Here is a 111,527-nt window from a genome sequence, read left to right on the forward strand (position 1 = left end):
GGCATGGGATGGCGCAGCACCACCCAGTTATCGCTGAGGCGGCGCAATGCCTGGCCAGGCTCGCGCGCCGGCAGCAGCGGTGCCAGCGCGGCCAGCACCAGCATCAGCAGCGCATGCCCGCCAAAGGCCCACCGCCAATGCTCGTCATGGCCCGCCAGGGGCGCGACCAGGCTCAGGGTGATGCCGATGCCTACGGCGGTGTGGGAGGTCCACAAGCCCAAGGCAAAGTTACGCCGCGCGCCGCTGGTGGTGCGCATCAATAACGTGACAGCGCCCACCGTCAAGGACAGATAGCCAATGCCTTCGACCAGCCGGCTGGCGAACAGCACGCTGACACTCTCGGCATAGAACGCGCCAAGGTTTCCGGCCAGCGCGCACAACGCTCCGGCAAAAATCACCTTGCGGTCGCCGATCCGGTCAATCAACCAGCCGCCGAACAGCGCCCCGAGCGCGGTGATCAGCGAAGGGATAGAGATGACCCAACCGGACCAGGCATGGGTCAGCTCGAAGTACCGGGCAATGTCACCGATGACTGGCACCGCCTGGGTGACCAGCGAAGTTGCGACCGTCCCGTAGATATACAGCAATACGATGCACGGCCATTTGCCTGCTTTGAACATGGTGGCTTCCTCCCTCGCCCCGGCGCTGGGCCTGGGCTTGTTGTTCTTGTGGAGTGCATGAACCGGCGCCTTGGCGCCCACAGCCTGTACAGCGGAAAATGCGCCTGTGGCTCAGCCCCCGTCCCAGCCCAGCAACCGGCAGATCGTACCGCCCATCACACTGGCCAGCTCCGTGCTGCTCAACCCCGGCAGCGTGTCGCAGAAATGGCTCACACACTGGTGATACGGATGATGCAGGCGCGACAAGTCGCTCGCCCAGATCACACGTTCAGTGCCGAAGGCGTCGAATAGACGTTGCAGGGGCTCTGCCAACGAACGAAACGGATACGGATCCAGCGCGTAGTCCCCTACCCCGGCTGCCTTGACGTAGAGGTTCGGATACTCGGCCAGTGCCAGCAGCGTGGGCAAATGGTCGAACGCGGCAGGGCCGGTGGCGCCACGGGGCACACCCAAGTGGTCGACGATCAGGCGAAGGTCGGGATGCCGCCGGGCAATTTGGGCAATGACCGCAAGCGCACCGGGTGCCAGGATGGCAACCGTCTGCCCAGTGGATTCGGCAAGCGACAGCAGTTTGTCGAAGCGGCCATCCTGCAGCGGGGCCAGGCGCTCCGGGCTATTGCACAGCAGGCGGATACCGCGCAGCCCTGGCTCGCCCTGCCAGCGTTCCAACGTTGTTTCAGGGGCCGGCATATGAGGATCGAGTACCCCCATCACCGAAAACCGTTGCGGGCACGCCCTGGCCAGGCTTAGTGAGTACGTGTTGCCCAGCGGGTCCCACAGGGGCGGTACCAGCACAACGCGGTCCACACCGGCCGCGGCCATTTCCGCTTCCAGTACTGCCTGCGTGATGGGTGTACGCCGGTGGTGTCCCGTAGAGGTTCCATTGGCCCAGGCATGTACCTGGGCGTCGACGATTTGCATGGTTCGCTACCTTTAGCGGTTTACAAAAGAGGGCTCAGGCAAGGCTCTGGAACAAACGCCCGCCGCCGCGAACCTGGCCATGCCAGCCTGCGTCGCGGAGCAAGGCCCACAAGGTGGCCTGGTTACTGGTCACCACGGGCAACCCCAGCTCGGCTTCCAAGGGCTGCGCGGCTTCGAACGCGCGCACGTTCGCGCACGAGAGCAGTATCCCGCCCAGGTCACCGGTTACATGGCCACGTACAAAAGCGGCGATGGCGTCAGGGGTCATCTGCGCAGCCTTGCGCGCATCGGTAAAGTCCAGCGAAACAGTGCTCACCACCTCATGGCCCGCCGCTTCGAGGGCTTCACGTTCAAGGCGGGAAAACACATCGCTGAAGGGGCACACATGCAGCAGGCGCCTGGCATCCACGGCACCCAAGGCCTGCTTGATCGACACCATGGTGTTCGTGGCGGGCACGCCCAACGCCTCGGTCATGCGCGCCGCCAGTTGCTCGTCGCCCGTGGCACCGTTGGCTACGCTGGCGCCTGTGCAATTGAAGGCGATGGCGGACGGGTTGAGGTCCATGAGCAGCGTCGCCTCGTCTGCTGCTTCGAGGTAGGCCCGTAGCAATGCCTCAGGCGTGACCCGGCCCCCTTCCTTGCGCAAGCGAATGCGGTGGATGTGATAGCTCACCTCGGCTGGGCAATAGCGGCGCAGGTCATCTTCGGCGATGGTATTGAGGGAGGGAACAATCATTCCCAGGCGAATCGTCATTATTGTTTTTCCCGTAGGAGCGGCGTGTGGGGCGCCGCGGTAGGCTGACTGTAGAGAGGGCAAGGCCTGGGCAGCTAATGGATTAACCGCCCTGGGCGATAGGATTTTGCTGATTTGGCTTCAGCGGGGGCCGGGCAGGTGGGTTTTCTTGGCCAGCGCGGGCGCGGCCGGATCGGAATTGGGCTCGGCGACGTTTTGGTCCATGGATTCGAGCGAGCGCCCACGGGCTTCGATGCCGATCAGCAGGTAGGTGAGGCCGCAAACCAGCAAGCAGCATGAGAGAAAGGTGAAGCCCGGCACGACGGCCGCTACCGTCGCCGCAGGCATCACTGCGTTACTCGAACCCGCCACCAGCGCCAGGCCCATGGGGCCGATGATCTTGCCCACAGAGCCGGTGAGGCCGGCATAGCCCGCTCCGCCCCCGCGCAGGCGCGAGGGCCAGATCTCGGTGGAATACAGCGCGCACACCGAGAAACTGCCGTCGGCGAAGATAAAGGCAACCAGCAGCGGCACCCAGAACCACGCCGCCAAGGCGCCTTGGGCGCTTCCTGCATAGGCGGCGCCCAGCAGCGAAACCGACGCCAGCAAAGCAAAATAGCCGCCGACCTTGCGCCGCCCCACGCGGTCGGCCAGGTACGCCGACAGCAACCGTGCAGCCATGCCACACACGCTGAACAGGATCATCAGCCGGGAAGCGTCGGCGGGCTCGATGTGCTGCACTTGGGCCAACAACATCGGTGCCCACAGCACAATGCCGTAATAGCCCGCTACCAGCCCTGCATTGATCAAGGTGGTGGTGATCAGGTTACGTGGGCAGTGGAAGATATCCTTCCAGCGGCTGGGCTGCGGCTGCGGCGTGCTGAGCTCCGCCTGGGCCGCCGGTGGCTGGCCGAGCGCCCAGGCGATAGAAGCCCGGGCATCGGCATCGCGCCCTTGCAAGCTGAGCCAGCGAGGCGATTCGGGGATATAAAAGGCGCCCACCAAGGCGATTACGGCAGGCGCCGCACCCAGGGCGAAGGTCCAGCGCCAGCCCAACTCGGGAATCAGGTAGGCGCCACTGAACGCGCCCAGCAGCAAACCGCCCGTGGTAATGGCCGACACTATTCCGGTAAGCATGCCGCGGCGTTTTGGTGGAATGAACTCCTGCACCAGGGCGATCTGGATAAAGTACCCGGCGGTGCAGAACCCGACTACGGTGCGCAGCACGGCCATGTATTGCCAGCCCCCTTCAGGCGTGAACGCCAGCCCCAGGCTGGTGGCCGCCAGCAGCACCAGAGACGCAATGAACACGGGCTTTCGCCCGAACCGGTCCGCCACCGCGCCCCACACCACCCCTCCCAGTACCGCGCCGGCCCCCGAGGCCAGCAGCACCGCGCCCATCACGCCGTACGTCAGCCCCCAGGGTTTTATCAGGAAGGCCATGATAAAGCCGATGAGGTAGGCGTCCCAGAATTCCAGCATGCTGCCCACACCCACCAGGCCCAGCAGGGCCCACTGGTTACGCGATAGCCGGGCCTGATCCTGAAATGGGCTTTTGCCGCTTGTTACGTTCAACATGACCGTATTCTCCATTTACATGGCGCGGGGCAGCCGTGGCTGCGCCCCGCTTTATTGTTGTCGGTGCGATGCAAGGGGGTGGAGCGAGGCGTGCGTCAGGTGGCAGGGGGCAGGCTATGCCGGCTGGCTTGAGCGATGGCCTCGGCGTTGCGCCTGAGCGCGTTCAGGAAGGTGCGCTGTACATCGTTGGGGCTCCATTCGCGTTTCTGCGTGATACCCACGATGGGGCTGTCCCAAGTGAGCTCTAGCGGCAGGGTGCCGAGCAGGCCGAAGCGCCGCTCGCTGAGTACTTCGGTCCAACTCAGCACGGTCAGCATGTCGGTATCGGACAGGGTCAGCCGAATGGTGGACAGTGAGTAGGTTTCAATGGTGGCCGGCGGCGGCGTGCCTTCGGAAAACAGATGTTCATAGGCCTCGCGGCGGGGGGAGCCCTTGGGCGGCAATATCCAGCGATAGCCGCGCAGGTTGTCTACGGTGACCGCGCCTTGGCGCATCAGCGGATGATCTCGCCGAGCCACGGCGCAGTAACATTCCCGGTACAACGGCTGCTCGATGAAATCAAACACCGCGTCCGGTTGTTTGAGCAGGCCCAGGATGAAGTCGACTTCATCACGCAGCAGCTTGTTGAGCAGCGCTTCATAGGTATCGTTGACCACCACGACACGGGCGTCCGGGTACTGCTGGCTCAGCTCGTTGATGGCATTCACGATGAGGATCGAAGGGTCGAGCATCAACACCCCGATCACCACACGCCGCTCCTTCGGCGCCTCATAGTTGTTGAGCGTGGTCACGAGTGCCTGGATCTGTTGGGCGATAGTGCGGAACTGGCGGGCAAAGGTTCGGCCCAGCGCGGTGGGGTGCACCCCGGTTGCGGTTCGCCGATACAGCTCGGCGCCCATGGCCTGTTCCATCGTGCGAGCAGCACGCTGCAATGATGCCTCGGTAATGCCCAACCGGCGCGCGGCAGCCCGAAACGACCCGCAGCCCTCCATGGCCAGCAAGCAGCGGGCCTGTGCCCGGGTGATACTGCAGGCCAGGGCAAGCGGGCCCAACGTGCGCGAACTGCACAACTGGGCCACCGCCGCCTCGGCCAATTGCAGAATTCGCCGGGTACGCACCAAGGCCGCCATGCCCGCGGCGCCCAGGTAGGTACCGGTGGTGGTGCGGTCAAACAGCGCGACCCCCAGCATCTGCTCAAGCTCGGCCAGGCAGGCAGTGACCGCCGGCTGGGAGCGGGCGAGCTCGTTCGCGGCCTGGGTCACGCTCTCGTGGCGCGCCACGGCTTCGAACACCCGTAGCTGCCACAGGCTGGGCAAGTCGCGTGTGGCCACTGGCGGTGCGCTGGCCAAGGCCAGCTTGCCTTCGCCGCTCATGGCTGGCGCTCGACCGGGTTGCGCAACACGCCGATGCCTTCGACCGAGATCTCGCACACATCACCAGGCTGCATGAACACCGGCGGCTGGCGCGAAAACCCGACGCCACTGGGTGTACCGGTGGCCAGCAAGTCGCCAGGTTGCAGCGGCGCCAATGTGGAAGCGTATTCGATGAACCGGGGTATCTTGTGCACCATGCTGGCAACCAGGTCGTCCTGCATCACCTGGCCGTTGAGGCGGGTTTGAATACGCAGGGCGTCGACGTCTGGCACCTCGCTGGCCGGCACGATCCAAGGGCCCACCGAACCGCTGCGATAGAAGTTCTTGCCCGGGGTGATCTGCCGTGTGTGGAACTGCCAGTCCCGCACGCTGCCTTCGTTCATCAGCGTGTAGCCAGCCACATGGCTCCAGGCATCGGCCTGGCTGATGCGGTAGCCGGGTTTGCCGATCACCACCACCAGCTCGCCTTCGAAATCGAATTGCTCGCTCACGCCAGGGTGTAACAAAGGCTGACCGTGGGCGGTGAGCGAATCGCGAGTGCGGGCGAACAAGGCGGGTTGCTTGGGCAGTTCCTGCACCCGGCCGGCGTTCTGCACCTCGTTGTGGTGCTCCACATAGTTCAGCGCCAGGCACCAGATATGCAACGGATCGGTGATCGGCGCCAGCAGGGTCACTTCGCTCAAGGCGTAGTCACCGCCCTGCCCGGCCGCCTCCGCCACTTCAGCGGGCCAGCCGGCGGCGAGCACCGCCTTGAGGTCGGGGTATTGGTGGCCAAAGCGGGCGCCCAGGTCCACAACCTGATCGCCGTTTACTGCGCCCCAGGAAGCCTTGCCATTGCGTTCAAAACTGCAGTAACGGGTCATCGATGCGTCCTCTTAAACCAGCCCGGCGTAGGAACCGCCATCGAGCTGCAGGTTTTGACCGGAGATATAGCTAGCCTGGGCGCTGCACAAGTAGGCGCAGGCATCACCGAATTCATGGGGTTGGCCCAGCCGTTTGGCGGCAATGGTGGCAGCGATGCGGCCCTTGGCTTCCTCTACGCTGATGCCTTCGCGGCTGGACATCCGGTCGGCCATGTAACGTTGGCGATCGGTATCGAACCGCTCGGGCAACAGGTTGTTGAGGGTCACATTGTCGATGACGCAGTCGCGCTGCACGGACTTGCTCAAGGCGGTGAGCCCGGCGCGCACCGCAGCCGACAGCCCCATGGTCGCGCTGGGTGATTTCACCATGGCGGAGGTGATGTTGATGATCCGGCCGAACTTGCGGCTACGCATGCCGGGAAGGTACGCCTTGATCAGGAAGATGGGCGCAAGCATGTTGCCTTCCACCGCCGCCAGCCAGTCCTCCCGGGACCAGTCCGCCAGCTTGCCGGGCTCCGGCCCTGCATTGTTGTTCACCAGGATGTCTGGCGACGGGCACGCCTGGATGATGCGCTCACGGCCTTGCTCGGTGCACAGGTCCCCCACAATGACGTGAGGGCGATGCCCGGTTTGCGCCTCGATCAGGCTTGCGGCGGTTTCCAGCAAATCGAGGTTGCGGCCGTTGAGATAAACAACGCAGCCTTCACGTGCCAATGAGGTGGCACAGGCAAGCCCAAGGCCCCGGGACGAAGCGCACACCAGCGCGGTTTTTCCTTTGATACCCAGGTCCATTTCAGTGCCCTCCTGCGTTCGTAATCATTGCCAGCCGCTCACGCAAGCGCGGGTAAACGGTAAGGGCGTTGTTGGCCAGCACGTTTTGCCGATGTGTCGGGGTAAGGTGCGGGGTAGCGTTGATGTAACGCCGGGTGTCGTCGTAGTGGTGGCCGGTTTGCGGATCGATGCCTTTCACGGCGCCGATCATTTCCGAACCGAACAGGATGTTGCGGTGCGGCACCACCTGGGTCAGCAGGTCGATGCCTGGCTGGTGGTACACACAAGTATCGAAGAACACGTTGTTCATGATCCCCTCGTCCAGGGTTGCCAGGCCCATGTCCTGGGCCAGCCCGCGGTAACGGCCCCAGTGATAGGGCACGGCCCCTCCCCCGTGCGGGATCACCAGCCGCAAGGTGGGGAAATCCTTGAACAGTTGCGGCGCTAGCAACAGCTGCATGAACGCGGTGGTATCGCCATTGAGGTAATGCGCACCTACATGGTGGAAGCACGGGTTGCACGAGCTGCTGACGTGGATCATCGCCGGCACGTCCAGCTCCACGAGTTTTTCATACAGTGGGTAGTAGTGGCGGTCCGTGATGGGCGTGTCCGTCCAGTAGCCACCGGACGGGTCCGGGTTAAGGTTGCAGCCCACGAAGCCCAACTGGTTCACGCAGCGCTCCACCTCGGCCACCGCTGCCGTGAGCGGCTGGCCGGGGGACTGAGGCAATTGGCACACACCGGCGAAATTGCGCGGGTACAGCTCCACCACACGGTGGATGAGGTCGTTGGCCACCTCGGACCATTCGATGCTGTGCTCCAGCGTGCCAAGGTGATGGCCCATCTGCCCGGCAATGGGCGACAACAAGGTCAGGTCCAGGCCACGCTCGGCCTGCTCTTTAAGCTGCTTGCCTTCAAGGGCATCACACAGTTGGGCATCCGAAATCTCCGGTACCGTGCCCAGCCGCCCGGGGCCTTGTAGCTGGCGCTCACGCCATTCGCGCAGCGCGGCCGGGGCCGTGGTGAAGTGACCATGGCAGTCGATGATCATGAGGCGGCTCCCTGTGCCTTGGCGGCAAATCGCACTCCGCCCACGATGGGCGAGGCCTGTTTGGTGAAGCGCTCCGGCGGCGCTTCGCCGGTGTCGTGGCTCATGCCCTCGCCGATCTGGATCTGGTTGAACTTGCTCCGGGCATTCATCCGCTCATGGGAAATCCAGTGTTCGTGCATCTGCTCGAAGGGGCTCATCCAGTAGTTGAATACCTGGCTACCAAGGGCGTGGCGGCCGATCCCGCGCACATGGTCATGGTCGTTGCCGCGCATGTGATCGAGCCCGAAGAAAAGGTCGTCCACCCCTTCGACTTCAAAGGATGCGTGGTGCATCCCGGCCTTGGGCCCGCGCAGCAGGAACAGCACATGGTGGTCCACCGGCTCGTCGCCAAGGTCCACCCTGTCGAACTGGCCGATCACGTTGTCGGGCGTGCCCACGTACAGCTCATCGGTGGGCAGCAGGCCCAGGGTGCGCTGGTACCAACCGATCATGCTCGGCAGGTTGGGGGTCATGTAGGCAGTGTGTGCCAGCCGGCGCACCCTGGCCGGGCCCAGCGTGCGGCTTTCGCCATCGGGCCCACGGATGATGGTGCGTGGCGGCAATGCCGCCACAGGTTGCTGCCCGGTGATCAGCTCCAGCACCATGCCGTTGGGGTCGGTGACGCGCACCCGCTGGCCACCGCCGGGGGCGTCCAGCTGCTCGATGCCGTGCGCTTCAGGCAGGCGCGCCGCCACTTCCAACAGCTCGGGCTCGCGTAGCTGGTAGCCGTAGCTCACCACCCCTGGGTCCCCCAGCTCGGTTACATGCAAAAAGGGTGTTTCTCCCACGCCCCGCATGTACAGCCGCTGGGCGTCGCGGTGCACCAACATCAAGCCAAAGTCTTCCAGAAACGCTTGCATCCGGCCCAGGTCGGGGGCACTGAGCCGCACGAAGGAAATGCCAGAAATGATCGAGGGCATAAGCCCCTCCTTTTATTATTGTCAGGGCGTGCTAGAGCAGCTCGCTCACACTGCCATAGAGTTCAGCCACGCTGTATGAACGGCTGATCAGCTTTTGCTCGAAGGCCAGGGCAATGGCCATTTCCAGTGCCGGTTGCAAGGCGGCGAAACCATGAGGCTGAAGGTCGACTTCCTCTTGTTCACTGCCTGCTGCCTGCTCCCGTGCGCGTACCAGTAGCGCATACACGGCGGCCACGGCCTCGGGATATGCGGCCACGGCATCGCGCCGCATCGCCACCACATGGTTGATCGGGACTACCCCGGTGCCGGCATGCCAAGCCAGCGCGGCGGCGCCAGGCGAGGCAATCAGTGGCCGCAGGCCGGGTTCGCCAGACAGCCCGCCGCCAGCGATGATGGCGTCCACCTCACCTGCCCTGAGCAGCTGCTCGAGGTTGCGGTCCGATTCGATTCTGGTCACCCAGGCGGGCTCCTCATAACTGGCTACGTGGGCGCCTTCCTGGCTGAGCCATTGCACCTCTGGCAGGGCGACGCCGTACTCATGGGCCAACAGGCCACGTACCCACGTGGGTGTTGTCTGGGTCCAGGCCCGCATGGCCACACGCTTGCCCGCCAGGTGTTCGGGGCGAAGGTCGCTGTCTTCTCGGCAAAGGATGCTTTTATGGTGGAAGCCGCCATTCATTACGAACGGCAGCAGCAGGTAAGGCGCGCCCGCATCGAAGGCTTGCAGGAAAGTCATGATGGCAACTTCCGCGACCTCGAAGGCGTGCTCACGCACTACGGCCTTGAAGGCCTTCTGCGCTACGTCCACCGGGGCGAACTGCAACTCCACTCGCGCGGAGGTCAAACGTTTATCCTTGAGGGCCGCTGTCTTGGGATACGTGCCCATCATGGTGCTCAAAGGGATTGCCGCGCTCATATGTGCTTCTCCAGGGAGTGGTCAGGCCACGGCGGGGGTGGCAGGGGCGTGCCGAGGGTCAGGGAAGGCCTGTTCCAGCGCCGGCGGGTCGGTGATCAGCCCTTGCTCGTGAACGTAACGAACGAGCGCGGCGAACGAGGCGGCGTTTTCCGCCAGGCCGTAAGGCAGTGGGTTGCCCAACCACTCGCCCAGGCGCTTGTAGCGAAGGTCCTCGGGTTGCGTGGCGCTGCCTTGGGCAATACGCGCCAGGTAGCTGTCACGGGCCTGCACAAAGGCTTCGAACAGCGCCAATGCAAGCCCCGGGTGTCGGCGCAACACCTCATCGCGCACCACGATCACCCCATGCAGCGGGTACACACCGGTACGTGCATACCAGGCTCGCTCGCGCGCCGGGGCGTCGGCGACCACATCCACCCAGCCTTCGGTGGGCGCGTTGCCCAGCCCAGCCAGGCCGGCGAAACCGGCGTCCAGCTCGCCGCGCTCCACCCGCGCACTCAAGCGCTCGCCCTCGGGCAACGGATGCACATTGGCGGGCAGCGGCGTGCCGGGCACGTTCTCGGCTTCTTCGGTGACCCACTGCACCCGGGAACTGTCCAGCCCGAAGTCGTCCGCCAGAATGCCTCGGGTCCATACCGCCGCAGTCACTCCATACGCCCTCACGCCAACGCTGCGGCCTTCCAGGTCGCGAGGCTCGAAAATGCCCGCGCCTGGCCGGCACATCAGCCCTTCGTGCCGGAAGCGGCGAGTCATTGGAAGCGGCAAGGCGGTAATGGGCGCCCCGTTGGCCCGGGCCACGAGGTAGGCCGTGGGCGCCATTTCGCAGATGTCGTACGGCTGGTTGCGAGCCATGTCACGATAGGCATCCGGCATGCGTTTGACGTCGATGAAGTTCAGGTTAACGCCCGGCACCTTGACCTTTCCGTCGCGCAGATCGGCGACCTGGCCATGAGGCCCCAGCACAATGCTCAGCGGCTCGTTCATGGCCGGGCCTCCTGGCCAGAAGTCGTCAGCACCCGGCCCTTTTCCAATGCCGAGAAGTCGCGTTTGGGGTAGGTCATCAGGAAGCGGTATCCCTGCTCCAGCACCTGCGCCACGTTGGCCTCGGTCACATGGGGGTGGCCGACCGGTACGTTATGGGCCTTGCCTACTTCCAGTACATGGGCCATGAGGCGCAGCAATTCGGGATTGTCATACTGGCGCGGGCAGCCCAGTTCCTGGGTAAGGTCCCCTTCACCGATCAGCACCACGCCAATGCCGGGCACTTGGCGAAGGATGGCTTCAAGGTTATTGACCGCCGCCACGTCTTCGATCATCAGCACCACCAGCACTTCGCCTTCCGGCGCCAGCGGCCATACGTCCGCCTTGCGGTAGTACTCCTGCTGAGACACGCCCCAGTAGCGGGCGGCGGGCATGGGCGCGTCGCCGCGCAAACCCTTGGGCTCATACAAGGGCGCGGTGGGCAGCCGCGGATAGCGGCAGGCGGCGACCGCGTTGTAGGCCTCTTCGGGCGTGCTGATGCGGGGCCACACGATGCCATAAGCGCCCAGGTCCAGTGCCTGCTTGGCGAACCAGAGGTTCATCTCGCTCCCGCTAGGAGGAATGCGCACCAGCGGCGTCATCGGATTGGTCAGCGAGCCGGCCTTGGCAATACGCTCGCGCAGCATCAAAAACTGCATGGACATGCGCAGCGCCTTGATGTCCCAGGGGTTGTGTTCCAGTTCGAAGACCACGCCGTCATTGGCCGATTGGGCAAACGCGACCGCGTTTTCGATTTCCGCCTGAAGGAAGGAGGTAAAGGCAACGCCCCGGCCACTTTCCAACGCGCGGATGATGCCGTTCAGTCGTTCAGTCATGGATGGTCCCCGTCAGAGAATGGCGCTACAGAACGCATCACCTGCGTCCTCGGGCAGTTGCTTTTCGACCCACTCGCGGCCCCCGTCCAGGGTGTAGAACACTTGCCCGCCGCGGGTCACCGTGATCACACCAGCAGGGTTGCTCACATGGGTGCCGAACCCCATCATGGTGCTGCGCGCGGTTACCGCCTCGTCGGCGCGGTACCAGCGCTCACCCAGGTCATCGGTGCGGTAAAGGGCCCCCGCATGGCTGCGGGAGGAAATGCTGAAGCAGGCATACATCGACGTCGGCTGGCCATGGATCACCCGGCACTCGCGGGTGTAGTCGAAGGGCGCGAAGTTGCGCACGGCCAAGTCACGGAAGTGCTTGCCGCGGTCCAGGCTTTCGAAGATGCCCATGCGGCAGATGTAATACACCGCGTCCGGCTTCGCGGGCGTGGTGGTGACCGCATGGCCGTCGAACATGCCTTCGGTGTCGTCGGTGGTCAGCTCGGTATTTTTCAGGTGCGCCAGGGCGGCGAGGGCCGAAAGGCCTTGCGCTTCGCTGCGCCAGTGGCGCCCGCCGTCTTCACTGATGTAGAAACCACTGATTTCGGCGGCGGCATACGCAAGGTTCGGGTCGGTGGGATGAAACGCCACCCGCATCAGGCGGGAGCCGCCAAAGGAAATCTGGAAACGTTCGGGAAACTCACCCGTGCACTGCGCCCAGCTTTGCCCGGCGTCTTCGCTACGCCAGAAGCCCACCGGCGCCGTGCCGGCAATCAGCACGTCCGGGTTGTGCGGGCTCACGGCCAGGCTCCAGATCGGTACGGGCGCCGGGGTGACCGCCAGGCGCTCCCAGCTCTGCGCGCCATCGCTGGAGCGGTACAAGCCCTTGCGCGTCGCCAGATACACCACTTCGGGGCGGGTGGGGTGAGGTGTGATCGCCTGTACGCAAGCATCCAGAGGGATGCCCTCGGCCAGTTCCAGTTCCCCGCCAGGCTTCAGGCGGTACAGCGAACCAACAGCCCCCGGGCGGGTGACGGCGGTGCCTACCAACATCAGGTTTCGCATCTGCTACTCCTGCCAATTGTTGTTGTTCTTCGTGCCGCAGGCAGGGCCTGGCGGCTGACGTAGGCCAGTCTATGCAGGAGCAACTAGGCGTGGTTATTGGAAAGGTGCGGGGGTAATAGATTATTGCTGAGTTGGGTCCGTAGGCCCGGCAGGGCCGTGGATTCGCGGCGTAAAGGTCGCAGGCCGGTCGAATTTTGTAGCAGCCCGCCTTGGCGGCGACCGGCCCGGCAGGGCCGTAAATTCGGTGGCGAAAGGTCGCAGGCAAGCCTTGCTGCTACAGGGCCAGCCCATGAAATGACCGGCTAAAAAGCCTCTTGCAGAATCAGGTCAGCCGCCCGTTCGGCCACCGCCATCACCGCGCCTTGGATATTGCCGGACACCATGGTCGGAATCACCGAGGCGTCCACCACCCTCAGCCCTGCCAGGCCATGAACGCGCAGGGCTGAATCGACCACGGCCAGCCCACCCTCCCCCATGCGGCAGGTGCCAATGGGGTGGTAGATCGTCTGGCCATTGTCACGGGCAAATTCGAGCCACTGCCCATCACTGGTCACGCCTTGGCCAGGGCTGGTTTCCGCATCGATGTAGTCCCGCAATGCCGGCTGGCCGACGATCCGCCGGGCAATGCGCATGCCTTCGATCATGCTCCGGCGGTCTTCTTCTGCATCCAGGAAATTCGGCTTGATAGCCGGCATCTGGCTGGCGTCTGCTGACTGGATGTGGATGCTGCCTACGGATTTTGGCCGTAGCTGGCTTACGCCCAGGGTCATGCCGGGATGGCGGTCGAGGATCCGCTCCGCGGCGTTGGCGTAACTGGCATGCACGAAAAAGTACTGCACGTCTGGCGTGGCGAGCTCTTTTCGCGTTCGCACGAAGCCATGCACCAGCCCCGTGCCCAGAGTGAGAATCCCGGTGCGCCGGCGTGCGTATTCGGCAACCGCCAGGCCCAGGCGCCAACCGCGCGCCATCTCATTGAGCGTGAGCGTGTTCTTCAGGCGCCAGTTCATGCGCGTGGCGAAGTGGTCGATGTAGTTCTCGCCTACGCCGTCGAGCCGGTGCTGCACCGCGATGCCCGCCTGGCGCAATACGTCTTCCCGGCCAATGCCGGATAACTCCAGCAATTGCGGCGTTTGAATGGTGCCGGCACAGAGGATCACCTCCCTCCCCGCCTGCACGGTAACCTCACGTTCACCCACTCGATAACGCAACCCAACGCAGCGGCCTTGGGCCAGTTGCAATTGTTGCACCTGCGCGCCCGTAACCACTTCGAGGTTCGCTCGCCGGCGTATGGGTTTGAGGTAAGCGTCGTAAGCGCTCCAGCGGCGGCCCTGCTTCTGGAACACCTGGTAGTAGCCAAAACCTTCTTGCACGCTGGCGTTATAGTCGGGGTTGGCCGGTTGGCCGTCTTGCCGCGCCGCTTCAAGGAAGGCCTGGGCGATGGGGTACATTTCATTCACCCGATGCACATTCATCGGCCCCTCGCGCCCGCGCCCTTCGCCCCCATGCTGGTAGGCCTCAAGCTTGCGGAAGTAAGGCGCCATGCTCTGGAAATTCCAGCCCCTGGCGCCGGCCTGCTCCCAGGCATCGTAGTCGCCCGGCTGCCCGCGCACGTAGATCATGCCGTTGATCAGGCTGGAGCCCCCCAGCCCCTTGCCGCGAGGTACCGCAATTACCCGGCCTTTGGTGTTGGGTTCCGGTGTGGTCTGGAAACGCCAGTTGTAACGCGTGTTCACCAGCAGCTTGCTGAAGCCTGCAGGAATGGGAATCCACGGGCTTTTGGGTTCGCCGCCCGCTTCCAACATCAACACCTTGAACCGGCCGTTCGCCGTAAGCCGATTGGCCAGCACACAACCGGCGGTCCCTCCGCCCACAATTACATAGTCGTAAACTGTCATGCCGCGCCCTCCGACACCGGAGCGCCCATCGCGCGGGCCATCAACCGCGCCTGGCACAACAACATGGGCAGCCCTTCCTGAATGCGACAACCTCGTGCGGCAGCCGCCAGCAACAAAGGGGTACGGGCTGGCTGCATGATGATCTCGGCCACCCACTGATCGCCACTGAGGCGGCTGGTGTCGCAGGGTAAAAGGTCCCCTTCGCGCAGGCCGAGTGACGTGGCATTGACCACCAGGGTGTGCCCGCTCGGGTCTGCGTTACCCAGGTGCAGCGGTAACGTGGGGAAAGCCGCGCGCAGGCGTGCAAGCAAGGCTTCGGCCTTTGCTGCCGTGCGGTTGGCCACGGTTAGCCGGGCAACCCCTGCTTCGGCCAGGGCAAAGGCAATGGCATTGGCCGCCCCGCCCGCGCCGGCCAGGTAAACGCTCGCGCCGGCAGGCTCGAAGCCTTCTTGCCGCAGCCCGCCCACAAAGCCGATGCCATCAAGGATATCGCCAATCAACTCCCCAGCCGCGCTGCGCCGGACCACGTTGACCGCACCCACCTGTTGAGCGTGGGCGGTAACCTGGTCGCACAACGAAAGCATCGCGGTTTTATGCGGGACGGTGACGATGAAGCCTTCCAGGTTCGCCAGCGACCGCAGGCCTGCAATTACCGCCGGCAGCCCGCTGGAAGCGACGTGGAAAGGCACCATCACACCATCATGGCCGACCTGTTCGAACAGTCGGTTGATAACCTGAGGCGTCTTCACGTGGCTGATGGGGTCCGCGATGATTGCGTACAGGCGCGTGGCGCCGGAGATCTCACTGATACTTTTCATGTCGTTCACGCCAAAGTGAATGCGTCTTGGACTGAAGGCGCGCGCCACCGGGCCGCGCGACGTTTGGCAGGTCAGCGCATCAGCCAGCCACCGGCGACGTCCAGCACCTGCCCGGTCACGAAATCACTGTCGCGGCTGGTCAGAAAACACGCGGCATCGGCCACCTCCGACGGCTGGCCCAATCGGCCCAGCGGGGTTTCGTCGATCACTGCCTGGTTGGCCTCGGCGGCAACGGTTTTCAGCAACGGCGTTTCAATGCGGCCAGGCGCGAGGGCGTTGACCGTGATGCCATAGGGCCCGAGCTCGCCGGCCAAGTGCCGGGTAAAGCCGATGATCGCAGCCTTGGTGGCGCTGTAATGCGCCGCTACCAGTGGTAGGTACGCGCTGCCTGCCACTGAGGACATGCTGACGATACGGCCGAACCGGCGCTCGACCATGCCGGGCGACAATAACCGGCTGAGGTTGAACGCCCCGCCAAGGTTGATCGCGACCACCCGGTTCCATTCTGCTGGGTCCATCTGCCAGATGGGCGCGGCCTGGCCGTTGTGCTTGGGCGACACACCGGCATTATTGATCAGGGTATCGATAGGCCCCAGGGTGGATTCAAGCTGTACGCATGCTTGTTGGCACTGATCGAAATCAGCAACATCTGCCTGATGCCAGGCTACGTGGTACCCCTGCTTTTGCAGGCGCTCGGCCTGGTCGCGTGCACGCTGCTCATCCGCGTCGAGGATCGCCACCACCGCGCCTTCTTCGCAGTAGCGTTGGGCAATGGCCGCGCCGATACCGCTGCCGCCCCCCGAGACCAGCACGGTACGCCCCTGGTGCCGGCTCATGGGTTCACCTCCAGCATGAGCTTGCCGATATGCCGGCTGCTTTCCATCACCGTGTGCGCTTCAACTACCTCGGCCAAGGGAAAGGTTGCATGGATCACTGGCCGGCACTGCCCTGCTTCAAGCAGCGGCCATACCTGTTGCTTCAGCGCGGCGGCAATGCCTGCTTTCTGCTCCCGGCTGCGGGGGCGCAGCGTGGAGCCGGTGAAGGTCAAACGGCGCAGCATGATCGGCATGGCATCGAGCACCTGCTTGCTGCCTTCAAGGAAGGCGATCTGTACCAGCCGCCCCTCCACTGCCAGGGCCGATAAATTGCGCTGGATGTAGTCCCCGCCGACCATGTCGAGGATCATTTCCACGCCGTGCCCCTGCGTCACTTCGGCCACTACCTGAGTGAAATCTTCCTCGCGGTAATTGATCGCCCGGGCGGCCCCGGCCTTCAGGCACGCCTGGGCTTTCTCGGCTGAACCTACGGTAGTCAGCAGACGGGCACCGAAGTGGCTGGCCAGCTGGATTGCCGTGATCCCAATGCCACTGGAACCGCCATGTACCAGCAATATTTCGCCCGCCTGCAGCCGGCCGCGCTCGAAGAGGTTGGTCCACACCGTGAAGTAGTTTTCCGGCAACGCGGCGGCTTCCAGCAAAGAGAGGCCCGCGGGGACCGGCAGGCAGTGTTCGGCAGGCACCACACAGTACTCGGCGTAGCCTCCGCCAGGCGTAAGGGCACAAACCTTGTCACCCAGCGCCCACTGATTCACACCCTCGCCGAGGGCGACAATTTCACCCGACACTTCCAGGCCCAGCAGCGGCGAAGCGCCCGGCGGCGGCGGGTAGCTGCCGGAGCGTTGCAGCACGTCCGGGCGATTGACCCCGGCGTACGCCACCTTGAGCAACACATCACCTGGCCCCGGCTGGGGCACCGGGCCCTGGGCAACGACCATGCAGCTTGCCGGGCCGCCTTGGCCATGTTCGATCTGACGCATCGTGTTGGTGCTCATGCAACCTCCAAAATGGTGTTCAAAGGCCCAGGTAGGCTCGCTTGATATGAGGGTTTTCCAGCAGTTCGCGGCCGGTGCCGGTCAAGGTGACCGCGCCGTTTTCCAGCACATAGCCGCGGTGGGCAATGCGCAGGGTATGCACGATGTTCTGCTCGACGATAAGCACCGTGGTGCCCAGGGAAAGGATTTTCTCGATGATGTCGAACACCTGAGACACCAGCAGCGGCGACAGGCCGAGCGAAGGCTCATCGAACATCAGCAGCTTGGGTTCGGCCATCAGGCCACGCGCGATGGCGACCATCTGTTGCTCGCCACCCGACAAGGAACCGGCTAACTGGCCCAGGCGCTCGCGCACCCTGGGGAACAACTCCAGCACCTGCTCCAGGCGCTGCTTGTAGCCGTTGCGGGCGCTGCGTTTGTAAGCGCCCATCAGCAGGTTGTCGCGCACGCTGATAAAGGGGAACAGCTGGCGCCCTTCCGGAATGAGGGTGATGCCCGCCTCTACCACTTCATCCGGCCGGCGGCCGTCCAGGCGTTGCCCCTCGAATTCGATCGTTCCCAATGTGGGCTTTACCAGGCCACACAGGCTGCGCAAGGTGGTGGTTTTGCCAGCCCCGTTGGCGCCGACAATAGTGACCACTTCACCGGCGTTCACCTCGATGGAGACGCCACGCAACACTTCGGTACGGTCATAGCCGGCATGCACGTTGTTGAGCCTAAGCATGGCTGTACTCCTTGCCCAGATAAGCCTCGATCACCTGAGGGTTGCTGACCACCTCGCTGGGAAGGCCCTCCATCAGCATCGCGCCGGAACTGATCACCACGATCCGGTCCGAGAGGGTCATGGTGGCCTGCATGATGTGCTCGATCATCAGCACGCTCACGCCGGCATCCCTCACTCGACGGATGATCTCGATGGCCTTGGCGACATCAGTGGGGTTGAGCCCGGCCATCACTTCGTCCAGCAACAGCACTCGCGGCCGGGTGGCCAGGGCCCGGGCCATTTCCAGGCGCTTCATGCCCCCCACCGTGAGGTTGCGGGCGCGGGTTTCCAGCAGGCTGGTCAAGTCGGTGAGCTGCGCTACCTGTGCGGCGATGGCACGGGCCTCGGCCGGCACCCGGGTATGCATGAAGGCACCGAGCATGATGTTCTCGCTCACGGTAAGGTCGGCAAACGGTTGCACGATCTGGAACGTGCGGCCGATCCCCGCGAGCGCGAACTGTGCCGGGCTGCTCGGGGTAATCCAGCGGCCGTCGCGGGTACGGACCTTCACCTGGCCCTCCGAGGGCGGCAAAAAGCCGGACAACTGGTTGAATACCGTGGTCTTGCCAGCGCCGTTGGGCCCGATCACGCCAACGATTTCCCCCTCGTTGAGGCTGATGGACACATCGTTGGTGGCATGCAGGCCGCCGAAGTACTTGTGCAGGTGCTCAGCCACCAGAATGGGGTCGCCCCGGGTAGTGCTCACCGCTGCGGCTACCGGTGCGGGCGCCTCGGGCAAGGGCTGATGGCGGCCACCGGGCAGGCGGTCGATCCATGCAGTGACACGCCCGCCAAAGCGGCCAACGATCCCTTGGGGAATGGTCAGCACCACCGCCACCAGCACCAGCCCATACACCAGGCCATGCACCCCGCTGCCCATGTCGCCCAGCCAGCCACGGGCCAGCTCGGCCAGCGGCAACACCAGCACCGTGCCGATCAAGGGGCCCGACACCGTGCCCAGCCCGCCAATCAGGGCGAACATCGCAACCTGGATCGACAGCTCCAAGGAGAACATCGCCCCCGGTTCGATGAACGTGAGGTACATGGCATGGAAGCTACCTACCAGGCTGGTGAGGCACGCGGAGATCATCACCGCGGCCAGCTTCACTTTCACCGCGCTCACCCCGACCGCCTGGGCGGCGTCTTCACGCTCGCGCACCGCGATCAGGTAATAGCCAAGCCGTGACTGCTTGAGCTTCCAGCCCACCACCAAGGTAACGGCAAGGAAGCCGAAGGCAATCAGCAGGTACGGCCAGCGCTGGCGGAACAGCATCCACTCGGCGCCCATCTTCAGGGGAACGGCCAGCCCGGTAGCGCCGCCGGTGATGTCCTGCTGGTTGATCACCACCAAGCGAACCACTTCGAGCACCGCGATAGTGGCCAGCGCGAAGAACGGCCCGCGCAGGCGGAAGCATGGCCAGCTGATCACGACCGCCAGCACCGTGGACAAGGCCGCGCCCACGAACATGCCGATCCAGGGGGTGAGCTGGAAATGAATCACCAACAGGGTCGCCACATAGGCGCCTACCCCATAGAACACCGCATGGCCCAGGGACAACTGGCCGGCAAAGCCGCCCACGATGTTCCAGGCGCCAGCCAGGGCGGCGTAGCTGCACACCAGGATGAACAGGTGGAACACAAAGGGGGAGCCGACCGCGAACGGAATGATGAGCAGCAGCGACAACGCCAGCAGGCTCACGTACACACGGGGGTGGGTCAGGTTCATGCGAGGCTCCTTATTCCGACCCACGCCCGGCACCGAACAGGCCGGTGGGGCGCACGACCAGGATGCCGAGGAAGATGAGGAAGTACACGACCTCCTTGAGGTCAGGCGCGATGTAGAAGCCCGCCAGGCTGTCGACGATGCCAATGAGCAATGAGCCCACCAGGGCGCCGGAAAGGCTGCCCAGGCCGCCCAGCACCACAATCACAAAGGCTGTAAGCACAAAGAACGTACCCACGGTGGGGAACACCGGGTACTGCGGCGCGATCATGCCGGCGGCCAGGCCCAGGCAAGCGCAACCCAGGCCAAACGCGAACACATAGACGCCTTTCACATTCACGCCCATCAGCTGGGCCGCATTGCGGTGCTGGGCGGTGGCGCGCACCGCGCGCCCCAGGAAGGTGTTGTGCAAGAACCAATGCAGCGCCCCAACCAGCAACAGCGACACGGCAAAAGTCGCCAGCTGGCCAGTGCTGGCCCGTAGCCCGCCCAGGCTTACACTACCGGTACCCCAACCGCTGGGGTTGCTGACGGTGTGCACGTCTGCGCCGAACACCAGCAGCGCGGCATTCATCAGGGCGATGGACACCCCAACCGTGGCGAAGATTTGAATGTGGCCTTCGGCGTTGAGCAGTGGCTGGATGACAAAGCGCTGCATCGCCGCGCCCAGGCAGAACAACACCACCACTGTGGGCACGATAGCCACATACGGGTGCAAGCCCAGGTGCTGGTTGAGCAGGTACACACAGTACATGCCGATCATCAGGAATTCGCCGTGGGCGAAGTTCACCACCCGAACGATCCCGAAGATCAAGGTCAGGCCAATGCTGATGATCGCCAGCGTGCCGCCCAGAAGCACGCCGTTGAGCAGCAGTTGCAAGAAAATCTCCATGGGTTAGTCCCTCCCTGCGAGCGAACGGGGCCGCGGAACACGCCTGTGGCGGTTCCGGGCCGGTGAAGGTCAGTCAGGGTTGGGTGGCCAGGCGCGCTTCAGAGACGGCGGCCGACTGCGGGTACACCGTTTTCAGCACGCCGCCCTGCCACTGCATCACGGTGGTTTCCGCGCGTTCGTTCTGGCCGTTCGCGCCGAACTTGGCGCCAATCCCGGCGGCGGTCTGCCCCAGAGGGATGTCCACCTTGGCCACCGCGGCGCGGATGTCGTCGGCTTCGAGGGATTTCGCGCTTTCCATGGCATCGAGGAAAATCTTGGCGCCCACGTAGTTGATCAGGCTATGCCCGGAACGAGGCTCGCTGCCGTAGCGTTTGCGGTAGGCGTCGGCGAAGGCTGCGATCCCGGGCGCGCCGCTTTCGTTGGTCTGGAACTGCGGGAAGTCTACGTCCAGCACCCCTTCGATGTTCTGCGCGCCCACGGCCTTGGCGGTGTCCTGCATGGAGTAGCCGCCCCCCGCCCCGATGACGGCCTTGGGCGTATAACCGGCTTCTCGTGCCTGGCGGAAATACAGCACCGTGTCATTCTGGTAGGACGTCTGCAGCACGATGTCGGCGTTGGCGCCCTTCAAACGGAGGATCAACGAAGACAAGTCGACCGCCTTGGCCGAATACGGCAGGGTTTCGACAATCGTCAGGCCTTTTTCAGCCGCGAACTGCTTCTGAAACTTAGCCACGGTGGTGCCGTACAAGGCGTCCTCATGGATGATGGCGATCTTCAAGGATTTGGGGTCCACGCCCAGCTTGGGCGCCACCAGGTCGGTGACCGCAGTGATGGTGCCCTTGGCGAAGCTTTTGGCGGTGGGGTTGCTGCGAAAGACGTATTGCAGGCCGCGGTCAGTGATGTCGTCCGACACGGCGCCCAGCTCGAAATACGGCACGCCGGCGACTTCGGTAACCTGCGTTGCCGCAAACGACAGCGCCGACGAATAGCTGCCAAACACCGCAGTAACGTTTTGCCCGGAGGTCAGCTGTCGGGCAGCGCCTACGGCCTGGCCGGCGTCTACGGCATCGGCTTTCACCAGGTTGATCTGCTCGCCTTTGAGGCCGCCCGCGGCGTTGCGCTCGGCGATGGCGATTTCTACGCCTCTGTAACTTTCATCGCCCAGCAAGGCAAGGCCACCGCTAAAAGGGAACAGCGCACCGATACGTACGTCGGCCATGGCTGAAACAGAAGCGCTGATACAGAGGGCAGCAAGGCCGAGTTTGGCCCACGGAAGGGTTGTCATCGCAGATGTCTCCTGGTTGCAGCACGCCAGTCAGCGTACTTGAACCGGTTCAAATCCGGGGTAGTTCAATGCCCCGTGAAGGGCTTCGGGATCTGTATCCGGTGTCGTTTATTGGATTTATTCTGACCAAGACTACTTTTTGAACCGGTTCATATCTACGCCGGTGATACACTCGTGTCAAGCCACTGCTCGTTGGATGTCATGCTGAAAATCGAAAAACCCAAGCTGCGCGATGTAGCGAAACTGGCCGGCGTATCGCTGGGCAGCGCTTCACGGGCCATCTCTTCGCCGTCTTTGGTCAAGCCGGCAACGCTGGCAAAAGTGGAAGCTGCTGTGCAGGCCCTGGGCTATGTGCGGGACGGCGCGGCGCGGGCGTTGGCGCTGCGGCGCACCTTCAGCGTGGCGGCGATATTCCCCACCCTCAACAACCCCATTTATGCCGATTCCATCCAGGCCCTGCAGCAGCGCCTCAACAGCCATGACTATCAGCTGCTGATTGCTTCACATGAATACGACCGACGCCGAGAACTGGTAAGCGTACGAAACTTCATCGATCGGGGCGTTGAAGGCGTGCTGCTGGTAGGCACCGATCACGACCCGGCCGTTTTTGAAGCGCTGCGCCTGGCCCAGCGGCCCTATGTGCTGATGTGGTCGGTCGATGACGCCGCAGACCATTACTGCGTGGGGTTCAGCAACGAGCAAGGCGGCGCTCAGGTTGCTCGACACCTGCTTACCCTTGGCCACCAACACTTGGCGGTAGTGACGGGCGCGCGCGCGCATAACGAACGCGCGCGCTGGCGTGTGCAGGGGGTTCGCAACGCGCTGCAGGCCGCCGGGCTCGACCTGCCCGAATCCCACGTCATCGAACAGCCGTTTACCCTGGACGGCGGCCGTGCCGGCTTGCGCCAAGCGCTGGCCCTGCACCCCCGCCCTACCGCGCTGGTGTGCACCACCGACCTGCTCAGCCTGGGCGCCTGCGACGAAGCCCGCCGCCAGGGGATCGCTATCCCGGCACAGCTGTCCGTCACCGGCTTCGACAACATTGATTTCGCTGCCGTGGCCACCCCGCCGCTTACTTCTGTGAGCGTGCCCATCGAAACCATCGGGCATTTGAGCGCGGACACGTTGATCGCTCAGATCGAGGGCCGCTCGCCGGCTCGGCGGGTGTGCCTGGAGACTGAACTGGTGGTGCGGGGGAGTACGGGGCGGGTGTTTGCTAGTGGTAAATGAGTCACCAAGCCGAGATACAACGATCGCCGAAGCCCCCTTCGATGCTCGACCCTACCCGCCACTGCACTTGAACGATCCCGCATTCATTTCCCTCTCATGAAGAACCCCGCTTCATTGGATCGAACTGATGCGTGATAAAACCTCTTTTATCTTTGACCTTGACGGCACCTTGACCGACAGCGTTTACCAAAATGTGGCTGCCTGGAAAGAGGCATTGGATGCCGAAGACATTCCGCTGGCCATGTGGCGCATCCACCGGAAAATCGGCATGAGCGGAGGCTTGATGCTCAAGAATCTGAGCCGGGAAACCGGCCTGGACTTGAGCGAGCAACAGGCGGACCGACTAAGCAAGCTTCACGCTGAGGCGTACGAGCGGTTGCAGGGCCAGATCATCGCTCTGCCGGGCGCCATGGACCTGTTAAACAGGCTGAACGACGAAAACCTTTCCTGGTGCATCGCCACCAGCGGGGAAATGGCCACCGCTGAAATCAACCTCAAGGCGCTTGGGCTCAAAAGCGGTAGCATCAACCTGGTGACCCGCGACGACGTTAAGCAGGGCAAGCCTGACCCCGGCCTGTTCATAGCGGCCGCAGACAAGATGGGCGTGCCCATTGAGGAGTGCCTGGTGGTTGGCGACGCCATCTGGGACATGCTTGCCGCCCGGCGCGCCAAGGCCATCGGTATTGGTTTATTGTCTGGAGGCTACGATGTCAGTGAGCTGGAGCGCGCCGGCGCGTTGCGGGTGTATGCCGATCCGCTGGACCTTCTGAACCATCTGGACGAAGTGGCGACGTTCGAGTGATTGTGGGCGCTGGCGTACTGCGGGATTCCGAAGCTCCCTATACGCACAGCCGTCACGCCTTATTCCGCACCAGCACGGTGTTTGTACTCACGTCCGCAGGCACCCGTGCAAATATCAGCGCGGGCAACGCGATGATGACTCCTACGCATAACCATGTGTTGACGAAGGCCTCGTGCATCTGCGGGGTGTTCATCCCGGCCTGATGTGCGAAGGCCCCAAGCACAAGGCCTGCGACAGTAACGCCTATGCTCATTGTCAGCTGCTGGGTCATGGACATCAGGCTGTTCCCGCTGCTGGCCAAGGCATCAGGGAGCTCTTTGAGGGTTAGATTGTTCATTGTGGAAAAGCGAACCCCATTGACCATGCCCTGGGCAAAAAGCACAAGCGGCATCAGCCATATCCACCCCATAAGCGCAACCAAAGGGAAAATCACGACCACGAGCGCCAAACCCAAAGTGGCCCCGACGAGCACATGGCGATAGCCGAACCGATTGACTACTTGCACCACGATGCGCTTCATTCCCATGTTCCCAAGCACCATGGGAATCATCATCAGGCCGGCGTGCAATGGCTCAAACCCGAGCCCGATTTGCAAGAACATCGGCACCAGGAAAGGCAGCATGCCGCTACCAATGCGGCCAGCAAAGCTGCCTGTCAGGCCGATAGAAAACACACGGTTGTCGAATAGCGTCAGGCTGAACAGTGCCCGGTCATTTCCCCTGGCGTGCACCAGATAGATGACCACGGAGAGTATGCCCGTCAGCACCGAGCCAAAGAAAAGCGCCGACCACTCACCAAGCATGGCAGGCCCGTCAAGCGCTACCGTCAGGCTGGCCATCGCCAATGCCAACAGTACATAACCGAGGAAGTCGAAGCGGCGAGGTGGCAGCGTCAGGTTTGGCAGCAACCGCCATGTAGCAACTGCGCCGATCAAGCCCACGGGTAGATTGATCAGGAAAATCCAGTGCCAGCTCGCATACTGAACGATCAGGCCGCCCAACGCGGGGCCCACCAATGGGCCAACCTGCCCGGGTAACGTTACGGCAGTCATGGCTGAAAGATACTGATCTCGGGGTACCAGTTTCAGGACAGTCAACCTGCCGACCGGAACCATCATGGCGCCGCCTATGCCTTGAACGATCCGGGAAAGTATCAGCTCGTCGAGCGTTCCGGAGCATGCGCAAAGGAGCGAACCAAGGCTGAACAGAATGATTGCGCTGAAGAATACGTTTCGCCCGCCGAAGCGATCTGCCAGCCAACCACTCACAGGGAGGGTGACCGCAACAGTCAGCACATACGCCACGATCACCGAGTGCATTCGCAGCGGGTCAACACCCAGGCTCGTTGCCATGGATGGCAAGGCCGTATTAACGATCGTTGTGTCTAACGTTTGCATGAAGAACCCGAAGGCAACGATCCAAAGCTGCCACCGTAGCTTGGTAGGTTCTGAGAGGTTTGAAAGGCTTACACTCACTGGAAATCACCACATCAGGCTGCTGGGCTGCGGCCGCTCGTCAGAGCTGGGCCTTAAGCGTGCGTCTCCGGTTAGCCGGGTTGCGGCCGATGATAGCTCACGAATTTCAGAACGTAGCTGCCATCAACCGGATCGATTCCCACCATCGTTCCTATCAAGTTCTCGCCACCTGCATTCAGAGAGACACTGACTCCGTAGACAAAAACACTTTCTAGATTACGGAGAACACACCATGAAAAACCAATTTGCAGCCCTCGCGTTCATCCTCGTTGCCGGCATTTCCAGCAGCCTCCAAGTCGTCCACGCCGACACTCTGATAGCCCGGGACGGCGCCGAACGCACCCCACAAACCGTCGTGCAGGATGGTTCGGATCGTAGCCTCAATACCGTTGCACAGGACGGCTCGGACCGCAGCCTCAATACCGTTGCACAGGACGGCTCGGACCGCAGCCTTAATACCGTTGCGCAGGACGGCGCTGACCGCGCACTGAACGCTGTTGCATGAAGGTTGGATTGGGTCTTTCAGGACGAGATGCTCACGTGATGCGGTAGTCTGCGTCCTACAGCCCTTTCAAAAGTCGCTCGAATGTTGCGAGCTCCCAGGTCGACATTAGCTCCATGGGATCAGTACCGAAGCGTTGGCTGCTATCAAAATCCCAGCGGCGCCCGTCTGGCGCCACGCAGGACTGACAGTAATCGAAGGTATCGCTGTCGTTGTAAATCGAGAACCTCCAGCCATCTACATCGATTTGGACACAACTCGCATACTCCTCATCCCTAGTTTGGCTATCCACTCGCCTCATGGTGCGCGTACCGAGGGCAACATCCTTCAGCACCTGGTAGACCTTCCTTACCTGCAGGGCCTGCTCCGGGAGCGGTTCGCTGTAGGCTTTCATAATCTCTTCGAGAGTCATCTTGCGCTTGTTCGTTACGGCGTCTACCCATGCAATCGCCCTGGAATGCTCAGGGTATCATCGTGATGCCTTGAGCTGATTAGCTAGCTCGTCGGTCCAGCCCTTCACCGCCTGCAGCCGATCGAAGGTCTTGCTTTCCTGATAGACTTGCACCCCATCCCGGAACAGCCGAATTTGGGCCGTATACCCATACGTTCCGTCGCTACGTTTTTCGTTTCCTGATTGATGCCATGAGCCACTGGTACATGAGAGCTTTGGACTGGTACACCGTACCAGCGAGCCCTCAAAAACCACGGAGAATTGGTACAAACAAGCCCTTACCAGACATTTCAGAATGACCACCAAACCCGCCCCAACCCCAGCAACCATGCGGCCTGCGCTGTCTCGCCGCTTCAGCGTTGCCCCCATGATGGATTGGACAGACCGCCACTGTCGTTACTTCCTCCGTCAGCTCTCCCGCCACGCCCTGCTGTACACGGAAATGGTCACCACCGGCGCCTTGCTCAACGGTGACGCGGCGCGTTTTCTTCAGCATGACGCTGCAGAATACCCGCTGGCGCTGCAATTGGGCGGCAGCGTGCCGATGGACCTTGCCGCGTGTGCGCGGATGGCCGAAGCGGCGGGTTACGACGAGGTGAACCTGAACGTGGGCTGCCCGAGTGATCGGGTGCAGAACAACATGATTGGCGCGTGCCTGATGGCCCACCCTGCCCTGGTGGCTGAATGCATCAAGGCGATGCAGGATGCGGTAAGTATCCCCGTCACGGTAAAGCACCGCATCGGGATCAACGGGCGGGACAGCTATGAGCAGTTGTGCGATTTCGTGGGGCAAGTCGCGGAAACCGGCTGCACCAGCTTCACCGTGCACGCACGCATCGCCATCCTCGAAGGCTTGTCCCCGAAGGAAAACCGCGAAGTGCCGCCCCTGCGCTACGACGTAGTCGCCCGGCTGAAGGCGGATTTTCCAGCCTTGGAAATCGTACTCAATGGCGGCATCAAAACCCTCGAAGACTGCATCACGCACCTGCAAACATTCGATGGGGTGATGCTGGGCCGCGAGGCGTATCATAACCCTTACATATTGGCCGACGTGGACCAGCGGCTCTTCGGTGTCACAGCGCCCGCCATCAGCCGCAGCGAAGCGCTGGCACGGATGCACCCGTACATTGCAGCCCACATCGCCGCGGGCGGTGCCATGCACCATGTCACTCGGCATATGCTCGGGCTTGGTCAGGGCTTCCCCGGTGCAAGGCGCTTCCGCCAACTGCTGTCCGTGGACATCCACAAGTCGAAGGACCCGCTGGCGCTGCTGGATCAAGCCGCTACCTTGCTCGAAGGTCGCTGAGCCGGAACCCCGCGGCGCCCACGCACTCGAAGGTCGTATTCTTTTGGTGGCCGGGCCGTTGAGGCCCCGCCGCCGCTGGAGTAATGTCGTCAAACCGTACAGGACAGAGATCGCTCATGACTTCCAAGCTGGAACAACTGAAACAATTCACCACCATCGTGGCTGATACCGGCGACCTGGACGCCATCAAGCGCCTTAAACCGCAAGATGCGACCACCAACCCGTCCCTTCTGCTCAAAGCCGCCAGCCTGCCTGGCTACGCTGAAGTACTGAAACAAACCATCAGCGCCTCCAACGGTGACGTAGGTGTGGCTGCCGATGCGCTGTCGGTCGCGGTGGGTGGGGAAATTCTCAAATTCATTGACGGCCGCATCTCTACCGAGGTGGACGCGCGCCTGTCCTTCGATACCCAGGCCATGCTGAGCAAGGCTCGCCATTTGATTGAGCTGTACGACAAGGCCGGCGTGAGCAAGGACCGTGTACTGATCAAGCTGGCCTCCACCTGGGAAGGCATCCGCGCCGCGGAGCAGCTCGAGAAGGAAGGCATCCAGTGCAACCTCACCCTGCTCTTCTCGTTCGCCCAGGCCGCGGCCTGCGCCGACGCCGGTGTATTCCTGATTTCGCCGTTCGTAGGCCGGATCTACGACTGGTACAAGAAGGCCAACAACACCGATTACACTGGCGCTGAAGATCCGGGCGTACAGTCGGTAACCCGCATCTACAACTACTACAAAGCCAATGACTACAAGACTGTGGTGATGGGCGCGAGCTTCCGTAATACCAGCCAGATCGAAGAGCTGGCCGGCTGCGATCGCCTGACCATCAGCCCTGACCTGCTTGACAAGCTGCTGCAGGACGAAGGCAGCCTGGAGCGCAAGCTCAAGCCGGGTACCGGTGGCGAAGCCAAGCTTGAGCTGGATGAGGCGAAATTCCGCTGGCTGTCCAACGAGGACGCCATGGCTACCGAGAAACTCGCCGAAGGCATTCGGCAGTTCGCGCGAGATCAGGAAAAGCTCGAGAAGCTGATCAGCGAATACAAGGGCTGATAAGCACTTAGGCTTGGGTTAGCCCGCAATGGAGGTTTCGCCACTTCCCGGGCTAGCCCCCGGTCCTACCTTCGATGCGTGGCGCGGGAATACAGCGCTATGCGCTAGCTGCGCTCGAGGGCGTTGACCAGGTCGTGGAACGCTTCTCGGTTCGAGTCGTTCAGGCCCATGAGTATCTTGTGGGCCTCCAGCACCTTTGAGCGCACGACGTCTTCGGACTGGTCCTGAGAAGGCAGGTCCGTCAAACATTCCGGGCACGGAATAGGCCGATCCACGATATTGAACACCTGATCGAAGCCCATGGAGGCCAACAACCGGGTGATATCTTCGTGCGTGGTGACCACCGTCGGCAGCAGCCCCACCTTCTGCCGCGACAGGATCGACAACTTGGCCAACAGGCCCAGCGTGGTGCTGTCTATGCTGCGGGTTTCGGTCAGGTCGATCACGATCGCCGAGAAGTCCAGGGCGGAAAAGATCCGCTCGATGGTTGCATCCAGGGCGGAACATAGTGTGAGGCGCACTTCCCCAACGAACTTGAGGACAAAGGTGCCATTCTGTTCGGCAAACTGGATTCTACCGGTACTCATTCAAAATTCCTGCTAAGCACCAACATGGCGATGTCGTCCGGCATCTCTCCAAGGGTGGCCAATCCGAACTTCTGGCGCAAGCCATCCAGGCTCCCGCCCGCGGCCTTGACGATTTCCGGCAAGGCGGCCTCTTTATCCCTGAGCGTTTCCCCGGGCAACAGGTCCAGGATGCCATCCGAGAACAGCGCCAGGCTGAAACGCTTCGGTAGTTCAATCACGTGGTCGGTGTAGCTGGCTTCATCGAACAGGCCAACCGGCAACCCACGCCCTTCCAGATAATGCGCCTGATCGCCCGTAAAGAGTACCGGCAGCGGCAGATGCCCTCCGATGCTGTACGTCAATCGCCCGGTTCCCTCGTTGATAACGCCGCCGACCATGGTCACGTGTTTGCCCAGCTTGCAGTTGATCAAGCCCTTGTTGATATGCGACAGCACATCCGAGGGGCGGAACTCAGGCATCAGCCCGTTGCGCCTGGATTCAAACATCAGGCGCGTGGTCATGAATTTCAAGAGCACCGTCACAAATGCCGACGAAGCGCCATGGCCCGAGACGTCCGCCAGGTAGAACGCGACCCGCTGCTCGTCCACGCGGAAACAGTCGACGAAATCGCCCGAAAGGTAGAGCGATGGAATGATCTGATGCTCGAAACGAAAATCACCCGTGACCCAAGGATTCACCGGCAGCATGTTCATCTGCACCTGGCGACCGGCGTTCTGGTCTTCCTGCAGCAAATGGAGGCTGGCCTCGAGTTCCCGATTGGCGGTTTCCAGCTTCTCGCGGTAGCGCTGGTTCTCGCGCATCAGGCGGGAGCGGTCCAGCGCGCGGTGCACGGAATGCTCCAGAACGGCCAGGTCTTCCAGCGGCTTGATAAGGTAGTCCGCAGCACCCAGGCGTAACGCTTCCACGGCATCGCTCATCACGCCCGCGCCAGACACCACGATCACCGGTACGCCAGCACCACGCTCGCTGATCTGACGAATGATGTCGAGGCCGCCGAGCTGGGGCATGCGCAAGTCGCAGATCACGAGATCCGGGCGCGCTTCCTCGAACACCTCAAGGCCTCGCAACCCGTTGCTTGCCTGCAGCACGTAGAAGCCGCTGTCTTCGAGGTAGGCAGCCAGGCTGGCCCGCACTACGTCGTCATCGTCGATTATGAGCAGCGTTGCACTGGAGTTTTGCATGTGGGCAAACGGCGCCAGAAATGGGTTGGCATCAGGGAGGCTCGGCCGGGGCAGAACGGCATCGCTGGTTTCTTTTCTGGCCCCTCCTGTACGGTGTAGGTCAATAAACCCTGCACGGCAAATATTGGAGGTGCCCTGTAAGGCGCAGACGGTACTCCCATCCGCCAGGCGTTTCAAGCGGGCACCGATGGTCGCACGGCCCCTTTACACGGTAATTGACGCAGCGTTATAAAACCGTGAAAGCTTTTTAGTACCCATCAAAGGAAGAGAACATGGGCCAGCTGGACCAGCAGTACAGCGAAAAACGGGATTTCATTCGCATGACCGTCGATGCAGAGGTCACCGCCACCGCGCGTGGGGAGAAAATCCAGGCCATCTGTCACGACCTTTCAGGCAATGGCATACAGTTGCGCGCCAAATGCGACTGGCAGGCCGGGGAGAAGGTACAGGTGCACCTGCCTTCACACTCCCAGGAGCTTACCGACTATAACGCCATGACCGAAGTGGTACGGGTCCAGGAGCTGGCCGACGGCTACCGCCTGCTTGGCCTGAGTGTGATCAGGCACTGAAAGAACGAAGGGGCCGCAATGGCCCCTTCGCTTGTAGATCGGTCAGAAGTCGTCTTCGACCTGCCCGTCCTTGACCTTGAACTCGCGATTCTGCAAATACGCGTTGCGCAGGAACAGGTACTTGTCCCCATTGATCAGCTTCTCGGCCGACAACAGGCTTGCACGGGTGTCGACGATGTCCGCGCCCAGAATGGTGTTGCGGGTAGGCACATGGTCGATGTAGCGGTACGGCCGCGCGTAGGTGTCCGGGTATTTGCCAATCGCATCACGCACGGTGCTCGGGCCGAAAAACGGCAGCATTACGTAGGGCCCGCTAGAAACACCCCAGTAACCCAAGGTTTGGCCGAAATCTTCGTCACTGCGCTGCAGGCCCATGCGGGTGCCCACATCAAAGAAGCCCAGCACCCCGAACGTGGTGTTGAAGATCAACCGCGCAGTGTCCTTCCCGGCGGCCGCCGGCTTGGCCTGCAGCACATTGTTTACCAGGTTTGTGACGTCGCCCACATTATTGAACATATTGTGGATGCCATCTTCCAGGAACTGCGGGGTTACCGTGTCGTAGGCCTTGGCGATGGGCTTTAGCGTGTAGGTATCCAGGGTGTCGTTGAAGCGGAACACCGCGCGATTCACGCCCTCCCAAGGATCTTCATCGGCCGCCTGGCTGAAGGCCGGCGACAGGGCCAGGCCCGCCACAAGGCAGGTACCGGCAAAACGATTGAACAAGGCGACGCCCTTGCAACGCATAATCAATTCCTCATGAATGGGAGCAACGCAACTGGCGCCTGCCCGCGTCAAAACGCTCCCAGTATAAGCGCTGGGCGCGAGCTTGCGCAGGCACTTGCCGCGAGCACTCAATAGGGGCCTGGCCTAAGCTTGTGACACCGTTAGGGATTTTTTAGCGGCCCGGGGCGGTCAATGCTGTGCTGACTTGAAAGGAGAACCCTATGCCAGCCCGCGAACTGCAAGCCCAACTGGATGCCTTGCGTGACGAAATCGAACGTAACCCACCCGCCACGCTGGAAGAGCGCGCAGAGCTCACCGAACTGATGCAGCAACTTCAGGCTCGGGTCGAGCTTGAGAACGCCACCCATGCCGACAGCCTGGTGGACAACGTGAACTACGCCGCCGAGCGCTTCGAGGTGAAGCACCCGGGGCTCGCTGGCACCTTGCGCAACATCGTGCAGACGCTGGGCAATATCGGCATCTGACGCTCGGCCGTTACTGCCGGGCCAGCCGCGCGTTATCGAAGTGCTGCGCGTGGGTACTGCGATAGGGGTTGATATCCAGCCCGCCGCGGCGCACATAACGCGCGAACACCGTCAGGCGCTCGGGCTTGAGCAGGCGCTGGAGGTCCATGAACACGCGCTCCACGCACTGCTCATGGAAATCCGAATGTTCGCGAAAGCTCACCAGGTAGGCCAGAAAGCTTGCGTGGTCCAATGCCGGGCCCGTATAGCTCACCGCCAGGCTGCCCCAGTCCGGCTGGCTGGTGACCGGGCAGTTGGATTTGAGCAGATGGCTGTGCAAGCTTTCTTCCACGATGCGGGAAGGATCGCAGCGCAGCAGCTCCGGGCGAGGGTGGCTGTAATCGCTGGTCGAAATGTCCAATTCATCCACGCAGACGCCTGGCAACGTACCGATCCCCTGGCCTTCCACGTCCGCGAGGCGCTGGATGCGCACGCCGACCGGCTTGCCCGCCGCTGCGCAGAGGTCTTTCACCAGGCAGGCCTGCAGGGCCTCTGAGGACGCGAACACGGTCTGGTTCATAGAGTTCAGGTACAGCTTGAACGACTTGCTCTCGATGATGTTGGGCGAATCCGCCGGAATAGAGAACTCAGCGATCGCCACCACGGGCTTGCCGGAGGGCAACAGCCATGAAAGCTCGTAGCAGTTCCAGTAATCCACGCCCACATAAGGCAAGGTACTGGCGGTAAGGCCAAGCTCTGCCCATTTGGCCGCGCGCGGGATCGGAAACAGCAGCTCCGGCGCGTAGGTAGAAACGTATTGGCTGGCTTTGCCCAGGGGTGAATCTTCGGCGGCAGGGTGCATCGTGGCGAACCTTGAAACGAAACAGGCCGCCATTCTACCGGGTCGGCGCCCTTCCCTGCACCCAACGCGCCTTTATCACCGATCAGTATTTTCAATGGGCCACCCGCTTGTGGGATGGCGATGCGTGAACGATGCTAGCTGGGCCGATGCGCGACCTTCTTCCAATCACAACCGAGGCCAGCCATGAAGACCGTAGCCCAGCTGATGAAGCTCAAGCCGCACCAGGAGGTGTTCACCATCAGCCCGGACCAGATGGTGCTGGAGGCATTGAAGCTGATGGCGGAGAAAAACGTGGGTGCGCTGCCGGTGGTGGAAAACGGCGCTGTAGTAGGGGTTGTGAGCGAGCGGGACTATGCCCGCAAGATGATCCTGGCCGGCCGCTCCTCGGTGGGTACACCCGTGCGGGCGATCATGAGTGCCCCGGTGATCACCGTGGGCCCGGGAGAGAACATCGAAACCTGTATGAACACCATGACCGACAGCCACCTGCGCCACCTGCCCGTGGTCGAAGGTGGCCAATTGATGGGCCTGCTGTCGATTGGCGACCTCGTTAAAGAAGCCATCGCCGAGCAGGCCAGCCTGATTCAGCAACTGGAGCAGTACATTCGCGGAGAGTGACACAGGGTGCGCTTCGAGCACCCGCCAGATCACTCGTACCGAAGCGCATACGCCGGCTCGATCTGCGAGGCGCGCCAGGCCGGGTACAGGGTGGCGAGGAAGCTGAGAACCAGCCCGGCGCCACTGACCAGCATCACGTCCTGCCATTGCAGCTGCGACGGCAGGTTGCTGATGAAGTATACGTCTGACGTGAAGATATGCTGGCCAGTGACCCGCTCCAGCCAGCCGACGATCTGGCTCACGTTCAGTGCCACCACAATGCCCAGCACGCTGCCCACCAGCGTGCCGACGACCCCGATGATGCTGCCCTGCACCATGAAGGTGGCCATCACCTGCCGCGGGGTGGCGCCGATTGTGCGCAGGATGGCGATGTCGGCGCCCTTCTCGTTCACCACCATTACCAGCGTGGCGATGATATTGAAGGCGGCCACCGCCACGATCATCAGCAACAGCAGGCCGATCATGGTCTTTTCCATTTTCATGGCACTGAACAGGCTGCCCTGGGTGTGGGTCCAGTCGTCCGGGTGATAGCCCTGCCCCAGCTCTGCGACGATGTTCTCGGCCACTTGCGGGGCCGCCCAAAGGTCACGCACCTTCAGGCGCACGCTCTGCACTTGCCCAGGCTGCCACTTCTGCACCTCGGCGGCGTCGGCCATGTGCATCAACGCCAGCGAGCCGTCGATCTCCGCGCCCACACGGAAAATGCCCACCACATTGAGGCGCTGCATGCGCGGCGTGATCCCACCCGGCGCGTTGCTCAGCTCTGGCACGATCAGCGTGATCTTGTCGCCCACGCTCAGGCGGAAGCGCCGGGCGGTGATATCGCCGATCACCACACCGAACTCCCCCGGCACCAGCTGCTGCAGGCTGCCTTGGGTAATGTGGCTGGCAACGATGGACACCTTGGCCTCTTCGGCCGGGTCTATACCGCTGAGCTGGATCGGTTGCATGGCGCCTTTGTAGGACAGCATGCCGTCCAGCTCGGTAAAGGGGGCGGCCGCCAGCACCTCCGGATTGCGCAGCGCGGCCTTGGCCACCGGGCGCCAATCATTGAGCGGGGTATCGCCTACCACGGCGGCATGAGGGACCATCCCGAGAATTCGAGCGCTCATCTCCCGCTGGAAGCCGTTCATCACTGACAGCACCACGATCATCGCCAGCACGCCGAGTGCCAACCCGATCATCGAGGTCATGGAAATAAAGGAAATGAAGTGATTGCGGCGCTTGGCCCGGGTATAGCGAGCGCCGATAAAGAGAGGCAAGGGTCTGAACATGCGCGGCACCGTAAAGAAAAGGCAGGAGGCGACGGGCGCCTCCGGGAATCAGAGAGGCACCAGGCGGCCTTCGTCCAGCTTGAGCACGCGATCCATCTGCCGTGCCAGCACCGGATCGTGGGTTACGACCAGGAAGGCAGTACGCAGCGAACGGCTGAGCTCCAACATCAGGTCTTGAATACCCTGGGCCGTGTGCTGGTCCAGGTTACCGGTGGGCTCATCGAGCATCACCAGGCCAGGCTCATTGACCAACGCGCGAGCAATGGCAACACGCTGGCGTTCACCGCCGGACAGTTCCGCCGGCTTGTGCGCCAGGCGGTGGCCCAGGCCCACCCGCTCCAGCAGGGCGGTCGCCCGCCGCTTGGCTTCAGGGATAGGCGTGCGGCCAATCAACAGGGGCATGCACACGTTCTCGAGCGCGGTGAATTCCGCCAGCAGGTGGTGGAACTGGTACACGAAGCCCAGCGCGCGATTGCGCAGCAGGCCGCGGTCGCGCTCGTTCAGCGCCGACAGCTGCTCACCGGCCAGCCACACACTGCCCTCGCTGGGCGTGTCCAACCCGCCCAGCAGGTTGAGCAGCGTACTCTTGCCGGAGCCGGAGGTGCCCACGATGGCCACGCGCTCGCCGGCGTGCAGCTCCAGCTCAAGGTTCGACAACACCACCACCGACTCCGGGCCTTCCTCGTAGGCCTTGCCCAGGTTGCGGCAGCTCAGTACGGCTTTTTCGCTCATGCCCAACTCACTCATAACGTAGTGCCTCCGCAGGCTGGGTGCGCGCCGCGCGCCAGGCCGGGTACAACGTGGCAAGGAAACTCAAGGCCAGCGCCGCGCCACACACCAGGAACACGTCCTCGGCCATCAGCTGCGACGGAATGTAATCAATGAAGTAGACGTCCGGGTTGAGGAATTTATGCCCGATCAACCCTTCGAGCCCGGCGATCGCGCGGCTCACATTGAGCGCGCCCAGGATGCCGAGAGCGCCGCCAGCCAGCGTACCGATCACACCGATGATGGTGCCTTGCACCATGAACACGCCCATCACCTGCCGTGGGGTCATGCCCAGGGTACGTAGGATAGCGATATCACCGCGCTTGTCGTTCACCACCATCACCAGCGTGGAAATGATATTGAACGCCGCCACCGCCACAATCAGTAGCAGCAACAGGCCGATCATGTTCTTTTCCATGCGGATGGCCTGGTACAGGTTGCCGTGGGTGCGCGTCCAGTCCCGGGTGTAATAGTCGTCGCCCAGCTGCTGCGCCAACTGATAGGCCCCGCGTGGCGCCTCGAACAGGTCGTCGAACTTCAGGCGCAAGCCTTGCACCTGCCCCGGCTTCCAGCGGTGCAGGCGGCCGAGGTCTTCCAGGTTGGCCAGCCCCAGGTAGCCGTCGATTTCTCCGGCGCCCACGTGGAAGATGCCAGTGACGGTGAAGCGCTTCATGCGCGGGAACATGCCGGCCGGGGTCACAGTGACTTCAGGTGCGACGAAGGTGACTTTGTCGCCCACCTTCACTCCCAGCTTGGCCGCGGCCTTGTCACCGATCATCAGGCCGAAGCTGCCGCTGGACAGGTCGCTGAGTTTCCCCTCACGCAAAAAAGCGTCGATGATCGAAACCTGCGACTCCTGCGCGGGGTCAATGCCGTTGAGCAATACCTTCTGCACCTGACCGTTGTTGGTGAGCAGCCCCTGCAACTGGGTGAACGGGGCTACCGCCGCTACACCGGGGAACGCATCGGCCTTGGCCGCGAGTGCCTGCCAGTCGCTGATCGGCTGGCCGGCCTCGATGGTTGCGTGGGGCACCATGCCCAGCACGCGGTTGCGCATTTCGCGGTCGAAACCGTTCATGACCGACAGCACCACGATCATCACGATCACGCCCAGGGCGAGACCGGTCATGGAAGTCAGTGAAATGAATGAAACGAAGTGATTCCGACGCCTGGCGCGGGTGTAGCGCGCGCCGATGAAGGCAAAAAGAGGTCTGAACATGTAAGTGCTTGTTCGGAGTGAAAGGAACATCCGTGTGGCGAGGCCGCTTCGGCAGCCGTACACTCGGACCACAACCGCCAACTTGGGTTCGCCATGCCGACACCAGATGAAGTAGAGCGCCGCGAATACTACCGTATCGAGGATCGCATCGCACTTGAAATAACCCCGCTGAGCGAGGCGGCCAACGCCTCGCCGGAGGACTCTCCGCTGTTCAGCCTGCTCAGCGAGCTGCACCTGAGCGAGTTTGAATCACAACACCTGCTGCGCCAGCTGGGCGAAACCAACCGGGCCCTGAGCGGCTTTCTGAAGGCACAGAGCAAACGGATCGACCTGCTGAGCCAGGTTGTGGCGCAAATGCTGATGGGCGCCTTGAGCGAGCCGCAAGACGTGGTGATTTCCGAAGCGGGGCTGGATTTTCAACACCCTGTCCGTTTCCCGCCAGGCACCCGGCTGGACCTCAAGATGGCGTTCCCCCCACAGGCGCTGGGCATGATGCTCCGGGCGCGGGTAGTGCATTGCGATACGCTTGCCGATGGACGCTTCGCCATCGGGGTGGAATTCGAAGGCAGCACCGATGCCCAGCGCCAGCTGCTGGCGCGCTATGTGCTGCAGAAGCAGGCGATGGAACGTCGCCAGGCCCTCGACCAGGCATTGGACGCGGTCTGAACACTCTTTCTCAAGGAAATCAGCTGTGACCCTGATTTATGGCCACCGCGGCGCAAAAGGCGAAGCGCCGGAAAATACGCTCGCCAGCTTCAAAACCTGCCTGGAACACGGCGTCAAACGCTGCGAACTGGACCTGCACCTCTCCAGCGATGGGGAGTTGATGGCCATCCATGACCCTACCCTGAAGCGAACCACCGATCGCCGTGGCCGGGTGGTGGACTACACCGCCGCCGAACTGGTTGAAATTGACGCGCGCAAGGGTGGCCCCGGCTGGTTGCACCCCTGTCCCATTCCGAGGCTGGAAACGCTGTTCGAACAATGCCCGTTCGAACACTGGCAACTTGAGGTGAAAAGCGCCTCGCGCACTCGCGCCGTGACGACCGTGCTGGCGATACGTGAGATGGTGCAGCGCCATGGCTTGCTGGACAAGGTAACCATCACGTCCAGCTCGCGGGAGGTATTACGCGCCGCAGCGGAATTGGTACCGGATATTTCCCGAGGGCTGGTGGCCGAATACGCCTGGCTGGACCCGCTGAAGGTCGCCCAGAACCATGGTTGCCAGTACCTGGCGCTGAACTGGACGCTGTGCACCCCTGAACGCCTGCTCAAGGCGCAGCGCCAGGGGTTGCATGTATCGGTATGGACGGTGAACGAGCCTGCGCTGATGCGCCGGCTCGCCGACTTCGGCGCGGACAGCCTGATTACAGACTTTCCCGGTTTGGCCATCGCCACTCTCGAGAATCGCTGAAGGCATGCGCCCCGGCCGGCTCGGGCCACCGGCCGGAGCCGCTCAAAAAAGCCGGTTCAGGCCATCGTACGCCGCTACCCGATAGGCTTCGGCCATGGTCGGGTAGTTGAACGTGGTGTTCACGAAGTACTTCAGCGTGTTCAGCTCGCCAGGCTGGTTCATGATGGCCTGACCGATGTGCACGATTTCCGAGGCCTGGTCACCGAAGCAGTGCACGCCCAGCACCTGCAGGGTTTCCCGGTGGAACAGGATTTTCAACATGCCCACCGGCTCGTTGGAAATCTGCGCGCGCGCCATGCCCTTGAAGAACGCCTTGCCCACCTCGTACGGTACTTTTTCCGCAGTCAGCTCCTGCTCGGTACGGCCGATGGAGCTGATTTCCGGAATGGTATAGATGCCGGTGGGCACGTCGTTCACGAAGCGCCAACTGCCGTTGTCGACGATGGTGCCAGCGGCCGAGCGGCCTTGGTCGTAGGCTGCACTGGCCAGGCTGGGCCAGCCGATCACGTCGCCCGCGCCATAGATGGTCGGCACGCTGGTGCGATAGCCTTCGTCCACTTCGATCTGGCCGCGGCTGTTCACCTTGATGCCGATGTTTTCCAGGCCCAGGCGATCGGTGTTGCCGGTGCGGCCGTTACACCACAGCAGGGCGTCTGCCTTGATCTTCTTGCCGGACTTGAGGTGCAACACCACGCCGTTGTCCACGCCCTCTACGCGTTCGTACTCTTCCTGGTGCCGCACCATCACGTTGTTGTTGCTGAAGTGATAGCTCAGGCCTTGGGAGATTTCCGAATCCAGGAAGCTCAGCAGCTGCTGGCGGTTGTCCACCAGTTCGACCAGTACGCCGAGGCCGCTGAAAATGGAGGCGTATTCGCACCCGATCACGCCGGCGCCGTAGATGATCAGCTTGCGCGGGGTATGGGTGAGGCTGAGGATGGTGTCGCTGTCATAGATGCGCGGGTGGCTGAAGTCGATATCCGCAGGCCGGTAGGGCCGCGAGCCGGTAGCAATGATCACTTGCTTGGCGACGAGCTTTTCCTGGGCGCCGTTGGCACATACTACTTGAATGGTTTGCTCGTCCGAGAAACTGCCAGTGCCGAAGAACACATCGACACGGTTGCGGGCGTAGTAGCTGGTGCGTGAAGCCACCTGCTTGGCAATCACCCGCTCGGCACTTTTGAGCACGTCCGGGAATGAGAACCAGCGCGGCTCGCCGATGACCCGGAACATTTCGTTGGTGTTGAACTGGATGATCTGCTTGACCGAATGGCGCAGCGCCTTGGACGGGATAGTCCCCAAGTGGGTGCAGTTACCGCCGACCTGCCGACGGTTATCCACCATCGCCACCTTGCGGCCTGCCTTGGCGGCGTTCATTGCCGCGCCTTCACCTGCCGGGCCCGAACCCAACACCACTACGTCGTAGTTATAGACAGCCATGCGTACTCCTTCAGAACAGGCCGCGGCGCCACTGGGCTGCCTGCGGCTCGAAATGCCCGGACCCACACCTGTACGGTGTGCAGTCTAGCCAAGCTGCAAGGCGCGAACATTAACCGTTAGGCGCAGCCTTGGCTATCTCGGCTTCTGCACAATTGTAGTTACCGCTTTCGCAATAATCCCATTCCCAGCCCCCTTCAGGCGGCTACGTAACGCCGCCAATCGGGGCCAGCAGAACGAGTTTCATTTGCCCCGGTCCATTGGTAACACATATGGTTACAAATCCGCCCCAGCCGTGGCAGTGCCGCGCAATAGAACCTGCGCAGGCGTCTAGCACAGGGATTCCCTTCACTCCAATTGATAAACGGGTACCTTTCATGGCCTCTCCAACAGGCAAGGGCAAGGCGATTTTTCGCGTTGTCAGCGGTAACTTCCTTGAGATGTTCGACTTTATGGTCTACGGCTTCTACGCCACGGCCATCGCAGCCACCTTCTTTCCTACGGACAGCGCCTTCGCGTCATTGATGCTCTCACTGGCAACCTTCGGCGCCGGCTTCTTGATGCGCCCGCTCGGCGCCATTGTGCTGGGTGCCTACATTGACCGTCATGGCCGCCGCCAAGGGCTGATCGTTACGCTGGGCCTGATGGCCATGGGCACCTTGTTGATCGCCCTAGTGCCCGGCTACGCCAGCATCGGCGTGGCCGCGCCAATTCTGGTGCTGGTAGGGCGCCTGTTGCAGGGCTTCTCGGCCGGTGTGGAACTGGGCGGTGTATCGGTGTACCTGGCGGAGATTGCGACACCAGGCAGAAAGGGCTTCTTCGTCAGTTGGCAATCCGCCAGCCAGCAGGTTGCGGTGGTGTTCGCGGGGTTGCTGGGCGTGATCCTGCATCAGTTCCTCTCCCCTGCAGAAATGAACCAATGGGGCTGGCGCGTGCCCTTCCTGATCGGCTGCCTGATCGTGCCGGTGATCTTCTTCATCCGTCGCTCGCTCGAGGAAACGCCGGAGTTCCAGGCGCGCACCCACCGCCCCACCATGCGCCAGGTGTTGGCTTCCATCGGCCAGAACTTCGGCCTGGTGATCGCCGGCATGGCCATGGTAGTGATGACCACCGTGTCGTTCTACCTGATCACGGCCTACACCCCCACCTTCGGCAAGGCCGAATTGCACCTGTCCGAGTTCGACGCCCTCGTGGTGACCATGTGCATTGGCTTGTCGAACTTCATCTGGCTGCCGGTGATGGGCGCGGTATCAGATCGCATCGGGCGCAAGCCGCTGCTGGTGACCACCACGGTACTGGCAATCATCACTGCCTACCCGCTGCTGTCGTGGCTGGTCGGGGCGCCGAGCTTCGCTCACTTGCTGATCGTAGGCCTGTGGCTGTCGTTCCTGTATGGCTCCTACAACGGCGCCATGGTGGTCGCGCTCACCGAGATCATGCCCAAGGAAGTCCGCACCACCGGGTTCTCCCTGGCCTATAGCCTGGCCACCGCTACTTTCGGCGGCTTCACCCCCGCCGCCTGCACCTGGCTGATCCACGCGCTGGGCAACCAGGCCGCGCCGGGGCTATGGCTGAGTGGCGCTGCGGTGATGGGATTGGTTGCAACCCTGATCCTCTTCCGCAACAAGGATGCGCAGGTGCGGATGGCGGAAGCGGCGTAGGCACTGATTTTGTAGGAAAAGGGGAAGAATCAGGCACCGCACTTTCCCTTGGTAGCCATCAGCGGCAAAGTGACGCGATGGCATCCTTTACACTTCTATTGATCATCTTCATTGACGGCCTGGGCACGGCATTGCTGCTGCCCCTGCTGCCGTCACTCCTGGACCCTACCAATCCCGCGGGCGTGTTATTCGGTACTACACCCACTACCGCCGCAGTCACGTGGCTCTATGGCGTACTACTGGCCGGCTACGCCTTGGCGATGATGGTCGGCGCGCCGCTGCTGGGCGCGCTTTCCGACCGTATTGGCCGGCGGCCAACGCTGCTGATTGCCGTAGCAGGATCGGTGGCCGGCTATGCGCTCTGTACATGGGCGGTCAGCCAAGGCAGTGTCTTGCTGCTTCTGATCGGGCGCCTGATAGGCGGTGCATTCGCCGGCAGCGTGCCGGTTGCGCAGGCGATGTTGGTACAAGCGCCTGGCCAGGCCATGAAGCGCATTGGCTGGGTGATGTTCGCCATGACCGCTGGGTTCTTTGCGGGCCCCGCGCTTGCAGGGATTTTGATGGCAGATAATGAGCATGGCGCGAGCCTGCTTCCTCCATTGATTGTAGCTTTGGGGCTTAGTGCAGTGTGCATGGCGCTCGCAACGCTACTGCCTCCCTCCCCGCGTACAAGCAACCCGATCGGCCCTTCCTTGCTTCGTCAGGTGTTGAACGGCTTCACCTCGGCATCAACGCGCCGGCCTCTTCTCGCCCTGCTCTGGCTGCAGATTGGCTGGAACCTGCTTTACCAATACCTCCCGTGGATGCTTTCGAGAAATAGCCAGGCAGCGGGGAGCATCGGCGCGTTATTGGCCGTCATTGGTGTAGGCATGTGCGTAGCCTTCGTATGGCTGGCCGGCGCCGTGCAGGTCCGCTACCCCACCCGTCGTATTGCACAGGTTGCCATTGCCGCTTTGGCATCGCTCTGTGCCCTGCTGGCAGTCAGCCTGGGCAGCCTGATTGCGCTACCTCTGGCCGCCGCAGCGGCGCTTGCCTACGGCGTGGCGTACACCGCGCTTATCGGGCATGCGCTGGCCTGCGAGCAGGAGAGCTTACGGGGGACGGTGCTCGGGGTTGCCGCCTCGCTGGCTGCTGCGGCCGCTGCCGCTACGGCGCTGCTTGGAGGGGTGCTTGGCGCCTGGGGCAATGGGACCTTGGCATCGGTGAGCGTTATTTCACTGGTGATGAGTTGGGCGGTGGTCAGGAATTGAGGGCCCCGGGATCGCCGGCTTTGCCGGCTCATTGGATTGAGCTCCGCGAAACATTCACCATTCAAGCCGGCGGATAAAAAAACCCCGACCTTCACAGGCCGGAGTTTTCTTGTTTCGGGCAGACCTTAGTGCGGGAACGCCGGTGGGTTCACGCCCGCCATGTCTTCCATCACGCGGATCACCTGGCAGCTGTAGCCGAATTCGTTGTCATACCACACGTACAGTACAACGCGGTTGTCGTTGCAGATGGTGGCTTCGGCATCGACCACACCCGCGTAGCGCGAGCCCACGAAGTCGGTGGACACCACTTCGGTGGAGGTCACGAAGTCGATCTGGCGGGACAGGTCCGAGTGCAGCGCTACATAGCGCAGGTACTCGTTCACTTCCTCACGGTTGGTAGACTTTTCCAGGTTCAGGTTGAGGATGGCCATCGACACGTTCGGCGTAGGGACGCGGATCGCGTTGCCGGTCAGCTTGCCGGCCAGTTCAGGAAGCGCCTTGGCGGCAGCGGTGGCGGCACCGGTTTCGGTGATGACCATGTTCAGCGCGGCGCTGCGGCCACGGCGTTCACCCTTGTGGAAGTTGTCGATCAGGTTCTGGTCGTTGGTGTACGAGTGAACGGTTTCGACGTGGCCGTTGGCGATGCCGAACTTGTCGTTGATGGCCTTGAGCACCGGCACGATGGCGTTGGTGGTACAGGAAGCGGCCGACACGATCTTGTCTTCAGGGGTGATCAACTCGTGGTTGATACCGTGAACGATGTTCTTCAGCTTGCCCTTGCCCGGCGCGGTGAGGATCACGCGGTCGATACCCGGGCAGGCCAGGTGCTGGCTAAGGCCCTCGGCGTCACGCCACACGCCGGTGTTGTCCACCAGCAGAGCGTTCTGGATGCCGTACTGGGTGTAGTCCACCTCGTTGGGCGCCTTGGCGTAGATCACCTGGATCAGGTTGCCATTGACGTTCAGGGTGTTGTGCTCGGTGTCCACCATGATGGTGCCGTCGAACGAACCGTGGACAGAATCGCGGCGCAGCAGGCTGGCGCGTTTGTTCAGGTCGTCGGAAGAACCCTTGCGAACCACGATCGCACGCAGGCGCAGGCCGTCGCCGCCGCCGGTTTTCTCGATCATGATGCGCGCCAGCAGGCGGCCGATGCGGCCGAAGCCGTACAGCACCACGTCCTGGCCCTTGCGGTGGCCAGCTTCGGTGGCTTGCTTGCCCACTACATTGGCCAGCTCTTCACGCACGAAGGTTTCGGCGTTGCGGCCATTGCCTTCGGCCTTGAATTTCACCGCCAGCTTGCCCAGGTCTACCGAGGCCGCGCCGAGCTTGAGCTCGCTCATGGCCTGCAGCAGCGGGAACGTCTCGTGGACCGACAGCTCGCTTTCGTCGGCCTGGCGATGGCGGGCGAAGCGATGGGCCTTGAGGATCGCAATAACGGAACGGTTGATCAGGCTGCGGCCATAGATCGAGGTCACCACGTTATTGTTGCGGTAAAGCTGACCGATCAACGGGATCATCGCCTCGGCGAGCGCTTCACGATCGATCCATTCACCAAGACACTGGTCGGGCTTCTGATTCACGGGAACCTTCCACATGTAGGGGTAGAAAAAAGGAGCTACATTATGACTTCGGCCGCTGCGCCAAAGCAATGAGCACCCGTCAGCACGGCTGCATAGACCGTTGCAGCACCTTTAAGTTCTTGCCTGCACAGGCTTTCTTTTACGCATGCCGCCACTGACAGGCGGCTGCCTGGCCCGTTACAATCCGGCTTTCGGACCTAGTTTCTGGAGCCTTGCCCTACCGTGCCAGTTCTGCGCCTTCCGCCGTTACCATCCGTGGCGAGTTCCGCATCGCCGGTCAAACAGACCTGGGGCAACCTGCCGGGCGCCGCCCTGAGCCTGGCGATCGCCGAGGCCGCCAGCACCGCCAAGCGGTTTACCCTGCTGCTGACGGCCGACAGCCAGGCAGCAGACCGTCTGGAACAGGAGCTGCGCTTCTTTGCCCCCGACCTCCCGGTGTTGCATTTCCCCGACTGGGAAACCCTGCCGTACGACCTGTTCTCGCCGCACCAGGACATCGTGTCCCAGCGTATTGCAGCGCTGTATCGGCTGCCCGAGTTGAGCCACGGCATTTTGGTAGTGCCCATCACCACAGCCCTACATCGGCTGGCGCCCACGCAGTTCCTGCTGGGCAGCAGCCTGGTACTGGACGTTGGGCAGTCGCTGGACGTGGAAGCGACCCGGGCACGCCTGGAGGCGGCCGGTTACCGCTACGTGGATACGGTGTACGAGCACGGCGAATTCACTGTGCGCGGGGCACTGATCGACCTCTATCCGATGGGCAGCAAGCTCCCTTACAGGATAGACCTGTTCGACGACGAGATCGAAACGCTGCGCACCTTCGACCCCGAAACCCAGCGCTCTATCGACAAGGTAGAATCGGTGCGTTTGTTGCCGGCACGGGAATTCCCGTTACAGAAGGAAGCCATCACCCGCTTCAAGGCACGCTTCCGCGAGCGCTTTGACGTGGACTTCCGCCGCAGCCCGATCTTCCAGGACCTGAACAGTGGCATCACCCCTGCGGGGATCGAGTACTACCTGCCATTGTTCTTCGAAAACACCTCCACCCTCTTCGACTACCTGCCACAGGACACCCAGGTGTTCTCGCTACCTGGGATCGAACAGGCTGCGGAGCAATTCTGGAACGACGTACGCAATCGCTTCGAGGAGCGCCGGATCGACCCGCTGCGCCCCCTGTTGCCACCCGCCGAGCTGTTCATGCCGGTGGAAGACTGCTTTGCCAGGCTCAAAACCTGGCCCCGCGTGGTCGCTGGCAGCGAAGATCCGGGTACCGGTGGCGGGCGTGAACGCTTTCCCGCCAGCCCACTGCCCAACTTGGCCATCGAAGCCAAGGCCAGCCAACCGATGGCCGCGCTGGCTGGCTACCTGGATCAATTCCCCGGCCGGGTACTCTTCACCGCCGAGTCGGCGGGCCGCCGCGAAGTGCTGCTGGACATGCTCGCGCGCCTCAAGCTCAAGCCAGTGACGGTGGATGGCTGGCCGGGCTTCGTGGAAAGCGAGGCGCGGCTGGCGATCACCATCGCGCCACTGGATGATGGGTTGCAGTTGGACGATCCGGCCCTGGCCTTGATCGCCGAGAGCCCGCTGTTCGGCCAACGCGTGATGCAGCGCCGCCGCCGTGACAAGCGTGGCGACGTGGGCAGCGATGCCGTCATCAAGAACCTTACCGAGCTGCGCGAAGGCGCGCCGGTGGTGCACATCGACCATGGCGTGGGTCGGTACCTGGGCCTGGCCACGCTGGAAATCGAAAACCAGGTCGCCGAATTCCTTACCCTCGAGTACGCCGAGAACGCCAAGTTGTACGTGCCGGTGGCCAACCTGCACCTGATCGCCCGCTACACCGGCAGCGATGACGCGCTGGCGCCGCTGCACCGGCTGGGCTCCGAGGCGTGGCAAAAGGCCAAGCGCAAGGCCGCCGAGCAGGTACGGGACGTAGCCGCCGAATTGCTGGACATCTACGCTCGCCGGGCGGCGCGCAAGGGCTACGCCTTCAGCGATCCGGCCCTTGATTACGAAACCTTCAGCGCCGGCTTCCCCTTCGAGGAGACCCCAGACCAGCTATCGGCGATCCAGGCAGTGCACGACGACATGCTCGCGCCGCGGCCGATGGACCGCCTGGTGTGCGGCGACGTGGGCTTCGGCAAAACCGAGGTGGCCATGCGCGCTGCGTTCATTGCGGTGCATGGCGGCCGCCAGGTGGCAATTCTGGTACCCACCACTCTCCTCGCCCAGCAACACTACAACAGCTTCCGCGACCGTTTCGCCGATTGGCCCGTACGCGTGGAGGTGATGAGCCGGTTCAAGTCCGCCAAGGAAGTGTCCGAAGCCGTCGCCGAACTGGCCGAAGGCAAGATCGACATCGTGATCGGCACTCACAAGTTGCTGCAGGATGACGTGAAGATCAAAAACCTGGGGCTGGTGATCATCGATGAGGAACACCGCTTTGGCGTGCGTCAGAAGGAAGCGCTCAAGGCCCTGCGCAGCGAAGTGGACATTCTCACGCTCACCGCTACGCCGATTCCACGCACGTTGAACATGGCCATCGCCGGCATGCGGGACCTGTCGATCATCGCCACGCCGCCTGCCCGCCGGTTGTCGGTACGTACCTTCGTGATGGAGCAGAACAAGAGCACCGTGAAGGAAGCGTTACTGCGCGAACTGCTGCGCGGCGGCCAGGTGTACTACCTGCACAATGATGTGAAGACCATCGAGAAATGTGCCGCAGAGTTGGCCGAACTGGTGCCCGAGGCTCGCATCGGCATCGGCCACGGGCAGATGCGCGAGCGCGAGCTCGAGCAGGTGATGAGCGACTTCTACCACAAGCGCTTCAACGTGCTGGTAGCGTCCACCATCATCGAAACGGGCATCGACGTGCCCAGCGCCAACACCATCATCATCGAGCGCGCCGACAAGTTCGGCCTGGCGCAGTTGCACCAGCTGCGAGGGCGAGTCGGCCGTAGCCACCACCAGGCCTATGCCTATCTGCTCACGCCGTCACGCCAGCAGGTGACCGCCGATGCCGAAAAACGCCTGGAGGCGATCGCCAATACCCAGGACCTGGGCGCCGGCTTTGTGCTGGCCACCAACGACCTGGAAATCCGCGGCGCCGGCGAGCTGTTGGGCGAAGGCCAGAGCGGGCAGATCCAGGCGGTAGGCTTCACCCTCTACATGGAGATGCTGGAGCGTGCGGTGAAGTCGATCCAGAAAGGCGAACAGCCGAACCTGGACAAGCCACTGAGCGGTGGCCCGGAGATCAACCTGCGGCTTCCGGCACTCATTCCCGAGGAGTATCTGCCGGACGTTCACGCTCGCCTGATCCTCTACAAGCGCATCGCTTCAGCCATGGACGAGGACGGCCTCAAGGACCTTCAGGTCGAAATGATCGACCGCTTCGGCCTGTTGCCCGAGCCCACCAAGAACCTGATCCGCCTCACCCTACTCAAGCTGCATGCGGAGAAGCTCGGCATTCTGAAGATCGACGCCGGCCCTCAAGGAGGCCGTATCGAGTTCGCCGCCGAAACACCGGTCGACCCGCTGGTGCTGATCAAGATGATCCAGAGCCAACCAAAGCGTTACAAGTTCGAAGGCGCTACGCTGTTTAAATTCCAGGTCCCGATGGAGCGGCCGGATGAGCGTTTCAATACCATCGAAAGCCTGCTCGAGCAGCTGGCGAAGGCAACCTGAACCGATGCATGGCCAGCCAGATAACAGAGTAGCTGTGCCGTGCTCGTGAACGTGTCCGGGGCCCCGGCGCCGCGCCCTCGCTTGTGGCTGGGGAGCGTGGAGTTCAGCGCATTCGAGCCTCGCAACGGGCGCATGCAACGCCATGTTCAGCATCGCGCGGCGCTGGCGTTCGGCTATGAGGGCGTCTACGTTCCCCCTGCCACCTCCACAATGCGCGCCGGCCAGGGTGCCGGGGCGCAAAGCCGCGACGTGCAGGCGGAGCGCCGACTGCGTGATCATCTGGTAAGCCTGGGCTTTCGTATCGCGACCCGGCAAAGCAAGGCGCTGCCGGAGAGCGCAGGCGAACTGTATGAGCTCCCCACGGACAGCGCCTGGTTACGCTTTGTGCTGCAGGATTTGCCCGCGTTGCGCGAAGAAGGTTGGGAAATCGAGTATGGCGAACACTTCAGCTTCCAGCTCACGCCCGTGGACGACTGGTACGCCGTGCTGGATGAAGCCGTAGGGCACGACTGGTTCGACCTGGAAGTGGGGATCGTAGTAAATGGGCAACCCCAGAGTTTGCTACCCATCCTGCTGAACCTGGTGCGCACGCACCCTGATGTGCTCAAGCCTGCCGCCCTGGCGCGCCGCAAGGACGAAGAGCTGCTCGTATTGCAACTACCTGCCGCGCAAGGCAGCAAGCGCGCCCTGCAGGTAGCCCTGCCCTACGGGCGACTGAAACCGGTACTTGCGGTGCTGGGCGACGTTTACCAACATGAGGCCGGCGCAACCCGGCTGCGGCTGCCCACGCCTGATGCGTCGAGGCTTAACGCCTTGGCGGACATGCCCTTGCGCTGGGAGGGCAGTGACCGGCTGCGCCAACTTGCCGCCCGGCTGGGCGACATCCACAGCCGCAACGCCCCTTCTCCGGTGGGCCTGAACGCCACGCTGCGTGACTATCAGCTGGACGGCCTGAGCTGGATGCAAAACCTGCGCGAGCTGGAAGTTGGCGGGATCCTGGCGGATGACATGGGCCTGGGGAAAACCCTCCAGGCGCTGGCGCATGTAGTTACCGAGAAAAACGCCGGGCGGCTCGACCGGCCCGTGATGGTGGTAATGCCCACCAGCCTGATCCCCAACTGGCAGGATGAAGCCGCCCGCTTCGCCCCCGGGTTGCGCGTGCTCACGCTACAGGGCGTGGGCCGCCGCAAGCACTTCGAGCACCTTCATGAATATGACCTGCTGCTGACCACCTACGCACTGCTGCCCAAGGATGTCGAGCGTATCGGCCAGCTCAAGCTGCATGTGCTGATCCTGGATGAGGCGCAGTACATCAAGACCCCCGGCAGCAAGGCTGCACAAGCGGCCCGTCGCTTCGACGCCCGGCAGCGCCTGTGCCTGAGTGGTACGCCGCTGGAAAACCACCTGGGCGAGCTATGGTCGCTGTTCCATTTCCTGATGCCGGGCTGGCTGGGCGACAGCAAGGCCTTCAACACCCATTACCGGGTACCGATCGAGCGCCATGAGGATCAGGAGCGCTTGCAGCACCTCAACGCCCGTATCAAGCCCTTCCTGCTGCGCCGCACCAAGGAGCAGGTGGCGACCGAACTGCCCGCCAAGACGGACATCATCCAATGGGTAGAGCTCAACACCGCCCAACGTGACCTGTACGAAACGGTACGGCTGGCCATGGACCGCAAGGTGCGCGCGGAGATCAGCCGCAAAGGCATGGCAGGTAGCCAGATCATCATTCTTGAAGCCCTGCTCAAGCTTCGTCAGGTGTGTTGCGACCTGCGCCTGGTGGACAAGCAACGCGCCTACGCGCCGGGCGGCAGCTCCGGCAAGCTGGAAAGCCTGATGGAAATGCTGGAGCGGCTGATGACCGAAGACCGGCGGGTACTGGTGTTCTCTCAGTTCACCTCGATGCTGGAGCTGATCGAAGCCGAACTGCAACAGCGCGGGATGGACTACGCGCTGCTTACCGGTGCCAGCCGCGACCGACGGGCGCCGGTGGAGGACTTCCAGCAGGGCCGCAAGCGGATCTTCCTGATCAGCCTGAAGGCGGGTGGCGTGGGCCTGAACCTTACCGCTGCCGACACGGTGATCCATTACGACCCGTGGTGGAACCCCGCGGCCGAGCAGCAGGCCACGGACCGTGCCTACCGTATCGGGCAGGATAAACCCGTGTTCGTGTTCAAGCTGATCACACGGGGCACTGTGGAGGAGAAAATCGCCCAGCTGCAACAAGAGAAAACAGCCCTCGCCGCGGGCGTGCTCGACGGCCACCACGCGGCAGACTGGCGATGGCAACCGGAAGATATCGAAGCGCTGTTGGAGCCGCTGCCGGACAAGCGCTGAGGCTGTGGGCGCCGGCCCCGGCAGGTTCGAATCAGGCCGCCAGTACCCTGCCCAATACGCCTCTCACCTTTCCGATCCCCTGGTGCAGGGCTTCTTCGATTTCCGCCATGGTGATCACATCGGTGCTCTTGCCCGCAGCCGGGTTAACCACCAGGGCCAGGCAGGCATACGCCAGATCGATTTCCCGGGCCAGCGCTGCCTCCGGCATGCCGGTCATGCCGACGATGTCGCAGCCGTCGCGCTCCATCCGGGCGATTTCGGCGACGGTCTCCAGCCGCGGCCCCTGGGTGGCGCCATATACGCCAAAGTCACTGTAAGCGTGCCCCTCGGCGGCCAGTGCGGCGATCAATTGCCCGCGCAGCGGCTCGCTGTAGGGGTAGCTGAAGTCGATGTGGGTAACGTGCTCCAGGTCGTCGGCGAAGTACGTATGCTCACGCCCGCTGGTGTAGTCGATCACCTGATGCGGCACGCAAAAATGCCCGGTGCCCATGGCCGAATGAATACCGCCTACCGCATTCACCGCCAGCACCGCCTCGGCGCCGGCCTGCTTCAGCGCCCACAGGTTGGCCCGGTAGTTCACCTTGTGGGGAGGAAAGCGGTGCGGGTGACCGTGGCGGGCCAGGAACAGCACTTCGCGGCCTGCATATGCGCCCACCAGCACCGGCGCGGAAGGTGCGCCGTACGGGGTTTCGATTTCTACCGAACGGTGTATTTCCAGGCCATCGAGCTGGGTTAGCCCAGTGCCGCCAATGATTGCGTAGGTGGTCATGATCAAGCTCCAGGCTCAAGCAGGCCCGCCCGGCGAAGCGCACCCAGCGCTTCGAGCCAGCGAGGATGCTGTCGATATTCAAGGGATGGGTGAGCGCGGCGGCGCATGCCGGCCAGCCGCGCGGGTGGGGTTACGCCAAGGCGCTGCGCAGCGACAAGGGCCAGCTCGGCGGCGGCGCGGTCGTTGCACACTAGGCCCATGTCACAGCCGGCGCTCAGCGCGGCTTCGATACGAGCGGCTGCATCGCCTGCAACGTGAGCGCCCGCCATGGACAGGTCATCACTGAAGATCACTCCCTCGAAGCCCAATTCGGCTCGAAGGATGCCCTGCAGCCAGTGGCGCGAGAAGCCAGCGGGGCGCTCATCCACCGCCGGATAGATCACATGGGCCGGCATCACTGCCGCCAGCCTGGCGCGCAACTGAATGAACGGTTGCATGTCGCCCGCGCGCAGGGTTGGCAGGTCGCGCTCATCTACAGGAATGGCCACGTGGGAATCCGCCTCGGCCCAGCCGTGGCCGGGGAAGTGCTTGCCGCACGCGGCCATGCCCGCCTGGTTCATTCCATCGATGAACGCCCCGGCCAGGGCGGTTGCCGTTTGCGGGTCGCCGTTGAACGAACGGGCGCCGATCACGGCACTGCGGCCGTAGTCCAGGTCCAGCACTGGCGCGAAGCTCAAGTCCAGCCCTGCGGCGAGGACTTCGGTGGCCATGATCCAGCCACAATGGGTGGCAATAGCCAGCGCATCAGCACTTTCGGCAACTTGTGCGATCCGCCCCATGGCTGGCAGGCGGACAAACCCGCGGCGCAAGCGCTGCACACGGCCCCCTTCCTGGTCCACGGCGATGATCAGGTCCGGCCGTATGGCGCGGATGCTGGCGCACAGGTCACGCACCTGGCGTGGGTGGTCGATGTTACGAGCGAAGAGGATAAGCCCGCCCACCTGGGGCTGGCGCAGCAGGTGGCGGTCTTCGGCGGTAAGCCAGGTGCCGGCAACGTCGACCATCAGAGAGCCTTGAAGGCTGGCGCTCATGGGAAATCCTTGGGAAAGCAACGGGGCCGCTACTTTACCCAATCCGGACCGGGCTGTCGTGCGCGGCTCAGGCCTTGGCCGGCGCTTTGCTGCGGGGGCGCAATTGCGCGGTAGACATGGCAGGGTCGCTTACACCGCTGTCGGCACGCATGCCCGCGGCCAGGAACGGCACCATCAGCCGCATGACCTGCTCGATGGAGGTGTCCACGCCGAAGTCGTTCTCCGCGATTGCCCGCAGCGCCTTGATACCCGACATGCTGAACGCCGCGGCCCCAAGCATGAAGTGCACCCGCCAGAACAGCTCGAGTGCCGGGATGCCCGGTGCAGCTTCATTCACCAACAGCATGTAACGGCGGAACACCTTGCCGTACATGTCTTCAAGGTAGCGCCGCAGGTGGCCCTGGCTCTCACTGAAGGCCAGCCCGAGCAGGCGCATGAAAATGGACAGGTCATTATTGCTGCGCGGCTGTACCGACAGTGCCTGATCCACGAGGATTTCCAGCAATTCTTCCAGGCTGGCCTTGTGTTCGGGGCGGGCGGCGCGGCGCTCGAGCTCGCGATCGAGGCTGGCGCAGAATGGCCCGAGGAACCGGGAGAACACGGCCTGGATCAGTGCCTTTTTAGAGCCGAAGTGGTAATTCACGGCGGCCAGGTTGACGCCGGCCTTGCCGGTGATCAGGCGCAGGGACGTTTCGGCGAACCCCTTCTCCGCGAACAGTTGTTCGGCGGCATCGAGAATGCGCTCGACGGTTTCCGACTGTGCCATGGGTGCTCCGGCTGACAAACAGGTGTTTGAAACATACGTTTGGCCTGCTTGCATTGTCAAGCTGGCGGCGCATTTTCCAGCCATACGGCCACGCTTTCAAGCAGCGAAGCGCCAGCGGAAGGGATTGCCAAGCGCTGCATACTGTATATAATTCCAGGCACTGTATAAAAAGCCAGAGCCAACGCCATGCAGAAACTAACGCCACGCCAGGCCGAAATCCTTGCCTTCATCAAGCGTTGCCTCGATGACAACGGCTTCCCCCCTACCCGCGCCGAAATCGCCCAGGAGCTGGGCTTCAAGTCCCCCAACGCCGCCGAGGAGCACCTCAAGGCGCTGGCGCGCAAGGGCGCTATCGAAATGACCCCGGGTGCCTCTCGCGGCATTCGCATCCCCAGTGCCGAACCGCGCTCCGCCAACGATTCCTCACTGCCGGTCATTGGCCGTGTAGCTGCCGGCGCCCCTATTCTTGCTGAACAGCATATCGAGACCACCTGCGACATCAATCCGGCCTTCTTCCATCCACGCGCAGACTACCTGCTCCGCGTGCATGGCATGAGCATGAAGGATGTGGGCATCTTCGATGGCGACCTGCTCGCGGTCCATACCTGTCGCGAAGCGCGCAACGGCCAGATTGTAGTCGCTCGCATCGGCGAGGAAGTGACCGTCAAGCGTTTCAACCGTGTCGGCCACAAGGTTCAGCTGTTGGCTGAAAACCCGGAATTCGCGCCCATCGAAGTGGACCTGCGTGAGCAGGATCTGGTGATCGAAGGGCTTAGCGTTGGCGTCATACGCCGATAGACAGGAGGCGACAATGCAGTTTTCCACGATAGTGCCCAATAGCGCCCAGCATACCCAGCTGTCGTTGTTCGAAGCCTTTATCGCGCCGCCCGGGCAGGCTTTCCAGAAAGCGCCTGCCGAAGGCTGGCCAGGCCAGGCGCCCGAGGTGTTCAGCGAGCTGAGCCTTCGCGGGGCAACGGGAAACTGCCTTAGCCTGTTGGCACCCATGCTACGCGAGCTGAGCGAGGGGGAGCATATGCGTTGGCTCACGCTGGTCGCGCCGCCGGCCAGCTTGACCCAGAACTGGCTACGCGATGCCGGGCTCAACCGTGAACGCATCCTGTTGCTGCAACCCCGGGCCAATCAAACGCCGCTGCAGCTCGCGTGCGAGGCGCTTCGCCTTGGCAAAAGCCATACCGTAGTCAGTTGGGTCAACCCGCTGAACACAAACGGGCGTCAGCAGCTTGTAACCGCTGCGCGCCAGGGCAACGCGCAAAGCCTGAATATCCGCCTGGGCTGAAGCCCAACGGCCGCCGGCCTTAATGAAGTACGCGCGGCCCGTCATCGTGTTCGAAATCCCCTTCAACCAGCTTGCCGGCCATTTGCACGCCAACGCTCAGCATGGCCTTGGCGACTTCTACGTGCTGGCCCTGGAGAAAGGCCTTGGCATCGTCGGAGAAGTTCAAGGTAACCAGCGAACCTTCGTCTTCGGCGCGACGCAGCTCGATCCGGCCATCCGGAAGTTCGACGATTTCAAGAAAAGACGTAGACATGACGTGAGGGATCTCCGGGAAAGGCGGCTATTGTAACATTCAGTGAGCTAATCAGCACTCACTTAGCCCATCCCGGAACCGGACCGCCAGGTACTTCAACTGTTGGCGCCACTCCTCCAGCTCTTCTCGCCGCAGCGTGGGCGCTTCCTCGGGCTCATCGAGGCTTACCGCCTGGATCAACGGTTGGGTTACGTCCTGCTTGGGCTTGCGCGGCGCCCGTGGCGGTTGCCACAGAGCGTTGTACTCATAAAGCAACCTTGCCAGCCAGGTTGCCCGGTTGCCTGCAAGCTCCACCAATTCCCCCAACTGGGGGTTAGGCGCTGCCGCCAAGGCTTCGGGCGTGAGGAACCGCTCCGCCTTCGGCGAGTCGGCGTCGGTCAGGCGGTAGTACCCTGCAATTTCATGGCACAGCCCCAGCAGCCCGCCGTAAAGATGAAACAGTACTGCCTCGCGCTCTGCCTGGGCCAGCGCAGCCGCATTCATGGCAGCGCCCTGCTCCGCCCGCCCCAGTGCCTCCAAGGCAAGGCCTGCGAAATAGAGTTTCTGGTTAGTGCGGGTATACAACTCATGTGCCATGGGCACCTCCGAAAAAATGAACGGGGCACTATGGCCCCGAGCATTCAACGCTTGTCTTCGACCTTCCAGGCCGTGCCATCGAAGAAGGCGCGCCAGCCGGTAGGCTTGCCGTCGACTTCGGTCTGCACGTACTGCTCTTTGGTCTTGCGGCTGTAGCGTATCACCGAGAAGCGGCCTTCGGGGTCCTTCACAGGCGCATCAAAGAGGAAATGATACTTGGGATCGATCTCGTCCTTGTGAGGCAACAGCTCGCGTACCAGCGGCGCGCGGGTTTCCCGGTTTTTCGGGAACTGGCTCGCGGCCAGGAACAAGCCCGAGGCACCGTCACGCAAAACGTAGGTGTCGTCTACCTTCTCGCACTTCAACTCCGGCATCTTCACGGCGTCCATCTTGGGGGGCGCCGCCTCGCCGTTTTTCAGCAGCTTGCGAGTGTTCTTGCAGGACGCGTTGGTGCAACCGAAGAACTTGCCGAAGCGGCCGGTCTTTAATTGCATTTCGCTACCGCACTTGTCGCACTGGATGCTGGGGCCTTCGTAGCCCTTGATGCGGAAGCTGCCTTCCTCGATTTCGTAGCCGGCGCAGTCCGGGTTGTTACCGCAGATGTGCAGCTTGCGCTTCTCGTCCAGCAGGTACGCATCCATCGCCGTCGCGCAAATGGGGCAGCGGTGCTTGTTCAGCAGTACGCGGGATTCGGATTCACCCTCGTCGTCTGCAGCGATCTCGTCGCCAGGCACCAGATTGATGGTCGCCTTGCAACGCTCCTTGGGCGGCAGGCTGTAGCCTGAGCAACCGAGGAAGACGCCGGTGGACGCGGTACGGATCATCATCGGCCGACCACATTCCTTGCACGGGATGTACGTGAGGGTCGGCTGGTTGGCGCGCATGCCGTTTTCACTGGCTTCGGCCACTTCCAGCTTGGCGCGGAAGTCCTCATAGAACTCGTCCAGGACGTTCTTCCAGTCCCGCTCACCGTGCGCAACGTCGTCGAGGTGCTCTTCCATGCCCGCGGTGAAACCGTAGTCCATGAGGTTGGAGAAGCTTTCGCCCAGCCGCTCGGTCACGATGTCGCCCATCTTTTCCGAGTAGAACCGACGGTTATGCAGCGTCACATAGCCACGGTCCTGGATGGTGGAAATGATCGCAGCATAGGTCGATGGCCGGCCAATACCGCGCTTTTCCATTTCCTTGACCAGGCTGGCTTCGGAGTACCGCGCCGGTGGCTTGGTGAAGTGCTGGGTGGGGTCCAGCTCAAGCAACTGCAGCTTCTCGCCCTGGGCCATTTCGGGCAGCACGTCGTCTTCGCCCGGCTTGCTCACCTGCGGCAATACTTTGGTGTAGCCGTCAAACTTCAGGATGCGGCCCTTGGCGCGCAGTTCGAAGTCTCCAGCCGCCACAGTAAGCGTGGTGGATAGGTACTGCGCCGGTGGCATCTGGCAGGCCAGGAACTGGCGCCAGATCAGCTCGTACAGCCGTTCTGCGTCTCGCTCCATGCCGTTGAGCTGCGAAGGGTGAAGATTCACGTCGGACGGGCGGATCGCCTCGTGCGCCTCCTGTGCGCCTTCCTTGCTGCCATACACGTTTGGCGTGGCCGGCAGGTACTGCTTGCCGAAGTTGCCTTCGATATAGGCGCGGGCCATGTCCAGTGCGTCCACCGACAGGTTGGTGGAGTCGGTACGCATATAGGTGATGTAGCCGGCTTCGTACAAGCGCTGGGCCATCATCATGGTTTTCTTCACGCCAAAGCCCAGGCGGTTACTCGCCGCCTGCTGCAGCGTGGACGTGATGAAAGGCGCCGACGGCTTGCTGCTGGTGGGTTTGTCTTCGCGCTTGGCCACGGTGTAGCTGGAAGCCTTGAGCTTCTGCACCGCCGCCATGGCCTGGGTTTCGTTCAGCGGCTTGAAGGCTTCGCCGTTCTCGCGCGCCACTTCGAAGCGTACCTTGGCCTTGCTGCTGGCGAGGTCGGCGTGCAGCTCCCAGTATTCCTGAGGTATGAACGCGCGGATTTCACGCTCGCGCTCCACCACCAGCTTCACGGCGACAGACTGCACCCGCCCGGCGGACAGCCCACGGGCGATTTTCTGCCAAAGCAGGGGCGATACCATGTAGCCCACCACGCGATCGAGGAAACGCCTCGCCTGCTGAGCGTTCACACGGTCGATATCCAGCTCGCCTGGCTGCGAGAACGCTTCCTGGATCGCCTTTTTAGTGATTTCGTTGAACACCACTCGCTTGTAGCGGGAATCGTCGCCACCGATTGCTTCGCGCAGGTGCCAGGCGATGGCTTCCCCCTCGCGGTCAAGGTCGGTTGCGAGATAGATGGTGTCGGCATCCTTGGCGAGCTTGCGCAGCTCGTCGATGACCTTCTCCTTGCCAGGAAGGATTTCATACTTGGCCTTCCAGCCATGGTCGGGATCGACGCCCATGCGTGCTACCAGCGTACGCCGCGCTTTTTCACGCGGTGACAGTGCCGGGGCCTCGCCCGCCGCCTTGGCCTTGCGGGCCGCCGGCTCCTTGGAGGTGGACGAACCGCTGGTAGGCAGGTCACGGATGTGGCCGATACTGGACTTCACCACGTACTGGTTGCCCAGGTACTTGTTGATCGTCTTGGCCTTGGCCGGGGATTCCACAATGACCAGCGATTTTCCCATGGATCGGAAGATTCCTAAAAACAGAAATTGAAGGCGGTGACGCCTTTCGAGGCCCCGCTATATATAGTGGCTACCCGGTGAGGTCAAGCGTAGTGCCTAAATGGCATCACTCGCGGCAGCGTCGAACAGGCTGGGTTCGGCCCGCACCAAAGCAAAGCGCGGTACCTGCTCGCCGTCAACCTCGACGGACTCCAGAAACATCTCCAGCGGGCGCACCCACAGGCCGTATTCGCCATAAAGCGCCTGGTAGCACACCACCTGCTGCTCGGTCTCGGAATGGCGCGCCACGCCGAATACACGGTACTCGGGGCCTTTGTAATGGCGATAGACGCCAGGTTGTAACAGCATATGCCGCCTCACTTCTTCAAACGCTGAAAAACAAAAACCGGGGCACCTGGCCCCGGTCTTTGACACACGCAGGATCAGACGCGTTCGAACACCGTAGTGATGCCCTGGCCCAGCCCGATACACATGGTAGCAACGCCGAGGGTGGCGCCCTTTTGCTTCATTACATTAAGCAGAGTGCCGGAAATACGGGCACCCGAGCAACCGAAAGGATGCCCCAAGGCGATCGCGCCGCCGTGCAGGTTCACCTTTTCGTCCATCTTGTCGAGCACTTTCAGGTCCTTGAGCACCGGCAATGCCTGCGCCGCGAAGGCTTCGTTGAGCTCGAAGCAATCGATGTCCGCCACCGTCAGGCCGGCACGCTTGAGGGCCTTTTGCGTAGCAGGCACGGGCCCGTAGCCCATGATCGACGGATCGACGCCGGCCACCGCCATCGAGCGGATCACCGCCATCGGCTGAAGGCCGAGGTCTTTCGCACGCTGGGCCGACATCACGATCATGCACGAGGCACCGTCGGTAATCTGCGACGAAGTGCCTGCGGTCACGGTACCGCCTTTGGGGTTGAAAGCCGGCTTGAGCGATGCCAGACCCTCGAGCGTGGTCTCCGGGCGAATGGTTTCGTCGTAGTCGAAGACCTTCAGGAAGCCGTTCTCGTCATACCCCTCCATGGGGATGATTTCGTCCTTGAACAAGCCTTCGACTGTCGCCTTGTGCGCCAACTGGTGCGAACGCACACCGAAGGCGTCCTGCTGCTCGCGGGTGATGCCGTGCATCTTGCCCAGCAATTCGGCCGTGAGGCCCATCATGCCGGCGGCTTTGGCCGCATGCAGCGACATATGGGGGTTCGGGTCCACGCCGTGCATCATGCTCACGTGGCCCATGTGCTCCACGCCGCCGATCACGAACACATCGCCGTTGCCGGTCTGAATGGCCTGGGCAGCGGTGTGCAGCGCGCTCATGGACGAACCGCAAAGGCGGCTCACGGTTTGCGCCGCCGACGTATGAGGAATGCGCGTCATCAGCGATGCCATGCGCGCGATGTTCCAGCCTTGCTCGAGGGTCTGGTTCACGCAGCCCCAGATCACGTCCTCGACTTCGTTGGGGTCCACACCCGGGTTACGCGCCAGCAACTGGTCGATCAGCAATGCCGACATGTTCTCGGCGCGGGTATTGCGATGCATGCCGCCCTTGGAGCGGCCCATGGGTGTACGACCGAAGTCGACGATCACCACATCTCTTGGATTCAGGCTCATAGTGCAAAATCTCGCTCTGTTGTCGGGCGGCTCAACCGAAGAAACGCTGGCCGGTACGGGCCATTTCGCGCAGCTTCTCGGTGGGGTGGTACAGCGGGCCCAGCTCGGCGTAACGGTCGGCAATGGCTACGAATTCGGCCACGCCGATCGCGTCGATGTAACGCAGTGCGCCACCGCGGAAGGGAGGGAAGCCGATACCGTACACCAGGCCCATGTCCGCTTCGGCTGCGGTTTCGACGATGCCGTCTTCGAGGCAGCGAACCGTCTCCAGGCACAGCGGGATCATCATCCAGTTGATGATGTCTTCGTCGGTAACTTCGCGCTGCTCGTAAACGACCGGCTTGAGCACGTCCAGTACGGCGGCATCGGCCACTTTCTTCGGCTTGCCACGCTTGTCGGTCTCGTAGGCATAGAAGCCCTTGCCGTTCTTCTGACCCAGGCGGTTGGCCTCATACAGCGCGTCGATGGCGCTGCGACGGTCGTCCTTCATGCGGTCCGGGAAGCCTTCGGCCATCACGTCACGGCCATGATGGCCGGTGTCGATGCCGACCACGTCCATCAGGTAAGCAGGGCCCATGGGCCAACCGAACTTTTCCATGACCTTGTCGATGCGCACGAAGTCCACGCCTGCGCTCACCAACTTGGCGAAACCGCCGAAGTACGGGAACAGCACACGGTTGACCAGGAAGCCGGGGCAGTCGTTGACCACGATCGGGTTCTTGCCCATTTTCTTGGCATAGGCGACGGTAGTAGCCACCGCTTGCTCGCTGGACTTCTCGCCACGGATCACTTCCACCAGCGGCATCATGTGCACCGGGTTGAAGAAGTGCATGCCCACGAAGTTCTCGGGCCGCTTCAGGGCCTTGGCCAGCAGGCTGATGGAAATGGTGGAGGTGTTCGAAGCCAGAATGGCGTCGTCCTTCACGTGGTTTTCCACCTCGGCCAGCACGGCTTGCTTGACCTTCGGGTTCTCGACCACGGCCTCGACCACGATGTCCACATGGCCAAAATCGCCATAGGACAGGGTCGGGCGGATGGCATTGAGAGCAACCGCCATCTTCGCGGGGGTCAGGCGGCCTTTTTCGACCTGCTTGCCCAACAGCTTGGAGGCTTCGTTGAGGCCCTGTTCGATACCCTTCTCGTTGATGTCCTTCATCAGGATCGGGGTGCCTTTGTACGCCGACTGGTAGGCGATGCCGCCACCCATGATGCCAGCGCCCAATACAGCCGCCTGATTTACATCACGGGCCTGCTTGTCATACACCTTGGCCTTGCGCTTGAGCTCCTGATCATTCAGGAACAGCCCGATCAGGCTTTCGGCGGCAGAGGTCTTGGCCATTTTCACGAAGCCAGCGGCTTCGATTTCCAGTGCCTTGTCGCGACCGAAGTTCGCAGCTTTCTGGATGGACTTGATCGCCTCTACCGGCGCGGGGTAGTTCGGGCCAGCCTGGCCAGCCACGAAGCCCTTGGCGGTTTCGAAAGCCATCATTTGCTCGATGGCGTTCAGCTTGAGCTTTTCCAGCTTGGGCTGGCGGCGAGCCAGGTGGTCGATTTCACCGGAGATGGCGCGCTTGAGCAGGTCCAGCGCGGCGGCTTGCAGCAGTTCGGGGGCAACCACCACGTCCACGGCGCCCACTTTCAGCGCATCGTCCGGGCGTTGTTCCTTGCCGGAGGCAATCCATTCGATGGCGTTATCAGCGCCGATCAGGCGCGGCAGGCGAACGGTACCGCCAAAGCCTGGGTAAATGCCCAGCTTCACTTCAGGCAGGCCGATCTTCGCCGCCGTGGACATCACACGGAAGTCTGCTGCGAGGGCCATTTCCAGGCCGCCACCCAAGGCGATGCCGTTGATCGCGACCACGGTAGGGACAGACAGGTCTTCGAAGTCGCTGAAGATCCGGTTGACTTCCAGGTTCCCGGCGGTCAACTCGGCTTCGGGCAACTTGAAGTTATCGACGAACTCGGTGATATCAGCGCCGACGATGAACACATCCTTGCCACTGGTAACCACCACGCCCTTGACCGACGTATCGGCTTTGAGCGCTTCCACCGCCTCGCGCAGCTCGCTGAGGGTAAGGCGGTTGAACTTGTTGACGGACTCACCCTTGAGGTCGAAATTCAGTTCGACGATGCCACTTTCAAGAGCCTTAACCGTGATGGCTTTACCTTCGTAAATCATCAACTGATCTCCAGGAATGGAAGCTAAACGTTACGTATTGGAGCAGCCCTGAGGCTTACCCGCCAACACGCGCTCGGACGATGGACCGATGCCAAACGCTCGATTCATACGCCCGTTTGATTCGGGTGTGCACACCTTCAGCGAAAACCCTTGGAATGTCAATCGCCCGAAAACGGGCCACCGCCGCGACCGCTCGGTCATCTTTTCTGAACAGCGTGAGCGTAGACAACGGCCTTATAGTGCCCTCTACGGAACGTGCCGCCCAAGCACAGCGCAGCGATGAATGGGCACGAATTCATGCCACGCATTGGCCCCGGGGGCGTATGATCGCGGCCATTCACCGGCCTGCCTGGCCTCGCCCGACCCTTGTGTCGGGCTTTTTATTGCCTGCCGTTCGGCGCCGCGCCCTCAAGTTCCGCTCCGGCTCGGCCGACATACCGATACAGCCGGCCTCCTCTGGCCGCCATGTACGTCCTTATGCTTCGCTCCCCCACACAACAACAATGCGGAGAAAGCCCCATGAAGGTGCTGCGCAACCTGTCCATCAGCCGCCGGCTGTGGCTCATCCTGCTGTTGGCCCTCGGCATGCTCGCCGCGCTCGGCCTGTTCATGCTCAAGCAGATTCATGACGATCTTTACCAGGCCAAGGCGCAAAAAACCATGCATGTGGTGCAAACCGCAGCAGGCTTGCTGGAATACTTCAATGGCCTTGAAAAGACCGGAACCCTGACCCGCGAAGCGGCCCAGCAGCAAGCCATCGCTGCGGTGCGCGGCCTGCGCTATGGGGGCACGGATTATTTCTGGATCAACGACCTTCGCCCGGTGATGGTGATGCACCCCACCAATGCCAAGCTCGACGGGCAGGACCTTTCGGGCATTCGTGACCCGGACGGTTTCGCGGTATTCAATGAAATGGTGGCCGTGGCGAAGGCCAAGGGCGCCGGAATGGTGAACTACCGCTGGCCGAAACCAGGCGCCAGCGCGCCCGTGGGTAAAACCTCCTACGTACAGCTGTTCCAACCCTGGGGTTGGGTAATCGGCTCGGGCGTGTACGTGGACGACGTGGAGGCCGAATTCTCCGCGCAAGTGGTCCGCGTGCTGATCGCAGCGGCGGTCATCGCGCTGATGATGGCCCTGGCCATTGTTGCCATCGCCCGAAGCATCGTCCATCCACTGCGGGCTTCGGTCAGCGCAATGGCGAACATTGCCAGCGGGGACGGCGACCTCACTCGCGAATTGCACGCTGAAGGTAATGACGAGATCACCCAGCTAAGCGGCCATTTCAACGCCTTTACGCGAAAAATGCGCGCAATGGTGGGGTCGCTGCAGGCGTCGGCCGATCAGCTCGGCCGCTCGTCACAAGCGCTGGGCGGCAATGCCCTGGAGGCCCAGTCAAGTAGCTCGCGCCAGTGTGAGCAAATGGACCGGGTAGCCACCGCCATTGGCGAAGTTACCCATGGCGTTCAGGATGTTGCCCGTACCGCGGAGCATGCGGCCAGTGAAATGCGCAAGGCCGAAGCCCAGGCACTCGACGGCCAAGCCAGTATCAGCGGTAGTGTTCAGCAGATCGACCAGCTTTCGGCCACCATCAACCAAGCCGTGGAGGTGATCCGCACCTTGGCCGCCGAAAGCACCGAGATAGGCGGTGTGCTGGACGTGATCAGTTCGATCGCCGAGCAAACCAACCTGCTGGCTCTGAACGCCGCCATCGAAGCCGCGCGCGCCGGAGATCAAGGCAGAGGGTTCGCCGTGGTTGCCGACGAAGTGCGCCTGCTTGCGCAGCGTACGCAGAAATCCACGGCCCAGATCCAGACGATGACCGAGCGGTTGCGGCACCGCTCCGAAGCCGCAGTGAAGGTCATCAACGAGAGCAGCGAGGCGTCGCGCCTTACCATCGCGCAGGCCAGCGCCGCCGGCCGAAGCCTGGAGGCAGTGGTGCATGCCTTGCGCACGCTGAACCAGCTCAACGCCTCCATCGCCAGTGCCACCCTCCAACAAAGCCACGTAGTGGAAGACATCAACCAGAATGTGGCCCAGGCTGCCGGGCTGTCTCAGGGGACCGCAGCGGCAGCCGAACAATCGAGCCGCACCAGCGTGGAGATGAAAACCCTTAGCGAACAATTGAACGGGGCGTTGCGCCAGTTCCGGATCTAGCGGGTGGCGAGCGCTCGCAGGGCCCGGTCGATCACCTCCGCCTGGCCCTCCACGCCACCTTCGCCCCATACTGCGCTGACCATCTGTCGCTGCGCTTCAACCTTCCACACGTCGGTGGGCAGCAGGTTCAACTGCTCCAGCAGGGCAGTATCGGTGCACGGCTCTCGCCACTGGTTTACCCACTGGCCAGGCTCGGGCTGCCACCATGTCCAGTCTGCGCCGGCCGGCGAAAGCCGCGGCCGGTGATACTGTGCAGCGGGTGTGGGCAAGTGGGCCGGCATCCAGTGCGGCCATTGCTGCGGTGCCAACTGCATGCCCAGGCCCAGCGCGCGGGCCTTCATGCGACACGCCATGCGACCGCTCTGTTTGCGTGAGGGGCGCAGCCAGGCCAAGGGGCTTAAAATCACCGCCAGGATTGACACCACTATCCAGACCGTCATAGAACTCTCCCCGCGATTTACAAACAACCCCTTGGTGAATGCGCCACTACCTATGCATTCCCCATGAAAGGGCCATAATCAAGCTAATACTTCTGTCTGGAGCACCACGCCATGTCCTACCAACATATCCTCGTAGCCGTGGATCTGACCGAGGAATGCGACCCGGTCATCAAACGCGCCCGCGCCCTTGCAGAAGCCACTGGCGCGAAGCTGTCGCTGGTTCATATCGTGGAACCCATGGCAATGGCCTTTGGTGGCGACGTGCCCATGGACCTTTCTCAGTTGCAGCAGCAGCAATTCGATCAGGCCAAGGAGCGCATGCGCACCCTGCGCGGCAAATATCCGGACGTTTCCGAGGAGTTCTGCCACCTGACCTACGGCCAGCCACGCCAGGAAATCCACAAGCTGGCCAAAGACAAAGGCTACGACCTGATTATCGTGGGTAGCCATGGCCGCCATGGCCTGGGCCTGCTGCTGGGGTCAACCTCCAATGACGTTCTGCACGGCGCGCCGTGTGACGTGCTGGCGGTGCGACTGGATCGAGTGAAAGCCGAAAAAGCCGTTTAAAGGCCACATTCCGCGATCAGGCGCCTTAGTGACGCCTGATCGCGGAGCCCCTTACTCGTCCAGCTCAGCCCAGCGCTCTACCAGCGCATCATGGCGCGCTTGCAGGCTATCCAGGCTGGCGAGCACGGCGCTGGTTTCTGCAGCCGGGCGCTGGTAAAAGCCCGGTGATCCGATCTGCGCCTGCACTGCCGCCATCTGCGACTCGATATCTTCGATCTGCCCTGGCAAGGCTTCGAGTTCGCGTTGCACCTTGTAACTGAGCTTCTTTTTTGCAGGCGCTGGCGCTGGCGCTGCTGGCGCGGGGCTAGCTGACACCACAGGCTCCGCTTTTTGCGCCTTGGCTTCCTTCACGCCCAGCAACTTGGCCGAGCCGCCCTGGCGAATCCAGTCCTGATAACCGCCCACGTATTCCCGCACCTGGCCATCGCCCTCGAACACCAGGGTGCTGGTGACCACGTTATCCAGGAATGCCCGGTCGTGGCTGACCATGAGCACAGTGCCCTTGAACGCCGAGAGCACCTCTTCGAGCAGTTCGAGGGTTTCCACGTCCAGGTCGTTGGTGGGTTCGTCCAGCACCAGCAGGTTGGCCGGCTTGCTGAACAGCTTGGCCAGCAGCAGGCGGGCCCGTTCGCCACCGGACAGCGCCTTCACTGGGGTACGCGCCCGCTGAGGGCTGAACAGGAAGTCGCCCAGGTAGCTGAGCACGTGGCGGCTCTGGCCGTCGATTTCGATGAAGTCCCGACCTTCGGCCAGGTTGTCGATCACGGTTTTTTCGAGGTCGAGCTGCATGCGCAGCTGGTCGAAGTAGGCCACTTCCAGGCGCGTGCCCTGCTCTACCGAACCCGCGGTAGGCTGAAGGTCGCCCAGCATCAGCTTGAGCAGCGTGGTTTTCCCGGTGCCGTTGGCGCCCAGCAGGCCGATACGGTCCTCACGCTGCAGCACCATGGAGAAATCCTTGACCAGCAACGGCCCGCCGGGGTGCGCGTAGCTGACGTTCTCCAGCACGATCACCTGCTTGCCGGACTTGTCCGCCACATCCAGCTGGATGTTGGCCTTGCCCTGGCGCTCGCGCCGCTCGCCCCGCTCCGAGCGCAGCGCCTTGAGCGCCCGCACCCGGCCTTCGTTACGGGTGCGCCGAGCCTTGATGCCCTGGCGAATCCACACTTCTTCCTGCGCCAGCCGCTTGTCGAACAGCGCGTTGGCGGTTTCCTCGGCGGCAAGCTCGGCTTCCTTGTGCACCAGGAAGCTGGCGTAGTCGCCGTTCCAGTCGATCATGTGGCCGCGGTCCAGCTCCAGGATGCGCGTGGCCAGGTTTTGCAGGAAGGCCCGGTCGTGGGTGATGAACAACACGGCCCCGCCGAAGCCGGCGAGGGCTTCCTCGAGCCAGGCGATCGCGCCGATGTCCAGGTGGTTGGTGGGTTCGTCGAGCAACAGCAGGTCTGGCTCGGACACCAGCGCCTGAGCCAACAGCACGCGGCGGCGCCAGCCACCGGACAGCTCGGCGAGGGTTTTGTCGGCCGGCAGTTGAAGGCGGCTCAAGGTGCTGTCCACCAGTTGCTGCAGGCGCCAGCCATCGCGGGCTTCGAGTTCTTGCTGAACATGCATGAGCGCGTCCAGGTCGGCGTCGGTGACGATGTTCTGGCTCAGGTGGTGGTACTGAGCCAACAATTCGCCTACCCCAGCCAGCCCCTCGGCCACCACGTCGAACACGGTGCGGTCGTCGGCACGCGGCAGTTCCTGGGGAAGCTCGCCGATTTTCAGCCCTGGCGCGCGCCAGATGTCACCGTCGTCGGGCCTCTGGTCGCCGCGTACCAGCCGCAGCATGCTGGACTTGCCAGTGCCGTTACGGCCGATGATGCAGACCCGCTCGCCGCGGGCGATCTGCCAGGAAACCTTGTCGAGCAACGGCATGGCGCCGTAGGCGAGGGAAACATCGCTCAGTTTGAGCAGGGTCATGGGATTCTCCGGAAAAGCCGGCGCGTATTCTACCTTATGTACCGCCCTGGCACAGCAAACGCCGGCCGCATATCGCGAAACACTTGGCGCGCTTCCGAGGGAAGTGCCAACAGGCTAAGCTAGCCGCCAATCTGTACGCTTCCCGGAAGTCTCATGCGCAGTCGACTGTCCCGCCTCGTTCCCGCCGTGTTGCTTGGCGCCCTGTTCCTTATACCCGCGGCCCATGCTGGCGACCTGGCGCTCCAGCGGCAGTACTACGATCAGGCGAAGGCGGCGCTGGCCAAGGGCAACAGCGCGCCCTACTTCCAGTACAAGGCCATGCTGGTGGACTACCCGCTCGAGCCCTACCTGGCGTACGACGAACTTACCGCCCGCCTGCCCGGGGCCAGCAACGAGGAGGTTGAAGGGTTCATTGCCGCTCACGGCGATCTCCCCCAAATCAACTGGCTCAAGTTGCGCTGGCTGCGCATGCTGGCCGAGCGTGGAGACTGGCCCACCTTCGTTCGCTACTACGACACCAAGCTCAATTTCACCGAACTGGACTGCCTCTATGGCCAGTACCAGCTTACCCGCCCGGATCTGCGAGCCGAGGGCTACGCCAATGCCGAACGCCTGTGGCTGAGCGGCAAGGATCGCCCCGCCGCCTGCGACCCGCTGTTCGGCCGCTGGGCCGCCGAGGGCCAGCTTACCGAGCACAAGCGCTGGCAGCGGGTACGCCTGGCCGCGCAGGCGCGCAATTATCCCCTGGCGACCAGCCTGGTCGATGGCCTGGTGACACTACAGGCACAAGGCAGGCGCCTGCTGGATGTCGCACGCAACCCGGAACTGCTCGATCAGCCCGGGCTGTTCGAACCCGCTGACGAGGCCATGGCCGATGCCGTAGGCCTAGGGTTGCGCCGCCTGGCCAAACAAAACCCCGACAAGGCGCTGGGGCTGCTGGATTCCTATGCGGCCACCATGCACTTCTCGGCCGAGGAAAAGGTCGCCATCGCCAAGGACATCGGCCTGGGCCTGGCCCGCAGCTATGACAGCCGCGCGCTGGAGCTGATGACCCGCTACGACCCGGACCTGCGCGACGACACGGTAAGCGAATGGCGGTTACGCCTGCTGCTGCGCCTGGGCCGTTGGCAAGAGGCCTACGAGCTTACCCGCCGCTTGCCGGCAAGCCTGGCCCAGACCAACCGCTGGAAGTACTGGGAGGCCCGGGCCCTGGAACTGGCTCGGCCAAACGACCCGCAGGTGCCTGTCCTGTACAAGGCAGTCGCGAAAGAACGGGACTTCTATGGCTTCCTGGCCGCCGACCGTGCGCAGGTCCCGTACCAGCTGACCAACCGCCCCCTGCCGCTCACCCAGGCTCAGATGAACAGCGTGCGTAACGCCCCGGGTATTCGCCGCGCGCTGGAGCTGTATCAGCGCGGTCAGATCGTCGACGGACGGCGCGAGTGGTACTACGTGTCGCGCCACTTCGATCGCGATCAAATGGTTGCCCAGGCAAAGCTTGCGTATGACATGGGCTGGTACTTCCCGGCCATCCGCACCATCAGCCTGGCACAGTACTGGGACGACCTGAACATCCGCTTCCCCATGGCGCACCGAGATGCATTGCTTCGCGAGGCCCGCTTGCGGGGGCTGCATGCCAGCTGGGTGTTTGCGATCACCCGTCAGGAAAGCGCCTTCATGGACGACGCCCGCTCCTCCGTTGGTGCCATGGGGCTTATGCAGCTGATGCCGGCCACGGCGAAGGAAACGGCGCGCAAGTTCAGCATTCCGTTGGCTTCACCGCAGCAGGTGATAGACCCGGACAAGAATATTCAGTTGGGTGCCGCCTACCTGAGCGTGGTGCACGGCCAGTTCAACGGTAACCGCGTACTGGCTTCTGCCGCCTACAACGCCGGGGCCGGCCGCGTGCGTCAATGGCTGAGAGGGGCCAACCACTTGAGCTTCGATGTGTGGGTAGAGTCCATTCCGTTCGACGAAACCCGCCAGTACGTGCAGAACGTGCTGTCCTACGCGGTGATCTACGGCGCGAAGCTGAACACGCCACAGCCTATCGTCGACTGGCACGAGCGGTTCTTCGACGATATCTGATGCCCCGATGGGGCCAGTCGCAGGGAAGCCAGCGCCTGGCCCTGCGGCTACAGGTCGTAGCAGCCCGCCTTGGCGGCGACCGGCCCGTCAGGGCCGCTGCTTCAGGGCATCTAGGAAGCGGTCACCTCCATCCCCACCTCCAGCACACCCTCGCCTTCGGCAATCAGGTTTTGCCCGAACATGATCCCACCTTCGCGCGTGCGATAGCCCTTGAGGGTGTTCAGCGGCTCGCGGTCGCTGTCGCGTTGCTGGGTGGCAGGATCAATGGTGGTGAGAATGCAGCGGGCGCAGGGCTTGGCCACGCGAAAGTCCACGGTACCAATGCGAAGGCGGGTCCAGCCATCTTCAGCAAGGGCTTGGGCGCCATCAATGACAAGGTTGGGGCGGAACCGCGACATGGCCATGGGCCGGCCCACACGGCTGGACAGGTCGTCCACCGAGGCCTGGTTGATCAGCAAGAGAGGAAAACCGTCGGCAAAGGCGACACGGTCTTCCGGCAGCCCATCACCTGCACCCAATGGCCGGGCGCGATGCTCCGGAACGTACACCAGGCGAACAGGCTTGCCGATCAGCTCGCTCGCCCATCGGGCGGCGGCCTCACCGGCGTCCGGGACCCTCAGCGTATCCTTCCAGATCACTATGCCCCGTAGGTCCGCATCGGCAGGCGGCACGGGTACGGAAAGGGATTGGAGGCCGGGCGCGCTGAGCTCCAGCCCGCCGTCGGTGTTGTACAAGGCCGACAGCTGGCCCAGCACCGGCAGGGTTCGCTGGGTAAGGAAACGGCCGCTGGCCTCCTCCACCAGCATCCAGCGGCGATCACCCAGCAGCCCTAATGCGCCAACCCTGGAAGCCGAAAGGCTTTCTCCCAAGCCGGATTTGACGGGAAAGCGGTACAAAGCGGTCAGGCGCATGGCAGGACATCCAGATCCAGGGTGCCCTAGCTTAAACCAACGCGCTCACCGCTTCGACTCAGCCGAGCTCCATTTCCAGCCGCTGACGTACCACTTCCACCAACCGGTCGGGTTGGAATTTGGACAGGAAGTTGTCGCAGCCGACTTTCTTCACCATGGACTCGTTGAAGCTACCCGACAACGACGTGTGCAACACAACGTAAAGCTCACGCAGGCGAGGGTCTTGCCGGATCTCGGTGGTAAGGCGGTAGCCATCCATCTCGGGCATCTCGGCATCGGTGAAGATCATCAGCAGCTTGCTGCACACGTCTTCGCCGGCGTCCGCCCACTTCTGCAGCATGCGCAGCGCCTTCAAGCCATCGCTGGCAATGTGCAGCACGCAGCCGAGCTGTGACAGGGTATCGCGCAACTGCGCAAGGGCCACGGTCGAGTCATCGACCAGAAGGATCTCCCGGCCGCGCGCATTGGCAAGCATGGCGTCTTCGAGCTTCTCGCGCGATACCTTGGCGTTGTAGGGCACGATTTCGGCGAGCACCTTCTCCACATCGATAATTTCCACCAGCTTGTCTTCCACGCGGGTGATGGCGGTAAGGTAATGCTGGCGACCGGCACTGCTGGGCGGCGGAAGGATGGATTCCCAATTCATGTTGATGATGCGGTCAACGCCGCCCACCAGGAAGGCTTGTACCGAGCGGTTGTACTCGGTAACGATAATGGTGCTGTCCGGGCCAGGCTGCAGCGGGCGCATGCCAATGGCTTGCGACAGGTCGATGACCGGCAGGGTTTGCCCACGCAGGTTGACCACGCCGCATACAAAGGGATGGCGCTGAGGCATGAGGGTCAGCTTGGGCAGCTGCAGCACTTCCTGCACCTTGAATACGTTGATTGCGAACAGCTGACGGCCTGCCAAACGAAACATGAGAATTTCAAGGCGGTTTTCACCCACAAGTTGGGTGCGCTGATCGACGCTATCGAGAATACCAGCCATGAAAGTCCCCGGCGGTTGGATAAAGGCATATGTGGGCTATCGGCGCTGGGTAAGCGAACTTGAGTGCGTGCGGCGCCCATCCGTCCACAATTGATATCACTTTAGCATCATGCTTTACTGTTCCTTGCTTACTGATATCGGTGACATCAGGGAAACCCTTAGGAACCCTCCGGGCGCACCTGATATTCGAAACAGTCAATAGACATTACCGTGGCCCTATTCTCGTTCATGAATGGAGTTCGGCCATGTCGAGCCTGTTGCTTTCACCCGCCCTGGGTGCGACCCGTCATGTTTAGCCTTTGCGCGGAAGCCGAAGGGCTTACCTCGAGGCTGATCGACTGCATCGATCATTTACGCGCCTTTCCCAACGATCGGGATGCCTGCACAGCGCTGCAACTGGGCCTGGAGCAATTGGCAAACGGCGCCGCCGAAGCCCAGGCTCCCATTCCCGCCTTCGCCCGGGAACTGGCGGCTTTCCTGGCACGCGACCGTGCCGAGCTCTGCCTGCGAGGCGACGCCTTGCAGGCGCTCAAGCAGTGCGTGGACCTGTTGAGCTGGCAGGTGGAGCTGAACGACCCGCGCCACGGCCTGGCGATGGACTGCAGCGAGCAGCGGGAACTGCTGGCCACGCTTGCAGGCTGCTGCCAGCCAGAGCGTGCGCACGCCCCACTGGCCTGAAGGCCTATAAAACGGGGACCGAACGCCTGGGAGGTGCTACCATGCGCGCCCTCAAGGCCCCGTTCGCGCCTGTGACCTCCTTCGACCATGCCTGCCACTATGCCCACATCCGCCCTTGCGCGCGGGCCATGGAGCCTGCCCCTCGTTCGCCGCCTGGTCCTGGCCGGTGGGGCTATAGCGTGCATGACCATCGACGGTTATGCCTGGGCGACCGCCATGCCTTTCGGCACCGGCCTATTGCTGGCCAACCTGGCGTCCATCCTTCTTCTGTCCGCGTTGGCGTGGGCCGGTATTCAGGCCGACGGCGCCATTTCGCTGCGCCCGGAAGAGCTCGCCGGGCACATCACCCTGGCCCGGGAGGGCGAACGGGAGCGGCTCGGGCGTGAACTTCATGACGATATCGGCCAATTGCTCACGGCCGCCCGCTTGCAGCTGGACTGGCTCGGCCGTCGAACACCCGCCAGCCTGGCCGTACCCCTGGCAACGCTGCGCGAAACGCTTGCCGAATCCTTGAACAAGGTCCGCAACGTGTCTGCCCTGCTCAGCCCTCAACAGCTTGCTGTGCTCGGCCTGGAAGGCAGCCTGCGCCAACACTTGTGCAAGGGGCTGGCCGGTACCGGCCTGAACTGGAGCCTCGAATGCCGACAACGGCTGGACGGCCTGCCGGAAGGCATGAGCGTAGCGGCCTTTCGCATCGTCCAGGAAGCCGTCACCAACCTGCTGCGGCATGCCGGCGCAAACACCCTGTGGATCGACATCGCCCGGGCACAGCATGGGCTGGTGGTACGTATCACCGATGATGGCGAGGGCTTCGACACCCTGGCGGTGCCGCCCGGGCGCGGGTTGTCTGGCATGGCCGAACGGGCACAAGCGTTGCGCGGGCATGTGAAAGTGGTAAGCGCCCCGGGCAGCGGAACCCGTATCGAGGCGCTATTGCCTTGGCCAGACCGCGCCGCGCGGCGGGCAGCGAGGGCCGGGGCGTGAGTTGCAGGCTGGTGCTGGTAGACGACCATGCGCTCATTCGCGCCGGCGTTCGCGCACTGGTGGCGGACATACCGGGCTATTGCGTTGTTGGCGAAGCCGGTGACGGCTGGCAGCTGACCGAGCTGGTACGCCGCAGCCAGGCGGACATCGTATTGCTCGACCTGTCCATGCGCGGCGTAGGCGGCCTGGATGCGCTACGCCAACTGCGCCGAAGCGGCATACCCTGCCGGGTGTTGGTACTTTCGATGCATCATGATTCGGAGCTGATACTCCACGCACTGCAGGCGGGCGCCGATGGCTATCTGCTCAAGGATGCCACCGCCAATGAACTGGAGCAGGCGCTACAGGCTATCCGCCATGGCACCCGCTATCTCAGCCCTGGGGTAACGCATGCCGTCATCGACCAGGCATTGGTGGTCCATCGCACCGATCGCCCGCCGCTCACGCGCCATCCGCTCACCGCTCGGCAGATGGAGATACTGCGCCTGATCGTAAGGGGCACGTCCACTCGAGACATCGCCAACGGCCTGGGCCTGAGCATCAAGACGGTAGAAACCCACCGCGCCCAGGTCATGAAGCGCTTGCAAATCTTCGACGTGGCGGGCCTTGTGCTGTATGCCGTGCGCGAACGGATCATCAGCCCGGACGACTGAGCAGCGGGCAATCGGCGGGCAAATGCAGGTGTACCGCACCCGGGCGCGCCGCGAAGCGCAGGTCGGTGCCCTGCAGCGGCTCACCATCGAGGTTGATGTCCAGGCCCTGGGCGCTTTGTATTTCCACCCATGGCAGGCGTGCCCGCACAAACAGGCTATCGAGGCCCAGCCCGCCCGCCAGCAGCTCCTTCAAGGTAGACACCACTTCGGTCGGTGCTGGCAGGATACTCACGTCCAATAAGCCATCATCCGCGACCGCCTGTGGGCACAGCACATGCCCTCCGCCTGCCTGGCGACCGTTGCCGATGCCCAACGCCAACAGCTCCCCCTCCCAGTGGAAGTCCGGGCCGTGAAGCACCCCGGTGGCCGCGCGCAGTTCGCTGAAGCGAGTGAGGCCGGTAAACAGATAGGCCGCGCCCCCGAGCACCTTCTTGAGGTCTTCGGAGGTGTTGGCCGTGACCTGGCTGCCAAAGCCGCCCGTGGCCATGTTCAGGAACAGCTGGCCGCCTACTTCGCCCAAGTCCACCGGGCGGGCGGGCTGGTCGAGCAAGGCCAACGCACCCTGTGGGTCCAGCGGTACACCGGCGGCACGGGCGAAGTCGTTGGCCGTGCCCAGTGGCAGCAGCGCAAGGCTGGCGTCGGTGCGGGCGAGCCCCATGGCCTCGGCCACGTCGCGCAAGGTGCCGTCGCCGCCGCCCGCAATCACGGTGGTATACCCTGCGGCCAGCCCCTCTTCTACCAAGCGGCCGGCATCACCACCTTCCCACGTGAGGCGCACGGCAATGTCCCAGCCCTGCTCGCGACGAGCGATTACCGCCGCGCGAACGTCCTCGTTCAACGCTTGTTTGCCATGCAGGATCAGCCAAGCCTTGCGCGTTTGCATTCGTTCTCCCCCTTGCCGAATCGGCCACTGGGCATGTGACCACGGCAAGGCAGAAAAAGCGCAGGCCAGGGCTGATTTTCAGGCCAACAGGTCGCTCATGGGGATGAATGCAACAGGGTCTCCCTCTGCGATGGCGCTCCCCTCGGGTACTTCTACCAGCCCATCGGCCCAGGCCGCGCTGCGCAACACGCCTGAACTCTGGTTGGGATAGAGCCGCGCCCGCCCGCCTTCAAGCCTGGCTCGCAGAAATTCCCGACGGCTCCCGACAGGCCAGGTAAAACCGGCAACCGCGTCATAGCGCCGTGGCAACACCCGCTCACCGCCCATCCGCCGCAGCAGGTAAGGCCTTGCCAGCAGGGCGAAGGTCACTAAGGTAGACGCGGGGTTGCCCGGTAACCCGATCACTACCGTACCTTGGTACTGGCCGACAGTCAGCGGCTTCCCTGGCTTGATGGCCAATTTCCACATGGCCAGCTCACCGGCTTCGCGCAAGGCCTGGCCGAGGAAATCCGCCTCCCCCACCGACACCCCGCCGGTCGTGAGGATCAGATCAGCCTGTGTCAGGCTTCCCAGCACCTGGCGGGTCAAGGCGAGGTCGTCGCTGACGATGCCCGCGTCGATGACTTCACAGCCGCTGCGCTCCAGCCAGCTGCACAACAATTGACGATTGCTGTTGTAGATCTGCCCCGGCTGTAAAGGCTGGCCAGGTGGTACCAGTTCATCCCCCGTCGAGAGCACCGCTACCCGCGGTTTGCGGCGCACTGTGAGCTCAGCCATGCCTAGCGTGGCGGCCAGGCCCAGCTCGATAGGCCCTAGCCGGGTGCCCGCATTCAGTACTTGCTCACCCGCGCTGCACTCCTGGCCCCTGGGCCGAACGTTCAGGCCCGGGCGCAGGGGCGCGGTAAAGCAAACGCGCCCGTTGGCATCTACCTCGGCATTCTCTTGCATCTGCACACAGTCCGCGCCCTGAGGTAGCGGCGCTCCGGTGAAGATACGGGCACAGGTGCCGGGTTGCAGGGCTGCCGGCGCATGGCCAGCGAAGATGCGCTGGCTGACTTCCAGCGGTTCGCCAGCCCAGTCGGCGCAGGCCAGGGCATACCCGTCCATGGCGCTATTCGACCAAGGCGGCAGGTCGCTCAGGGCGCACAGAGGTTCGGCCAGCATTCGGCCGTCGGCCCGGGCCAATGGCACTACTTCCGTTTCCAGCAAGGGGGCGGCATCGGCCATTGCCAACAGCCGTTGGGTGGCCTCGGCCAGCGGCATCAGGCCGCCATCTGAATGCTCAACCACGGCTTTCACAAGGCTCTGCCTGCTTCAGGTGCGGCACGAAGTTGCACGGGCGGTGCCGGTTATCCAGCTGTTCAGCCAGGATACCGTCCCAGCCAGTGCGGCAGGCGTTGGTTGAGCCCGGCAGGCAGCACACCAGGGTGCCATTGGCCAAGCCGGCCAGCGCACGGGACTGCACGGTGGACGTGCCGATATCCGCCACGGATATCTGACGGAACAGCTCGCCGAAGCCGTCAATGTGTTTATCCAGCAGGCAACCCACGGCCTCGGGGGTGCTGTCGCGCCCGGTGAAGCCCGTGCCGCCGGTGATGAGCACCACTTGCACTTCATCATCGGCAATCCAGGTGGCGACCTGCGCTCGGATCTTGTACAGGTCGTCCTTGAGCAACACCCGCGCCGCCAAGCGATGGCCAGCATCCTTGAGCCGGTCCACGAAGAGCTGGCCGGAGGTGTCTGTTTCCCGTGTGCGGGTGTCGCTGACGGTCAGCACCGCGATATTGAGCGGGACGAAAAGGGCGTCGGCCTTGGCGTTCATTGGCACGTTCCAGTTGTTGAGGAAAACGCTGGGTGTTATATCACAACGCCTTTCCCTCCTGCCGCAGGCCCGCCAATGCCAACGATGCCGCTGCCTCAACCGCCTACTTCGGTCTTGCTGTTGGCCGGTGGGCAAGGCGCGCGAATGGGCGGCCAGGACAAAGGGCTGGTGGAATGGCAGGGCTTGCCCCTGATTGCTCACGTGCATCGGCAAGCAAGAAGCCTGACCGACGACCTGATCATTTCCTGCAACCGCAATGCCGAGCGCTATGCTCTGTACGCCGACCGGCTGGCCACTGACGAAGAAACGGGTTTTCCCGGGCCCATGGCCGGGCTGCGCGCCGGGCTTGCGCTGGCCAGGCATGAGCGGGTGTTGGTACTGCCCTGCGACGTGCCGGGCATTGATACCACGCTGCTTCAGGCCATGCTGGCCACTCATGCGCAAGCGCCGGAGGTGCCGCTGATCGTGCGCCAGGGTGGTGGCTGGGAGCCATTGATCTGCGTGTTGCCATGCACGGCCCTTGAAGCCTTGAATCAGGCATGGGCCAGCGGCGAACGCAGCCCACGCCGGGTACTGCTGGCGCTGCACCCAACCGCGCTGGATTGCCCGGCAAACGATCCGCGGCTGCGTAATTTCAATACCCCGGACACGCTTGAATACAGCCGCGGGGAACGCTGAGGAACTTGCGCGATAGCGTTGCGTCTTAGGAGGGTCAACAAGAAACCTCTTCCGGAGACACGAAATGTCCAACAGGATCCTTCCCGCTGTTTTGCTCGCTGCAGGCCTGGCCGCGCTGGCGGGATGCTCCACCCCAACCGTCATCACCTTGAACGACGGCCGCGAAATCCAGGCGGTTGACACGCCCAAGTTCGACGACGAAACCGGTTTCTATGAAATCGAGCAACTCGACGGCAAGCAGACGCGCGTAAACAAGGACCAGGTTCGCACCGTCAAGGAGTTGTAACCGGGGCCGCTCAGCGGCTTGATCCGGCGGTATAAGTTGCAGTGTATCAAGGGGTTGCAGACGTCGCCGAGCGGCGATATGCTTCCCCTCATCGGAGTGTAGCGCAGCCAGGTAGCGCGTCTCGTTCGGGACGAGAAGGCCGCAGGTTCGAATCCTGTCTCTCCGACCAAATCCCTGTTTCGAGCTGTCTTCAACAGCCTGCGAAACCACCTGCAAAGCCCGCCTCGTGCGGGCTTTGTTGTTTCTCCGCTTGGCTCTCAATTCGCATGCGCCGTCTACCGTCTTCATTCAGGGCGAATCGGCGAGGAATCCGACCGCTCCAGGATGGGTCTGCCTGGCCGCTTCGACGGATGACCATTATGATATTTGACGCCAGAATGATGGCACATTAGTATTGCGCCTCGCTACGTCACGCCCTTCGCCGGTGCGCCGCGTTCGGCAGGTACCGCCGCCTAGACCTTTGTCGACATCGTTCACTAAGCATGGAAGCCCCACGCATGTTCAAGACCTTCTGCAAAACCGCTGCCGTTGTTTCCGTAGCGCTCCTTTACGGTTGCGCTTCGTCCCCCTCGCCGGAACGGATGCAAGCCGAGGTGGCCCAATACACCCTGCCCAAACCGGCCATCAGCGACAAGGGCCTCGTATATGTTGTACGCCCAAGCAACGCCGGAATGATGGTGCGCTTCAATGTGTTTCTTGACGACAAGGAAGCCGAGTCCGAGATGGGCTACAACCGGGGCAATCAGTACATCTATTTTTATGTCACTCCCGGCCAGCACGTGATCAGCTCCAAAGCTGAAAACTGGGCGGAAATGCCCGTCACGGTGAAGGCAGGTGAAGTGGTTTACCTCAAGCAGGAAGTGGAAATTGGCGTTGTCATGGCGCGCAACAGCCTCAAGCAACTAAGCGATGTCGAGGGCCGTTACCTGGTGAAAGACGCAAGCCTGGGAACCATCGCCAAGGAAAGCAAGTGAAGCTGCCCGGTTAACGGTCACCCATGCGGTGAGTGGGCGACACCTGGGATTACCGGGCAGTTGCCTCTCATCGCAGCGCGCCGATTCAACCGAAGAGCGGGTAAGCATCGCCAGTATCAGCCTCACCCCGCAAAGCCCCCCTCTCTCAAGAACGCCTCTTCCTCCAAGGTACTCACCCTACCCAGCACCCTATTTCGATGCGGAAACCTCCCGAACCGATCAATGATCCGTGCGTGTTCCTGCGCCCACTTGAAGTCGTTCGGTTCGAGTTCACGATTAAGGTGCACAGACCTTTCCTGATCCACCGGGTTTTCCGAGTGTTCAAGCGGCAGGTAGCAAAACATCCGCAACCCGCGCTCCACCGTTTGGTCCATCCCCGCCGCTATCATCTGATCGGCATAGCAACGCGCAAGAGAATCGGTGGCGAACATATGCGCCGTTCCACGGAAGGCATTGCGGGGGTATTGGTCCAGCAAAATCAGCAATGCCAAGGCACCATCGGCAGTGCGCATCCATGAGTCCAACTCACGCCGCGCGGCCATGAAATGCAGGTCGTAAAAGGTGTGGCGAAAGGTAGTATCGAAGGCCGCGTTCTTCTTGAACCACTTCCTGGGCCCGGCCTGCTTCCAGAAGGCAACCACCGTGTCTGCCGTTTGCGGAACTCCGTCGTGCTGATCAGCCACTTCTCACCCCCTCTCCAAGCCAGTCCCCATGATGGGCGGCGGGAAAACATTCCCGAGGATGATAACCTGCCGAGCGCGGCAGGCACCGTGTTCGATAGGCTTCTGGCAGGGCCGCAGCAAGGTGACAAGGCTGATGGATAAGCACCGTTCTGGCGATACTTCGGAAAGCCTTGCGCCTTGGGGCGTAGCGGCCACGGCGGCTCAACGGCTATTCAAGATCATTGCAGCAAGCAGCAGGTAGCGGCCACCTTTGGCCAGCGTGACGATGAGCAGAAACCGCCACAGCGGCTCGCGCATGGTGCCCGCGACTACAGTGAGCGGGTCACCTATCAGCGGCACCCAACTCAGCAGCAAAGACCAGTACCCATAGCGCTGGTAGGCCCGCTGGGCTTTTGCAAGCTTGCCCTCGCTGACCGGAAACCACCGCTTGTGCCGGAAGCGCTCGACACCTCGGCCAAGCAGCCAATTCGCCACCGAGCCCAACACATTCCCCACCGTGGCCACGCCCAGTAATAACTGTGGCGCATAAGCGCCCGAGAGCAACATGCCCGCAAGCACGGCCTCCGATTGCATAGGCAGCAGGGTTGCGGCGCCGAATGCCGCCAGGAACAGGCCGAAGTAGCTGGTGATTTCGAACATGCACAGGCCTCAGGCGGTGAGGCCAAGCCAGGTAGTGGCTAATGTGGTGATGATCACCTTCCTCGCCCCCTCTGCTATGGGCAGCATGGATACCACCGCCTCTGGCAAGCAATTGTCCTGAATGCCTGAGGCTCAAGCTTGCACACAAGGGTCAAGCAATATGCGCCTGATCAACATGCGCCACTCCGAGAATCGCAACGTCAGCGCCCTGAACCTCCACAGGCGCAGTCGCCGTTGGGGCAAAGACGAAGTTCCCGGCCGTAAGGGTTTCCCGGAAATCGCCCGCCAGCGCTACTTCGAACCGGTGGCCGTCGCTGTCAGCCTCGTTGGACTGTACGTAGGTACGGTCGGTAGTAGCGCTATAGGACAGCTTCAAGGTGCCGTTATTGCCGTCGCCGAGCCCGGTGAAACCTAGTGCGGATACGTCGATACGGTCCGCTGATACCAGAAAGTCGCTGAACAGAAAGTCCCCGATCAGATCAGCGGCGCCATGGTAGCTGTCGCTGACCTTCTGGTACACGAAGGTGTCGGCGCCGCTTTCGCCATGCAACTGATCGGAACCGCCACCGCCAATCAGCACATCGTCACCGGCACCGCCCCACAGGGCATCGAAGTTGTCGCTACCCAGCACACGTTCATCCAGAGGGCTGCCAGAGGAGCCTGAGACGCCTGCCCACTCTTGCACGGCATTGGGATCGGGCGTGGAGGGTGCGAAGGTGAAGGCGTCAGCGGTGGTGCCTCGGCCATCGTTCAGAAAGCCCGTGAGCAGCGTGAGGGCGAAGCGATTTCCCGCAGCATCGGCGTCAAGGGATTCGATCGTGGTCAACCCGGTGTCATTGTCATAAGACCAGGTCAACGTGCCATTGTGGCCGTTGCCAATACCCGTGAAGCCTAACGCCGAAACGTCGATGAGGTCGCCTTGCCCTTGGCTGAAGTCCGTCAGCAGGTCGACGTGGCGGGTACCGTCGGTGTCGTTCACATAGCTGTCGCTCAGTGCCTTGTAAACGAAGGTGTCGTGCCCGTCTCCACCTGTCAGCCGGTCGGCGCCGGCATCACCTTCCAAGCGGTCGTCGCCCGAGCCACCGCCAAGGGTATCGTCCCCCGCTCGCCCTACCAGCAATGCGCCGCCCTCACGTGTGGTGGTGAATGTGTCGGCATGGCTGCTGCCGTCCCAACGGCCGTAGAAGTTGGCGTCGGTGAGGCTGCCCCGGTAGTCGCCGCTGAGCGCCAGCTTGAAGCGGTAGCCATCGGCGTCGGAGTCCAGGCTTTGCAGGTAGGTGGTGTCGTTGCTGCTGTCATAGCTGAGCAACAAGGTGCCGTTGTGGCCATCCCCCAGCCCTTTCAGGCGAAGTGCCGTGAGGTCCAGCTGATCGTGAGCCGAGTCGAAATCCAGGATACGGTCATGGGTATTGCCGGCGGCACTCGCGTAGCTGTCCTGCCGGCGGGCATACACAAACACATCGTCGCCGGCACCCCCGGTAAGGCGGTCTGCGCCCTGCCCGCCGTCCAGCACATCGTCGCCAGCACCGCCCACTAACACGTCGCGGCCGCGCCCCGCGTGCATCACTTCCGCGCTCGGCGTACCCACAAGGTGGTCGGCGCCATTGCTGCCCACGAACGTAAACGTGGTTTTTTGCGAATACGTGCTCACATGATCAAGGTCACTGATTACCTGCCCTTGTTGCGTATTACTGATGACGTTGCCGTAGAACGGACGGTAATAGGAGCCTTCGGCGCCAGAGCGATCCTCCAGCCCGTAGGTGGATTGGTCGCTGCCGACAATGACGTTGTCGACCAGGTCGTAGTTTTTGTCCGCGGCGTAGGTTTGCCCTTCAGCGTTGGTAAAGGTATCCACAAGGATCTCGGCGGCGGCACCACCCTGCGCATTGTCGTGAATGTAGTTCTGGTAAACCGCCGCATAGTCGGTGCCGAGCAGGGCAATGCCTTGCTTGCCGTTGTCATAGACCTCGGTATGGCTTACACCAATGCCCTGGAACCCCTGAAGCTGAATGCCAGCACCACCGTTGCCATACACGGTGCCTCCAACGATGCCGCCTTGGACATACAGATGCTGGGACGCCACACCCGTCAGCAAGATACCGTTGCCAGCGTTGTCGTAAGCGTCGTTGCTCGAGAACGTAAAGGGGCTGAAGTTACCGGAGCCCGCGACCACATCGAACCCGTCACCACCATTACCGTAGGCCTTGTTGTCGGTGAACGTAATGTCGTCAGGGCGCACCGGCTCAACCTTGAACTCGGTGGCAAAGCCATCGCCGTCGTTGTCATGAGCCAGGCTGTCGAACACCTGCGAGTACGTAGTGAGCGCTTGGGCGCGTAGCCCGTCTCCACTGAAGTTCTGCATTTCCACACCAGCAATGGTGAGCCCGGTGGTATGCGCTGTGTCACCGGTCGCGCTACCGGTGACGATGCCGTCAACCGTCCCGCTGGTGTTGGCCTTGTTGCCGTCCAGGGTGAGGTTGCTGATGGTCGCGTTCGAAGTGTTGGCGTTGGCTACGGTATGGATCAGCCCCGCCATATCGGCGCTGGAATCGTCAGCCAGCTTGAGCGTGGTGAGGCCTAGGCGTTCACCGTTGAGCACAACGTTGCTTTTGAGGGTCAGGCAACCGCCATCGCTATTCGGGCCGCTGACGATGTAGGTACCCTCTGGCAGATACACTTCGCCGCCACCCGCTTTCGCCGCGGCATTGATAGCGGCCTGGATGGCTGCGGTATCGTCGCTCACACCGTCGCCCTTGGCGCCGTAGTCCAACACGTTAAACGTCGTCGCCATGGTAGCGGGGTTCCTTGAATACTCGGGGTAGGAAGGGCACCGCTCGACTACGAGCTGAACGGAACAGGGCCGGGATCCAGAAACTGAGTGGGCAACCCCTGCAAAAGTTCAGGCCAGGCCTCAGGCGCTGAGCCCAACCCAGGCATGAAGCCCCATGTACACCCCCACGGCAATCATGACGATGCTGGACAGGTAGGGTGCGCGCCGGGCGACCGTTCCCAGCCATGGCCATTGGTCGGACGCGTGCCTGGCGCCTACCGCGGCAGCGCTGCCTACCGCAACGAGGGTGAGCGCCAGCCCGATGCTAAAGCACAGCACCAGCATGCCGCCTAGCGCGACTTCCTTCACCTGCAGGCACAGCAGCAGTACGGTAATGGCCGCCGGGCAAGGGATCAGCCCACCGGTAAGGCCGAAGAGGATGATCTGGGGTGTGGTGACCTCACGATTGGTGAATCGCTTGCGGATGTCATCAGCGTGGGCACGCTCATGAGCGTCCTGGTAGCCGTCTTCGCTCAGCGCCAGCGGCCCATGGTCATGGTCATGGTCATGGTCATGGTCATGGTCATGGTCATGGTCATGGTCATGGTCATGGTCATGGTGGTGATGATCATCGCCGTGGCCATGCCTGAACGCCCTTTCGCCTCGCCAGGTACGCCATAGCATCCACGAGGCGATGGCGATAATCAGCACCGCCGACGCCAGCTGGAACCAGGGCTCGGTGGCCTCGGCATCCAGGCCCTGCCCCAGATACATGCCGCCAATCGCCACCAACCATACCACCAGGGTATGGGAAATCGTCGCGGCAAGCCCCAGCAGCACCGCCTGTTTCACAGTGCCGCGAATCGCCACAATGAAGGCCGCCATCATGGTCTTGGAATGGCCCGGTTCCAACCCGTGAAGCGCGCCAAGGAGGATAGCGCTGGGAAAATACAGCCAGGCGTGGGCACCGCCCTGCTGGAGGAGTTGTGCAAGATTGGCCATGGGAAACCTAGAGGTATTTGGTGATTTGCTTGAATTCGTCGAGCGGCGCGCGCTCGCCGCGCTCGAGGGCGGTGACGGTGTCTTCGAGGCAGTGATCGATGTGGTCCTGGATCAAGGTGCGCTTGGCCTGGCACACCGCTTTCTCGACAGCATGCAACTGCTGGGCGATGTCTACGCAGGGCCGGCCTTCTTCGATCATGGCAATGATGCTGCGCAAATGGCCATCCGCTCGCTTGAGCCGTTTCACGATGGCCTTGTGGGTTTGATGGGGGTGTGCATGCGATGAATCGCGAGCGCTCATGGCGGGAGTCTACGTAAATGTTCTGACGCGCAGCCTATCCCCCCCGGGGGGATACCGCAAGATGTTCATAGCTCGGACGTCCAAGGGGGCGCTCGGGAAACGGTACAATGCCGCCCTGCCCCTCTGCCGATCAGTGAATACCGTCCGTGAGCATCAACTTCGATCTGAACGACCTTCAGGCCTTCCGCGCCGTGGTGGAAACCGGCAATTTCCGTCGTGCCGCCGAAGCCGTTCGCATTACCCAGTCGGCCTTGAGCCGCCGGATCGAAAAGCTGGAAACCGCCCTGGGTGTAAAGCTGTTCGAGCGCACCACCCGCAAGGTGTCGCTCACCAACATGGGCCGGGCGTTCCTGCCCCAGGTGGAACGCTTGCTCGATGATCTGGACCTCGCCCTGCTAAGCATCGGCGACGGCAGCGCCATGCGCACCGGTACGCTCGTGATCGCCTGCGTGCCGTCGGCGGCGTATTACTTCATGCCCCATGCCATCCGGCGTTTTCACTCTCAGTACCCCAGGATCAAGGTGCGACTGGTAGACGCCTCGGCCAATGAAGTGAGTGCGGCGGTCGTGTCGGGAGAAGCTGATTTCGGGGTGAGTTTCAGCGGTAATCTTGCGCCGGAAGTGGAGTTCAGCCCATTGCTCGAAGAGCGCTACGTGATCGCCTGTCGTCGGGATCACCCATTGGCCGCGCTGGAGCAGGTGACCTGGGCACAGGCCTACGAGCATGAATACATTGCGTTATCCAAGAGCTCGGGCAACCGCCTGGTGCTGGACCGCGCCCTGCGCCACCTCACGCCGGCCAGGGAAAGCATCTGCGAGGCCAGGCATGTCACAACCGTACTGGGCTTGGTAGAGGCAGGCCTGGGCATCGCCGCGGTGCCCTCCATCGCGATGCCCGTGTCCCCGCACCCTATATTGGCCAGCGTGGCGCTGGTGGAGCCTGAAGTGGTACGCCAGATGGGCCTGCTCAAGCGTCGCGGGCGTACCCTCACCCCAGCGGCGCTCGAACTCGAACGCCTGGTTCGGCTATTGCCTGAAAGCTCAGCGGGAGACTGAATCCAGCCCTGTTTTTTGCACCGTCGCCTGCGCTTGCGGCGAGGCAAGGTATTGCAGCAATTTGCGAGCCTGAGCCGGGTGCTCGGCATTCACTGGCACCCCACCGGCAAAGCGGGTAACGGACTGCACGTCCTCCGGGATCTTGCCCACAAAGGTGACGCCAGGTACCGGCAACAGCTCGGCAACCTGCTGGAACCCCACCTGGTAATCGCCGGTGGCCACGACCGACGCCACGGGGATGCGCTCGATCATCTTGCTTTTGGGTACCAGCTGGTCCTGGATACCCAGCTTCTTGTACAGCTCCTTTTCGATATACACGCCGCTGGCACTGTCCGAATAGGCCACGGACTGGGCCTTGAGCAGCGTTTGTTTCAGTTCGGCATCCGTGCCGATAGCGGGCTTTCCAGCACCCGCCCTGACCACCATGCCGATACGCGAATCGGCCAGTTCAACGCGGGAGGCGGGATCGACCTCGCCTTGTTTGATCAGCTCATCCAGTGCATACCCCACCATGATCACAGCATCGGCATGCTCCCCGCGAGCCAGCCGGTTGGGGATGGCTTCCGGCGCCTTGCCCATGGACGGGCCCAGCACGGTTTTCAGAGTGTCGCCGCTCTGCTCGCTGTACTGCGGGCCGAGGCGTTGATAAGCGGCGGTGAAACCGCCCGAGGTCATGACCGTCAGCTCCTCGGCGTATGCCAGAGGCGTTACAACCGCGCAGGCCAGAGCAAGAAACGAAAGTGATTTGGACAGAGAATGCATCTGCAGCGCTTCCTTGTTGTGTGGTGAACGTCAAGCTCAAGCCGGGACGGGCGCGCCAAGGCGCAGGCGGCGGTACAGCACCAGGGTGGCGCAGAACGCGCAGATCGCCGCGAAAATCATCCAGTAGGCGGGCGCGGCCTTGTCCCCCGTGATGTGAATGAGCCAAGTGGAGATCGCCGGCGTGAACCCCCCGAACACGGCGGTCGCCAGGCTGTAGGCCAGCGAGAAGCCGGCAACCCGCACCTCCACCGGCATGATCTCGGTCAACGCCGGAATCATCGCGCCGTTGTAGATGCCGTACAGGAAGGACAGCCACAGCAACACTTCGAGCATATGCGCGAAGCTCGGCTGTTGGGCCAGGTACGACAGGGCCGGGTAGGCGGTGATGGCAGCGAGCAACGACATGGCGGCCAATAGCGTCTTGCGGCCGAAGCGGTCGCTGAGCATGCCGCCGATAGGCAGCCAGAAGAAGTTCGACACGCCGACCAGCAGCGTCACCATCAGCGCATCGGCGGTGCTCAATTGCAGAACGGATTTACCGAACGTGGGTGCATACACCGTAATGAGGTAGAACGCTGTGGTGGTCATGGCCACCATCAGCATGCCCAGGATCACGATCCCGGCGTTGTCCAGCAAGGTCCGGAACACGGCTTTCATGGTAGGCCGGTGGGTACGGGCCTGAAAGGCTTCGGTCTCCGCCAGGCTGCGGCGCAGCAGGAAAATGAACGGGATAATCACGCAGCCAACCGCAAACGGAACGCGCCAGCCCCATGCGGCGATGTCCGCCGGCGCCATCCATTGGTTGAGGGCATAGCCAAGGGCCGCAGCCACCACGATCGCCACCTGCTGGCTGGCTGACTGCCAGCTCGCATAAAAGCCCTTGCGGCCCGGTGTGGCCATTTCAGCCAGGTAAACCGACACACCGCCAAGTTCCGCGCCTGCCGAGAAGCCTTGAAGCAGCCGACCCAGCAGCACGAGCGCCGGCGCCCATAGGCCGATGCTGGCGTACCCGGGTACCAGCACGATCAGCAAGGTGCCACTGGCCATGATCGACAGGGTGACAATCAACCCCTTCCGGCGGCCCACGTCGTCGATGTACGCGCCCAGGATCACTGCGCCGAGCGGTCGCATGAGGAAGCCGGCGCCGAAGACGGCGAAGGTCATCATCAATGAAGCAAACTCATTGGACGCAGGGAAAAACGCAGCGGCAATTTGCGTGGCATAAAAGCCGAAGAGGAAAAAATCGAACTGCTCGAGGAAATTTCCGGAGGTGACCCGGAACACCGCTCCCGCTTTGGACTTACCGGCAGGCGCCGAGGTAGTGGACCCTTGCATATTATTCTCCAGCGACTTTTGGAATGTTTGTAAGCGCTTGTTGCAAGGATTCTCTGCCAGATTTGCAGCACGGATAAGCGTTCATTTCTCATGAATTGATGCGTATATGCGATCAATGCACCGCAGCCCCGGCGCCAGGGCGCGCAGGGGGTAACCCGTAGGATCAAGCCAAGTCGCTGGCTGCCTGCCCTAGGAGTGTCAGGTCTGCAGTTACGGTGGCAGGGCCCCACTCGATATGGTTGTACGTCAGCGTTGCGGTCTGGTCCCCTACGAAAGTGAGTTGAAATGAGCGCCCCTGATCATCGACCGTGAAGTCCCGCAGGTAGGTACGGTCCAGCGTGGCGTTGTAGCTCACGTTCAACGTGCCGTGGGTACCATCGCCCAGTTCGGTATAACCCAGGCCGCTGAGCACCAGCCGGTCATTGCCTTGGGCGAAATCCGTGATGAGATCACTGTGGCTGCTGTTGGCCGTGCGGTAACTTTCGGAGATCGAAGACACGTAGAAAAAGTCGTCGCCGCTGCCACCGGTAAGTCGGTCGCTCCCTTCTCCGCCGGTGAGGCTGTCGCGGTTGGCACCGCCCGCCAGCCGATCATCGCCAGCGCCGCCGCTCAGCACGTCCGACGCATTGCCGCCGGTCATTGAATCGGCCGCAGCGGTTCCGGTCTGATACAGGCTCTCGACGGGGGAGTCGACGACCACGCGTCCCTGATCGACCCAGGTGAAGTCGATCCCGCCGAGTTGCAGCGCAGCCACCTGGTTGCCATTCACCGCGACTTCGAAATGTTCGCCATCGCTGGCTGCCTGGGCCGAATACAGCCGGGTCAGGTCATTCGCGCTGTCATAGGCCAACCGCAGCGTGGTGCCAGTGCCGTCACCCAGCGCAGTGAAGCCCAAGGCAGAAACATCGAGGCGGTCGCCGCTATTGCTGTCGAAGTCGATGATCTGGTCGCGGCCAGCGGTGCCGCCCTGAGCGCTGACCTGGCTCTCGGACAGGCTCGAGAATACGAACGTATCTGCCCCTGCCCCACCGCTCAGCCGGTCGCCGCTGGCGCCACCGTCCAGGCGGTCAGCGCTACCGCGGCCATAAAGGCTATCCTTGCCGGCGCCGCCCAGCAGGGTTTCCTCGCCTTGGGTAGTGCCATACAAGGTGTCGCTGCCATTGGTGCCAGTGATGCTGGTCTGGAAATTGTCATCGGTGAGTAGCCCGCGGTAATCGCCCACCAGGCCAATTTCAAAACGGTGCCCCTCGCCATCGGAGTCGTAGCTCTTGAGATAGGTCACGCCTTTGTCCGCACTGTACACCAGCGCCAGGGTGCCATCGTGGCCATCCCCGAGGCCGGTGAAGCCCAGGCTGGTCAGGTCAATCTTGTCGGTGGTTGCATTGAAACCGCGTAGCTGGTCGGCGTACGTTGTGGTTGCGCTGCGGTAGCTGTCTGCAAGGCCTTGGTAACGGAAGGTCACGCTGCCTTCATGGGTACCGGTCCCCCACAGCACATCCCTGCCCTCGCCGCCGATCAGCGTAATGTCGCCCACGCCTGCGTTGATCCGGTCATCTCCCGCGCCCCCGTCTATTACGCGATCCACCGGTAACGTGGTGCTGTAGTAGCCGATGGTGTCCGCTTGTGCAGTGCCATGGCTGAACAACGTAGAGGTATTGGTGAGCAGCATACTGTCGGCACCTTCGACGACTAGCGCGCCAATGCCCGGTGCCACGTAGTTGCCCGCCACCTGCGTGGCATCGCTCTGGCCGGTTTCGACCAGGCTGGCAGGGGTTGCGTTACCGTCGCTCGCCAGCCAGTTCAGGAAGGCGTTTTCGCTCACCTGTGTGGAAGTGCTGCTCTCCAGCGCCACGGCAGTAGCAGTGCCGCTGAGCAGAAACTGATTGTGGGCCAGTACCGTTCCTTCGGCGCCGTCTGCCTGAATCAGCGTGCCCTGGCGGCCCGTGAGGGTGATGTATTGCAGGCTGGCGCTCTCGGTACCGTTCAAGTGCACGCCGTCCAGGCCGTTACTGCTGATGCTGCCTCCCACTAGGCTGGCGCCTGCGCCCTGCAGCAGCACGCCATTACCCGCATTCTGCGTGCTGGTAAGGTCCGCCACCGCCAATGGGCCGGTCAGGTTCAGGCCATTGCCATCGTTGTGGCGCACAATGGTATCGCTCAGTTGGCTATCCACCAGCCCTGACGCGACGATGCCGTCGCTGCCGTTGTTCTGCACATAGGCTCGGGTAACCGTGACCTGGCTGCCCTCCCCGCGAAGGTCCAGGCCATAGCCGGATAATTCCTGCGCCACAACCCGGTCCAGCACCACGCCGCTGCTGTCGCCGTTTACCCACCCGCTCACCTCGCCGCTGGTGTTGCTGCGGTTGCCGTCAAGGGTCAGAAAGCGTGCGCCCGCGTTGTCTCCGGTACTGCTCAGGAGGGCGCTGGTATCCTGCGCCCCCGCCGCAAGCTTGAGCACCACCTCGGTACCATAGCCGGCCGGGCCCTCGATGATCACATTGGCGGGCAGCGTCAGGGCAGGCCCGCCGTTGTCGCCACTGATGATGTAGGTGCCGGCGGTCAGCCGGACCGTTCCGCCGCCCGCCGCGGCCGCTGCATCAATTGCCGCTTGCAGGGCTTGAGTGTCATCGCTGCGCCCGTTGCCGAGCGCGCCGTAATCGCTAGCCTGGAACACTGCCATTGCTTGTACTCTCGGTGAGATCAAAGCTGGAAGTGTAGCGGCTGGCTCCAGGTGTCAATCCAGGCCGGCTACCGGCTCGGCCTTGTGTCGTCGCCTGTCCACAACGCTCATTACCAGCACGAAAAACACGGGTACGAACACGACGGCAAACGTAGCGGTGAGCATTCCCCCGATCACCCCCGTACCAATGGCCTGCTGGCTGGCCGAGCTGGCCCCGGTGGCGAATACCAGCGGCACTACCCCGAGGATGAATGCCAGCGACGTCATCACAATCGGCCGCAAGCGTAGCCGCGCAGCCTGGACGGCGGCTTCCACGCGGCCCATGCCCTGTTCATGCAGGCTTTTGGCGAACTCGACGATAAGAATGGCGTTCTTGGCAGACAACCCGATAAGGGTAATCAGGCCCACCTTGAAGAACACGTCGTTGGGCATGCCCCGCAGGGTGACGGCAAGCACTGCCCCCACCACACCCACTGGCACTACCAGCAACACAGCGACGGGGATAGCCCAGCTTTCGTAGAGGGCGGCCAGGCACAGGAACACCACCAGCATGGACAGCCCCAGCAGCAGTGGTGCCTGGCCCGAGGAAAGGCGCTCCTGCAACGACAGGCCAGTCCACTCGAGGGTGAAGCCCTTGGGTAGGCCAGCCGCAAGCCGTTCCATTTCCTCCATGGCCTGGCCAGTGCTGTAGCCCGCAGACGGCTCGCCAGACAGGCTGACCGCAGGGTAGCCGTTGTAGCGATTGAGCTGAGCCGGGGCCCGCTCCCATACTGCCTTGGCGAAGGCGGATACCGGCACCATCCGCCCTTGGCCGTTCCTTACTTCCAGCCGAAGCAGATCCTCGACCTGTTGGCGATGCTCGCCTTCGCTCTGCACGATCACCTGTTGCATCCGCCCCGCATTGGGGAAGTCGTTGACATAGGCGGAGCCCACGGCAATGGACAGCACGCTGGCGATATCAGTGAAGGAAACACCCATGGCATTGGCTTGCTGGCGGTCCACCTCGATGTTGACCTGTGGCGCTTCCGCCAGCGAGGCTTCCCGCACGTTCTGAAGCCGCGCACTTTGCATGGCCTTGCCGAGCAGTTCATTGCGTGCCTGGCGCAGCGCGTCGTACCCCTGCCCCGAGCGATCCTGAAGCCTTACTTCGAACCCGCCCGACGTGCCCAGCCCCTCCACCGGAGGCGGCAACAGGCTGAAGGCCATTGCGTCCCTCAAGTTGGAAAAGGCGGCACTGGCCCGGTCCGCAATGGCCTGGGCCGAATCCCCGGCGGCGCGTTCGGACCAGTCCTTGAGCGTAGTGAATGCCAGGGCCGCGTTTTGCCCGCTGCCGGAGAAGCTGAACCCGAGGATCATCACCGTGTTGTCCACGCCCGGTTCCTGCGCATTGTGGGTTTCGATCGTGCGTGCCACCTCGATGGTCCGGGCCTGACTGGCGCCGGGCGGCAGCTGGATGTCGGTGATGGTATAGCCTTGGTCCTCGGTGGGCAGGAAGGAGGCCGGCAAGCGGACGAAGAGCACGGCCATCAGTACGCACAGCAAGGCGAACACCAGCATGTACCGCCCTACGCGGTTCACCGCGCTGCGCACCCAACCCTCATACCGCTGGTTGATGCGATCGAAGCGGCGATTGAAGCCGCCAAAGAACCCTCGTTTTTCGTGGTGCGCGCCCGCGGGCAACGGCTTGATGACCGTGGCGCATAGCGCTGGCGTAAGGCTGAGCGCCAGGAACGCTGAAAACAGGATGGCCACTGCCATCGAGAGCGAAAACTGTTGGTAGATCACCCCCACCGAGCCAGGCATGAAGGCCATGGGAACAAACACGGCCGTCAGCACTAGGGTAATACCGATGATCGCACCGCTGATTTCCGTCATCGCCTTGCGGGTGGCGTCTTTTGGGGTTAACCCTTCCTGCACCATCAGCCGCTCTACGTTTTCCACCACCACGATCGCATCGTCCACCAGGATACCGATGGCCAGCACCATGCCGAACAGGGTGAGCACGTTGATGGAGAACCCGAGCAGCAGCATGGCTGCACATGTGCCCAGCAACGCCACAGGCACGACCAGTGCCGGGATCAGTGTGTAGCGGATGTTCTGGAGGAAAACGAACATCACCACGAATACCAGCACCATTGCTTCGAGCAAGGTATGGATCACTTTGGTGATGGAAATCTTCACGAAGGGCGCTGTGTCGTAGGGGATGTCGTATTTCACCCCCGCCGGGAAATACCGCGACAGCTCGTCGAGCCTGTCCCGCACATGCGTCGCGGTGCTCATGGCGTTCCCCGCAGGCGCCAGCTGTACGCCCAGCGCTACGGATGCATTGCCGTTCAGGCGGGTCGCAAAGTTATAGTTCTGCGCGCCCACCTCTACCCGAGCCACGTCGCCGAGGGCCACGGCCGAACCGTTGGGGTTGGCCTTGAGCACGATTGCCGAGAAGTCCTCAGGTGTACTCAGCTGCCCCATGACCTTCACCGTGGCGGTAACCTCTTGGCCAGCGGGCGAAGGTAGGTCACCTACAGCGCCAGCGGATACCTGGATGTTCTGAGCGGCGATGGCCTGGCTGACGTCGCCGGGGGTGAGGTTGTAAGCGATGAGCTTCTGAGGGTCCACCCAAATGCGCATGGCGCGCTCCGAGCCGAACAACTGCACCTTGCCTACCCCATCCAGGCGCCGTAGTTCGTTCACCACGTTACGGGCCAGGTAATCACTGAGCGCGATCTCGTCCAGCCGCCCATCCGTGGAAGTCAGCGTGGCAAACAGCAGAAACCCGGCGGAGGTTTCCTCGATCTGCAAGCCTTGTTGAGTGACCGCGCGAGGCAACCGCGGCTCTACTACCTTGAGGCGGTTCTGCACATCGACCTTGGCGAGTTCCGGGTTGGTACCGGGCTGGAAGGTCACGGTAATGGTCGCGGTGTTCTGGCTGCTGCTGGAACTGAAGTACAAGAGGTGGTCAACGCCGTTGAGCTCCTGTTCGATCAGGCTCACCACGCTTTCATCGATGGTTTGGGCAGAGGCACCGGGATAGGTAGCCGTAAGTTCGATCTGTGGCGGTGCAACACTTGGGTACTGGGCCACCGGCAGGTTGGGAAGCGCGAGCAACCCGGCAAGTGCAATAAACAGCGCAATCACCCAGGCGAACACCGGCCGCCCGATAAAAAACTGCGCCATCAGCGTCGCTCCCCGGGCGCGATTGCCAAAGTGGCTTCCTGTGCCTGAACCACCATCCCTGCCTGGGCGTGCTGCAGCCCTTCGACGACTACCCGGTCGCCGGCGCCCAACCCGGCCTGCACTATCCAACGGTTTTGCTGCACAGCACCCAACTCCACCGGCCTCTCCCGCACTTTGTTCTCAATGTCGACGATCAGCACGAATGCCTTGCCGGCCGCATCGCGTTGAACGGCCCGCTGTGCAACGGTAATACCTTGGCTGCTTCGTGCCTGGTCCAGGCGCACACGGATAAAGCTCCCCGGGAGCAATTCCTTGAGCGGGTTGGGGAACTGGCTGCGAAGGGTTATCTGCCCTGTGCCCTGGTCTACCGTGAGGTCAGAAAACAGCAAGTGGCCCTTGAGCGGATACTCCGAGCCGTCCTCCTGAAGCAGCGTTGCGCTGATTCGTCCCTGCTCCAACGCTTGCACCTGACCGTTCTGCAGAGAACGCCGCAGCTCAGTGACCTGACGGGTCGTCTGATTCACGTCCGCGTAGATCGGCTCCAGTTGCTGGATGGTCGCCAACGCAGTGCTATCACCCTGGCCCACCAGGGCGCCCTCAGTCACCAATGCCTTGCTGGTACGCCCTGAAATCGGCGCTGTTACAGTGGCATAGCCAAGGTTCAGGCGAGCCCGTTCGAGGGCTGCCCGATTGGCGGCAACATCCGCCTCGGCCTGCAGGTAGCTCGCCTGGGCGTTCTCAGCCTCCTGCCGGCTCACGGCATCGAACTTAGCCAGCGCTGCGTAGCGTTCGGCCTGCAGCCTGGCCTGGTAACGGTTGGCCTCGGCCTTCTGCAGGCCCGCCGCAGCGCTGTCCACATCCGCCTTGAGCGGGGCGGGATCGATCAGGAACAGCACGTCGCCCTGCTTCACGTCGCTACCTTCGCGATACACCCGTTTGAGCACGATGCCGGCGACACGTGCCCGAACCTCGGCCGTGCGCGGCGATACCAGCCGTCCATTGAGTTCAGTGGTGAGCGTGAGCGGTTGCGGCCTCACGGTTTCGACTGCGATTTGCGGAGGTGGCGCCGGTTCGGCTGATGCCGACGGCTTCTCGCAACCTGCGAGCATTGCCATGCATATGCTCATCAACAAGCAGGTCAGGGCGCAACGGGTAGACAACGGCATCACGGCACTCCGGAACAAGTGCCGCCATGCTAAAGCCAAGCGGGCGTTTTAAGACAAAGAAGTGTGTAAAAGCTGTAAGTAATTATTAAGCCAGCGCGCCCGAAGGGCTTATACCGTGCTCAGGCTCAGCGCGCTCTCGAACGCCCGGCGCGCTCCGCTCAACGGATCGTCAAAAGCAAGCGACCGTGCCAACAACTGCAGTGGGCGGGTGTAATCGTCCGGCTCCCCTGCAGGGGCCACCGATGGATAGAAGGGGTCGTTGCAGATGGGCGCGCCCAGCCCGGCCATGTGCACCCGCAACTGATGGGTACGCCCGGTAATGGGAAACAGCCGGTAATGCCACAGCTCACGGCTTGCGTCGATGACCTCAAGGCGTGTTTCGCTGTTGGGCGCCCCGTCGGCTTCACGCATCCGGAAAAAAGGTTCGCCGCGCACGATCCGGCTATGGCGGGTGTGAGGGAACGCGATACCGGGTAGCGCTGGAGCAATGGCTTCGTATGCTTTATCTATGCGGCGCGTGGGAAACAGCTGCTGATAAGGCCCCCGGCTGTCCGGGTTGGTGGAAAACATCACCAGGCCAGCGGTGTGCCGGTCAATACGGTGCAGCGGCACCAGATGAGGATTGCCTGTTTCGCGGATAAGCCGACGCAGGAGGGTTTCTTCCACAAACTCCCCCGCGGGCGTTACCGGCAAGAAGTGGGGTTTGTCCGCGATCAGCAGGTGATCGTCCAGGTGAAGGATCCGCTCCTGTACCGGAATGGGGCGCTCCTGCGATACCTCACGGTAGTAATGCACTCGCAGCCCTTGCCGGTACGGGTGTTCCGGCGTAAGTGGCGAGCCGCGTTCGTCCAGCACCCGAGCGCGCGCGAAACGGCTTTCCCACTGAGCGCGGCTGATAGCCGGGAAGCGGGCGACAAGGCAGTCCAGCACGGTCACCCAGGCCCCCGGTGGCAGCACTACGGTACTGGCCTGGGACGCGGAGGGAATGAAGGATGGCGCGGGCATGGGGGTTTCCTGGTTGGCGGGGGCGGGATTATCCCTTGCCCGGCCACAGGGTTAAAGCACCACGCTCTGCTTCTGGCCCGCGGCCAATGCCCTGGCATGGCGCTCCAGCCAGCGCAGCACGTCTACCGCTTCCCAGCGGGCGGGGTCGAACAGCGCATAGGCTTGCCCCTGGAACCCCATCACATCCAGCCGCTGGTGGTAGCCGGCGCGCTGAAACAATGCCTCGATCTCGGCAAAACAGGTGTTGAAGTGAAGCTTGCCAAAGGGCGTTTTGCTCTCCATGACCAGGCCATCGAGGCGTAGATCGAGCACCGCTTCGAACACCGTTTCCGGTGACATGTGATTCACGCTGCTCTTGAGTTGTTGAATGTTGATCACGTCCCTTTCCTTAGTGTGCGGCGCCAGGCCGTGCCACTGTATTTTTATACAGCATATTGGCACGCAAGCCTAAAGGCAACGAACGCTCGTCCGCCGGTTGGCGCGAATCCTTTCGGGGGCGCATTGTGCAACGGCTTCGAACGAATTGGCACAAGCAGTGTTATTTCAGGAAGTGAACAACCTGATCCGGGCTGAAGGGCCAGTCCAGCACCGCGCCGGTATCTACCCGCCTGAGCAGCGGTGCACGCGCCTCATAGCTGGACGGTACGCCGCCGGCATCTGCAAGGTCGATCAGTTCCACCCACAGCCCATGCTCCACCAAGGGCAACAAAGCCGCTTCGGCAAGCGCGCAGCGCGGGCAATTGCGGATAACGAAAAGTTGGCATTCTGGGCACATGGCGAGGCGGACCCTTGGGCGCGGAGCTTGAAGTCTAGCCCCGGCCCGCCAACCCAGCCACGGCGGTTCAGTCCAGATTTACCGCGCCAATGCGATGCAGGGAAAGGTCCGCCCCTTCGAACTCTTGCTCAGGGGTGAGGCGGATGCCCACGGTGTATTTCAACAGGCCATACACCGCAGCCCCACCCGCCAGCGCCAGGCTTACCCCCAGTGCGCTGCCGACCAGCTGGCTGGCCATGGATACGCCGCCAAGCCCGCCCAGCCATGGTTGTGCGAACAGGCCACAGGCCAGGCCGCCCCATACGCCGCATACGCCGTGCAGCGGCCACACACCAAGTACGTCGTCGATTTTCCACTTGCCTTGCGCGGCGATGAAACAACTGACAAACAGCGCACCCGCTACCGCACCCGTGACCAGCGCGCCGATCGGGTGCATCAGGTCGGAACCGGCACACACGGCCACCAGGCCGGCAAGCGGGCCGTTGTGGAGGAAACCCGGGTCGTTGCGGCCGACCAGCAAGGCGGCGATCGTGCCGCCCACCATGGCCATCAGCGAGTTGACGGCTACCAGCCCGCTGGCCCCTTGCACCGTTTGCGCGCTCATCACGTTGAAACCGAACCAGCCGACGATGAGAATCCACGACCCAAGGGCCAGAAACGGGATATTGGATGGCGCCATGGCCACCAGCCTGCCGTCACGATAGCGGCCACGCCGCGCGCCCAGCAGAGTGACCGCGGCCAAGGCGATCCAGCCGCCCATGGCATGAACCACCACCGAGCCTGCAAAGTCGTGGAACGGGGCGCCGAAGCGCGCCAGCAGCCAGGCCTGCAAGCCCAGGTTGCCATTCCATACCAAGCCTTCGAAAAACGGATAAAGGAACGCTACGATCAATAGCGTGGCGCACAGTTGCGGCACGAAACGGGCGCGCTCGGCAATGCCCCCGGAAATGATCGCGGGAATGGCGGCGGCGAAGGTCAGCAGAAAGAAAAATTTCACCAGCGCGTAGCCATGATCGGCCGCCAGCACCGACGCCGGGGCAAAGAAATTCACCCCATACGCCACCCAATAACCGATGAAGAAATACGCGAGGGCCGAAATGGCGAAGTCGCTGAGGATTTTCGACAGGGCGTTCACCTGGTTCTTCTGGCGAACCGTGCCCACCTCCAGAAAGGCGAAGCCGGCATGCATGGCCAGGACCATCACTGCCCCACACAGCAGGAATAGGGTGTTTGAACCGTGTACGAGCATGTCCACGGCGCTTTGCAGATTTTCCATAAGTACGGCAGGCTCGAAAAAGATGCGGTTTCTCGACAGGTTCCGTCAAACCGTGCACTGCTCTGGTTCTACCGCGCCGCGCTTGCACCAACGCTGCGCACGTTAACCTTGCAAGTGCAGGCCATATACCGGACCTGTCTGTAATTCATTCGCTTACAACGCTTGCGGCGGCGCTTGCGCCAGGCGGGTGTTGCACACGTACGGCGCAGAAGTCACTTCCGCGCACCAGCGGGCAGCAAAAAATGTACCATCGACCCGCTGAACCTTGATGACGAAACGGGACTCGAACTTCAAAGCCCACGTAAGGAGGACGCCATGACTCGCGATACCTTGAACACCGCACAAGACGTGCTGAGTACTGATTTCCAGATCCTGATCCGCGATACCGAAAAGCTGCTGGAGCACACGGCCAGCTTGGCTGGGGAACAAGCCGAGGAGCTGCGCGAGCAGATCAAGGAAAGCCTCGCCAAGGCGCGGGTTTCGCTCAAGCAGACCGAAGCGCAGCTTCGCGAGCAAGGGGCAGCGGCACTGGTGGCCGCCGAGGACTATGTCCAGGCCAATCCACTGCCCGCCATCGGCATCGCCGCCGGGGTCGGCTTTCTGGTAGGCCTGCTGGCTACAAGGCGCTGATATGAACCGGGACAGCGAATCCACTTCCCTGCCGCCACCGGTGGGCGAAACGTCCGGTTCCCACAGCCGCCGGCTCGGTGGCGCGTTGCTGGGCTGGCTGCACAGCCACGTTGAACTGCTGGGTATCGAACTGCAGGAGCAAAAGGCACGCACCTTGAGCCTGCTGCTGTTCGCCGGGCTGTCACTGGTGTTTGCGTTGCTTGCCCTGGTCGCGCTCTCCGGGCTGATCCTTATCCTGTTGTGGGATAACTATCGCATCCCCGGAATGATCGGCTTGTGCGTGTTCTACCTGCTCGCCGGGCTGTTCTGCGCGCTGCGCCTCAAGGCCGCGATTTTTGATGAATCGTCACCCTTCCATGCCACCCTCGAAGAGCTGGCCAATGATCGGGAGCGCCTGTTGCCATGAACCGACACAGTGTTCCGAACGGCGCCACCCGCCGGGAAATGCGCAAGGCGCTGATCCGCCTGCGCATGGAAATGCACCGTCAGGAGATCCGTCAGGAATCGCGCCAGTTGGTCAATCCACTGTCGCGGTTCCGCAACATGGGCCAGGGGCTCAACAAAAACCTTGGCATCCGCCACGCGCCCCTGTGGGGCGTGGGCCTGGTAAGCCTGCTGGGCTTCCTGTCCGGCAAGGGTGCGCGCAAGGGCGGCATCGGCGCGGCGGCCCGGCTGGCCAAGCTTGCAGTCAGCATGGTACCGCTGATCAAGCTGTTGCAAGGGGCCAGCAAACGTTGAGCGCGGTATCTGTGGTTGCCACCACTGCGCAATGGCGGGAAGCTACAGGCTGACCAACGACGGAGAAGCGCCTTGGATTGGCAAACACTGCTTACCCGCGAGCGGCTCGGCAAACCCGTGCATAGCGTGGAGGAGCTGGGCCGCAGCCCGTTTCACAAGGACCATGACCGGATCATCTTTTCCGGTGCCTTCCGCCGCCTGGGTCGCAAGACCCAGGTGCACCCTGTTTCCAGCAACGACCATATTCACACCCGGCTCACCCACTCCCTGGAAGTCAGCTGCGTAGGCCGCTCGCTCGGCATGCGGGTAGGTGAAACCCTGCGTGACGAGTTACCGGACTGGTGCGACGCCGCAGACCTGGGCATGGTTGTGCAGTCGGCGTGCCTGGCCCATGACATTGGCAACCCGCCGTTCGGCCACTCTGGCGAAGACGCGATTCGCTATTGGTTCCAGCAGGCGGCCGGGCGCGGCTGGCTCGACAGCATGAGCGACGGCGAACGGCTGGACTTCCTGAATTTCGAAGGCAACGCCCAAGGCCTGCGCGTGCTCACTCAGCTGGAGTATCACCAGTTCGAAGGCGGTATGCGGCTGACCTATGCCACCCTGGGCACCTATCTCAAATACCCCTGGGCCGCGCGGCATGCCGACTCGCTGGGCTACAAGAAGCACAAGTTCGGCTGCTACCAGAGCGAGCTGCCGATCCTTGAGCAGATCGCCGGGCGCCTGGGCCTGCCGCTGCTTGAACCCCAGCGCTGGGCACGGCACCCGCTGGTGTACCTGATGGAGGCCGCGGACGACATCTGTTATGCCTTGATCGACCTCGAAGACGGGCTGGAGATGGGCCTGCTCGACTACGCCGAAGTGGAAGCGCTCCTGCTTGGCCTGGTGGGTGACGACCTGCCGGAAACCTATCGCCAGCTCGGCCCCCGTGATTCGCAGCGGCGCAAGCTGGCAATACTGCGCGGCAAGGCCATCGAGCACCTCACGAATGCCGCTGCCCGGGCGTTTGTCGAACAGCAGCCCGCGCTGCTCGCCGGCACCTTGAGCGGCGACCTGGTGGAACACATGGACGGCCCTGCCAAGGGCTGTGTGTTGGGGGCCAAGGACATTGCGCGGGAAAAAATCTTCCAGGACAAACGCAAGACGCTGCACGAAATCGGCGCCTATACCACCCTTGAGGTGCTGTTGAATGCTTTTTGCGGAGCGGCCCTCGAGCAGCACGGCGGGCGCCGGCTGTCATTCAAGAATCGACGGATTCTGGACCTGATGGGCAGTAACGCACCGGAACCCTCCTGGCCGTTGCATGCTGCGTTCCTGCGCATGATCGACTTCATCGCCGGCATGACAGACAGCTATGCCAGCGAAATGGCCAGTGAGATGACGGGGCGGGCGATACCCGTCTGAGCTGCGCGCCCGGCCTTGGGAAAATTCCGATAAAGCCGGGCAGGCCCACTGGCTGCGCCCCAACTGAGCTAAGGTCGCGCACCTGATTGCAACAAGGACGCGGTAATGGGCTCGGTACTTATCATCGAAGATCACCCGGTCATTCGGCTGGCGGTGCGGATGATGCTGGAAAACGAAGGCTATACGGTTGTAGGCGAGGCGGACAACGGCGTAGATGGCATGCGCATGGTCCGCGAATACCAACCGGACCTCACCATCCTGGATATCAGCCTGCCCAGGCTCGACGGGCTGGAGGTGCTTGGCCGTTTTCAGGCCATGGGCATGCCCTCCCGAGTGCTGGTACTCACCGCGCAATCGGCGCAACTGTTCGCCATACGCTGCATGCAGCTGGGCGCCGCCGGTTATGTGTGCAAGGTGGAAGAGCTCACCGAATTGCTCAGCGCCGTGCGAGCAGTGTTCGCAGGCTATAACTATTTTCCCAGCCAGGCGCTGGACTGCATTGACGACCCTCGACGCAACGCGGAACTACAGATGTTCCAGCACGTGAACGATCGAGAACTGATGGTGCTGCAATTGTTCGCGCAGGGACGGACCAACCGGGAAATCGCCGATGGCATGTTCCTCAGTAACAAAACAGTAAGTACGTACAAGAAACGCTTGATGAACAAACTGAAGGCGGGATCATTGGTGGAGTTGCTGGACATCGCCAAGCGTAATGCAGTGGTGTGAGCCGTGCTTCCCACAGGCCTGCATGCTCCCAAGCCATTGCGGCTCGGGAGCAGGCAAAATCAGGCTGCGGGGTTGACCGGCTTTTCCGGGTACCACACGTCCAGCAGCGGGCTGACTTCAACGTTGGTCAGTTCGCTGCGGCCCTTGAGCCAGGCTTCCACGGCCGCGCGCTGTTCTTCGCTGACCGAACCGCGCTTGGCCAGGCATACCAGGCCGAAGTCATCGCCGCCAACATAGTCGACACCATTGGCCTTCATCGCGTCCTTCAGGAACGCTTCGAGGAAGGCGTCGATCTCGGCTTCGCTCAGGCTTTCCTTGAACTCCAGGTTCAGTTCGAAGCCCAGTTCCTGGAATTCGTCCACGCACAGTTTTTTGCGCAGGCGGCGGGAGCGGTTTGTAGCCATCGGGTAAATCCTCATGAGTTTCAAGCGCGGCACTTTACCATTTCAGCGTGACAATTACTGTCCACCGTCACTCCATCGGTAGATTTTTCCCACAGGCGGTTCCGGGCGGCGCTCAGCTGGCTAGCGCTTCAGGCATAATGCGCATCGTTGGCGGGAGCCTTCACCTTTTCATGCTCCTTACTTTTCGCCGCCTTGCAGAGCTCTATCTTCATGATCAAAACCTTGCGCCCGTTGTTCGTCGCCGGCTTGCTACTGTCAATTGCCGCACCGCTCCAGGCCGCCCCGGCCAGCCTTACGCCCAAAGTGGAACAAGCCCTCAAGGCGAGCAAACTGACCGACAACGCCCTCTCCCTTGCACTGGTCCCGCTCAGCGGCCCGGGCTCTACCACGCTGTTCAATGCCGACGTTTCGGTCAATCCCGCATCCACCATGAAGCTGGTCACCACCTTCGCCGCGCTGGAACTGCTGGGCCCTACGTTCCAGTGGAAAACCGAGTTCTATACCGACGGTACGCTTAGTAACGGTGTGCTCCACGGCAACCTTTATGTGAAAGGCGGCGGTGACCCGAAGCTGAACATGGAAAAACTGTGGTTGCTGATGCGTGACCTACGGGCCAATGGCGTGCAGCAAGTCACCGGTGACCTGGTGCTGGACCGCAGCTTCTTCAAGCAGCCGCAGCTGCCCGTATTCAACGACGACGGCAACGACGAAAACGCACCTTTCCTGGTGCGCCCTGATGCGCTGATGATCAACCTGAAGGCGTTGCGATTCGTTGCGCGCAATGATTCGGGAAAGGTCAGCGTGGCGGTGGAGCCGCCTATCGGCACAATTCATCTGGATAACCAGGTGAAGCCGATTGCGGGCAGCAAGTGTACGGGCGAAGTCCGCTACAACCCGGTGCCGCAGCCTGATGGCATCAGCGTGGTGGTCAGCGGCCAGCTCGCACAGGGCTGTAGCTCCCAGACCTACCTCTCGCTGCTGGATCACTTTGCGTATTCCGCCGGGGCGATTCGCGCGATCTGGTCCGAACTGGGCGGCAGCATCAGCGGTGCCGACCGTGACGGCGCGGTACCGAACAACGCGCGGTTGCTGGCCCGGGCGTTCTCCCCCGACCTGGCCGAGGTCATCCGCGACATCAACAAGTACAGCAACAACACCATGGCTCAGCAGCTGTTCTTGACCATTGGCGCGCAATTCCGCACCGATGCGGACCTCGATGATGCCAAGGCCGCGCAGCGTATGGTTCGCCAATGGCTGGCCAAGAAGGGCATTACCTCGCCGCACCTGGTGATGGAGAACGGCAGCGGCTTGTCCCGTGACGAGCGCGTAAGCGCCCGGGAGATGGCGACCTTGCTGCAAGCGGCCTGGCGAAGCCCCTATTCGGCGGAGTTCATGAGCTCGATGCCGCTGGTGGGCATGGACGGCACCATGCGCAAGCGCCTCAAGCGCACCTCGATGGCCGGGGAAGGGCACATCAAGACCGGTACCCTCAATACCGTGCGGGCGATTGCCGGCTTCAGCCGGGACGTGAACGGCAACACCTGGGCGGTGGTGGCCATCCTCAACGATCCCAAGCCATGGGGCGCGAGGTCGGTACTCGACCAGGTGCTGCTGGACCTTTACAACCAGCCCCGCACTGCCAGCACCGCTGCCCTCCCCTGACCGTAGCGCTGCAACGGCATCAGCCCTCCACTACCTGGTCTCGCCCACGTTGCTTGGCCAGGTACACCGCGGCATCGGCGCGAGCCATCAGTGCCTCGCCAGTTTCGTTTGGCTGCCAGCCTGCCACACCGAAGCTGGCGGTCACATGGCCTACGTCTTCCAGGGCGTTGTTGCGCAGGGCCTGCCACAGCTCGGTAGCCAGCAACCGGGCCTGGGTGGCATCACTGCCAGGGCACAGCACCACGAACTCTTCCCCGCCCAGGCGACAGAACACATCGTGCCGCCGCAGCCGCTGCCCGAACGCCTTGCAGATAGCCTGTAGCACCCGATCCCCGGCAAGGTGGCCGAAGCGGTCATTGATGCGCTTGAAATGGTCGATGTCGAACATCACCACCGCAAGGCTCGAATGGGCGCGACGGGCCCGCTCCAGCTCGGCCCCCAGCCGCTGCTGGAAGTACCGCCGATTGTAGATCCCGGTCAACGAGTCGGTTACCGACAGCGTGCGCAATTCATGCTCTACGCGCTTGAGGTCGCTGATGTCCGACAGGTAGCCGTGCCACAGGATACTGCCGTCGGGCAAGGGCTCGGGGGTGGCTTCGCCCCGCACCCAACGCTCTCCCCGCTCCGGCAGGCACACGCGGTACTCTGCTTGCCAGCGGGTCAACTGTTGCGCGGAGGCCTCGATGGAGGCCCGAACGCCCGCCAGGTCGTCGGGGTGAATCCGCTCGAATACGTAGGAGCCGTCTCGAGCCAGGGTCTGGAGGTCGATCTCGTAGATCTCCCACAATCCACGGCTGGCGTAATCGAACGAAGACGAGCCATCGGGCCGCAGGCGGAACTGGTAGATACCACCCGGGACTTCCGCGCTCAGCCGTTCCAGCTGGCGATCTCGCGCGGCCAACGCATCCAGGGTGCGCAGGCTTTCGGTGATATCGATGCACACTGCCAGGTAGCCGATGGGCTCGGCGGCTTCATCGCGCACCGCGGTTACCAGCATGTTCACAGTGAGCCGCGAACCGTCCCGGCGCACGAGGGTCCAGTGGTGTGCCTCGGGCGCATGCTGTGCTTCGCCATCTCCCAGCATGGCCTGCACAGTGGATACCGGCCGGCCCAGGCGTTCTTCAAGCTGGGCTGCCCGCGCTTTCAATTCGGCATGCACATGCAGGTCGCCCAGCCGCAGCCGCCCGATCACCTGCGCCTGGCTGTACCCCAGCATGCGTTCGGCACCGGCGTTGAAGGTGGTGATCATGCCAACAAGGTCGGTGGCGATGATCGCCACTTCGGTAGCGGCATCCAGCACATTACGCAGTTGGCCATGGGTGTGGCGTAAACGCTGCTCACTCAGGCTCAGTTCGGCGGTGCGCTGGCGCACCAACTGGAGGGCGCGCTGGCGCTGGGTCACCAGGCTGTAGAGCAACCCACAAAGCAACAATGTGAGCAGTGTGCCCAGGACCGCAATCACCACACCTACCAGCGAACGATTTCCGGCCACAAATAGCCGGCTGGGCTTGAGCTCGATCCGGTAGCTGCGGTCAGCCAGATGCAGCAGTCGGCTGATAGCCACGGATTCATCACCCGCCACGCCAGGCGAGGTGTACAGCACCTCATGCTGGTCGGGGCTGGAAAGGTCCAGGATACGCACAAAAAGATTGTCTTCCCCAGGCGCCGGCAGCCCATCGCCCAAGAGTTCATGCAGGCTGATGATAGCGCTCACATACCCGCGCAAGCGGCTGTCCCCTTCCGCCATGGAGGGCAGCGGCAGGTGGTACACCGGTGCGACAATGAGCACCCCCCGGTTATAGGGCGGGTCAATGGCAACCAGGTCCAGTGGCGGGGACACCGCAAGGCCGCGGGCAGCCATCGCTTTTTCTAGGGTAGCCCTGCGCACAGCATCGGAGGCCAGGTCCAGCCCGTAAGGCGTAGCCCCGGCGCCGACGAAGGTGCTGTAGGCAATGGGAAAGTAGACGGCGGCCGGCGGCGATATCACCATCTGACCATTGCCGCCCAGGGCAAGGATAGGGAAGCCCGCCCGGGCTTCGAAATCGCTGCGCTGCACGTCGCTTACCCGCGGCATCCAGGAAAAGGCCCGGGTACGTGCCAGCAGCGGTGTAGCGAACCCTTCAAAAGCCGCTTCCGTAGGCTGGTCAGACCAGGTGATGAACCGGCGCAGGCTGTCCAGGCGCTGCGCCTGGTCCAACAAACGTTCTTCGATCCGTGCGGTACGTTCGCTAGCCAGCAGCTCAAAGCGCTGGCGGACCTGCTGGCGCGCGAACAGGTCTGCGGTAATGGCCAGCGCGGCTGTCATTCCAAGGCCGAACGCCAGCCCCAGGAGCGTCACGCGCCAGGCAGACGCCCTTTCGTCGATAAAGCCGAGGATCTTAGGCCGGTGGGTGCGGGGGAACATAACCATTTACTCTGAAAGCCGGTGGGCCTGATCGAAAGGCCCGAGAGACTTATAGCCACTGGCCACTAGTTTGCCTAGTAGCCAGTGCACGCCGCCGCCGCTATCAGATAGAAGGTGGGCGGTTACCGCGCCTGAATTCGCCATGCGCGGTGGATGCGCTCATTGCGAGCGAAGTCGGGGTCGATGGTATCCCGGCTGATTTCCTCCACGCTGTAACGCGCTGCCACGCTCTCATCCAGGGCAAAGCGGCGGAAGTTGTTGGAGAAGTACAGCACGCCGCCCTTGGCCAGCCGCGCCATCGCCAGGTCCAGCAGCCGCACATGATCACGCTGCACGTCGAACACCCCTTCCATGCGTTTGGAATTGGAGAACGTCGGCGGATCAATGAAGATCAGCTCGTACTCCTCGCGGCTTTCCTCGAGCCAGGCCATCACATCGCTCTGTACCAGCTGATGCCGCTCGGACAAACCGTTCAGCGCCAGGTTTCGGCGCGCCCAGTCCAGGTACGTGCGGGACAGGTCCACACTGGTGGTAGCCCGTGCGCCACCTTTTGCCGCATGCACCGTAGCGGCGCCGGTGTAGCAGAACAAATTCAGGAACCGCTTGCCGGTGACTTCCCGTTGAATGCGCAAGCGCATCGGCCGGTGGTCGAGGAATAGCCCCGTATCAAGGTAGTCCGTGAGGTTCACCAGCAGCCGGACGCCGGCCTCGTTGACCTCCATGAACGTGCCCTGCGTGGCCTGCCGTTCATATTGGCGGGTACCACTCTGCCGTTCGCGGCGCTTGAGCACCACTTTCTGCGGGTCGACACCCAGCGCGACAGGAATCGCCGCCAAGGCATCGAACAGGCGGGTCTGCGCCTTTTGAGGGTCGATGGACTTGGGCGCGGCATATTCCTGCACATGCACCCAGCCTTGGTAAAGGTCGATGGCGAACGCGTACTCCGGCATGTCCGCGTCATACACCCGGTAGCATTCCACCTGCTCGCGGCGCGCCCACTTGCCCAGCTGCTTGAGGTTTTTCTGCAGGCGGTTGGCGAACATCTGCGCGCCTTCGCTGAGGCGCGCCGGGGCAGCCACTGGCGCAGCAGCAGGCGCTGGCGCCGTATCGGCGTCGCTGGCCGGGCCTGTAGCGGCACGGCGCTCACCGGTCACGAATTGCTGGGGGAGTACGTCGAGCAACAACAGCTTGCACGGCAGCGCGCCGTTCCAGAAGGCATATTGCTTGTGGCTGCGAATACCCATGCGCTTGCCCAAGTCCGGCGCGGCGGTAAAGATTGCCGCCTGCCAGTTGAGGCACGCCTGCCGCAAGCGCTCGCCCAGGTGCTGGTACAGGTACACCAGGCTGGCCTCGTCGCCCAGGCGCTCGCCATAGGGAGGGTTGCACACCACAAGGCCTTTCTGATTCTGGTCTGGCCGGGGCTCGAACGTCGCCAGTTCACCTTGGTAGATCTTTACCCACTCGCTCAGCCCGGCGCGCTCGATGTTGTTTCGGGCCGGCTGAATCAGCCGCGGGTCGGCTTCGTAACCACGTATCCACGCCGGCTTGCGTGCCAGGCCTTCACGGGCGCGGTCACTTGCTTCGTCATGCACCTTGCGCCATACGGCAGGCACATGGCCCAGCCAGCCGCTGAAGCCCCAGCGTTCACGGCGCAGGTTGGGCGCCAGATCAGCGGCCATCATCGCGGCTTCCACCAGGAACGTGCCCACACCGCACATAGGGTCCGCCAGCGCTCCGCCTTCCGCGGCAATGCGCGGCCATCCCGCACGTACCAGAATGGCGGCTGCCAGGTTTTCCTTCAGTGGCGCCGCACCTTGCTGCAGGCGGTAGCCTCGCTGGTGCAGGCTATGCCCGGAAAGGTCCAGCGACAGAATGGCTTCACCACGATCAAGGCGCAGGTGAATACGCAGGTCCGGGTTGAGTTTGTCGATACCCGGCCGCTGGCCGTCCGGCCCGCGCAGGCTGTCAACGATCGCATCCTTGACCTTGAGCGCACCGAAGTGGGTGTTGTCGATACCCGAACCATGCCCGCTGAACTCGACGGCGAGCGTGCCTGCAGGGTCCAGGTGCTCGGCCCATTCTACCTCGCGCACGCCGTGGTACAGGTCCTCGGCGTTGCTCATGGAAAACCGCTTGAGCACCAGCAGTACCCTATTCGCCAGACGGGACCAGAGGCACAGCCGGTAGGCGGTTTCCATGGTGGCCTCGCCGCGTACGGCCGCGGTATGTTCCCGCACTTCGGTCAGCCCCAATTCGGCGGCTTCCGTGGCCAGCAGGCCTTCCAGGCCTTTGGGGCAGGTAAGGTACAACTCAAAAACATCGGACATTCGATAACGCCTGTGCATTAGGCCGGGGAACGCATCCCTCGGCTGGTTGATCGAGCGCTGTTTCAGCCAGCGCCGCCTTGGCACACCCCGTGCCTCCCACCTCGAACGCCCCTTGCGTAAAAAAGGATTAGACGTTCAGGCAGTTCGAAAACTCCTTTCGGCACACCCACAGGCGACCTCTCGTCGCCAGCATGGCACCAGATGAAACATTTATTTCCAAGCCCGACCAACAACGATGTGCACGCTGAATCGGTTTAAATCAGGGGCTTGCGTCCTGAATCATCAGTGGCACCCGGCCCGTGCTTATGGCTGGATGCGCTAAACATGAACATCTTATTACAAATCGTTCATTCCCTCGGCCGCCAAGGTTGTTTAGAACTGACCCCAGGCCATGCTGCAACGGTGTGGCCTTCCATGGCCTGCCACGCCGGCAGCAGGCCCTTATCACCGGCAGTCGATTACTGCCCGGCCCAGCAGTGGCCGACGGGACATAAGTCAACAAACGAGGGCTACACCCTATGAGAAGACTCAAGCGTGATCCGTTGGAACGAGCATTTCTTCGCGGCTATCATCACGGCATCAGTGGCAAATCCCGGGAACTGTGTCCCTTCACCCTACCATCGGTTCGCCAGTCATGGATCAACGGCTGGCGAGAAGGGCGCGGCGACAACTGGGATGGCATGACCGGTACGGCCGGCCTACATAGGCTCAACGAACTTCACGCGGTCGGCTGACACCCGACAGGCTTTCTCCTCCATGCCGCCTGATCGGGCGGCGGCACGGGCTACCCTGGTAGCCCGGCCATCCAACGGGGGCGCCCTGGCGGCCCCCCCGCTTCAGACCGCCGGGCGCATCATGCCGGGCAATGCGGCAATGGCATCTACCGACTCGCGAATCAGTGCCGGGCCGCGGTAAATGAAGCCCGAGTATACCTGCACCAGGCTCGCGCCCGCTTCCATCTTCTCTGCGGCGTGCGCCCCTTCGGTAATGCCACCTGCGGCGATGATCGGGATAGCCCCCTTGAGCTCCCCCGCCAGCACTCGAACGGTGTGGGTACTCTTTTCCCGCACCGGAGCGCCCGACAGCCCACCCGCTTCCTCGCCATGGGGCAAGCCCTGTACCCCTTCGCGCGACAGCGTGGTATTGGTCGCGATCACGGCATCCATGCCGGTCGCCAACAGCGCGGCGGCCACCTGGGCGGTTTCTTCGTCGGTCATGTCCGGGGCAATCTTGATGGCCAGCGGAACACGGCGGCCGCTGGCCAGGGCAAGGGCCTCGCGGCGTGTGGCCAGTGCTTCGAGCAGTGCCTTGAGCGAATCTCCGAACTGCAGGCTGCGCAGCCCCGGGGTGTTCGGCGAGCTGACGTTCACCGTCACATAGCTGGCGTGCTCGTGCACCTTGTCCAGGCACAGGAGGTAATCGTCCTGGGCACGCTCCACGGGCGTGTCGAAGTTCTTCCCGATGTTGATCCCCAGCACGCCTTCGTAACGGGCGGCTTTCACCCGCGCGATCAGGTTGTCCACGCCAAGGTTGTTGAACCCCATGCGGTTGATGATGGCGGTGGCTTCAGGCAGGCGAAACAACCTTGGTTTCGGGTTGCCTGGCTGTGGGCGCGGGGTGACGGTACCGATTTCAACGAAGCCGAAGCCCAGCTGCGCGAAGCCGTCGATGGCCGCGCCGTTCTTGTCCAGGCCCGCCGCGAGGCCGACCGGGTTGGGGAAGTGCAACCCCATTACCGTGGTAGGCAGCCGCGCAGGCGGCTTGGCCAGCAACCGGTTGAGCCCCAGCCGCCCGCCGGCGCCGATGAGGTCCAGGGAAAGGTCGTGGGAGGTTTCCGCGGACAGTTTGAACAGGATCTGGCGGGCCAGGTCGTACATGGTCGGCTTGCTCGGCATGGGTCGAAAAACAGCCGGCAGTATATAGGCCTTGGCCGGTTTTGTCGGCACTGGCATAGCGATTGCTGCGCTCCCTGCGCATGGAGCCATGGAGGCTTCCCACACGTATCAACGACAACGGCGTCGCGGCTGGCTTCCATCCTGGAAGGCGGCCCGGCGCCGTTGTGCTTGCAGAAGGCTGATTCATGACCGCGAACACGATAGACCCACGTACGGCCTGGGTGGCTGGCAGCGACGGCCCGGAAAAATCCAGTATCGAGCTGGGCTACATGGCCCTCACTGATTGCGCCTCGGTGGTGGTGGCGGCGACCCAGGGCTTCGCCCAACCCTATGGGCTGAACATCAACCTGCGGCGCCAGCATTCCTGGGCTGGCCTCCAGGACAAGCTGGCCAGCGGCGAGCTGGACGTCGCGCACGCCCTTTATGGGCTGGTGTATGCCGTGCAACTGGGGATCAGCGGTGGCGCCCAGCGGGACATGGCGGTATTGATGGGCCTGAACCGCAACGGGCAGAGCCTCAACCTTTGCGCCACGCTGGCCGGCGAGGGGGTGAACACCCCACGGCGCGTTGCACAGCACATCCAGCAAGGAGGGCGCCGGCTCACCTTTGCCCAGACTTTTCCCACCGGTACTCACGCCATGTGGCTCAATTACTGGCTGGCTAGCCAGGGCATCGACCCCTTGAGCGAGGTGGACAGCGTGGTGGTCCCGCCGCCCATGATGCTCGACCACCTGCGTGCCGGGCGCATCGACGGGTTTTGCGTGGGCGAGCCTTGGGCGGCGGAGGCGGTAGAACAGCATCTGGCGGTAACCCTTGCCACCAGCCAGGCCATTTGGCCGGACCACCCGGAAAAAGCACTGGCCTGCACCCGCGACTTCGTCAGCACCTACCCCAATACCGCCCGCATGCTGATCATGGCGGTGCTCGAAGCCAGCCGGTTCGTTGAGCAGAACCTGGAGGCCACGGCGCACCTGCTCAGTGCTCGGGAGTACCTTGATGCCCCGCCCGGGCGCATTTTGCCCCGCCTGGAAGGGCGCTATGAAGATGGCCTTGGCCACGCCTGGCTCGATGCGCACCCGGTACGCTTTTTCGACGAAGGGCGCGTCAACCTGCCCTACCTGTCCGACGGCCTGTGGTTCATGACGCAGTTCCGTCGCTGGGGCCTACTGCGTGAAGCGCCCGACTATCACGCCGTGGCCGAACAGGTTCAGCAACTGGCCATGTATCGCGAAGCCGCGCTTGCAGCAGGTATCGCGGCCGATCCCGCCGATTGCCGCAGTAGCGTGTTCGCCGACGGTAGCCGCTGGGATGGCAGCGACCCCGAGGGGTATGCCAAGGCCTTCACCATCAGCCATGTGGCGGGGGAGTGATCCATGCTTCGAATCCTCTTGATCGACGACACCGAGAAGAAGCTGGGGCGGCTGCGTAACGCCCTCAGCGGCGCGGGTTTCGAGGTAATGGAAGCCAGCGGCCTGACCATCGATCTGCCCCTGGAAGTGGAGCGCCTGCACCCTGATGTGATCCTTATCGACACTGACTCTCCGGGCCGCGATGTGATGGAGCAGGTGATCCTGGTAAACCGTGATCGGCCAAGCCCCATTGTGCTGTTCACCGATGAACACGACCCCCACGTGATGCGCCAGGCCATCCGCGCGGGCGTGAGCGCCTATATCGTGGAGGGCATCCATGCCGAACGCTTGCAGCCGATCCTGGATGTGGCGATCGCCCGCTTCGAAACCGACCAGGCGCTGCGGGCGGAGCTAAGCGCCCGGGATCAACAGCTGGCCGAACGCAAGCGAATCGAGTTGGCCAAGGGCCTGTTGATGAAGCTCAAGGCCTGTGACGAGGCGGCAGCGTATACGTTGATGCGTCGCCAGGCCATGAGCCGTCAGCAGAAGCTGATCCAGGTCGCCGAGCAGATCATCGCCATGAACGAGATGCTCGGCTGAAAGCTGGCCCGGGAATTGCTCCAGCCGTAAGCGTACTACCCACATTCAGCTCGGGCAGCCAATGGCGGTTGCCGGGCCAACGACAAAGACGTCGCTCCCCCCTGTTCAGGCAGGTCGGGCAGCGGCGTCTTTTGCGTTTCAGACCCCCGAAGCCGGGGCATCGATCGAGCCCCTTGCCCGTTGAGGTATTCAATGAATACGAGTTTCTGGAAAGCCGGCCACGCGCCTACCCTGTTTGCAGCGTTCCTGTATTTTGACCTGAGCTTCATGGTCTGGTACCTCCTCGGCCCCCTGGCCGTGCAGATCGCCACGGACCTCCAGCTGACCACTCAGCAGCGCGGCCTGCTGGTGGCCACGCCTATCCTCGCCGGCGCCATCCTGCGCGTGATCATGGGCTGGGCTGCGGATCGCCTATCCCCCAAAACCGCGGGCATCATTGGCCAGTGCATTGTTATCGCCTCCCTGGCGCTGGCCTGGCAGCTGGGTATCCATAGCTTTACCCAGGCGCTGCTGCTGGGCATCGGGCTGGGCGTGGCAGGGGCATCCTTTGCCGTGTCGCTGCCTCTGGCATCCCAGTGGTACCCGGCTGAACATCAGGGCAAGGCCATGGGCATCGCCGGCGCGGGCAACTCAGGCACCGTGTTTGCCGCACTGTTTGCACCTGCGCTGGCCGCGGCGTTCGGCTGGACCAATGTCTTCGGCTTTGCATTGATTCCGCTGGTACTCACTTTGGTAGTGTTCGCCACGGTGGCGCGCAATGCGCCAAACCGTCCCAAACCCAAGGCGCTGGCCGATTACAGCAAGGCCCTGGGCGACAAGGACAGCTGGTGGTTCATGTTCTTCTACGCCATCACCTTCGGTGGCTTCATCGGCTTGGCGAGCGCCCTGCCCGGTTATTTCAACGATCAATACGGGCTAAGCCCTGTCACAGCGGGTTACTACACAGCGGCCTGCGTATTCGGCGGTAGCCTGTTGCGGCCCTTGGGCGGTGCGCTGGCAGATCGCTTCGGGGGCATTCGCACCCTCTTGGCGATGTATACCGTGGCCGCGCTGTGCATGGCCGCGGTGGGCTTCAACCTGCCCAGCTCCGTGGCGGCGCTGGCCCTGTTCGTAGTCACCATGCTGGGCCTGGGTGCGGGCAACGGGGCTGTATTCCAACTGGTGCCGCAGCGTTTCCGGCAGGAAATCGGTGTAATGACCGGCCTGATCGGTATGGCGGGTGGGGTGGGTGGCTTCCTGCTCGCTGCGG

The 111,527-nt window shown here is 62.6% G+C and carries 103 protein-coding genes and 1 tRNA gene (2 of these 104 running past the window's edge); 38 read left to right on the plus strand and 66 right to left on the minus strand.

What is annotated here, in order from left to right; translation table 11 throughout:
- The 21 genes from AC3Z8Y_RS14950 to AC3Z8Y_RS15050 all read right to left on the minus strand — a co-directional run.
- Positions 1–620, minus strand: the 5' portion of a protein-coding gene (locus AC3Z8Y_RS14950; protein ID WP_490086483.1) for an MFS transporter. 607 nt of this gene lie to the left of the window's left edge; 620 of the gene's 1,227 nt are visible here — the first part of the coding sequence; it begins with the start codon at positions 618–620; the stop codon falls past the left edge of the window.
- A 111-nt stretch (positions 621–731) separates the two neighbouring features.
- On the minus strand, positions 732–1,541 hold the full coding sequence (locus tag AC3Z8Y_RS14955) for an amidohydrolase family protein (RefSeq protein ID WP_490086484.1): 810 nt from the start codon (positions 1,539–1,541) through the stop codon (positions 732–734).
- Positions 1,542–1,575: 34 nt separating this feature from the next.
- Positions 1,576–2,295: a maleate cis-trans isomerase family protein gene (locus tag AC3Z8Y_RS14960; RefSeq protein ID WP_490086485.1), complete on the minus strand. Its 720-nt coding sequence runs from the start codon at positions 2,293–2,295 to the stop codon at positions 1,576–1,578.
- Positions 2,296–2,415: 120 nt separating this feature from the next.
- Positions 2,416–3,852, minus strand: a complete 1,437-nt coding sequence (locus AC3Z8Y_RS14965; RefSeq protein ID WP_490086486.1) for an MFS transporter — start codon at positions 3,850–3,852, stop codon at positions 2,416–2,418.
- Positions 3,853–3,947: 95 nt separating this feature from the next.
- A complete protein-coding gene (locus AC3Z8Y_RS14970; protein WP_490086487.1) occupies positions 3,948–5,225 on the minus strand; it encodes a LysR family transcriptional regulator in 1,278 nt (425 codons plus the stop codon).
- Positions 5,222–6,088 carry a fumarylacetoacetate hydrolase family protein gene (locus AC3Z8Y_RS14975; protein ID WP_490086488.1) on the minus strand — a complete coding sequence of 289 codons (867 nt, stop codon included), beginning with the start codon at positions 6,086–6,088 and terminating at the stop codon, positions 5,222–5,224. The genes AC3Z8Y_RS14970 and AC3Z8Y_RS14975 overlap by 4 nt, the downstream gene beginning before the upstream one ends.
- Before the next feature lie 12 nt (positions 6,089–6,100).
- Positions 6,101–6,880, minus strand: coding sequence for an SDR family oxidoreductase (locus tag AC3Z8Y_RS14980; RefSeq protein WP_490086489.1), 780 nt, complete (start codon positions 6,878–6,880; stop codon positions 6,101–6,103).
- A 1-nt stretch (position 6,881) separates the two neighbouring features.
- The gene (locus AC3Z8Y_RS14985) at positions 6,882–7,910 is read right to left on the minus strand and encodes an amidohydrolase family protein (RefSeq protein ID WP_490086490.1); all 1,029 of its coding nucleotides are present in this window, start codon (positions 7,908–7,910) and stop codon (positions 6,882–6,884) included.
- Entirely contained in the window at positions 7,907–8,869 is a 963-nt protein-coding gene (locus tag AC3Z8Y_RS14990; RefSeq protein ID WP_490086491.1) for a VOC family protein, read from the minus strand. Before AC3Z8Y_RS14990 ends, AC3Z8Y_RS14985 begins: the two co-directional genes overlap by 4 nt.
- 31 nt (positions 8,870–8,900) lie before the next feature.
- Complete coding sequence (locus tag AC3Z8Y_RS14995; protein ID WP_490086492.1) at positions 8,901–9,785, minus strand: substrate-binding domain-containing protein; 885 nt, start codon at positions 9,783–9,785, stop codon at positions 8,901–8,903.
- Between the two features lie 21 nt (positions 9,786–9,806).
- Positions 9,807–10,766, minus strand: a complete 960-nt coding sequence (locus AC3Z8Y_RS15000) for an ABC transporter substrate-binding protein (RefSeq protein WP_490086493.1) — start codon at positions 10,764–10,766, stop codon at positions 9,807–9,809.
- Entirely contained in the window at positions 10,763–11,638 is an 876-nt protein-coding gene (locus tag AC3Z8Y_RS15005) for an HpcH/HpaI aldolase family protein (protein WP_490086494.1), read from the minus strand. Before AC3Z8Y_RS15005 ends, AC3Z8Y_RS15000 begins: the two co-directional genes overlap by 4 nt.
- A gap of 12 nt (positions 11,639–11,650) precedes the next feature.
- On the minus strand, positions 11,651–12,691 hold the full coding sequence (locus tag AC3Z8Y_RS15010) for a WD40/YVTN/BNR-like repeat-containing protein (protein ID WP_490086495.1): 1,041 nt from the start codon (positions 12,689–12,691) through the stop codon (positions 11,651–11,653).
- Between the two features lie 302 nt (positions 12,692–12,993).
- Positions 12,994–14,586, minus strand: coding sequence for a GMC family oxidoreductase (locus AC3Z8Y_RS15015; protein WP_490086496.1), 1,593 nt, complete (start codon positions 14,584–14,586; stop codon positions 12,994–12,996).
- Positions 14,583–15,404: a shikimate dehydrogenase family protein gene (locus AC3Z8Y_RS15020; RefSeq protein WP_490086497.1), complete on the minus strand. Its 822-nt coding sequence runs from the start codon at positions 15,402–15,404 to the stop codon at positions 14,583–14,585. Before AC3Z8Y_RS15020 ends, AC3Z8Y_RS15015 begins: the two co-directional genes overlap by 4 nt.
- A 71-nt stretch (positions 15,405–15,475) precedes the next feature.
- On the minus strand, positions 15,476–16,240 hold the full coding sequence (locus tag AC3Z8Y_RS15025; protein ID WP_490086498.1) for an SDR family oxidoreductase: 765 nt from the start codon (positions 16,238–16,240) through the stop codon (positions 15,476–15,478).
- Complete coding sequence (locus tag AC3Z8Y_RS15030) at positions 16,237–17,235, minus strand: NAD(P)H-quinone oxidoreductase (protein WP_490086499.1); 999 nt, start codon at positions 17,233–17,235, stop codon at positions 16,237–16,239. Before AC3Z8Y_RS15030 ends, AC3Z8Y_RS15025 begins: the two co-directional genes overlap by 4 nt.
- A 19-nt stretch (positions 17,236–17,254) precedes the next feature.
- Entirely contained in the window at positions 17,255–17,959 is a 705-nt protein-coding gene (locus tag AC3Z8Y_RS15035; RefSeq protein WP_490086500.1) for an ABC transporter ATP-binding protein, read from the minus strand.
- On the minus strand, positions 17,952–19,724 hold the full coding sequence (locus AC3Z8Y_RS15040) for a branched-chain amino acid ABC transporter ATP-binding protein/permease (RefSeq protein ID WP_490086501.1): 1,773 nt from the start codon (positions 19,722–19,724) through the stop codon (positions 17,952–17,954). The genes AC3Z8Y_RS15035 and AC3Z8Y_RS15040 overlap by 8 nt, the downstream gene beginning before the upstream one ends.
- A gap of 10 nt (positions 19,725–19,734) precedes the next feature.
- Entirely contained in the window at positions 19,735–20,613 is an 879-nt protein-coding gene (locus tag AC3Z8Y_RS15045) for a branched-chain amino acid ABC transporter permease (protein WP_490086502.1), read from the minus strand.
- Positions 20,614–20,686: 73 nt separating this feature from the next.
- The gene (locus AC3Z8Y_RS15050; RefSeq protein WP_181112421.1) at positions 20,687–21,898 is read right to left on the minus strand and encodes an ABC transporter substrate-binding protein; all 1,212 of its coding nucleotides are present in this window, start codon (positions 21,896–21,898) and stop codon (positions 20,687–20,689) included.
- A 201-nt stretch (positions 21,899–22,099) separates the two neighbouring features.
- Here AC3Z8Y_RS15050 and AC3Z8Y_RS15055 point away from each other — a divergent pair, with 201 nt between their 5' ends.
- Both AC3Z8Y_RS15055 and AC3Z8Y_RS15060 read left to right on the plus strand, forming a co-directional pair.
- Positions 22,100–23,128, plus strand: a complete 1,029-nt coding sequence (locus AC3Z8Y_RS15055; RefSeq protein WP_490086503.1) for a LacI family DNA-binding transcriptional regulator — start codon at positions 22,100–22,102, stop codon at positions 23,126–23,128.
- A gap of 127 nt (positions 23,129–23,255) precedes the next feature.
- Positions 23,256–23,930: an HAD family hydrolase gene (locus AC3Z8Y_RS15060; RefSeq protein WP_490086504.1), complete on the plus strand. Its 675-nt coding sequence runs from the start codon at positions 23,256–23,258 to the stop codon at positions 23,928–23,930.
- Between the two features lie 52 nt (positions 23,931–23,982).
- On the opposite strand, the gene mdtD is transcribed toward AC3Z8Y_RS15060, so the two are convergent.
- Positions 23,983–25,404 carry a multidrug transporter subunit MdtD gene (mdtD, locus tag AC3Z8Y_RS15065; RefSeq protein ID WP_490086505.1) on the minus strand — a complete coding sequence of 474 codons (1,422 nt, stop codon included), beginning with the start codon at positions 25,402–25,404 and terminating at the stop codon, positions 23,983–23,985.
- Positions 25,405–25,636: 232 nt separating this feature from the next.
- Here mdtD and AC3Z8Y_RS15070 point away from each other — a divergent pair, with 232 nt between their 5' ends.
- Positions 25,637–25,909, plus strand: coding sequence for a hypothetical protein (locus AC3Z8Y_RS15070; protein ID WP_490086506.1), 273 nt, complete (start codon positions 25,637–25,639; stop codon positions 25,907–25,909).
- 55 nt (positions 25,910–25,964) lie between these two features.
- Here AC3Z8Y_RS15070 and AC3Z8Y_RS15075 read toward each other — a convergent pair whose 3' ends face one another.
- Positions 25,965–26,318, minus strand: a complete 354-nt coding sequence (locus tag AC3Z8Y_RS15075; RefSeq protein WP_490086507.1) for a DUF7693 family protein — start codon at positions 26,316–26,318, stop codon at positions 25,965–25,967.
- A 367-nt stretch (positions 26,319–26,685) separates the two neighbouring features.
- Here AC3Z8Y_RS15075 and dusA point away from each other — a divergent pair, with 367 nt between their 5' ends.
- Positions 26,686–27,663 (plus strand): tRNA dihydrouridine(20/20a) synthase DusA, encoded by a 978-nt coding sequence (gene dusA / locus AC3Z8Y_RS15080; RefSeq protein ID WP_490090012.1) that lies wholly within the window; start codon positions 26,686–26,688, stop codon positions 27,661–27,663.
- Positions 27,664–27,779: 116 nt separating this feature from the next.
- Positions 27,780–28,709: a transaldolase gene (tal, locus tag AC3Z8Y_RS15085; RefSeq protein WP_490086508.1), complete on the plus strand. Its 930-nt coding sequence runs from the start codon at positions 27,780–27,782 to the stop codon at positions 28,707–28,709.
- 104 nt (positions 28,710–28,813) lie between these two features.
- On the opposite strand, the gene rssC is transcribed toward tal, so the two are convergent.
- Both rssC and rssB read right to left on the minus strand, forming a co-directional pair.
- On the minus strand, positions 28,814–29,296 hold the full coding sequence (gene rssC / locus AC3Z8Y_RS15090; RefSeq protein WP_181112439.1) for an anti-sigma factor antagonist RssC: 483 nt from the start codon (positions 29,294–29,296) through the stop codon (positions 28,814–28,816).
- Positions 29,293–30,477, minus strand: coding sequence for a two-component system response regulator RssB (gene rssB / locus AC3Z8Y_RS15095; protein ID WP_490086509.1), 1,185 nt, complete (start codon positions 30,475–30,477; stop codon positions 29,293–29,295). Before rssB ends, rssC begins: the two co-directional genes overlap by 4 nt.
- Before the next feature lie 272 nt (positions 30,478–30,749).
- Here rssB and AC3Z8Y_RS15100 point away from each other — a divergent pair, with 272 nt between their 5' ends.
- Positions 30,750–31,046 (plus strand): PilZ domain-containing protein, encoded by a 297-nt coding sequence (locus AC3Z8Y_RS15100; RefSeq protein WP_490086510.1) that lies wholly within the window; start codon positions 30,750–30,752, stop codon positions 31,044–31,046.
- A gap of 42 nt (positions 31,047–31,088) precedes the next feature.
- On the opposite strand, the gene AC3Z8Y_RS15105 is transcribed toward AC3Z8Y_RS15100, so the two are convergent.
- Positions 31,089–31,790 carry an MlaA family lipoprotein gene (locus AC3Z8Y_RS15105; protein WP_490086511.1) on the minus strand — a complete coding sequence of 234 codons (702 nt, stop codon included), beginning with the start codon at positions 31,788–31,790 and terminating at the stop codon, positions 31,089–31,091.
- A 200-nt stretch (positions 31,791–31,990) separates the two neighbouring features.
- Here AC3Z8Y_RS15105 and AC3Z8Y_RS15110 point away from each other — a divergent pair, with 200 nt between their 5' ends.
- Positions 31,991–32,254: a DUF4404 family protein gene (locus tag AC3Z8Y_RS15110; RefSeq protein ID WP_181112447.1), complete on the plus strand. Its 264-nt coding sequence runs from the start codon at positions 31,991–31,993 to the stop codon at positions 32,252–32,254.
- A gap of 10 nt (positions 32,255–32,264) precedes the next feature.
- Here AC3Z8Y_RS15110 and queF read toward each other — a convergent pair whose 3' ends face one another.
- Complete coding sequence (queF, locus tag AC3Z8Y_RS15115) at positions 32,265–33,095, minus strand: NADPH-dependent 7-cyano-7-deazaguanine reductase QueF (RefSeq protein ID WP_490086512.1); 831 nt, start codon at positions 33,093–33,095, stop codon at positions 32,265–32,267.
- A 183-nt stretch (positions 33,096–33,278) separates the two neighbouring features.
- Between queF and AC3Z8Y_RS15120 the strand changes: the two genes are divergently transcribed.
- Positions 33,279–33,713 carry a CBS domain-containing protein gene (locus AC3Z8Y_RS15120; RefSeq protein ID WP_490086513.1) on the plus strand — a complete coding sequence of 145 codons (435 nt, stop codon included), beginning with the start codon at positions 33,279–33,281 and terminating at the stop codon, positions 33,711–33,713.
- A 29-nt stretch (positions 33,714–33,742) separates the two neighbouring features.
- On the opposite strand, the gene AC3Z8Y_RS15125 is transcribed toward AC3Z8Y_RS15120, so the two are convergent.
- Genes AC3Z8Y_RS15125 through AC3Z8Y_RS15135 form a run of 3 tightly spaced genes read right to left on the minus strand, consistent with a single transcriptional unit; the run spans position 33,743 to position 36,974 of the window.
- Positions 33,743–34,987: a lipoprotein-releasing ABC transporter permease subunit gene (locus AC3Z8Y_RS15125; RefSeq protein WP_490086514.1), complete on the minus strand. Its 1,245-nt coding sequence runs from the start codon at positions 34,985–34,987 to the stop codon at positions 33,743–33,745.
- A 48-nt stretch (positions 34,988–35,035) separates the two neighbouring features.
- Entirely contained in the window at positions 35,036–35,719 is a 684-nt protein-coding gene (lolD, locus tag AC3Z8Y_RS15130; RefSeq protein WP_181112455.1) for a lipoprotein-releasing ABC transporter ATP-binding protein LolD, read from the minus strand.
- A 7-nt stretch (positions 35,720–35,726) separates the two neighbouring features.
- Complete coding sequence (locus tag AC3Z8Y_RS15135; RefSeq protein WP_490086515.1) at positions 35,727–36,974, minus strand: lipoprotein-releasing ABC transporter permease subunit; 1,248 nt, start codon at positions 36,972–36,974, stop codon at positions 35,727–35,729.
- A gap of 93 nt (positions 36,975–37,067) precedes the next feature.
- On the opposite strand from AC3Z8Y_RS15135, the gene AC3Z8Y_RS15140 reads away from it, so the two are divergent.
- Positions 37,068–37,640, plus strand: coding sequence for a PilZ domain-containing protein (locus AC3Z8Y_RS15140; RefSeq protein ID WP_490086516.1), 573 nt, complete (start codon positions 37,068–37,070; stop codon positions 37,638–37,640).
- Between the two features lie 25 nt (positions 37,641–37,665).
- Positions 37,666–38,388 carry a glycerophosphodiester phosphodiesterase gene (locus tag AC3Z8Y_RS15145; RefSeq protein ID WP_490086517.1) on the plus strand — a complete coding sequence of 241 codons (723 nt, stop codon included), beginning with the start codon at positions 37,666–37,668 and terminating at the stop codon, positions 38,386–38,388.
- A 42-nt stretch (positions 38,389–38,430) separates the two neighbouring features.
- Here the strand turns inward: AC3Z8Y_RS15145 and sthA are convergent, their stop codons facing one another.
- Positions 38,431–39,825 (minus strand): Si-specific NAD(P)(+) transhydrogenase, encoded by a 1,395-nt coding sequence (sthA, locus tag AC3Z8Y_RS15150; protein WP_181120375.1) that lies wholly within the window; start codon positions 39,823–39,825, stop codon positions 38,431–38,433.
- Between the two features lie 374 nt (positions 39,826–40,199).
- Here sthA and AC3Z8Y_RS15155 point away from each other — a divergent pair, with 374 nt between their 5' ends.
- Together AC3Z8Y_RS15155 and AC3Z8Y_RS15160 are read left to right on the plus strand one after the other, a co-directional pair.
- A complete protein-coding gene (locus AC3Z8Y_RS15155; RefSeq protein ID WP_490086518.1) occupies positions 40,200–41,483 on the plus strand; it encodes an MFS transporter in 1,284 nt (427 codons plus the stop codon).
- 77 nt (positions 41,484–41,560) lie between these two features.
- The gene (locus tag AC3Z8Y_RS15160) at positions 41,561–42,733 is read left to right on the plus strand and encodes an MFS transporter (RefSeq protein WP_490086519.1); all 1,173 of its coding nucleotides are present in this window, start codon (positions 41,561–41,563) and stop codon (positions 42,731–42,733) included.
- A 125-nt stretch (positions 42,734–42,858) separates the two neighbouring features.
- Here AC3Z8Y_RS15160 and AC3Z8Y_RS15165 read toward each other — a convergent pair whose 3' ends face one another.
- Positions 42,859–44,328 (minus strand): glyceraldehyde-3-phosphate dehydrogenase, encoded by a 1,470-nt coding sequence (locus AC3Z8Y_RS15165; RefSeq protein ID WP_490086520.1) that lies wholly within the window; start codon positions 44,326–44,328, stop codon positions 42,859–42,861.
- 207 nt (positions 44,329–44,535) lie between these two features.
- On the opposite strand from AC3Z8Y_RS15165, the gene mfd reads away from it, so the two are divergent.
- Positions 44,536–47,997, plus strand: coding sequence for a transcription-repair coupling factor (gene mfd / locus AC3Z8Y_RS15170; protein WP_490086521.1), 3,462 nt, complete (start codon positions 44,536–44,538; stop codon positions 47,995–47,997).
- Between the two features lie 39 nt (positions 47,998–48,036).
- Positions 48,037–50,334, plus strand: a complete 2,298-nt coding sequence (locus tag AC3Z8Y_RS15175; RefSeq protein WP_490086522.1) for a DEAD/DEAH box helicase — start codon at positions 48,037–48,039, stop codon at positions 50,332–50,334.
- A gap of 31 nt (positions 50,335–50,365) precedes the next feature.
- Here AC3Z8Y_RS15175 and AC3Z8Y_RS15180 read toward each other — a convergent pair whose 3' ends face one another.
- The 3 genes from AC3Z8Y_RS15180 to AC3Z8Y_RS15190 form a co-directional block, all read right to left on the minus strand.
- Complete coding sequence (locus AC3Z8Y_RS15180) at positions 50,366–51,103, minus strand: S-methyl-5'-thioinosine phosphorylase (RefSeq protein WP_490086523.1); 738 nt, start codon at positions 51,101–51,103, stop codon at positions 50,366–50,368.
- 2 nt (positions 51,104–51,105) lie between these two features.
- The gene (nagZ, locus tag AC3Z8Y_RS15185; RefSeq protein WP_490086524.1) at positions 51,106–52,134 is read right to left on the minus strand and encodes a beta-N-acetylhexosaminidase; all 1,029 of its coding nucleotides are present in this window, start codon (positions 52,132–52,134) and stop codon (positions 51,106–51,108) included.
- Positions 52,135–52,201: 67 nt separating this feature from the next.
- Positions 52,202–52,900 (minus strand): TetR/AcrR family transcriptional regulator, encoded by a 699-nt coding sequence (locus AC3Z8Y_RS15190; RefSeq protein ID WP_490086525.1) that lies wholly within the window; start codon positions 52,898–52,900, stop codon positions 52,202–52,204.
- Between the two features lie 186 nt (positions 52,901–53,086).
- Here AC3Z8Y_RS15190 and lexA point away from each other — a divergent pair, with 186 nt between their 5' ends.
- Together lexA and sulA are read left to right on the plus strand one after the other, a co-directional pair.
- Positions 53,087–53,698, plus strand: coding sequence for a transcriptional repressor LexA (lexA, locus tag AC3Z8Y_RS15195; protein WP_490086526.1), 612 nt, complete (start codon positions 53,087–53,089; stop codon positions 53,696–53,698).
- A 13-nt stretch (positions 53,699–53,711) separates the two neighbouring features.
- Positions 53,712–54,197 carry an SOS-induced cell division inhibitor SulA gene (gene sulA / locus AC3Z8Y_RS15200; RefSeq protein ID WP_490086527.1) on the plus strand — a complete coding sequence of 162 codons (486 nt, stop codon included), beginning with the start codon at positions 53,712–53,714 and terminating at the stop codon, positions 54,195–54,197.
- 19 nt (positions 54,198–54,216) lie between these two features.
- Here the strand turns inward: sulA and AC3Z8Y_RS15205 are convergent, their stop codons facing one another.
- From AC3Z8Y_RS15205 to fadB, 6 genes are all read right to left on the minus strand, one after another.
- Entirely contained in the window at positions 54,217–54,450 is a 234-nt protein-coding gene (locus AC3Z8Y_RS15205) for a hypothetical protein (protein WP_181112483.1), read from the minus strand.
- A 51-nt stretch (positions 54,451–54,501) separates the two neighbouring features.
- Entirely contained in the window at positions 54,502–55,026 is a 525-nt protein-coding gene (locus AC3Z8Y_RS15210) for a DUF6586 family protein (RefSeq protein WP_490086528.1), read from the minus strand.
- A 44-nt stretch (positions 55,027–55,070) separates the two neighbouring features.
- Entirely contained in the window at positions 55,071–57,674 is a 2,604-nt protein-coding gene (gene topA / locus AC3Z8Y_RS15215) for a type I DNA topoisomerase (RefSeq protein WP_490086529.1), read from the minus strand.
- Positions 57,675–57,770: 96 nt separating this feature from the next.
- The gene (locus AC3Z8Y_RS15220; protein ID WP_181112489.1) at positions 57,771–58,022 is read right to left on the minus strand and encodes a DUF1653 domain-containing protein; all 252 of its coding nucleotides are present in this window, start codon (positions 58,020–58,022) and stop codon (positions 57,771–57,773) included.
- 74 nt (positions 58,023–58,096) lie between these two features.
- On the minus strand, positions 58,097–59,272 hold the full coding sequence (gene fadA / locus AC3Z8Y_RS15225; RefSeq protein ID WP_181112491.1) for an acetyl-CoA C-acyltransferase FadA: 1,176 nt from the start codon (positions 59,270–59,272) through the stop codon (positions 58,097–58,099).
- 31 nt (positions 59,273–59,303) lie between these two features.
- The gene (gene fadB / locus AC3Z8Y_RS15230; RefSeq protein ID WP_490086530.1) at positions 59,304–61,451 is read right to left on the minus strand and encodes a fatty acid oxidation complex subunit alpha FadB; all 2,148 of its coding nucleotides are present in this window, start codon (positions 61,449–61,451) and stop codon (positions 59,304–59,306) included.
- A 519-nt stretch (positions 61,452–61,970) separates the two neighbouring features.
- On the opposite strand from fadB, the gene AC3Z8Y_RS15235 reads away from it, so the two are divergent.
- Complete coding sequence (locus AC3Z8Y_RS15235; RefSeq protein ID WP_490086531.1) at positions 61,971–63,605, plus strand: methyl-accepting chemotaxis protein; 1,635 nt, start codon at positions 61,971–61,973, stop codon at positions 63,603–63,605.
- Here the strand turns inward: AC3Z8Y_RS15235 and AC3Z8Y_RS15240 are convergent.
- Complete coding sequence (locus AC3Z8Y_RS15240) at positions 63,602–64,045, minus strand: hypothetical protein (RefSeq protein ID WP_490086532.1); 444 nt, start codon at positions 64,043–64,045, stop codon at positions 63,602–63,604. The two genes, AC3Z8Y_RS15235 and AC3Z8Y_RS15240, sit on opposite strands and share 4 nt — an antisense overlap.
- 111 nt (positions 64,046–64,156) lie before the next feature.
- Between AC3Z8Y_RS15240 and AC3Z8Y_RS15245 the strand changes: the two genes are divergently transcribed.
- Entirely contained in the window at positions 64,157–64,612 is a 456-nt protein-coding gene (locus tag AC3Z8Y_RS15245; RefSeq protein ID WP_181112499.1) for a universal stress protein, read from the plus strand.
- 51 nt (positions 64,613–64,663) lie between these two features.
- On the opposite strand, the gene AC3Z8Y_RS15250 is transcribed toward AC3Z8Y_RS15245, so the two are convergent.
- Positions 64,664–66,568 carry an ATP-binding cassette domain-containing protein gene (locus tag AC3Z8Y_RS15250; RefSeq protein ID WP_490086533.1) on the minus strand — a complete coding sequence of 635 codons (1,905 nt, stop codon included), beginning with the start codon at positions 66,566–66,568 and terminating at the stop codon, positions 64,664–64,666.
- 153 nt (positions 66,569–66,721) lie between these two features.
- Between AC3Z8Y_RS15250 and AC3Z8Y_RS15255 the strand changes: the two genes are divergently transcribed.
- Entirely contained in the window at positions 66,722–68,656 is a 1,935-nt protein-coding gene (locus tag AC3Z8Y_RS15255) for a transglycosylase SLT domain-containing protein (RefSeq protein ID WP_490086534.1), read from the plus strand.
- Between the two features lie 110 nt (positions 68,657–68,766).
- On the opposite strand, the gene AC3Z8Y_RS15260 is transcribed toward AC3Z8Y_RS15255, so the two are convergent.
- Positions 68,767–69,567: an MOSC domain-containing protein gene (locus tag AC3Z8Y_RS15260; protein WP_490086535.1), complete on the minus strand. Its 801-nt coding sequence runs from the start codon at positions 69,565–69,567 to the stop codon at positions 68,767–68,769.
- Positions 69,568–69,625: 58 nt separating this feature from the next.
- Entirely contained in the window at positions 69,626–70,555 is a 930-nt protein-coding gene (locus AC3Z8Y_RS15265; RefSeq protein ID WP_490086536.1) for a chemotaxis protein CheV, read from the minus strand.
- A gap of 288 nt (positions 70,556–70,843) precedes the next feature.
- Here AC3Z8Y_RS15265 and AC3Z8Y_RS15270 point away from each other — a divergent pair, with 288 nt between their 5' ends.
- From AC3Z8Y_RS15270 to AC3Z8Y_RS15280, 3 genes are all read left to right on the plus strand, one after another.
- Positions 70,844–71,233: a hypothetical protein gene (locus tag AC3Z8Y_RS15270; protein WP_490086537.1), complete on the plus strand. Its 390-nt coding sequence runs from the start codon at positions 70,844–70,846 to the stop codon at positions 71,231–71,233.
- Positions 71,234–71,332: 99 nt separating this feature from the next.
- Positions 71,333–72,217 carry a sensor histidine kinase gene (locus AC3Z8Y_RS15275; RefSeq protein ID WP_490086538.1) on the plus strand — a complete coding sequence of 295 codons (885 nt, stop codon included), beginning with the start codon at positions 71,333–71,335 and terminating at the stop codon, positions 72,215–72,217.
- On the plus strand, positions 72,214–72,870 hold the full coding sequence (locus tag AC3Z8Y_RS15280; RefSeq protein ID WP_490090013.1) for a response regulator: 657 nt from the start codon (positions 72,214–72,216) through the stop codon (positions 72,868–72,870). Before AC3Z8Y_RS15275 ends, AC3Z8Y_RS15280 begins: the two co-directional genes overlap by 4 nt.
- On the opposite strand, the gene yegS is transcribed toward AC3Z8Y_RS15280, so the two are convergent.
- From yegS to moaB, 3 genes are all read right to left on the minus strand, one after another.
- A complete protein-coding gene (gene yegS / locus AC3Z8Y_RS15285; RefSeq protein WP_490086539.1) occupies positions 72,854–73,753 on the minus strand; it encodes a lipid kinase YegS in 900 nt (299 codons plus the stop codon). The genes AC3Z8Y_RS15280 and yegS overlap by 17 nt on opposite strands.
- Before the next feature lie 78 nt (positions 73,754–73,831).
- The gene (locus AC3Z8Y_RS15290) at positions 73,832–75,052 is read right to left on the minus strand and encodes a molybdopterin molybdotransferase MoeA (RefSeq protein WP_490086540.1); all 1,221 of its coding nucleotides are present in this window, start codon (positions 75,050–75,052) and stop codon (positions 73,832–73,834) included.
- Positions 75,036–75,575: a molybdenum cofactor biosynthesis protein B gene (gene moaB, locus AC3Z8Y_RS15295; RefSeq protein WP_181112517.1), complete on the minus strand. Its 540-nt coding sequence runs from the start codon at positions 75,573–75,575 to the stop codon at positions 75,036–75,038. Before moaB ends, AC3Z8Y_RS15290 begins: the two co-directional genes overlap by 17 nt.
- A gap of 75 nt (positions 75,576–75,650) precedes the next feature.
- Between moaB and mobA the strand changes: the two genes are divergently transcribed.
- From mobA to AC3Z8Y_RS15315, 4 genes are all read left to right on the plus strand, one after another.
- Entirely contained in the window at positions 75,651–76,253 is a 603-nt protein-coding gene (gene mobA, locus AC3Z8Y_RS15300; RefSeq protein ID WP_490086541.1) for a molybdenum cofactor guanylyltransferase MobA, read from the plus strand.
- Positions 76,254–76,317: 64 nt separating this feature from the next.
- Positions 76,318–76,539, plus strand: coding sequence for a YgdI/YgdR family lipoprotein (locus AC3Z8Y_RS15305; RefSeq protein ID WP_490086542.1), 222 nt, complete (start codon positions 76,318–76,320; stop codon positions 76,537–76,539).
- A 92-nt stretch (positions 76,540–76,631) separates the two neighbouring features.
- Positions 76,632–76,708: transfer RNA gene (locus tag AC3Z8Y_RS15310), tRNA-Pro, on the plus strand.
- Between the two features lie 412 nt (positions 76,709–77,120).
- Complete coding sequence (locus tag AC3Z8Y_RS15315; RefSeq protein ID WP_181120756.1) at positions 77,121–77,513, plus strand: DUF2846 domain-containing protein; 393 nt, start codon at positions 77,121–77,123, stop codon at positions 77,511–77,513.
- 122 nt (positions 77,514–77,635) lie between these two features.
- On the opposite strand, the gene AC3Z8Y_RS15320 is transcribed toward AC3Z8Y_RS15315, so the two are convergent.
- Together AC3Z8Y_RS15320 and AC3Z8Y_RS15325 are read right to left on the minus strand one after the other, a co-directional pair.
- Positions 77,636–78,196, minus strand: a complete 561-nt coding sequence (locus AC3Z8Y_RS15320) for a DUF924 family protein (RefSeq protein ID WP_490086543.1) — start codon at positions 78,194–78,196, stop codon at positions 77,636–77,638.
- A 201-nt stretch (positions 78,197–78,397) separates the two neighbouring features.
- Positions 78,398–78,835 (minus strand): YqaA family protein, encoded by a 438-nt coding sequence (locus AC3Z8Y_RS15325; RefSeq protein ID WP_490086544.1) that lies wholly within the window; start codon positions 78,833–78,835, stop codon positions 78,398–78,400.
- Here AC3Z8Y_RS15325 and AC3Z8Y_RS15330 point away from each other — a divergent pair.
- Positions 78,834–78,956, plus strand: coding sequence for a hypothetical protein (locus tag AC3Z8Y_RS15330; protein WP_490086545.1), 123 nt, complete (start codon positions 78,834–78,836; stop codon positions 78,954–78,956). The genes AC3Z8Y_RS15325 and AC3Z8Y_RS15330 overlap by 2 nt on opposite strands.
- Before the next feature lie 30 nt (positions 78,957–78,986).
- On the opposite strand, the gene AC3Z8Y_RS15335 is transcribed toward AC3Z8Y_RS15330, so the two are convergent.
- From AC3Z8Y_RS15335 to AC3Z8Y_RS15345, 3 genes are all read right to left on the minus strand, one after another.
- Complete coding sequence (locus tag AC3Z8Y_RS15335; RefSeq protein ID WP_490086546.1) at positions 78,987–81,626, minus strand: M10 family metallopeptidase C-terminal domain-containing protein; 2,640 nt, start codon at positions 81,624–81,626, stop codon at positions 78,987–78,989.
- Positions 81,627–81,746: 120 nt separating this feature from the next.
- Complete coding sequence (locus tag AC3Z8Y_RS15340) at positions 81,747–82,607, minus strand: nickel/cobalt efflux transporter (protein WP_490086547.1); 861 nt, start codon at positions 82,605–82,607, stop codon at positions 81,747–81,749.
- A 7-nt stretch (positions 82,608–82,614) separates the two neighbouring features.
- A complete protein-coding gene (locus AC3Z8Y_RS15345; protein WP_490086548.1) occupies positions 82,615–82,908 on the minus strand; it encodes a metal-sensing transcriptional repressor in 294 nt (97 codons plus the stop codon).
- A gap of 146 nt (positions 82,909–83,054) precedes the next feature.
- Here AC3Z8Y_RS15345 and AC3Z8Y_RS15350 point away from each other — a divergent pair, with 146 nt between their 5' ends.
- Entirely contained in the window at positions 83,055–83,963 is a 909-nt protein-coding gene (locus tag AC3Z8Y_RS15350; RefSeq protein ID WP_490086549.1) for a LysR family transcriptional regulator, read from the plus strand.
- On the opposite strand, the gene AC3Z8Y_RS15355 is transcribed toward AC3Z8Y_RS15350, so the two are convergent.
- The 9 genes from AC3Z8Y_RS15355 to AC3Z8Y_RS15395 form a co-directional block, all read right to left on the minus strand.
- Positions 83,949–84,725 (minus strand): substrate-binding domain-containing protein, encoded by a 777-nt coding sequence (locus AC3Z8Y_RS15355; RefSeq protein ID WP_490086550.1) that lies wholly within the window; start codon positions 84,723–84,725, stop codon positions 83,949–83,951. The genes AC3Z8Y_RS15350 and AC3Z8Y_RS15355 overlap by 15 nt on opposite strands.
- 36 nt (positions 84,726–84,761) lie before the next feature.
- The gene (locus AC3Z8Y_RS15360) at positions 84,762–86,060 is read right to left on the minus strand and encodes an MFS transporter (protein WP_490086551.1); all 1,299 of its coding nucleotides are present in this window, start codon (positions 86,058–86,060) and stop codon (positions 84,762–84,764) included.
- 163 nt (positions 86,061–86,223) lie between these two features.
- On the minus strand, positions 86,224–88,740 hold the full coding sequence (locus tag AC3Z8Y_RS15365; protein WP_490086552.1) for a M10 family metallopeptidase C-terminal domain-containing protein: 2,517 nt from the start codon (positions 88,738–88,740) through the stop codon (positions 86,224–86,226).
- 54 nt (positions 88,741–88,794) lie between these two features.
- Entirely contained in the window at positions 88,795–91,914 is a 3,120-nt protein-coding gene (locus AC3Z8Y_RS15370) for a multidrug efflux RND transporter permease subunit (RefSeq protein WP_490086553.1), read from the minus strand.
- Positions 91,914–93,029 (minus strand): efflux RND transporter periplasmic adaptor subunit, encoded by a 1,116-nt coding sequence (locus tag AC3Z8Y_RS15375; protein WP_490086554.1) that lies wholly within the window; start codon positions 93,027–93,029, stop codon positions 91,914–91,916. Before AC3Z8Y_RS15375 ends, AC3Z8Y_RS15370 begins: the two co-directional genes overlap by 1 nt.
- A 159-nt stretch (positions 93,030–93,188) precedes the next feature.
- On the minus strand, positions 93,189–94,085 hold the full coding sequence (locus AC3Z8Y_RS15380; protein ID WP_490086555.1) for a pseudouridine synthase: 897 nt from the start codon (positions 94,083–94,085) through the stop codon (positions 93,189–93,191).
- A 51-nt stretch (positions 94,086–94,136) separates the two neighbouring features.
- Positions 94,137–94,463: a transcriptional regulator gene (locus tag AC3Z8Y_RS15385; protein WP_225773144.1), complete on the minus strand. Its 327-nt coding sequence runs from the start codon at positions 94,461–94,463 to the stop codon at positions 94,137–94,139.
- Positions 94,464–94,623: 160 nt separating this feature from the next.
- The gene (locus tag AC3Z8Y_RS15390) at positions 94,624–94,860 is read right to left on the minus strand and encodes a glutaredoxin family protein (RefSeq protein WP_490086556.1); all 237 of its coding nucleotides are present in this window, start codon (positions 94,858–94,860) and stop codon (positions 94,624–94,626) included.
- A gap of 67 nt (positions 94,861–94,927) precedes the next feature.
- The gene (locus AC3Z8Y_RS15395) at positions 94,928–96,136 is read right to left on the minus strand and encodes an ammonium transporter (protein ID WP_490086557.1); all 1,209 of its coding nucleotides are present in this window, start codon (positions 96,134–96,136) and stop codon (positions 94,928–94,930) included.
- 315 nt (positions 96,137–96,451) lie between these two features.
- Between AC3Z8Y_RS15395 and AC3Z8Y_RS15400 the strand changes: the two genes are divergently transcribed.
- The 5 genes from AC3Z8Y_RS15400 to AC3Z8Y_RS15420 all read left to right on the plus strand — a co-directional run bounded on the left by AC3Z8Y_RS15400 (position 96,452) and on the right by AC3Z8Y_RS15420 (position 99,637).
- On the plus strand, positions 96,452–96,766 hold the full coding sequence (locus tag AC3Z8Y_RS15400) for an ElaB/YgaM/YqjD family protein (protein WP_490086558.1): 315 nt from the start codon (positions 96,452–96,454) through the stop codon (positions 96,764–96,766).
- Between the two features lies 1 nt (position 96,767).
- On the plus strand, positions 96,768–97,172 hold the full coding sequence (locus tag AC3Z8Y_RS15405; protein WP_490086559.1) for a phage holin family protein: 405 nt from the start codon (positions 96,768–96,770) through the stop codon (positions 97,170–97,172).
- Positions 97,169–97,504, plus strand: a complete 336-nt coding sequence (locus tag AC3Z8Y_RS15410; protein WP_490086560.1) for a hypothetical protein — start codon at positions 97,169–97,171, stop codon at positions 97,502–97,504. The genes AC3Z8Y_RS15405 and AC3Z8Y_RS15410 overlap by 4 nt, the downstream gene beginning before the upstream one ends.
- Positions 97,505–97,576: 72 nt before the next feature.
- On the plus strand, positions 97,577–98,908 hold the full coding sequence (locus AC3Z8Y_RS15415; protein WP_490086561.1) for a deoxyguanosinetriphosphate triphosphohydrolase: 1,332 nt from the start codon (positions 97,577–97,579) through the stop codon (positions 98,906–98,908).
- 105 nt (positions 98,909–99,013) lie between these two features.
- The gene (locus AC3Z8Y_RS15420; RefSeq protein ID WP_490086562.1) at positions 99,014–99,637 is read left to right on the plus strand and encodes a response regulator; all 624 of its coding nucleotides are present in this window, start codon (positions 99,014–99,016) and stop codon (positions 99,635–99,637) included.
- A gap of 59 nt (positions 99,638–99,696) precedes the next feature.
- On the opposite strand, the gene AC3Z8Y_RS15425 is transcribed toward AC3Z8Y_RS15420, so the two are convergent.
- Positions 99,697–100,041, minus strand: coding sequence for a YggL family protein (locus AC3Z8Y_RS15425; RefSeq protein ID WP_181112562.1), 345 nt, complete (start codon positions 100,039–100,041; stop codon positions 99,697–99,699).
- 210 nt (positions 100,042–100,251) lie between these two features.
- On the opposite strand from AC3Z8Y_RS15425, the gene dacB reads away from it, so the two are divergent.
- The gene (dacB, locus tag AC3Z8Y_RS15430; protein ID WP_490086563.1) at positions 100,252–101,703 is read left to right on the plus strand and encodes a D-alanyl-D-alanine carboxypeptidase/D-alanyl-D-alanine endopeptidase; all 1,452 of its coding nucleotides are present in this window, start codon (positions 100,252–100,254) and stop codon (positions 101,701–101,703) included.
- A gap of 19 nt (positions 101,704–101,722) precedes the next feature.
- On the opposite strand, the gene AC3Z8Y_RS15435 is transcribed toward dacB, so the two are convergent.
- Together AC3Z8Y_RS15435 and rlmKL are read right to left on the minus strand one after the other, a co-directional pair.
- On the minus strand, positions 101,723–104,107 hold the full coding sequence (locus AC3Z8Y_RS15435) for a diguanylate cyclase (RefSeq protein WP_490086564.1): 2,385 nt from the start codon (positions 104,105–104,107) through the stop codon (positions 101,723–101,725).
- Positions 104,108–104,229: 122 nt separating this feature from the next.
- Positions 104,230–106,434 (minus strand): bifunctional 23S rRNA (guanine(2069)-N(7))-methyltransferase RlmK/23S rRNA (guanine(2445)-N(2))-methyltransferase RlmL, encoded by a 2,205-nt coding sequence (gene rlmKL / locus AC3Z8Y_RS15440; protein WP_490086565.1) that lies wholly within the window; start codon positions 106,432–106,434, stop codon positions 104,230–104,232.
- A gap of 518 nt (positions 106,435–106,952) precedes the next feature.
- Here rlmKL and rmf point away from each other — a divergent pair.
- Positions 106,953–107,168 carry a ribosome modulation factor gene (rmf, locus tag AC3Z8Y_RS15445; RefSeq protein ID WP_490086566.1) on the plus strand — a complete coding sequence of 72 codons (216 nt, stop codon included), beginning with the start codon at positions 106,953–106,955 and terminating at the stop codon, positions 107,166–107,168.
- 102 nt (positions 107,169–107,270) lie between these two features.
- On the opposite strand, the gene AC3Z8Y_RS15450 is transcribed toward rmf, so the two are convergent.
- On the minus strand, positions 107,271–108,311 hold the full coding sequence (locus tag AC3Z8Y_RS15450) for a quinone-dependent dihydroorotate dehydrogenase (protein ID WP_490086567.1): 1,041 nt from the start codon (positions 108,309–108,311) through the stop codon (positions 107,271–107,273).
- Between the two features lie 203 nt (positions 108,312–108,514).
- On the opposite strand from AC3Z8Y_RS15450, the gene AC3Z8Y_RS15455 reads away from it, so the two are divergent.
- The 3 genes from AC3Z8Y_RS15455 to AC3Z8Y_RS15465 form a co-directional block, all read left to right on the plus strand.
- The gene (locus AC3Z8Y_RS15455) at positions 108,515–109,699 is read left to right on the plus strand and encodes a CmpA/NrtA family ABC transporter substrate-binding protein (RefSeq protein ID WP_490086568.1); all 1,185 of its coding nucleotides are present in this window, start codon (positions 108,515–108,517) and stop codon (positions 109,697–109,699) included.
- 3 nt (positions 109,700–109,702) lie between these two features.
- Entirely contained in the window at positions 109,703–110,278 is a 576-nt protein-coding gene (locus tag AC3Z8Y_RS15460) for an ANTAR domain-containing response regulator (protein WP_490086569.1), read from the plus strand.
- A gap of 192 nt (positions 110,279–110,470) precedes the next feature.
- On the plus strand, positions 110,471–111,527 hold the 5' portion of the coding sequence (locus AC3Z8Y_RS15465) for a nitrate/nitrite transporter (RefSeq protein ID WP_490086570.1). The gene runs 155 nt beyond the window's last position; 1,057 of the gene's 1,212 nt are visible here — the first part of the coding sequence; its start codon is at positions 110,471–110,473; the stop codon falls past the right edge of the window.

The organism is Pseudomonas sp. 3MAES_34.3B, from assembly GCF_058145875.1.

Excerpts from the sequence above, each read along its gene's own strand:
- queF (WP_490086512.1), bottom strand. The coding sequence starts at position 33,095 with ATGCACCCTGCCGCCGAAGATTCACCCCTGGGCAAAGCCAGCCAATAC.
- mobA (WP_490086541.1), top strand. The coding sequence starts at position 75,651 with ATGCCAACGATGCCGCTGCCTCAACCGCCTACTTCGGTCTTGCTGTTG.
- AC3Z8Y_RS15155 (WP_490086518.1), top strand. The coding sequence starts at position 40,200 with ATGGCCTCTCCAACAGGCAAGGGCAAGGCGATTTTTCGCGTTGTCAGC.
- AC3Z8Y_RS15060 (WP_490086504.1), top strand. The coding sequence starts at position 23,256 with ATGCGTGATAAAACCTCTTTTATCTTTGACCTTGACGGCACCTTGACC.
- AC3Z8Y_RS15120 (WP_490086513.1), top strand. The coding sequence starts at position 33,279 with ATGAAGACCGTAGCCCAGCTGATGAAGCTCAAGCCGCACCAGGAGGTG.
- AC3Z8Y_RS15000 (WP_490086493.1), bottom strand. The coding sequence starts at position 10,766 with ATGAACGAGCCGCTGAGCATTGTGCTGGGGCCTCATGGCCAGGTCGCC.
- AC3Z8Y_RS15330 (WP_490086545.1), top strand. The coding sequence starts at position 78,834 with ATGCACAGGCCTCAGGCGGTGAGGCCAAGCCAGGTAGTGGCTAATGTG.
- AC3Z8Y_RS15180 (WP_490086523.1), bottom strand. The coding sequence starts at position 51,103 with ATGACCACCTACGCAATCATTGGCGGCACTGGGCTAACCCAGCTCGAT.
- AC3Z8Y_RS14955 (WP_490086484.1), bottom strand. The coding sequence starts at position 1,541 with ATGCAAATCGTCGACGCCCAGGTACATGCCTGGGCCAATGGAACCTCT.
- lexA (WP_490086526.1), top strand. The coding sequence starts at position 53,087 with ATGCAGAAACTAACGCCACGCCAGGCCGAAATCCTTGCCTTCATCAAG.
- AC3Z8Y_RS15315 (WP_181120756.1), top strand. The coding sequence starts at position 77,121 with ATGCAAGCCGAGGTGGCCCAATACACCCTGCCCAAACCGGCCATCAGC.
- rlmKL (WP_490086565.1), bottom strand. The coding sequence starts at position 106,434 with ATGTCCGATGTTTTTGAGTTGTACCTTACCTGCCCCAAAGGCCTGGAA.
- AC3Z8Y_RS15325 (WP_490086544.1), bottom strand. The coding sequence starts at position 78,835 with ATGTTCGAAATCACCAGCTACTTCGGCCTGTTCCTGGCGGCATTCGGC.
- AC3Z8Y_RS15210 (WP_490086528.1), bottom strand. The coding sequence starts at position 55,026 with ATGGCACATGAGTTGTATACCCGCACTAACCAGAAACTCTATTTCGCA.
- AC3Z8Y_RS15030 (WP_490086499.1), bottom strand. The coding sequence starts at position 17,235 with ATGAGCACCAACACGATGCGTCAGATCGAACATGGCCAAGGCGGCCCG.
- AC3Z8Y_RS15015 (WP_490086496.1), bottom strand. The coding sequence starts at position 14,586 with ATGACAGTTTACGACTATGTAATTGTGGGCGGAGGGACCGCCGGTTGT.
- topA (WP_490086529.1), bottom strand. The coding sequence starts at position 57,674 with ATGGGAAAATCGCTGGTCATTGTGGAATCCCCGGCCAAGGCCAAGACG.
- AC3Z8Y_RS15450 (WP_490086567.1), bottom strand. The coding sequence starts at position 108,311 with ATGTACGACCTGGCCCGCCAGATCCTGTTCAAACTGTCCGCGGAAACC.
- AC3Z8Y_RS15340 (WP_490086547.1), bottom strand. The coding sequence starts at position 82,607 with ATGGCCAATCTTGCACAACTCCTCCAGCAGGGCGGTGCCCACGCCTGG.
- AC3Z8Y_RS15370 (WP_490086553.1), bottom strand. The coding sequence starts at position 91,914 with ATGGCGCAGTTTTTTATCGGGCGGCCGGTGTTCGCCTGGGTGATTGCG.
- AC3Z8Y_RS15235 (WP_490086531.1), top strand. The coding sequence starts at position 61,971 with ATGAAGGTGCTGCGCAACCTGTCCATCAGCCGCCGGCTGTGGCTCATC.
- AC3Z8Y_RS15070 (WP_490086506.1), top strand. The coding sequence starts at position 25,637 with ATGAAAAACCAATTTGCAGCCCTCGCGTTCATCCTCGTTGCCGGCATT.
- AC3Z8Y_RS14985 (WP_490086490.1), bottom strand. The coding sequence starts at position 7,910 with ATGATCATCGACTGCCATGGTCACTTCACCACGGCCCCGGCCGCGCTG.
- rssB (WP_490086509.1), bottom strand. The coding sequence starts at position 30,477 with ATGCAAAACTCCAGTGCAACGCTGCTCATAATCGACGATGACGACGTA.
- rmf (WP_490086566.1), top strand. The coding sequence starts at position 106,953 with ATGAGAAGACTCAAGCGTGATCCGTTGGAACGAGCATTTCTTCGCGGC.
- AC3Z8Y_RS15160 (WP_490086519.1), top strand. The coding sequence starts at position 41,561 with ATGGCATCCTTTACACTTCTATTGATCATCTTCATTGACGGCCTGGGC.
- AC3Z8Y_RS15220 (WP_181112489.1), bottom strand. The coding sequence starts at position 58,022 with ATGCTGTTACAACCTGGCGTCTATCGCCATTACAAAGGCCCCGAGTAC.
- AC3Z8Y_RS15410 (WP_490086560.1), top strand. The coding sequence starts at position 97,169 with ATGAACCGACACAGTGTTCCGAACGGCGCCACCCGCCGGGAAATGCGC.
- AC3Z8Y_RS15245 (WP_181112499.1), top strand. The coding sequence starts at position 64,157 with ATGTCCTACCAACATATCCTCGTAGCCGTGGATCTGACCGAGGAATGC.
- lolD (WP_181112455.1), bottom strand. The coding sequence starts at position 35,719 with ATGAGCGAAAAAGCCGTACTGAGCTGCCGCAACCTGGGCAAGGCCTAC.
- AC3Z8Y_RS15100 (WP_490086510.1), top strand. The coding sequence starts at position 30,750 with ATGGGCCAGCTGGACCAGCAGTACAGCGAAAAACGGGATTTCATTCGC.
- AC3Z8Y_RS15335 (WP_490086546.1), bottom strand. The coding sequence starts at position 81,626 with ATGGCGACGACGTTTAACGTGTTGGACTACGGCGCCAAGGGCGACGGT.
- AC3Z8Y_RS15190 (WP_490086525.1), bottom strand. The coding sequence starts at position 52,900 with ATGGCACAGTCGGAAACCGTCGAGCGCATTCTCGATGCCGCCGAACAA.
- AC3Z8Y_RS15105 (WP_490086511.1), bottom strand. The coding sequence starts at position 31,790 with ATGCGTTGCAAGGGCGTCGCCTTGTTCAATCGTTTTGCCGGTACCTGC.
- AC3Z8Y_RS15395 (WP_490086557.1), bottom strand. The coding sequence starts at position 96,136 with ATGGAAAATCTGCAAAGCGCCGTGGACATGCTCGTACACGGTTCAAAC.
- AC3Z8Y_RS15140 (WP_490086516.1), top strand. The coding sequence starts at position 37,068 with ATGCCGACACCAGATGAAGTAGAGCGCCGCGAATACTACCGTATCGAG.
- AC3Z8Y_RS15110 (WP_181112447.1), top strand. The coding sequence starts at position 31,991 with ATGCCAGCCCGCGAACTGCAAGCCCAACTGGATGCCTTGCGTGACGAA.
- AC3Z8Y_RS15255 (WP_490086534.1), top strand. The coding sequence starts at position 66,722 with ATGCGCAGTCGACTGTCCCGCCTCGTTCCCGCCGTGTTGCTTGGCGCC.
- AC3Z8Y_RS15275 (WP_490086538.1), top strand. The coding sequence starts at position 71,333 with ATGCCCACATCCGCCCTTGCGCGCGGGCCATGGAGCCTGCCCCTCGTT.
- fadA (WP_181112491.1), bottom strand. The coding sequence starts at position 59,272 with ATGAGCCTGAATCCAAGAGATGTGGTGATCGTCGACTTCGGTCGTACA.
- nagZ (WP_490086524.1), bottom strand. The coding sequence starts at position 52,134 with ATGAGCGCCAGCCTTCAAGGCTCTCTGATGGTCGACGTTGCCGGCACC.
- AC3Z8Y_RS15075 (WP_490086507.1), bottom strand. The coding sequence starts at position 26,318 with ATGACTCTCGAAGAGATTATGAAAGCCTACAGCGAACCGCTCCCGGAG.
- AC3Z8Y_RS15250 (WP_490086533.1), bottom strand. The coding sequence starts at position 66,568 with ATGACCCTGCTCAAACTGAGCGATGTTTCCCTCGCCTACGGCGCCATG.
- AC3Z8Y_RS15025 (WP_490086498.1), bottom strand. The coding sequence starts at position 16,240 with ATGAGCCGGCACCAGGGGCGTACCGTGCTGGTCTCGGGGGGCGGCAGC.
- AC3Z8Y_RS14980 (WP_490086489.1), bottom strand. The coding sequence starts at position 6,880 with ATGGACCTGGGTATCAAAGGAAAAACCGCGCTGGTGTGCGCTTCGTCC.
- AC3Z8Y_RS15040 (WP_490086501.1), bottom strand. The coding sequence starts at position 19,724 with ATGAACCTGACCCACCCCCGTGTGTACGTGAGCCTGCTGGCGTTGTCG.
- AC3Z8Y_RS15050 (WP_181112421.1), bottom strand. The coding sequence starts at position 21,898 with ATGACAACCCTTCCGTGGGCCAAACTCGGCCTTGCTGCCCTCTGTATC.
- AC3Z8Y_RS15205 (WP_181112483.1), bottom strand. The coding sequence starts at position 54,450 with ATGTCTACGTCTTTTCTTGAAATCGTCGAACTTCCGGATGGCCGGATC.
- AC3Z8Y_RS14960 (WP_490086485.1), bottom strand. The coding sequence starts at position 2,295 with ATGACGATTCGCCTGGGAATGATTGTTCCCTCCCTCAATACCATCGCC.
- dusA (WP_490090012.1), top strand. The coding sequence starts at position 26,686 with ATGCGGCCTGCGCTGTCTCGCCGCTTCAGCGTTGCCCCCATGATGGAT.
- AC3Z8Y_RS15405 (WP_490086559.1), top strand. The coding sequence starts at position 96,768 with ATGAACCGGGACAGCGAATCCACTTCCCTGCCGCCACCGGTGGGCGAA.
- AC3Z8Y_RS15270 (WP_490086537.1), top strand. The coding sequence starts at position 70,844 with ATGTTTAGCCTTTGCGCGGAAGCCGAAGGGCTTACCTCGAGGCTGATC.
- moaB (WP_181112517.1), bottom strand. The coding sequence starts at position 75,575 with ATGAACGCCAAGGCCGACGCCCTTTTCGTCCCGCTCAATATCGCGGTG.
- AC3Z8Y_RS15265 (WP_490086536.1), bottom strand. The coding sequence starts at position 70,555 with ATGGCTGGTATTCTCGATAGCGTCGATCAGCGCACCCAACTTGTGGGT.
- AC3Z8Y_RS15260 (WP_490086535.1), bottom strand. The coding sequence starts at position 69,567 with ATGCGCCTGACCGCTTTGTACCGCTTTCCCGTCAAATCCGGCTTGGGA.
- AC3Z8Y_RS15420 (WP_490086562.1), top strand. The coding sequence starts at position 99,014 with ATGGGCTCGGTACTTATCATCGAAGATCACCCGGTCATTCGGCTGGCG.
- AC3Z8Y_RS15455 (WP_490086568.1), top strand. The coding sequence starts at position 108,515 with ATGACCGCGAACACGATAGACCCACGTACGGCCTGGGTGGCTGGCAGC.
- fadB (WP_490086530.1), bottom strand. The coding sequence starts at position 61,451 with ATGATTTACGAAGGTAAAGCCATCACGGTTAAGGCTCTTGAAAGTGGC.
- AC3Z8Y_RS14995 (WP_490086492.1), bottom strand. The coding sequence starts at position 9,785 with ATGAGCGCGGCAATCCCTTTGAGCACCATGATGGGCACGTATCCCAAG.
- AC3Z8Y_RS15365 (WP_490086552.1), bottom strand. The coding sequence starts at position 88,740 with ATGGCAGTGTTCCAGGCTAGCGATTACGGCGCGCTCGGCAACGGGCGC.
- AC3Z8Y_RS15355 (WP_490086550.1), bottom strand. The coding sequence starts at position 84,725 with ATGCATTCTCTGTCCAAATCACTTTCGTTTCTTGCTCTGGCCTGCGCG.
- rssC (WP_181112439.1), bottom strand. The coding sequence starts at position 29,296 with ATGAGTACCGGTAGAATCCAGTTTGCCGAACAGAATGGCACCTTTGTC.
- sthA (WP_181120375.1), bottom strand. The coding sequence starts at position 39,825 with ATGGCTGTCTATAACTACGACGTAGTGGTGTTGGGTTCGGGCCCGGCA.
- AC3Z8Y_RS15375 (WP_490086554.1), bottom strand. The coding sequence starts at position 93,029 with ATGGCAATGCTCGCAGGTTGCGAGAAGCCGTCGGCATCAGCCGAACCG.
- AC3Z8Y_RS14990 (WP_490086491.1), bottom strand. The coding sequence starts at position 8,869 with ATGCCCTCGATCATTTCTGGCATTTCCTTCGTGCGGCTCAGTGCCCCC.
- AC3Z8Y_RS15020 (WP_490086497.1), bottom strand. The coding sequence starts at position 15,404 with ATGAAAAGTATCAGTGAGATCTCCGGCGCCACGCGCCTGTACGCAATC.
- tal (WP_490086508.1), top strand. The coding sequence starts at position 27,780 with ATGACTTCCAAGCTGGAACAACTGAAACAATTCACCACCATCGTGGCT.
- AC3Z8Y_RS15345 (WP_490086548.1), bottom strand. The coding sequence starts at position 82,908 with ATGAGCGCTCGCGATTCATCGCATGCACACCCCCATCAAACCCACAAG.
- AC3Z8Y_RS14975 (WP_490086488.1), bottom strand. The coding sequence starts at position 6,088 with ATGACCCGTTACTGCAGTTTTGAACGCAATGGCAAGGCTTCCTGGGGC.
- AC3Z8Y_RS15400 (WP_490086558.1), top strand. The coding sequence starts at position 96,452 with ATGACTCGCGATACCTTGAACACCGCACAAGACGTGCTGAGTACTGAT.
- AC3Z8Y_RS15035 (WP_490086500.1), bottom strand. The coding sequence starts at position 17,959 with ATGCTTAGGCTCAACAACGTGCATGCCGGCTATGACCGTACCGAAGTG.
- AC3Z8Y_RS15125 (WP_490086514.1), bottom strand. The coding sequence starts at position 34,987 with ATGTTCAGACCCTTGCCTCTCTTTATCGGCGCTCGCTATACCCGGGCC.
- AC3Z8Y_RS15425 (WP_181112562.1), bottom strand. The coding sequence starts at position 100,041 with ATGGCTACAAACCGCTCCCGCCGCCTGCGCAAAAAACTGTGCGTGGAC.
- AC3Z8Y_RS14970 (WP_490086487.1), bottom strand. The coding sequence starts at position 5,225 with ATGAGCGGCGAAGGCAAGCTGGCCTTGGCCAGCGCACCGCCAGTGGCC.
- AC3Z8Y_RS15305 (WP_490086542.1), top strand. The coding sequence starts at position 76,318 with ATGTCCAACAGGATCCTTCCCGCTGTTTTGCTCGCTGCAGGCCTGGCC.
- AC3Z8Y_RS15460 (WP_490086569.1), top strand. The coding sequence starts at position 109,703 with ATGCTTCGAATCCTCTTGATCGACGACACCGAGAAGAAGCTGGGGCGG.
- sulA (WP_490086527.1), top strand. The coding sequence starts at position 53,712 with ATGCAGTTTTCCACGATAGTGCCCAATAGCGCCCAGCATACCCAGCTG.
- AC3Z8Y_RS15135 (WP_490086515.1), bottom strand. The coding sequence starts at position 36,974 with ATGTTCAGACCTCTTTTTGCCTTCATCGGCGCGCGCTACACCCGCGCC.
- yegS (WP_490086539.1), bottom strand. The coding sequence starts at position 73,753 with ATGCAAACGCGCAAGGCTTGGCTGATCCTGCATGGCAAACAAGCGTTG.
- AC3Z8Y_RS15435 (WP_490086564.1), bottom strand. The coding sequence starts at position 104,107 with ATGTTCCCCCGCACCCACCGGCCTAAGATCCTCGGCTTTATCGACGAA.
- AC3Z8Y_RS15380 (WP_490086555.1), bottom strand. The coding sequence starts at position 94,085 with ATGCCCGCGCCATCCTTCATTCCCTCCGCGTCCCAGGCCAGTACCGTA.
- AC3Z8Y_RS15390 (WP_490086556.1), bottom strand. The coding sequence starts at position 94,860 with ATGTGCCCAGAATGCCAACTTTTCGTTATCCGCAATTGCCCGCGCTGC.
- AC3Z8Y_RS15010 (WP_490086495.1), bottom strand. The coding sequence starts at position 12,691 with ATGCGAAACCTGATGTTGGTAGGCACCGCCGTCACCCGCCCGGGGGCT.
- AC3Z8Y_RS14965 (WP_490086486.1), bottom strand. The coding sequence starts at position 3,852 with ATGTTGAACGTAACAAGCGGCAAAAGCCCATTTCAGGATCAGGCCCGG.
- AC3Z8Y_RS15005 (WP_490086494.1), bottom strand. The coding sequence starts at position 11,638 with ATGACTGAACGACTGAACGGCATCATCCGCGCGTTGGAAAGTGGCCGG.
- AC3Z8Y_RS15165 (WP_490086520.1), bottom strand. The coding sequence starts at position 44,328 with ATGTGGAAGGTTCCCGTGAATCAGAAGCCCGACCAGTGTCTTGGTGAA.
- AC3Z8Y_RS15240 (WP_490086532.1), bottom strand. The coding sequence starts at position 64,045 with ATGACGGTCTGGATAGTGGTGTCAATCCTGGCGGTGATTTTAAGCCCC.
- dacB (WP_490086563.1), top strand. The coding sequence starts at position 100,252 with ATGATCAAAACCTTGCGCCCGTTGTTCGTCGCCGGCTTGCTACTGTCA.
- AC3Z8Y_RS15045 (WP_490086502.1), bottom strand. The coding sequence starts at position 20,613 with ATGGAGATTTTCTTGCAACTGCTGCTCAACGGCGTGCTTCTGGGCGGC.
- AC3Z8Y_RS15360 (WP_490086551.1), bottom strand. The coding sequence starts at position 86,060 with ATGCAAGGGTCCACTACCTCGGCGCCTGCCGGTAAGTCCAAAGCGGGA.
- AC3Z8Y_RS15055 (WP_490086503.1), top strand. The coding sequence starts at position 22,100 with ATGCTGAAAATCGAAAAACCCAAGCTGCGCGATGTAGCGAAACTGGCC.